The organism is Marinobacter flavimaris, assembly GCF_002933295.1.
Taxonomy (GTDB): Bacteria; Pseudomonadota; Gammaproteobacteria; order Pseudomonadales; family Oleiphilaceae; genus Marinobacter; species Marinobacter flavimaris.
Genome location: NZ_PSSW01000002.1, coordinates 1 through 113,894 on the forward strand (window position 1 = coordinate 1; position 113,894 = coordinate 113,894).

The 113,894-nt window shown below is 57.6% G+C and carries 108 protein-coding genes and 1 tRNA gene (1 of these 109 running past the window's edge); 71 read left to right on the forward strand and 38 right to left on the reverse strand.

The window, feature by feature from the left end; all coding sequences use genetic code 11:
- The coding region (locus tag MDHKLMBL_RS03590; protein WP_146083401.1) for a GIY-YIG nuclease family protein at positions 1 to 192 on the reverse strand (192 nt) is incomplete at its 3' end.
- Positions 193 to 1,003: 811 nt separating this feature from the next.
- Entirely contained in the window at positions 1,004 to 1,471 is a 468-nt protein-coding gene (locus MDHKLMBL_RS03600; protein ID WP_104270352.1) for a hypothetical protein, read from the reverse strand.
- Between the two features lie 172 nt (positions 1,472 to 1,643).
- Here MDHKLMBL_RS03600 and MDHKLMBL_RS03605 point away from each other — a divergent pair, with 172 nt between their 5' ends.
- The 3 genes from MDHKLMBL_RS03605 (at position 1,644) to MDHKLMBL_RS03615 (ending at position 3,966) form a co-directional block, all read left to right on the forward strand.
- Positions 1,644 to 2,540, forward strand: a complete 897-nt coding sequence (locus MDHKLMBL_RS03605) for a cation efflux transmembrane domain-containing protein (RefSeq protein ID WP_104270147.1) — start codon at positions 1,644 to 1,646, stop codon at positions 2,538 to 2,540.
- A 64-nt stretch (positions 2,541 to 2,604) separates the two neighbouring features.
- A complete protein-coding gene (locus MDHKLMBL_RS03610; protein ID WP_104270148.1) occupies positions 2,605 to 2,955 on the forward strand; it encodes a DUF3703 domain-containing protein in 351 nt (116 codons plus the stop codon).
- A 105-nt stretch (positions 2,956 to 3,060) separates the two neighbouring features.
- Positions 3,061 to 3,966, forward strand: coding sequence for a cation diffusion facilitator family transporter (locus MDHKLMBL_RS03615; RefSeq protein ID WP_104270149.1), 906 nt, complete (start codon positions 3,061 to 3,063; stop codon positions 3,964 to 3,966).
- Positions 3,967 to 4,176: 210 nt separating this feature from the next.
- On the opposite strand, the gene MDHKLMBL_RS03620 is transcribed toward MDHKLMBL_RS03615, so the two are convergent.
- A complete protein-coding gene (locus MDHKLMBL_RS03620) occupies positions 4,177 to 4,593 on the reverse strand; it encodes a hypothetical protein (protein WP_104270150.1) in 417 nt (138 codons plus the stop codon).
- Positions 4,594 to 4,987: 394 nt separating this feature from the next.
- Between MDHKLMBL_RS03620 and MDHKLMBL_RS03625 the strand changes: the two genes are divergently transcribed.
- The 9 genes from MDHKLMBL_RS03625 to MDHKLMBL_RS03670 all read left to right on the forward strand — a co-directional run bounded on the left by MDHKLMBL_RS03625 (position 4,988) and on the right by MDHKLMBL_RS03670 (position 12,900).
- Positions 4,988 to 5,374 carry a hypothetical protein gene (locus MDHKLMBL_RS03625; RefSeq protein ID WP_241956172.1) on the forward strand — a complete coding sequence of 129 codons (387 nt, stop codon included), beginning with the start codon at positions 4,988 to 4,990 and terminating at the stop codon, positions 5,372 to 5,374.
- A gap of 110 nt (positions 5,375 to 5,484) precedes the next feature.
- A complete protein-coding gene (locus MDHKLMBL_RS03630) occupies positions 5,485 to 5,790 on the forward strand; it encodes a hypothetical protein (RefSeq protein ID WP_104270152.1) in 306 nt (101 codons plus the stop codon).
- A gap of 99 nt (positions 5,791 to 5,889) precedes the next feature.
- Positions 5,890 to 6,402 (forward strand): DUF411 domain-containing protein, encoded by a 513-nt coding sequence (locus MDHKLMBL_RS03635; RefSeq protein ID WP_104270153.1) that lies wholly within the window; start codon positions 5,890 to 5,892, stop codon positions 6,400 to 6,402.
- A gap of 10 nt (positions 6,403 to 6,412) precedes the next feature.
- Positions 6,413 to 7,267, forward strand: coding sequence for a beta propeller repeat protein (locus tag MDHKLMBL_RS03640; protein ID WP_104270154.1), 855 nt, complete (start codon positions 6,413 to 6,415; stop codon positions 7,265 to 7,267).
- Complete coding sequence (locus MDHKLMBL_RS03645) at positions 7,260 to 7,691, forward strand: c-type cytochrome (RefSeq protein WP_104270155.1); 432 nt, start codon at positions 7,260 to 7,262, stop codon at positions 7,689 to 7,691. Before MDHKLMBL_RS03640 ends, MDHKLMBL_RS03645 begins: the two co-directional genes overlap by 8 nt.
- A gap of 36 nt (positions 7,692 to 7,727) precedes the next feature.
- A complete protein-coding gene (locus tag MDHKLMBL_RS03650) occupies positions 7,728 to 8,204 on the forward strand; it encodes a hypothetical protein (protein ID WP_104270156.1) in 477 nt (158 codons plus the stop codon).
- 26 nt (positions 8,205 to 8,230) lie between these two features.
- Positions 8,231 to 8,953 carry a cytochrome c biogenesis CcdA family protein gene (locus tag MDHKLMBL_RS03655; RefSeq protein WP_104270157.1) on the forward strand — a complete coding sequence of 241 codons (723 nt, stop codon included), beginning with the start codon at positions 8,231 to 8,233 and terminating at the stop codon, positions 8,951 to 8,953.
- Between the two features lie 98 nt (positions 8,954 to 9,051).
- On the forward strand, positions 9,052 to 9,363 hold the full coding sequence (locus MDHKLMBL_RS20770) for a hypothetical protein (RefSeq protein ID WP_146083402.1): 312 nt from the start codon (positions 9,052 to 9,054) through the stop codon (positions 9,361 to 9,363).
- Between the two features lie 1,113 nt (positions 9,364 to 10,476).
- Positions 10,477 to 12,900, forward strand: coding sequence for a hypothetical protein (locus tag MDHKLMBL_RS03670; RefSeq protein ID WP_104270160.1), 2,424 nt, complete (start codon positions 10,477 to 10,479; stop codon positions 12,898 to 12,900).
- 847 nt (positions 12,901 to 13,747) lie between these two features.
- On the opposite strand, the gene ychF is transcribed toward MDHKLMBL_RS03670, so the two are convergent.
- The 8 genes from ychF to MDHKLMBL_RS03715 all read right to left on the reverse strand — a co-directional run bounded on the left by ychF (position 13,748) and on the right by MDHKLMBL_RS03715 (position 20,646).
- Positions 13,748 to 14,839 (reverse strand): redox-regulated ATPase YchF, encoded by a 1,092-nt coding sequence (gene ychF / locus MDHKLMBL_RS03680; RefSeq protein WP_008176351.1) that lies wholly within the window; start codon positions 14,837 to 14,839, stop codon positions 13,748 to 13,750.
- A gap of 37 nt (positions 14,840 to 14,876) precedes the next feature.
- Entirely contained in the window at positions 14,877 to 15,464 is a 588-nt protein-coding gene (pth, locus tag MDHKLMBL_RS03685) for an aminoacyl-tRNA hydrolase (protein WP_014576222.1), read from the reverse strand.
- Positions 15,465 to 15,494: 30 nt separating this feature from the next.
- Positions 15,495 to 16,145 (reverse strand): 50S ribosomal protein L25/general stress protein Ctc, encoded by a 651-nt coding sequence (locus MDHKLMBL_RS03690; RefSeq protein WP_104270353.1) that lies wholly within the window; start codon positions 16,143 to 16,145, stop codon positions 15,495 to 15,497.
- 166 nt (positions 16,146 to 16,311) lie between these two features.
- On the reverse strand, positions 16,312 to 17,262 hold the full coding sequence (locus tag MDHKLMBL_RS03695) for a ribose-phosphate diphosphokinase (RefSeq protein WP_008176348.1): 951 nt from the start codon (positions 17,260 to 17,262) through the stop codon (positions 16,312 to 16,314).
- Positions 17,263 to 17,314: 52 nt separating this feature from the next.
- Positions 17,315 to 17,389, reverse strand: a tRNA-Gln gene (locus tag MDHKLMBL_RS03700).
- Positions 17,390 to 17,408: 19 nt separating this feature from the next.
- A complete protein-coding gene (gene ispE, locus MDHKLMBL_RS03705) occupies positions 17,409 to 18,272 on the reverse strand; it encodes a 4-(cytidine 5'-diphospho)-2-C-methyl-D-erythritol kinase (RefSeq protein WP_104270161.1) in 864 nt (287 codons plus the stop codon).
- Positions 18,269 to 18,901: a lipoprotein insertase outer membrane protein LolB gene (gene lolB / locus MDHKLMBL_RS03710; RefSeq protein ID WP_008176346.1), complete on the reverse strand. Its 633-nt coding sequence runs from the start codon at positions 18,899 to 18,901 to the stop codon at positions 18,269 to 18,271. Before lolB ends, ispE begins: the two co-directional genes overlap by 4 nt.
- Complete coding sequence (locus MDHKLMBL_RS03715) at positions 18,898 to 20,646, reverse strand: tetratricopeptide repeat protein (protein WP_008176345.1); 1,749 nt, start codon at positions 20,644 to 20,646, stop codon at positions 18,898 to 18,900. Before MDHKLMBL_RS03715 ends, lolB begins: the two co-directional genes overlap by 4 nt.
- Before the next feature lie 247 nt (positions 20,647 to 20,893).
- On the opposite strand from MDHKLMBL_RS03715, the gene hemA reads away from it, so the two are divergent.
- The 4 genes from hemA to MDHKLMBL_RS03735 are packed head-to-tail and all read left to right on the forward strand — an operon-like array spanning position 20,894 to position 24,870.
- A complete protein-coding gene (gene hemA / locus MDHKLMBL_RS03720) occupies positions 20,894 to 22,183 on the forward strand; it encodes a glutamyl-tRNA reductase (protein ID WP_008176344.1) in 1,290 nt (429 codons plus the stop codon).
- Complete coding sequence (gene prfA, locus MDHKLMBL_RS03725) at positions 22,180 to 23,268, forward strand: peptide chain release factor 1 (RefSeq protein WP_008176342.1); 1,089 nt, start codon at positions 22,180 to 22,182, stop codon at positions 23,266 to 23,268. Before hemA ends, prfA begins: the two co-directional genes overlap by 4 nt.
- Positions 23,258 to 24,109, forward strand: coding sequence for a peptide chain release factor N(5)-glutamine methyltransferase (gene prmC, locus MDHKLMBL_RS03730; RefSeq protein ID WP_008176340.1), 852 nt, complete (start codon positions 23,258 to 23,260; stop codon positions 24,107 to 24,109). Before prfA ends, prmC begins: the two co-directional genes overlap by 11 nt.
- Positions 24,110 to 24,123: 14 nt before the next feature.
- A complete protein-coding gene (locus tag MDHKLMBL_RS03735) occupies positions 24,124 to 24,870 on the forward strand; it encodes a HesA/MoeB/ThiF family protein (RefSeq protein ID WP_092030384.1) in 747 nt (248 codons plus the stop codon).
- A 152-nt stretch (positions 24,871 to 25,022) separates the two neighbouring features.
- Here MDHKLMBL_RS03735 and phrB read toward each other — a convergent pair whose 3' ends face one another.
- The gene (gene phrB / locus MDHKLMBL_RS03740; protein ID WP_104270162.1) at positions 25,023 to 26,426 is read right to left on the reverse strand and encodes a deoxyribodipyrimidine photo-lyase; all 1,404 of its coding nucleotides are present in this window, start codon (positions 26,424 to 26,426) and stop codon (positions 25,023 to 25,025) included.
- Positions 26,427 to 26,591: 165 nt separating this feature from the next.
- Here phrB and MDHKLMBL_RS03745 point away from each other — a divergent pair, with 165 nt between their 5' ends.
- From MDHKLMBL_RS03745 to MDHKLMBL_RS03795, 11 genes are all read left to right on the forward strand, one after another.
- Positions 26,592 to 27,401 carry a DUF432 domain-containing protein gene (locus MDHKLMBL_RS03745; RefSeq protein ID WP_014576232.1) on the forward strand — a complete coding sequence of 270 codons (810 nt, stop codon included), beginning with the start codon at positions 26,592 to 26,594 and terminating at the stop codon, positions 27,399 to 27,401.
- Between the two features lie 51 nt (positions 27,402 to 27,452).
- Positions 27,453 to 28,313 carry a mechanosensitive ion channel family protein gene (locus MDHKLMBL_RS03750; protein WP_104270354.1) on the forward strand — a complete coding sequence of 287 codons (861 nt, stop codon included), beginning with the start codon at positions 27,453 to 27,455 and terminating at the stop codon, positions 28,311 to 28,313.
- Positions 28,294 to 28,791: an ATP-dependent zinc protease family protein gene (locus MDHKLMBL_RS03755; protein ID WP_041644996.1), complete on the forward strand. Its 498-nt coding sequence runs from the start codon at positions 28,294 to 28,296 to the stop codon at positions 28,789 to 28,791. The genes MDHKLMBL_RS03750 and MDHKLMBL_RS03755 overlap by 20 nt, the downstream gene beginning before the upstream one ends.
- Positions 28,788 to 29,693 (forward strand): 30S ribosomal protein S6--L-glutamate ligase, encoded by a 906-nt coding sequence (gene rimK / locus MDHKLMBL_RS03760; protein WP_008176329.1) that lies wholly within the window; start codon positions 28,788 to 28,790, stop codon positions 29,691 to 29,693. Before MDHKLMBL_RS03755 ends, rimK begins: the two co-directional genes overlap by 4 nt.
- Before the next feature lie 3 nt (positions 29,694 to 29,696).
- Positions 29,697 to 30,761 carry a succinylglutamate desuccinylase/aspartoacylase family protein gene (locus MDHKLMBL_RS03765; RefSeq protein WP_008176327.1) on the forward strand — a complete coding sequence of 355 codons (1,065 nt, stop codon included), beginning with the start codon at positions 29,697 to 29,699 and terminating at the stop codon, positions 30,759 to 30,761.
- A 14-nt stretch (positions 30,762 to 30,775) separates the two neighbouring features.
- On the forward strand, positions 30,776 to 31,201 hold the full coding sequence (locus MDHKLMBL_RS03770) for a secondary thiamine-phosphate synthase enzyme YjbQ (protein WP_008176325.1): 426 nt from the start codon (positions 30,776 to 30,778) through the stop codon (positions 31,199 to 31,201).
- Positions 31,202 to 31,425: 224 nt separating this feature from the next.
- On the forward strand, positions 31,426 to 32,403 hold the full coding sequence (locus tag MDHKLMBL_RS03775) for a TAXI family TRAP transporter solute-binding subunit (protein ID WP_008176323.1): 978 nt from the start codon (positions 31,426 to 31,428) through the stop codon (positions 32,401 to 32,403).
- A gap of 90 nt (positions 32,404 to 32,493) precedes the next feature.
- A complete protein-coding gene (locus tag MDHKLMBL_RS03780) occupies positions 32,494 to 34,683 on the forward strand; it encodes a TRAP transporter permease (RefSeq protein WP_008176319.1) in 2,190 nt (729 codons plus the stop codon).
- Positions 34,684 to 34,799: 116 nt separating this feature from the next.
- Entirely contained in the window at positions 34,800 to 36,614 is a 1,815-nt protein-coding gene (locus MDHKLMBL_RS03785) for a sensor histidine kinase (protein ID WP_104270163.1), read from the forward strand.
- Complete coding sequence (locus MDHKLMBL_RS03790; RefSeq protein ID WP_104270164.1) at positions 36,611 to 37,963, forward strand: sigma-54-dependent transcriptional regulator; 1,353 nt, start codon at positions 36,611 to 36,613, stop codon at positions 37,961 to 37,963. The genes MDHKLMBL_RS03785 and MDHKLMBL_RS03790 overlap by 4 nt, the downstream gene beginning before the upstream one ends.
- 154 nt (positions 37,964 to 38,117) lie before the next feature.
- Positions 38,118 to 39,812, forward strand: a complete 1,695-nt coding sequence (locus MDHKLMBL_RS03795) for a methyl-accepting chemotaxis protein (RefSeq protein ID WP_053114609.1) — start codon at positions 38,118 to 38,120, stop codon at positions 39,810 to 39,812.
- Positions 39,813 to 39,888: 76 nt separating this feature from the next.
- On the opposite strand, the gene MDHKLMBL_RS03800 is transcribed toward MDHKLMBL_RS03795, so the two are convergent.
- The 3 genes from MDHKLMBL_RS03800 to MDHKLMBL_RS03810 are packed head-to-tail and all read right to left on the reverse strand — an operon-like array spanning position 39,889 to position 42,607.
- Positions 39,889 to 41,274 (reverse strand): PhoH family protein, encoded by a 1,386-nt coding sequence (locus tag MDHKLMBL_RS03800; protein ID WP_008176310.1) that lies wholly within the window; start codon positions 41,272 to 41,274, stop codon positions 39,889 to 39,891.
- A 24-nt stretch (positions 41,275 to 41,298) separates the two neighbouring features.
- Positions 41,299 to 41,790, reverse strand: coding sequence for a CBS domain-containing protein (locus MDHKLMBL_RS03805; RefSeq protein WP_008176308.1), 492 nt, complete (start codon positions 41,788 to 41,790; stop codon positions 41,299 to 41,301).
- A 58-nt stretch (positions 41,791 to 41,848) separates the two neighbouring features.
- Entirely contained in the window at positions 41,849 to 42,607 is a 759-nt protein-coding gene (locus tag MDHKLMBL_RS03810) for an START domain-containing protein (protein WP_104270165.1), read from the reverse strand.
- Between the two features lie 137 nt (positions 42,608 to 42,744).
- Here MDHKLMBL_RS03810 and MDHKLMBL_RS03815 point away from each other — a divergent pair, with 137 nt between their 5' ends.
- Entirely contained in the window at positions 42,745 to 43,752 is a 1,008-nt protein-coding gene (locus tag MDHKLMBL_RS03815; RefSeq protein ID WP_008176303.1) for a DUF2804 domain-containing protein, read from the forward strand.
- A 41-nt stretch (positions 43,753 to 43,793) separates the two neighbouring features.
- On the opposite strand, the gene minE is transcribed toward MDHKLMBL_RS03815, so the two are convergent.
- The 5 genes from minE to MDHKLMBL_RS03840 all read right to left on the reverse strand — a co-directional run bounded on the left by minE (position 43,794) and on the right by MDHKLMBL_RS03840 (position 46,364).
- Positions 43,794 to 44,045 (reverse strand): cell division topological specificity factor MinE, encoded by a 252-nt coding sequence (gene minE / locus MDHKLMBL_RS03820; protein WP_008176301.1) that lies wholly within the window; start codon positions 44,043 to 44,045, stop codon positions 43,794 to 43,796.
- A gap of 3 nt (positions 44,046 to 44,048) precedes the next feature.
- The gene (gene minD, locus MDHKLMBL_RS03825) at positions 44,049 to 44,861 is read right to left on the reverse strand and encodes a septum site-determining protein MinD (protein ID WP_008176299.1); all 813 of its coding nucleotides are present in this window, start codon (positions 44,859 to 44,861) and stop codon (positions 44,049 to 44,051) included.
- A gap of 77 nt (positions 44,862 to 44,938) precedes the next feature.
- A complete protein-coding gene (gene minC, locus MDHKLMBL_RS03830; protein ID WP_008176297.1) occupies positions 44,939 to 45,700 on the reverse strand; it encodes a septum site-determining protein MinC in 762 nt (253 codons plus the stop codon).
- On the reverse strand, positions 45,697 to 46,086 hold the full coding sequence (locus tag MDHKLMBL_RS03835) for a HopJ type III effector protein (protein ID WP_014576244.1): 390 nt from the start codon (positions 46,084 to 46,086) through the stop codon (positions 45,697 to 45,699). Before MDHKLMBL_RS03835 ends, minC begins: the two co-directional genes overlap by 4 nt.
- A complete protein-coding gene (locus MDHKLMBL_RS03840) occupies positions 46,086 to 46,364 on the reverse strand; it encodes a DUF1244 domain-containing protein (protein WP_014576245.1) in 279 nt (92 codons plus the stop codon). The genes MDHKLMBL_RS03835 and MDHKLMBL_RS03840 overlap by 1 nt, the downstream gene beginning before the upstream one ends.
- 115 nt (positions 46,365 to 46,479) lie before the next feature.
- On the opposite strand from MDHKLMBL_RS03840, the gene dinB reads away from it, so the two are divergent.
- A complete protein-coding gene (dinB, locus tag MDHKLMBL_RS03845) occupies positions 46,480 to 47,544 on the forward strand; it encodes a DNA polymerase IV (RefSeq protein ID WP_092030294.1) in 1,065 nt (354 codons plus the stop codon).
- On the opposite strand, the gene MDHKLMBL_RS03850 is transcribed toward dinB, so the two are convergent.
- Together MDHKLMBL_RS03850 and MDHKLMBL_RS03855 are read right to left on the reverse strand one after the other, a co-directional pair.
- A complete protein-coding gene (locus tag MDHKLMBL_RS03850) occupies positions 47,541 to 48,089 on the reverse strand; it encodes a phosphatase PAP2 family protein (RefSeq protein ID WP_104270166.1) in 549 nt (182 codons plus the stop codon). The two genes, dinB and MDHKLMBL_RS03850, sit on opposite strands and share 4 nt — an antisense overlap.
- Positions 48,055 to 49,263, reverse strand: a complete 1,209-nt coding sequence (locus MDHKLMBL_RS03855; protein WP_008176287.1) for a glycosyltransferase family 4 protein — start codon at positions 49,261 to 49,263, stop codon at positions 48,055 to 48,057. Before MDHKLMBL_RS03855 ends, MDHKLMBL_RS03850 begins: the two co-directional genes overlap by 35 nt.
- Positions 49,264 to 49,389: 126 nt before the next feature.
- Between MDHKLMBL_RS03855 and MDHKLMBL_RS03860 the strand changes: the two genes are divergently transcribed.
- The 4 genes from MDHKLMBL_RS03860 to MDHKLMBL_RS03875 all read left to right on the forward strand — a co-directional run bounded on the left by MDHKLMBL_RS03860 (position 49,390) and on the right by MDHKLMBL_RS03875 (position 53,785).
- Positions 49,390 to 50,427 carry an NADP(H)-dependent aldo-keto reductase gene (locus tag MDHKLMBL_RS03860; RefSeq protein WP_104270167.1) on the forward strand — a complete coding sequence of 346 codons (1,038 nt, stop codon included), beginning with the start codon at positions 49,390 to 49,392 and terminating at the stop codon, positions 50,425 to 50,427.
- 226 nt (positions 50,428 to 50,653) lie between these two features.
- Complete coding sequence (locus MDHKLMBL_RS03865; protein WP_008176283.1) at positions 50,654 to 50,977, forward strand: hypothetical protein; 324 nt, start codon at positions 50,654 to 50,656, stop codon at positions 50,975 to 50,977.
- Between the two features lie 127 nt (positions 50,978 to 51,104).
- Positions 51,105 to 53,315: an acetyl-CoA hydrolase/transferase C-terminal domain-containing protein gene (locus MDHKLMBL_RS03870; protein WP_104270168.1), complete on the forward strand. Its 2,211-nt coding sequence runs from the start codon at positions 51,105 to 51,107 to the stop codon at positions 53,313 to 53,315.
- Positions 53,315 to 53,785: an FKBP-type peptidyl-prolyl cis-trans isomerase gene (locus tag MDHKLMBL_RS03875; protein WP_008176279.1), complete on the forward strand. Its 471-nt coding sequence runs from the start codon at positions 53,315 to 53,317 to the stop codon at positions 53,783 to 53,785. Before MDHKLMBL_RS03870 ends, MDHKLMBL_RS03875 begins: the two co-directional genes overlap by 1 nt.
- On the opposite strand, the gene MDHKLMBL_RS03880 is transcribed toward MDHKLMBL_RS03875, so the two are convergent.
- Both MDHKLMBL_RS03880 and MDHKLMBL_RS03885 read right to left on the reverse strand, forming a co-directional pair.
- Positions 53,703 to 54,563: a lysophospholipid acyltransferase family protein gene (locus MDHKLMBL_RS03880; protein ID WP_075267665.1), complete on the reverse strand. Its 861-nt coding sequence runs from the start codon at positions 54,561 to 54,563 to the stop codon at positions 53,703 to 53,705. The two genes, MDHKLMBL_RS03875 and MDHKLMBL_RS03880, sit on opposite strands and share 83 nt — an antisense overlap.
- 17 nt (positions 54,564 to 54,580) lie before the next feature.
- The gene (locus MDHKLMBL_RS03885; protein ID WP_482805319.1) at positions 54,581 to 55,249 is read right to left on the reverse strand and encodes a GNAT family N-acetyltransferase; all 669 of its coding nucleotides are present in this window, start codon (positions 55,247 to 55,249) and stop codon (positions 54,581 to 54,583) included.
- 339 nt (positions 55,250 to 55,588) lie between these two features.
- Here MDHKLMBL_RS03885 and MDHKLMBL_RS03890 point away from each other — a divergent pair, with 339 nt between their 5' ends.
- The 3 genes from MDHKLMBL_RS03890 to glpK all read left to right on the forward strand — a co-directional run bounded on the left by MDHKLMBL_RS03890 (position 55,589) and on the right by glpK (position 59,707).
- The gene (locus tag MDHKLMBL_RS03890) at positions 55,589 to 56,326 is read left to right on the forward strand and encodes a response regulator (protein ID WP_014576254.1); all 738 of its coding nucleotides are present in this window, start codon (positions 55,589 to 55,591) and stop codon (positions 56,324 to 56,326) included.
- Between the two features lie 22 nt (positions 56,327 to 56,348).
- Positions 56,349 to 57,968, forward strand: coding sequence for an ATP-binding protein (locus MDHKLMBL_RS03895; protein ID WP_227507729.1), 1,620 nt, complete (start codon positions 56,349 to 56,351; stop codon positions 57,966 to 57,968).
- Positions 57,969 to 58,225: 257 nt separating this feature from the next.
- Positions 58,226 to 59,707 carry a glycerol kinase GlpK gene (glpK, locus tag MDHKLMBL_RS03900; protein WP_008176268.1) on the forward strand — a complete coding sequence of 494 codons (1,482 nt, stop codon included), beginning with the start codon at positions 58,226 to 58,228 and terminating at the stop codon, positions 59,705 to 59,707.
- A 9-nt stretch (positions 59,708 to 59,716) separates the two neighbouring features.
- Here glpK and MDHKLMBL_RS03905 read toward each other — a convergent pair whose 3' ends face one another.
- Positions 59,717 to 60,790 (reverse strand): ABC transporter ATP-binding protein, encoded by a 1,074-nt coding sequence (locus MDHKLMBL_RS03905; RefSeq protein ID WP_008176266.1) that lies wholly within the window; start codon positions 60,788 to 60,790, stop codon positions 59,717 to 59,719.
- 4 nt (positions 60,791 to 60,794) lie between these two features.
- Positions 60,795 to 61,709: an ornithine carbamoyltransferase gene (argF, locus tag MDHKLMBL_RS03910; protein ID WP_008176263.1), complete on the reverse strand. Its 915-nt coding sequence runs from the start codon at positions 61,707 to 61,709 to the stop codon at positions 60,795 to 60,797.
- Between the two features lie 238 nt (positions 61,710 to 61,947).
- On the opposite strand from argF, the gene grxD reads away from it, so the two are divergent.
- Positions 61,948 to 62,274 carry a Grx4 family monothiol glutaredoxin gene (gene grxD, locus MDHKLMBL_RS03915; RefSeq protein WP_008176261.1) on the forward strand — a complete coding sequence of 109 codons (327 nt, stop codon included), beginning with the start codon at positions 61,948 to 61,950 and terminating at the stop codon, positions 62,272 to 62,274.
- Between the two features lie 10 nt (positions 62,275 to 62,284).
- On the opposite strand, the gene MDHKLMBL_RS03920 is transcribed toward grxD, so the two are convergent.
- The 5 genes from MDHKLMBL_RS03920 to MDHKLMBL_RS03940 form a co-directional block, all read right to left on the reverse strand.
- The gene (locus tag MDHKLMBL_RS03920) at positions 62,285 to 63,037 is read right to left on the reverse strand and encodes an energy transducer TonB family protein (protein ID WP_008176259.1); all 753 of its coding nucleotides are present in this window, start codon (positions 63,035 to 63,037) and stop codon (positions 62,285 to 62,287) included.
- A gap of 5 nt (positions 63,038 to 63,042) precedes the next feature.
- Complete coding sequence (locus tag MDHKLMBL_RS03925; RefSeq protein WP_008176256.1) at positions 63,043 to 65,268, reverse strand: DUF1631 domain-containing protein; 2,226 nt, start codon at positions 65,266 to 65,268, stop codon at positions 63,043 to 63,045.
- Positions 65,269 to 65,463: 195 nt separating this feature from the next.
- Complete coding sequence (locus MDHKLMBL_RS03930; protein ID WP_008176254.1) at positions 65,464 to 66,066, reverse strand: Yip1 family protein; 603 nt, start codon at positions 66,064 to 66,066, stop codon at positions 65,464 to 65,466.
- Between the two features lie 157 nt (positions 66,067 to 66,223).
- The gene (locus MDHKLMBL_RS03935) at positions 66,224 to 67,510 is read right to left on the reverse strand and encodes an HlyC/CorC family transporter (protein WP_008176252.1); all 1,287 of its coding nucleotides are present in this window, start codon (positions 67,508 to 67,510) and stop codon (positions 66,224 to 66,226) included.
- Between the two features lie 85 nt (positions 67,511 to 67,595).
- The gene (locus MDHKLMBL_RS03940) at positions 67,596 to 68,402 is read right to left on the reverse strand and encodes a cytochrome C assembly family protein (protein WP_008176250.1); all 807 of its coding nucleotides are present in this window, start codon (positions 68,400 to 68,402) and stop codon (positions 67,596 to 67,598) included.
- Positions 68,403 to 68,584: 182 nt separating this feature from the next.
- Between MDHKLMBL_RS03940 and ffh the strand changes: the two genes are divergently transcribed.
- From ffh to ung, 13 genes are all read left to right on the forward strand, one after another.
- Positions 68,585 to 69,985: a signal recognition particle protein gene (gene ffh, locus MDHKLMBL_RS03945; protein WP_104270169.1), complete on the forward strand. Its 1,401-nt coding sequence runs from the start codon at positions 68,585 to 68,587 to the stop codon at positions 69,983 to 69,985.
- Positions 69,986 to 70,148: 163 nt separating this feature from the next.
- Positions 70,149 to 70,388, forward strand: coding sequence for a 30S ribosomal protein S16 (gene rpsP, locus MDHKLMBL_RS03950; RefSeq protein WP_008176245.1), 240 nt, complete (start codon positions 70,149 to 70,151; stop codon positions 70,386 to 70,388).
- Positions 70,389 to 70,415: 27 nt separating this feature from the next.
- On the forward strand, positions 70,416 to 70,943 hold the full coding sequence (rimM, locus tag MDHKLMBL_RS03955) for a ribosome maturation factor RimM (RefSeq protein WP_008176242.1): 528 nt from the start codon (positions 70,416 to 70,418) through the stop codon (positions 70,941 to 70,943).
- A 3-nt stretch (positions 70,944 to 70,946) separates the two neighbouring features.
- Positions 70,947 to 71,693, forward strand: a complete 747-nt coding sequence (trmD, locus tag MDHKLMBL_RS03960; protein WP_008176240.1) for a tRNA (guanosine(37)-N1)-methyltransferase TrmD — start codon at positions 70,947 to 70,949, stop codon at positions 71,691 to 71,693.
- A 37-nt stretch (positions 71,694 to 71,730) separates the two neighbouring features.
- Entirely contained in the window at positions 71,731 to 72,087 is a 357-nt protein-coding gene (gene rplS, locus MDHKLMBL_RS03965) for a 50S ribosomal protein L19 (protein ID WP_008176237.1), read from the forward strand.
- 114 nt (positions 72,088 to 72,201) lie between these two features.
- Positions 72,202 to 73,104, forward strand: coding sequence for a site-specific tyrosine recombinase XerD (xerD, locus tag MDHKLMBL_RS03970; protein ID WP_008176234.1), 903 nt, complete (start codon positions 72,202 to 72,204; stop codon positions 73,102 to 73,104).
- Between the two features lie 128 nt (positions 73,105 to 73,232).
- Complete coding sequence (locus MDHKLMBL_RS03975; protein WP_008176233.1) at positions 73,233 to 73,964, forward strand: DsbC family protein; 732 nt, start codon at positions 73,233 to 73,235, stop codon at positions 73,962 to 73,964.
- A 145-nt stretch (positions 73,965 to 74,109) separates the two neighbouring features.
- On the forward strand, positions 74,110 to 75,411 hold the full coding sequence (locus tag MDHKLMBL_RS03980; RefSeq protein WP_014576269.1) for a homoserine dehydrogenase: 1,302 nt from the start codon (positions 74,110 to 74,112) through the stop codon (positions 75,409 to 75,411).
- Between the two features lie 11 nt (positions 75,412 to 75,422).
- Positions 75,423 to 76,823: a threonine synthase gene (gene thrC / locus MDHKLMBL_RS03985; RefSeq protein WP_104270170.1), complete on the forward strand. Its 1,401-nt coding sequence runs from the start codon at positions 75,423 to 75,425 to the stop codon at positions 76,821 to 76,823.
- Positions 76,824 to 76,829: 6 nt separating this feature from the next.
- A complete protein-coding gene (gene recJ / locus MDHKLMBL_RS03990) occupies positions 76,830 to 78,563 on the forward strand; it encodes a single-stranded-DNA-specific exonuclease RecJ (protein WP_104270171.1) in 1,734 nt (577 codons plus the stop codon).
- Positions 78,564 to 78,657: 94 nt separating this feature from the next.
- A protein-coding gene (gene prfB / locus MDHKLMBL_RS03995) for a peptide chain release factor 2 (RefSeq protein WP_100169522.1) occupies positions 78,658 to 79,753 on the forward strand; the annotation gives its coding sequence in 2 pieces (ribosomal slippage) (positions 78,658 to 78,729 and positions 78,731 to 79,753; 1,095 coding nt in all).
- 51 nt (positions 79,754 to 79,804) lie between these two features.
- Entirely contained in the window at positions 79,805 to 81,340 is a 1,536-nt protein-coding gene (gene lysS / locus MDHKLMBL_RS04000; RefSeq protein WP_104270172.1) for a lysine--tRNA ligase, read from the forward strand.
- Between the two features lie 3 nt (positions 81,341 to 81,343).
- On the forward strand, positions 81,344 to 82,078 hold the full coding sequence (gene ung, locus MDHKLMBL_RS04005) for a uracil-DNA glycosylase (RefSeq protein WP_008176222.1): 735 nt from the start codon (positions 81,344 to 81,346) through the stop codon (positions 82,076 to 82,078).
- A 158-nt stretch (positions 82,079 to 82,236) separates the two neighbouring features.
- On the opposite strand, the gene MDHKLMBL_RS04010 is transcribed toward ung, so the two are convergent.
- The 5 genes from MDHKLMBL_RS04010 to nadB form a co-directional block, all read right to left on the reverse strand.
- Entirely contained in the window at positions 82,237 to 83,070 is an 834-nt protein-coding gene (locus tag MDHKLMBL_RS04010) for an HDOD domain-containing protein (RefSeq protein WP_008176220.1), read from the reverse strand.
- Between the two features lie 125 nt (positions 83,071 to 83,195).
- Positions 83,196 to 84,191, reverse strand: a complete 996-nt coding sequence (ygfZ, locus tag MDHKLMBL_RS04015; RefSeq protein ID WP_104270173.1) for a CAF17-like 4Fe-4S cluster assembly/insertion protein YgfZ — start codon at positions 84,189 to 84,191, stop codon at positions 83,196 to 83,198.
- Between the two features lie 21 nt (positions 84,192 to 84,212).
- Positions 84,213 to 84,677, reverse strand: coding sequence for a hypothetical protein (locus MDHKLMBL_RS04020; protein ID WP_008176215.1), 465 nt, complete (start codon positions 84,675 to 84,677; stop codon positions 84,213 to 84,215).
- A complete protein-coding gene (locus MDHKLMBL_RS04025) occupies positions 84,661 to 84,933 on the reverse strand; it encodes an FAD assembly factor SdhE (RefSeq protein ID WP_014576278.1) in 273 nt (90 codons plus the stop codon). The genes MDHKLMBL_RS04020 and MDHKLMBL_RS04025 overlap by 17 nt, the downstream gene beginning before the upstream one ends.
- A gap of 39 nt (positions 84,934 to 84,972) precedes the next feature.
- Positions 84,973 to 86,577 carry an L-aspartate oxidase gene (nadB, locus tag MDHKLMBL_RS04030; protein WP_199185484.1) on the reverse strand — a complete coding sequence of 535 codons (1,605 nt, stop codon included), beginning with the start codon at positions 86,575 to 86,577 and terminating at the stop codon, positions 84,973 to 84,975.
- Positions 86,578 to 86,780: 203 nt separating this feature from the next.
- Between nadB and rpoE the strand changes: the two genes are divergently transcribed.
- From rpoE to pdxJ, 13 genes are all read left to right on the forward strand, one after another.
- Positions 86,781 to 87,398, forward strand: a complete 618-nt coding sequence (gene rpoE / locus MDHKLMBL_RS04035; protein ID WP_104270355.1) for an RNA polymerase sigma factor RpoE — start codon at positions 86,781 to 86,783, stop codon at positions 87,396 to 87,398.
- Positions 87,399 to 87,413: 15 nt separating this feature from the next.
- The gene (locus MDHKLMBL_RS04040) at positions 87,414 to 87,974 is read left to right on the forward strand and encodes a sigma-E factor negative regulatory protein (protein WP_008176205.1); all 561 of its coding nucleotides are present in this window, start codon (positions 87,414 to 87,416) and stop codon (positions 87,972 to 87,974) included.
- A gap of 67 nt (positions 87,975 to 88,041) precedes the next feature.
- Positions 88,042 to 89,016, forward strand: coding sequence for a MucB/RseB C-terminal domain-containing protein (locus MDHKLMBL_RS04045; RefSeq protein WP_104270175.1), 975 nt, complete (start codon positions 88,042 to 88,044; stop codon positions 89,014 to 89,016).
- Positions 89,013 to 89,462, forward strand: a complete 450-nt coding sequence (locus MDHKLMBL_RS04050) for a SoxR reducing system RseC family protein (RefSeq protein ID WP_092030279.1) — start codon at positions 89,013 to 89,015, stop codon at positions 89,460 to 89,462. The genes MDHKLMBL_RS04045 and MDHKLMBL_RS04050 overlap by 4 nt, the downstream gene beginning before the upstream one ends.
- A gap of 134 nt (positions 89,463 to 89,596) precedes the next feature.
- Positions 89,597 to 91,021 carry a DegQ family serine endoprotease gene (locus MDHKLMBL_RS04055; RefSeq protein ID WP_014576283.1) on the forward strand — a complete coding sequence of 475 codons (1,425 nt, stop codon included), beginning with the start codon at positions 89,597 to 89,599 and terminating at the stop codon, positions 91,019 to 91,021.
- 126 nt (positions 91,022 to 91,147) lie between these two features.
- A complete protein-coding gene (locus MDHKLMBL_RS04060; RefSeq protein WP_062785720.1) occupies positions 91,148 to 93,874 on the forward strand; it encodes a bifunctional diguanylate cyclase/phosphodiesterase in 2,727 nt (908 codons plus the stop codon).
- A 104-nt stretch (positions 93,875 to 93,978) separates the two neighbouring features.
- A complete protein-coding gene (gene lepA / locus MDHKLMBL_RS04065; protein ID WP_014576285.1) occupies positions 93,979 to 95,781 on the forward strand; it encodes a translation elongation factor 4 in 1,803 nt (600 codons plus the stop codon).
- A gap of 12 nt (positions 95,782 to 95,793) precedes the next feature.
- Entirely contained in the window at positions 95,794 to 96,600 is an 807-nt protein-coding gene (lepB, locus tag MDHKLMBL_RS04070; protein WP_104270176.1) for a signal peptidase I, read from the forward strand.
- A gap of 26 nt (positions 96,601 to 96,626) precedes the next feature.
- Positions 96,627 to 97,016, forward strand: a complete 390-nt coding sequence (locus tag MDHKLMBL_RS04075) for a DUF4845 domain-containing protein (protein WP_008176189.1) — start codon at positions 96,627 to 96,629, stop codon at positions 97,014 to 97,016.
- Positions 97,013 to 97,702, forward strand: coding sequence for a ribonuclease III (gene rnc, locus MDHKLMBL_RS04080; RefSeq protein WP_008176185.1), 690 nt, complete (start codon positions 97,013 to 97,015; stop codon positions 97,700 to 97,702). Before MDHKLMBL_RS04075 ends, rnc begins: the two co-directional genes overlap by 4 nt.
- Positions 97,702 to 98,619: a GTPase Era gene (gene era, locus MDHKLMBL_RS04085; RefSeq protein WP_104270177.1), complete on the forward strand. Its 918-nt coding sequence runs from the start codon at positions 97,702 to 97,704 to the stop codon at positions 98,617 to 98,619. Before rnc ends, era begins: the two co-directional genes overlap by 1 nt.
- Positions 98,620 to 98,626: 7 nt before the next feature.
- On the forward strand, positions 98,627 to 99,355 hold the full coding sequence (gene recO, locus MDHKLMBL_RS04090) for a DNA repair protein RecO (protein WP_008176179.1): 729 nt from the start codon (positions 98,627 to 98,629) through the stop codon (positions 99,353 to 99,355).
- Positions 99,345 to 100,085: a pyridoxine 5'-phosphate synthase gene (gene pdxJ, locus MDHKLMBL_RS04095; RefSeq protein ID WP_053114632.1), complete on the forward strand. Its 741-nt coding sequence runs from the start codon at positions 99,345 to 99,347 to the stop codon at positions 100,083 to 100,085. Before recO ends, pdxJ begins: the two co-directional genes overlap by 11 nt.
- 12 nt (positions 100,086 to 100,097) lie before the next feature.
- On the opposite strand, the gene MDHKLMBL_RS04100 is transcribed toward pdxJ, so the two are convergent.
- Entirely contained in the window at positions 100,098 to 102,971 is a 2,874-nt protein-coding gene (locus MDHKLMBL_RS04100; RefSeq protein WP_104270178.1) for an ATP-binding protein, read from the reverse strand.
- A 225-nt stretch (positions 102,972 to 103,196) separates the two neighbouring features.
- Between MDHKLMBL_RS04100 and cysM the strand changes: the two genes are divergently transcribed.
- The 5 genes from cysM to MDHKLMBL_RS04125 all read left to right on the forward strand — a co-directional run bounded on the left by cysM (position 103,197) and on the right by MDHKLMBL_RS04125 (position 109,096).
- Entirely contained in the window at positions 103,197 to 104,090 is an 894-nt protein-coding gene (gene cysM, locus MDHKLMBL_RS04105; protein WP_008176171.1) for a cysteine synthase CysM, read from the forward strand.
- 26 nt (positions 104,091 to 104,116) lie between these two features.
- Positions 104,117 to 105,466, forward strand: a complete 1,350-nt coding sequence (rlmD, locus tag MDHKLMBL_RS04110; protein ID WP_104270179.1) for a 23S rRNA (uracil(1939)-C(5))-methyltransferase RlmD — start codon at positions 104,117 to 104,119, stop codon at positions 105,464 to 105,466.
- Positions 105,467 to 105,523: 57 nt separating this feature from the next.
- Positions 105,524 to 107,761, forward strand: a complete 2,238-nt coding sequence (gene relA, locus MDHKLMBL_RS04115) for a GTP diphosphokinase (RefSeq protein WP_104270180.1) — start codon at positions 105,524 to 105,526, stop codon at positions 107,759 to 107,761.
- On the forward strand, positions 107,758 to 108,615 hold the full coding sequence (gene mazG / locus MDHKLMBL_RS04120) for a nucleoside triphosphate pyrophosphohydrolase (protein WP_008176166.1): 858 nt from the start codon (positions 107,758 to 107,760) through the stop codon (positions 108,613 to 108,615). The genes relA and mazG overlap by 4 nt, the downstream gene beginning before the upstream one ends.
- Positions 108,616 to 108,751: 136 nt before the next feature.
- A complete protein-coding gene (locus tag MDHKLMBL_RS04125; protein ID WP_008176163.1) occupies positions 108,752 to 109,096 on the forward strand; it encodes a hypothetical protein in 345 nt (114 codons plus the stop codon).
- A gap of 32 nt (positions 109,097 to 109,128) precedes the next feature.
- On the opposite strand, the gene MDHKLMBL_RS04130 is transcribed toward MDHKLMBL_RS04125, so the two are convergent.
- Positions 109,129 to 109,362 (reverse strand): hypothetical protein, encoded by a 234-nt coding sequence (locus tag MDHKLMBL_RS04130; RefSeq protein ID WP_008176161.1) that lies wholly within the window; start codon positions 109,360 to 109,362, stop codon positions 109,129 to 109,131.
- A 104-nt stretch (positions 109,363 to 109,466) separates the two neighbouring features.
- Between MDHKLMBL_RS04130 and ppc the strand changes: the two genes are divergently transcribed.
- The 3 genes from ppc to adk all read left to right on the forward strand — a co-directional run.
- Positions 109,467 to 112,112, forward strand: coding sequence for a phosphoenolpyruvate carboxylase (gene ppc, locus MDHKLMBL_RS04135; protein ID WP_081449815.1), 2,646 nt, complete (start codon positions 109,467 to 109,469; stop codon positions 112,110 to 112,112).
- A 78-nt stretch (positions 112,113 to 112,190) separates the two neighbouring features.
- Positions 112,191 to 113,561: an HDOD domain-containing protein gene (locus MDHKLMBL_RS04140; RefSeq protein WP_104270181.1), complete on the forward strand. Its 1,371-nt coding sequence runs from the start codon at positions 112,191 to 112,193 to the stop codon at positions 113,559 to 113,561.
- A 200-nt stretch (positions 113,562 to 113,761) separates the two neighbouring features.
- On the forward strand, positions 113,762 to 113,894 hold the beginning of the coding sequence (gene adk / locus MDHKLMBL_RS04145; protein WP_008176153.1) for an adenylate kinase. Its footprint extends 521 nt past the window's final position; 133 of the gene's 654 nt are visible here — the first part of the coding sequence; it begins with the start codon at positions 113,762 to 113,764; the stop codon falls past the right edge of the window.

A 113,894-nucleotide genomic window follows, 5' to 3' on the forward strand; every position in this document is an offset into this window, starting at 1 on the left:
CGGATCAGAGACCGCATGGAATTCCTTCAATTCCCATTTCTGCCCAGTTTCTTTTACGATTTGGCCTGTATATCCTTCGTGGTTGCAATTGTGCTCGGTCAATCTGTGTTGGGGTTTACGGGTAGTTATTCCGATTTTGTAAAGGTCAGGATCGGACGGGTGTATTAATACATAGATATAACCTGACTTCATTTTACCCTCTGTATTCGTCTGGGGTCAGAGCAAAAATCCATTGCAAACCTCTGACCTAAACTCGTAACTCCTTGGACACGTAACAGAGCACAGCGGCGACTGGTAACGGTCCGGTGACCAAAGGCCACGCACTGATGCGCCTGGTTATGTGGGCCCAGCTATTTCCTCTAGGTTCATGATTAAATCGTGTTTCACCAATCTGGTGGTGCCGTCAGCTCTTTCTACTCGATATGATTGCGGCGTTACTTTTATGCAGGTAACGCCATTTTCATACTCGATTTCATAGTGGCCCGTTGCAAAGGCGACGTTGTAAGTTTTGCCTACTTCCATCTCGAAATCCCCTCTTAACCTGAACCCTCATTAACGGTATCAGTTTTTGTTCGAGGAGATTTTCATGCTTGTAACTGTTCCCACTGACACCATTAATGAAATTTAATGCTCTGCCATGAGCTCAGTGCACATATCGCCAGCGCACAACGGCGTGATCTTGCACAGATTTGGCCAAAACTTTCGGCACTGAGCTCTTCACAGGTGTATTGCTAGAGGCAGGTGTTTGCCTTTTTCGAGAGATTTTGGGGGGCTCACTGGAGCGGCGTGAATGTCCGATTTTGTTGAACGTTCTCGTGAGGTCTCGGAGGGTCGCAAAGCGAACATTCGAAGTGATGCCCAGAGTGCCATCTTCCAGCCGTAACAGGCCACGGATTTCGTTGCGACTGAAACCCAGCTACTGCGCCGTTTTCACAAACGTCAGCCTATCAAACTCGCCAGAAACTATGCGTCTGTTAAATAGAGGTATTTGAAGGCTTCTCGATCACTCTACCTTTAGATTCTGCTGGTATTGCAGCATTTGCTCCATCATCAGCTGCATTTGATCCATGCGCTCCTGCATCATCTGAATTTGTTTCTCGTTAGACAGACTACCACCATTCTTTGATTTACCGCCGCCGTTCATCATGTGCTGACCTCCCATCATGCCGTTTTGTCCACGCATCATGCCGGGGCCCATCATACCGTGATGCATAAAACCCATTTGCTCTTGCATCGCCTCCCTGTGTTCTCGCATCAATCGTTGCCGTTCTTGCGGTGAAGCTTCATCAGGAATGCGTTGCATCAGCTGGTTCATGTGGGACCAGTTCTGGTGCATCTGCTGCATTTGCTCCTGATCCATCATCATGCCAGGACCATGCCCTTGCCATGAGCCTTGATCACCATGCGCTAGTACGAATGCAGGAAAAACCAACAACGCAGCGGTTGCTGTAAGTCCTTTAAATGAAATCATAAAGTTTACCCTCGAAATAAAATTAGACGTCCACACCATCGCACTTATCATTGTAGATCTTTATCCAGACAAACGCCGATTTTGACGACTACTAGTGTAGATTAGTTATTGACCCTGTAGTAGCTACAGGGTTTTAGATTGCATCATTTGTACGAGAACCGGAGCCGAGAAAATGAGCAAACCCTGCAATGGGAAGTGTGGCAGTGAAGACTCTGTCGTAGATGACAAGTTTCAGCGACGCGCCACCGCCGAAACAGGTAGCCAGCTAAGCACCTACAAAATACCAAAAATGGATTGTCCCTCGGAAGAGCGAATGATTCGAATGGCACTGACTGGCGTTGAAAACATTCAGTCGCTGTCATTCGATTTATCGGGTCGTACATTGGAAATTATCCACCATGGAGAAACCGGTCCTATTACCAGCAAACTGGAAAACCTGGGCCTGGGTGCTTCCTTGCAGAAGACAGAAGACGCCAGCGCTGAATCCGTCAGAGCGGCTGAATCGTCTAAGGCCAACGAAAGCGAAGAATCCGGCACTTTATGGATACTGCTGGCAATCAACGCTCTGATGTTTCTGGTCGAGATGACGATGGGCCTGATCGCCCAGTCTGCTGGCCTGATTGCAGACTCGCTAGACATGCTTGCCGATGCCGCCGTCTACGGTCTCGCACTTTACGCCGTTGGACACGGAATCAAAATGCAGGTCAGAGCGGCGCATGTGGCTGGCATCCTCCAGCTTATCCTTGCCGCTGGGGTATTGGTTGAAGTTGGCAGGCGCTTTCTGTTTGGGAGTGATCCCCAGTCGTTAATGATGATGGCCGTCGCATCTGTTGCTCTCATCGCGAATATCAGTTGCCTTCTTCTGATCGCAAAACACCGTGAGGGCGGTGCTCACATGAAAGCCAGCTGGATATTTTCAGCCAACGACGTGGTCATCAACCTGGGGGTAATACTTGCGGGGCTGCTCGTTGCCTGGACCGGGTCCAACTACCCAGATTTGATTATTGGCGGAATTGTTGGTGGCATCGTCTTGATGGGTGCCAAACGCATACTGGCACTGAAAGGCTGAACCTTTCTGGGGCAGGCGGTCGATTATCGGCTTGCCGTTGCCAATCTATGGGGAGTAAACGTCAATGCACAGTGAACTGAAGCCATCCTATATTGCGGAGCTTGAGGCGACACGCAGGGCGGAAGGCGCAGGCGATTTCCAGACAGCCTTCACCCATCTGGAACGTGCCCATATCCTCAGCCAGAAATATGCTCTGGCGCACGCTGCAACCCACTTACGGATGCTCAGACTGGGTTGGCGAACAAGAGACGTTCGTGAGGTGCTGGGGCAGTTGACCCGAACCATTGCCGCCCTGGTCTTTTCCCGAATTTGGGTTCCGGTCGGAAACACCGGTCGTGCAAACGTCAGCGCGTTTGCACCCATGCCGGTGCCCGAAGACTTGGCAGAGATACTGGGAATAACGCACGGTCAGTAGGGTTGCTCACAACGTACCGAAGAATCAGCGGCTCCCTTGACCCTATAGTTGTTACAGGGTTCATAACTAGACCGACATCGTTGTTGATCATTGATAGGGGCAAAAATGCACGATCACAGTCACGGTCACGACCACAGCCATCACTTCGACACCCATAACCGCTCCTTTGCGATTGCTGTGTTCCTCAACATGCTGTTTGTCGTCATCGAAGCGGTGTACGGGGTCATCTCCGGCTCGCTGGCGCTGCTTGCCGATGCCGGCCACAACCTCAGCGATGTCATGGGATTAATCATGGCCTGGACGGCCAGCTGGCTGGCCAGCAAAGCGGCAACCTCCGCCAAGACCTATGGCCTAAAGAAAACCACGATTCTGGCGGCCCTGTTTAACGCTCTGATTCTGATCGCCGCTGTCGGTGGCATTACCTGGGAAGCCCTTCAGCGCCTGACAGATCCTGCCGACGTCGCCGGTCTGACCGTGGTGATCGTGGCTGGCATTGGCGTACTGATCAACGGCGCAACCATGATGCTCTTTCTCAAAGGGCAGAAAGGGGACATCAATATCCGGGGCGCTTTCTTGCATATGGCCGCAGATACCGCAGTGTCGGTCGGCGTCGTGATCTCCGGCACGATACTGATGTTCACCAACCTGACCTGGATTGATCCGATTGTGAGCCTCGTTATTGCCGCTGTGATCTTTGTGGGCACCTGGCAGTTACTTAAGGACTCCGTAAACCTGGCGGTGGATGCTGTTCCCAAGGGGATTGATCCTTCGGCTGTCCATGAGCGTCTTGAAAGTTTGCCAGGAGTAATATCGGCCCATCACCTACACATCTGGGCCCTGAGTACCACCGAAAACGCGCTAACCGTTCACCTGGTGAAACCCGACCCCGAGAGTGACGACCAGGTGATCAGTGAGGCCGCTGAAATGCTGAATCAGCACTTTGGCATCCAGCATACGACCGTTCAGTGGGAGCGTCGTGAGGGCCAGTGCCCAAATACATTGTTTTGCTGAATGTTGAAAAAGATGGCGCACGCTTAGTGGCAGCCCCTGCATCTAGGGTAGCCTAATGAACGCCCTCCTCTTTTCCTAATCATGAGATTCGGAATGGGCACGCTCTCTCATGTCAGATAATTCGTTTTGATTCAAATAAACGCAAGGCATAGTAATAACTTATAACGCAGAAAGCAGCAGTGCGTCTCACGGGTTCGCTGACCTGACTTGTTATTTATGGTTTTGATTGGAGCAAGTCGCCACATACCAGTAAGCTGCAAATATCCCATAAATGAAGTTCAAGGTGATCACAACCATTGGCATAGTGATGCCAAACTCCAAACCCAGTACACCCTTGTTCATTGAAGGAAAAACAACAAGGAGCACCATTGCTGAGGGAAAGATACTAGCCGCCATGCCACGTAATATGGTGCGATCTTTCCAAACGGGTATTAGTAATAGCAGCATCCACAACCCACCCCAGATCATTCGCTGATACAACCAAGGTGCGGTGAAATCCGGTTTCATTGAAATACCAATAAGATCTGATAACCCTACCTTCCCCATAAACCAGATATTGAAGCTGTCCAAAAGCCCGCCTAAGGCTCCGCCTGTAAACGCCCCACTTATGTTACGAACGTATTTCATTAAGCTCTCCGGGCTTTCTGTGATTCGAGGCAAACCCCAAAGTAACAGCTTACTGGTTTTGGCCAATGTTCGCTTTTGTTTAGCTGGGCCCGGAGCATGCCCTGGTCGCAAAGCGAGCATTCTGTTCCAACCCCTTCAACCACACATAATCCTTCGTCAAGCCTTTGAATGCCTGCGAGATAATACTCTGTCGTATTCGCCCGACTAGCCAAACGCCACCGTTGCCAGTTCTCCTCCGCGCAAAATAAAACGTTCAGCTAGTCATCGAAAAGTTGATTCCATTTCCGACCGGGCGGGTGTGTTTTGGAAATAGAAAAGTGCTAGGATCTGTGGAACTGACAGAGTGGTTGTATGTCAGAGCTCATGTCCTCACAGCTTGGTGCGTGAAATCAGGATGTCCGTCAAGAACCGCCCAATTATTTGCGTGTTGCTGTCACTGCTTCTGGTGATCAGCGCGCCAGCGTTTGCTTTGTCAAAAGCAACAGCCGGCCAGGCGAAGCCAGCGATGGCGGATTGCGGCTCCATGATGATGATGGACCGGGCTGAAGACGCCGCTTACTCGACAGACGCAGAACCGGATTGCGTTTCTTCTCCGGAAATGGCCTGTCTAAGCGCCACTGGGCCGATCAAATGCGGGGTCAGCGTCAGCCTTGCCCTGTTACCAGAGAACTCCATCGGTTTTAAAGACACCGGCTCCCAAGCAGTATTGGCCGCACGAGCGGCCCTTTACCAGGATCCGTTCCTGGCCTCTATTACGCCCCCTCCAGAACATCACTCCTGAGTTTTAACCCGGGTTTTTGCCCATCGTGGCAAGCTCTTTGACGTTAATTCTTGCGACAAAGTCTCGTACTCACGTTCATCCGTAACGAGGCTTTAACCGGAGTGAATCAAATGCGTAATTCAAATCTCAAGCTCACCGTAACCGCCGCCGTTCTGGCCGGCAGTGTCGCTCTCTTTTCCGCCCTTGCCCATGGCGAGGGCGAAGGCACGTTGGAGGGTCATTCCGAACACCATGGCATGATGTCCTCGCACGGCATGGAGGGTAGGGATGGCATGATGGGGATGATGAACATGATGTCGGATATGTCCCCGGAAGACCGTAAAGCCATGACCGAGGTGTGCATGAAGATGATGCAGGCTCATGGTGGCGATGGCATGCCAGGCGGCATGAAAGACAAAGCCAACGGCGCCAAATAACCATTTGGGCACCCTCATGAACTGAAGCTCTGGCTCGGGGATGCATGCGCATCCCCGAGCTCTGCTCTGCTCATAAGCAATTCCAATCGAGGATTTTCCATGAAGACCAAGAAACTCGCTCTGTATACGGGTGTAGGCGCTATCCTTATCGGCGCTGGCGCCACCACATTGGCCCTCCAGGCCGACGAATCCGCCCAGCCATCGGGTGCTCTAGCCCAGAGTGGAGAGGCAGGCCAGGCCATCACCATTTACAAGAGCCCCAATTGCGGTTGCTGCCAGTCCTGGGCCGAGCACCTTGCGGCCAATGGTTTTGAGACCCGCATCGTTGAAACCGACAACCTTAATGAAATCAAACAGCAGCATGGCGTGCCACGCGATATGGCGTCCTGCCATACCGCGCTGATTGGTGATCTGGTGATTGAAGGGCATGTGCCGGCCAATGACATCCTGGCCTACCTTGAGGATCCGCAATTCAACACGACCGGCTTGTCTGTACCCGGAATGCCCCACGGCACCCCTGGTATGGAAACCGGCCGGAAGGACGATTACCAGGTCATTGCCTTTAACGCCAATGGCCAGCAACAGGTTTTCCGTGAGCACAAGGATTACTGAGGTCAGCCCTATGAGAGCAATGGTTTCCCGCCTGAATTCAGCAGTCTCCGGACTTTTTCTGTTCGCGTTCGTGGCTGTCATGCCGACCCTGGTTCAAGCCCAGTCTGTGAATGAGGGCCAATCAGTGAGAGCGCTGACGACGGACTCATCTGGCGCTTTGCTGGTGCTTCGGCAGAGCGGTCTGTTTGCCCTGGATAGCCAGAACACTACCGAGATCCCCCTGCCACCGTCGGATTCCGGCGCCCAGCCCCGGTCCATGGCAAAAGGTGCTGACGGAAGCCTGTACCTTTCAGGGCCTGGCCTTGGGATCTGGCGCTATGACGAGGCCAGCAAGCGTTGGCAATCCCTCAATGACACCCTGCCGGACCTGGGTGTCACGGCGATTGCCGCCCACGCTACCCAAGCCAAAACGCTTTACGCCTATCTCGGTGCAAGTGGCATGTTCCGATCCAGGAACGGGGGTGCCGAATGGGTGAAGGTAGACAGTGGCCCCCGGGAGCCGGTGCAGGCGTTCCTGCACTCTGATATGCCAGGCAGCATGGAAAGTGGCTGGCTGTTCGCCGGCACCACCCGCGGTGTGGCCCGTTCCATGGACTGTTTCTGCTTCTGGGGTGACGCCGGCGAATTGCGAGGAACTGTTTCCGCCATTGATTACGATCCTTCGGCCCCGGAAAACGTCTACGCCGTAATCGAGGGGCAACTTCACCACAGTTCTGACGGTGGCGAAACCTGGGCTGGCCTTGAGATACCCCAAGCGGTGACCGCTCTGACGTTCTCACCCTCGGAAGGACTCGTGGTGGGCACTAAAAACGGAGAGTTGCTTTCGCGGAACGCCTCTGGCGAATGGGTTCCTGTTTATGAATAAGTGGTCTTTCCCGCTGGTCTTGCTCATTGCCCCGGCCCTTGTGATGGCGGGAGGCGCGCCAACAAACAGTGGCAGCGTGCCGGCCGAAGTAACCGAGGGCCGCCAGATTTATGAGCAATACTGCGCCGCTTGCCACGGATGGCAGGGTGAAGGTGCGGCCGACTGGAACAAACCGGATGAGAAAGGCGAAATGCCCCCGCCACCACACGATGAGACCGGCCACACCTGGCGCCACAGTGATGCCATGCTGTTCAGGATGATTGCCGAGGGATGGCGGCATCCCTTCAACAAAACAGACCGGCTGACTATGCCGGCATTTGAGGACATCCTCACCGACCAGGAAATTCAGTCGGTGATCAATTACCTGAAAACACTCTGGACCGAGGACCAGCGCCGCTATCAACAGAACGAAAGTCAGGAATAAGGAACAACCCTCCCTCAAGTCTTGGGCAACTGGAAAATGGCATTGAAACAGCTTTTTAAGAAGTGGTCATGGTTATTCGGCCTCATCGGTTTCAGCATTGTGGTCACAGCAATCTTCGTGCTGCCGCAGTACCTGAAGCCTGATCTGGATGCCGGTGTTACCTTTTACGCCACCGAGGGATGCGCACCTTTCAAAGGTCAGTGTATCGGGCGAAAAGGCGATCAAACCATCACAGTCGGCTTAGGTAATGAAGCCATCGAATCGATGACAGAGATTCCCATCCGTGTGCATCTCGGCAACATGACAGCAGACTCCCTGATCGTGGATTTCGAAGGGCTTGAAATGTACATGGGCGTGGTCCGCACCCAGCTGTTACCGCATACCCAGGGTGTTTACCAGGGAACCATTACCCTGCCGGAATGCGGTACCGGCAAAATGCTATGGCGCGCACGGGCCATCATCGACAACGGCACGTCCAAGGAAGGCATCAAATTTGATTTCTGGGCGGTTTAACGAACTAACAAAACTTAGGGGGCCAAATGCCTGATCTTGCAACCTGGGGAATTGCCGCCGCGTTTGCCGGAGGTCTCGTGTCGTTTTTCTCACCCTGTACTTTACCCTTGGTTCCCGGCTACCTGTCGGTTGTTACCGGAGGCGCTCTGACTGAGGCTTCAAATCGGTTGAAGGCGTTCTGGCTGAGTCTTTGTTTCGTGATGGGGTTCAGTCTCGTATTCGTCGCCCTGGGTGCAAGCGCTAGTGTTCTTGGGCAATGGCTGATGGCTTATCGTGAAGAGGCCAACTTGGTGGCTGGCGTGCTCATCGTGTTAATGGGCCTGTTTATGTTGGGTTGGTGGAGCATGCCGGCGTTACAGCGGGACTGGCGCATTGGGCAGTCTCTTGAAGGCGGGCGCCCCACTGCCGCCTTCCTCCTGGGCATCGCGTTTGCCATCGGCTGGACACCCTGTATAGGCCCCATACTCGGGGCCATATTGGCGCTCAGCTCCACGCATGCCAATGCTGAGGCGGGCATGCTGTATCTGGCGGCGTATTCGTTGGGGTTGGCTCTTCCTTTTCTCGGAACTGCCCTGTTTATTGAACACTTTCGGCAACGAGTACGCTGGCTCAGTCGCTGGAGTAGACTACTGAGAGCGCTTGCTGGCTTGGTGCTCGTTGTAATGGGAGTAATGGTGCTCACCGGTCAGATGACACTCTTTGCGTCGTGGATGTTGTCGACGTTTCCGGTTCTCGGAACGCTTGGTTGAGCTGCGTAAAACCAAACTACAGGGAATGGGAGTGGTTCATGGCTTCATTCTCAAATACTGCATATGAGCAGGTTTCATGAACAGAGGAGGCTCCGCCAATGATACTGGACGAAATGGTTGTGATTAGTTTGGAGGCTCTGGAGGAAAGCCATGACTCGAATGTTCGCTTTTGTTTAACAGAAAGCACTTATGCGGCCAAAACTAGCGGCGTATATCACGATGACATGGCCGAAGCGGCCAAATTATTGTGTCAAGGTTATAAAGTCCGGAAGAGATTCGATTCAGGAAGGAGAGCCCTGGCAGTCTTTGCTGCGGTCGGCGTGATTTTGCCCTTTTCGACCAGTTGGGACAGAGCGCTGTGCACTGTCGTCTCGCCAAAAATCCTAATTATCAGTGGGATATCCTGTTGAGTTGGGTCCTTCAGCACGTCAGTAAGAATAAGACTCCCGGGGACTTTCTTTGGGCATCCCTTCAACCTATCCTTGGTCATCTGAAGCTTGGACCTATCTATGAACGAATGAATGGATTTGACCACAGTCCTTCCTGTCGCACCTTCGCGAGCTTGCTCGCGGAAAATATATTGGCCAGCAGCACTGGATGACGAGAGGATAATAGCAGGGTAGGGCGTGAAACCTAGTAATTAAAAATTAATTGAAATGGCTTGAAATAGTATTATAAACAGTGTGTTATGATTAGTTCTAGCTGAAATTTCACCGTGAAATTTTTGGGCTCAAAAGTAGTAGTCTCCTCCCGCCTCAAGCTCAGTAAGATCGCTGTCATTAGTCCAGGGTGACCGACAGAGTCTGAGAGCGCTGCCATTTGAGAAGCCGAGATATGGTGTCTGCCTGCTCACAGTGCTCGCTCTCCAGGAAGTGAATCAACTCTTGCTAACAGTCATAGAGTCAGCAGGCTTTCTCCGCAAGCATCACGAATCCAGCCTCGACAAGTGGGTCTTGATTCGACATCCGGATAATATTAGTGGCTTCTGGCCCGATCGCAATCACCGGCAGGCCCTCTTCTCGGGAATTCTGGATCAGATGAGTATTCCGGTCCCTCCATACTCCGGGTTCTGGCAAAATCCTGCCTTCAAACGGAAACTCTCTGCTGGAGTGGCTCTGTATTTGGTTCAGTCAGAGTTGGCAAATCCGGCTCCAAAGCACCCCCATATACACCCCTTGATACTCCCGCGGAGCGGGCTGGTCTCTTATATCCAGATGAGTATTGTTCCTACCGCACTTTTTCGCCGAAATTGGCTTTCATCTATAGAGAGTTTGGATTTCCAGTAAAAATCTGTGGCGGCCTGGGAGAGTAAAGTCGTAGCAATTGTATGAGGGCCTTTTTGTGATCCTCAAAGGGGCTCGAGGTGGGTGGGCAAGGTCGCATGTTTTAGCGATGTTACGATCTGTTACAGATCCACCCAATAAAAATATGCAATAACCGTGCCTAAAGTAAGTAAATTTATTATAGTAGATATGTGGGATGGAAGAATAAGTCCTCAAAATAACGAACGTCAGGAGATACACGTGATCATCACAAAAGATTTCGCCTCCGAGCTATCCGAAGCTCTTCAAGACCAGCGCCTCTCCGGCATTGCACAGAAGATCACTCTGAAGTCTTCACAGAAAGACACAGACGTCATTGTTGTAGAGCAGGCTCTCTGGTCCAGGTCTGTCGCTGAGCTCAGCTCTGGCGCTGCTATCGACTTCGGCAAGCTTGACGGCATCGAAGCCGCAACTATTTTCGTAGACGTAGCCGCAGGCACACCTTTTCAGGCCAAGTCCGTCAAGGCGATCACCAAGGCGATCCTCAAAAAGTGGTCTGTTGATTTCTTCGAAGATGGCCTCACTGAGCTCGCCAGTCGCCTGCCGCTCAACTTAGTTCGCATGATTCGCGAAACCATCAAGCAGCGCGAGTCTGAAGTCCGGTCTTTTCATACTACTTCTTTCCCTTTTGAAACTGTCGACAAATACCATAGCATGTATAAAAGTATTAGTTGCAAGTGCAATAAGTTATTCGTCCTGAACGGGGCAATGGGCAGCCGCAAAACGCACGCCCTCCGCGAGATCTACACGAAAGCCCGCGAAGCCGGTCAGTTCCCCATGATGATCACCGGCAAGCGCTCAATCGCGTCTAATTTCTTCCCGGCAGATCACGCTGATCACTATCAGACGACTTCGAAGGAAGATGCCCAAGGCCTGGTCGGCGTGATCAACACGCTAGCGAGCAACCGCCACTACGGTGACCGCGCTCGCTGTAAAGTCGTGCTGATCGATGAAGTGGAAGATCTCTTCGATCACATGGCCTCTGGCACCCTCGGCATCACCTACGCAGACCGGGTCACCGCCATGGACCGCCTGGCTTCTTTGATCCGCGGCGCTGAGAAAGTAGTCGTAGCCGACGCGATGATCACTGACGCTTCTATCCGAAAGCTCGCAAAGATGGCCGGCGAAGATGCCAAGATCATCAAAGCTGAGGGCGCTAATGACGTCAATCTAAAAGTCGTCAAAGAGTCTGAAGTGATCGCGCTGGCCCGCGAAGACATGCAAGCGGGCAAGAAAGTCGCTGTCTTCTGTGACTACAGAGCCGAAAAATTCGCTGACGTCGCTCACTCTATCCGCGAGAAAAGCGGCAAAGACGTCATCGAGCTGACCGCAAAGTACCTGGAAGAGCGGGGCAAGAGCCTCGACGACATCGAAGAGATCCTCAAAGCGTCTGATGCCGCGATCATCAGCCCGGTCATAAACGCCGGGGCCAGCATCGAGCTCGAAGAGTATGATCGTGTCTACGTTCTCGCCGGCCGCACACTCGCACCGACGTCAGTACTTCAGTCAGTCCGTCGCTTCCGTGCAGCCAAGACTGCATATATCGCTTTCCGCGGCGGCCGCTCAGAGCAGCGCATCACACAGCCCAAGGCGATCATCTTCGATCAGATAAAGCGCGATGCTGAAAGCCCGGCCGATGAAATGCTCAGGCTTTTTGACACCAAGAGCGGTCGCTTCCTGGCCCAGCACGCCGCCCGTCGGAATCAGCAGTTCAAGAGCTTTAAGCAGACTGTACTGATCGCAGCGGAGCAGATGGGTTTCACTGTCGAGCACACTGAGCTGAGCGCATCACAGCGTAAGGCCGGCACTAAGGCGAAAGCCGCCGGTCGTCGCAAGACTGAAGACGTGCGCTCCGAAATTGCGTTCGACACCTCGAAAAAGAAGCATGCCGGTCGTGATGATCTGATCGACTTCGGTACTGATGAAGCGCCGACTTTCAAGCAAGAGACAGCTGCCCGTACTTTTGATGCAATGGAGCTTCTCGAGATCAAAGAGCTGGACGAGCAGTCTTATGCTGAGATCTTTTCCCTGGATATCGACTACATCGTCGCTCGTCGCAAGAAGCTGTGCTCAGCTGCGGATTTCGGTCGTCGCGATCAGATCGCTTCTTTCGTAGCGGCTCGCTTCATGAGCGCCTGCGGCTTTGACTTCGACGATGTCGCAGGCTCTCAGATCACGAAAGAGAAAGCAGAAGCGGCTTTTGAAGAGCTGAGCAAGCCGGTAGCCCTTGAGACTGGTTCTTCGATGTCCGGCATCGAGCTGATCAAAATGGCTTTCCCCAGCATCAACTTTCGCAAGAAGCACAAGACGCAGATCTTCAAAGACCTCGTGAAAGCCCTGGGCTACGACATGACTGCCGGCGGGTATGAAGGAAAGACCCGCATCTACGTCATCACCAGCTTGATCCGCAAGATCGGCGGTGAGCAGGTCAATGTGACTGAGCTGGCTGACTTCTACGTAGTACCGAAGCCGGACCTGGAAGTGACCACTCATGTGATGGGATCGCTGACACCGGTGACTGCGGAAGAACTTATGCTCCAGCAGCAGATCGATCGCAAAGCTTTCCAGGCGATGATCGAGATGGAAGCGGAGCGGGCTGAGATGCTGTGCGGCACTACCGGCTAAATCGGAAAGGGGGCTACCAGGCCCCCAGTAAACCTCGCCCCTTCCGCTAAGCGGCCCCCTTCAGATTCCGGCGCAGCCGGCCACTCTCAAAAAAAGATTTTGGGCTCAACATGCGCCCGATACGTGACTAATAGTCGAGAGTCCCCTATGAGATGCGGTGAGGTGCAAAGTAGTGGAGCTTCGGCTCGATAGCCTGAACTGGAACGAAGTGACAGGAAAGGCGCAGCCGGAGCGGAGCGGGAAAATTACTTTTCTATAGCCCAAAAAAAAGCCCCATCCATGGGGCTCGCTCATCCTTGGACAGTTGGTCAGGAGAGACCATTCCATCAGAAGGAAAGATCAGGGGAGACACTGTGGGATGAATCCTCGATCTATAAATAGTATAGCATAAATAATATAAAATACAATATATAGTAAAATAAATATCTAAAAGAATTTCTGCGGCTGATTTCCTCTTTTGAAACCAAAGCCCTTTGCGCACAAAATCATTGGTCACAAATTGAGCAGTTTGGCGTGAAATGGGAATTTTCGGACCCCCCGTGGAGCCCCGACGAAAAACAGGGGTATTCTTGGTCTCAAAAAATGGGGGTTCGGGGAGGTGTTTTGAGGGTGAGGCAAGGCAACTTAACTAGTTGTTTTTGGTAGCAATCAAGAAATTATTGGAGGCGTCAGCTGGAAATAATTTCAGGGGCGGAGTCGAACCGCCGACCCCAGCATTATGAGTGCTGTGCTCTAACCAACTGAGCTACCTTGCCATTTCGCTTTGGGCATCGCCCCAAACGAGGCGCGTATTTTCAGTATTTGGGCTCTTTCTGTCAAGGCTTAGGGCCCAGTTTTTCCTGAAAAATTACACGTTGAAGCGGAAGTGGATAACGTCGCCGTCTTTCACGATGTATTCCTTGCCTTCCAGGCGCCATTTTCCGGCATCCTTGGCCCCGGCTTCGCCGTTGTACTGAACGAAATCGTCGTAGCTCACCACTTCTGCCCGGATGAACCCGCGTTCGAAGTCGGTGTGGATCACGCCGGCGGCCTGAGGCGCTGTGGCGCCGATTTTTACGGTCCAGGCGCGGACTTCTTTCACCCCGGCGGTAAAGTAGGTCTGCAGGCCCAGCAGGCCATAGCCCCCGCGAATGACGCGATCCAGGCCTGGCTCTTCCATGCCCATTTCTTCCAGGAACATCGATTTTTCATCGTCTTCCAGTTCGGAGATTTCTGCCTCTATCTTGTTGCAGATGGGCACAAGCGCGGCATTTTCCGACTCAGCGATCTGTCGCACGGTGTCCAGATGCGGGTTGTTCTGGAACCCGTCTTCGCTGACGTTGGCAATGTACATGGTCGGCTTCACGGTCAGCAGGCAGAGCTCTCGGATCAGGGCCATCTGGTCCTTGTCGAGGTTCATGCTGCGCACCGGTTTGCCCTCGTTCAGCACCGGCAGCAGCTTTTCAAAGATTTCGAGCTGAGCTTTCGCTTCCTTGTCACCGCTCTTGGCCACGCGCTGAACCCGCTTGATGGCTTTTTCAACGGTTTCCAGATCGGCGAGAGCCAGTTCGGTGTTAATGATTTCTATATCAGAAGCCGGATCAATCTTGTTGGCAACGTGAATGACGTTGTCGTCCTCGAAGCAGCGCACCACATGGGCAATGGCGTCGGTCTGGCGGATATTGGCCAGAAACTGGTTGCCCAGGCCCTCGCCTTTCGAAGCACCTTCTACAAGGCCTGCGATATCCACGAACTCCATGGTGGTTGCCACCACCTTTTCCGGCTTAACGATCTCGGCAAGCTTGTTGAGGCGCGGGTCCGGCATGGCGACGACACCGGCGTTGGGCTCGATGGTGCAGAACGGGAAGTTTTCCGCGCCAATGCCGGATTTGGTCAATGCGTTGAACAGGGTAGATTTGCCGACGTTGGGAAGGCCGACGATGCCGCAGTTAAATCCCATGGAATGCCTCTGCTGGTACTGGAAAAATTTGAGCGGATTATACCGGTTTGAAACTGTGCAGGCGATTCATGGCGGCGGGGAGTTTGCCGCTGGCTGCATCCGGTAATACCCGCATGATTTCGTCGATCACTGCGTTCAGTTCCTCGGTTTCCTGTTTGCCCAGGCGGCCGAGGACGTACCCGGTTACCCTGCGGCTGTCGCCGGGGTGGCCGATACCGATGCGCAGTCTCTGGAAATCGTTGGTGCCCAGGTGGGCGATAGCGTCACGCAGGCCGTTGTGTCCGCCGTGGCCGCCACCTTTCTTGAGCTTTGCGGTACCCGGGGGCAGATCGAGTTCGTCGTGGGCAATCAGAATCTGTTGGGGCTGAATCTTGAAGAAGTCTGCCAGCGCCTTGATGGCCAGGCCGCTGCGATTCATGAAAGTGGTCGGATTCAGGAGGTGCAGGTCCAGGCCCTGCCATTGAATGCGGGCATAGAGCCCGTGGTACTTCTTTTCGGGGCGGAGCGTCTGGCCCGCAGTGCGAGCCAGAGCTTCCACGAAGAGGGCGCCGGCGTTGTGGCGGGTATTCTCGTAGTCAGCGCCGGGGTTACCCAGACCAACCACCATGACAATATCCTGCGCCATTCGCCGTTGCCCTCCTCAGTTAAGGAGTGATTACTCCTTGTCTTCGCCGCCTTCTTCGCTTTCTTCGCCGTCTTCGGCTTCGTCATCAACCTTGGCGCCGCGCGGCTTATGGATAGCCACAACCGGCAGGTCGTGATCTTCACCCTGGAGCAGGGCGGCAATCTTGACGTCTTTCGGCAGTTTCAGGTCGCTCAGGTGAACTACCTGGTCCATTTCGACAGTGGTCATGTCCACTTCGATGAACTCGGGCAGGTTCTGCGGCAGACAGATCACTTCAACTTCGTTGATCTGGTGGTTCGCTACACCGCCGTGGAGCTTGATAGCCGGTGCGGTGTCTTCGTTGATGAAGTGCAGCGGTACGTTGACGTGGATCTCGTGGTCCTTGTCAACACGCAGGAAGTCAGCGTGGGTCAGGATCGGCTTGTACGGGTGACGCTGCAGATCCTTCAGGATTACGCTTTCTTTCTTGCCGTTCAGCTCAACGGTCAGAACGTGGGAGAAGAATGCTTCGTTCTCCAGGGCTTTCTTCAGCTCGTTGTGCCAGATGGCAATCGGAGTTGCATCCTTGCTGCCACCATAAATGATGGCCGGGATTTTCCGTTCCTCACGACGCAGGCGGCGGCTCGCACCTCTCCCCTGATCGTCACGAGGAAATGCTTCGATAACAAATTCCTGAGACATGGTAATAACCTCAATCGTCACCTGAACTGCCCGCGACCAGGCGTAGGATCAGGTGATGTTTCTGAAAAGCCGGATTTTTCCGGCTGACTAAAAGAGTCGGGAGCCTGTGTAGGCTCCCGACCCGGTAACTGCTTGTAATGCCTTGATATTACGACCGAAAGGTCACTCAGGCATTCTCGAACATGGCACTGATGGACTCTTCGTTGCTCACGCGGCGAATCGACTCCGCAAGCAGCCCGGCCATTCCGAGGACGCGGATTCTATCACAATTATGCGCTTTGTCACCCAGCGGGATGGTATCGCAGACCACAAGTTCGTCCAGCTGTGAGGCATTGATGTTATCAATGGCCGGGCCGGAGAGAACCGGGTGGGTGATGTAGGCAACCACGCGGGCCGCGCCGTGTTCTTTCAGGGCGTTGGCCGCTTTGCACAGCGTGCCGGCGGTATCAATGATGTCGTCTACCAGGATACAGGTCTTGTCTTTGACATCACCGATGATGTGCATTACCTGGGAAACGTTCGCTTTCGGGCGACGCTTGTCGATGATGGCAAGGTCAGCGTCGTCCAGGCGCTTGGCCACGGCACGGGCGCGAACCACGCCGCCAACGTCCGGAGATACCACGACAAAGTTCTCGAAACGCTGCTTGAAGATGTCTTCAAGCATGACCGGTGTGGCGTAGATGTTGTCCACCGGGATATCGAAGAAGCCCTGGATCTGGTCGGCGTGCAGGTCAACGGTCAGGACCCGGTCAACGCCGATGCTGGAAATCATGTCTGCGACCACCTTGGCGCTGATGGCAACACGGGTAGAGCGTACCCGGCGATCCTGGCGCGCGTATCCGTAATAGGGGATAACGGCGGTGACCCGTGTAGCGGAAGCACGGCGAAGTGCGTCGGCCATCACGATCAGTTCCATCAGGTTATCGTTGGTGGGGTAGCAGGTCGGCTGGATGATGAACACATCATGGCCGCGGACATTCTCATTGATCTCGACGGTGGTTTCCCCGTCGCTGAAGCGGCCTACAGTGGCCTGACCCATGGGAATGTGGAGTTTGCGGGCAATCGCTTGAGCCAGTTCAGGGTTGGCGTTGCCAGCGAAGATCATCAGTTTGGACACGACGGCATCCTTCTCAGTATCGGCGTTTGATTCAGAAGAAGCGGGAGAAAGGTGGCTGGGGTGGCAGGATTCGAACCTGCGCATGACGGGATCAAAACCCGTTGCCTTACCACTTGGCGACACCCCAGTATCGTGCTTTTTTGGCATCATTTCAGCTCTGTTAGCTTTTTGTGTAGAGGTGAAATGTTCACCCCTTTAGCTACGAACCCCGTGACGCCGGAGGGTTTGCTTTCCCAGATGATCCGGGCTGCGGATTCTGTCGGGAAACGTCCAAATATGCAAGCCCCGGTTCCGGTTAATCTTGCAGGTCCGAATTGTGAAAGCCATTCCAGGCTCTGGTTAACCTCAGGATACAGTTTTCGAACTACATCCTCACAGTCGTTTCGGTACCTCGAGGCGTCTCCCTCAAAAGCGGGCGCTATTTTGATTCTCGGGGTGTTCCTTGTCAACCCTTGCTCGGAAAAAATCTTGCCAGTGTTTATGTTGCAGCCGGGCTTGAGGACAACGAACCAGTCTTCCGGCGGATTTGCGTTGGTCAGTGTTTCACCAACTCCCTCACCAAAGGCGGCATGGCCCCGGACAAACACCGGCACATCGGCGCCCAGGCCGAGGCCTATTCCGGCAAGCTCATCGGTGCTCAAGTCGAGCTGCCAGAGATGGTTCAGGGCCAGCAGAGTGGTTGCAGCATTGGAGCTGCCGCCGCCCAGACCGCCGCCCATGGGCAGCCGTTTGGTGATGCCGACGGTGACCCCGGGCAAGTCGCCTTGAGCCCTCTCAAGGAGTGCTCTGGCGGCGCTAATGATGAGGTTGTCCTCGTCGTCGACACCGGGAACAGGCTCCGCGAGCCTCACCCCCGGCTCGCCGGGTGTCAGGGTGAAGCTCAGCTCGTCGCCGTAGTCCAGGAACTGGAACAAGGTCTGAAGCTCGTGATAGCCGTCTTCCCTGCGGCCGACAATGTGCAGGAACAGGTTCAGCTTGGCCGGTGAGGGCAGTATCAGGTCGGGTGTCACTCGGGCTGCTCCTGCCAGTCGCTGACCACCAGGCGCACCCGCTTGTCGTCCTTGAGCGCGGTAATCCGGGCGGGCAGCGCAGGGTAAGCAGAGAGGAAGGCCTGCCAGCGGTCGTAGCGGATTTCCCAGCCGTTCTGGCGGATTATGGCCAGGGTGCCCTGATTATCAAACAGCAGGCGATAGTCGCTGGCGGGGGATGGCAGGCCCCGAATCCACCAGGTCAGATTCTCCAGTGGCAGCTGCCAGCCCGTGGCCGCCTCGACCAGCGCTTCCGGTTCGCCCGAGCGGTAAGTTTCGCCGCTCGGCAGGGTCAACTCGATAAACCCGGGAACCCCTTTGAGTGTTGTGCTGCCCATACCGAGGAACGATGAGGAGAGGGCAAGATCGTAGGCTTCGCCATCCTGAATCCAGTGATTGATGATGGCGCTTCCGCTGTCGGATGGCTGGCGTACGGCCAGCTTCCCGGACAGCTTCCAGTGGTCGAGTTTGTCGAGATTGACTGCGCGAGTGGTCCAGTCAGCCGGAGGCTGGTCTGTCATGCCCTCCGGCAATGGATCGATCTGGATCGTAGTGCAGGCGCCGAGGGTGGCAAGCATCGTCAGTGCGGCCAGAATTCGCGCCAGTCTCATTCGGTGTCACCACCATTGGTCAGCCGATCGATGGTTTCTCTGAGCACTTCGTGATTGCTGTCCTGTTCGAGGCCTTCCTGCCAGATGATTCTGGCCTGTTCTTCGGCTCCGTTCATCCATAGCGCCTCACCATAGTGAGCGGCAACTTCCGGATCGGGGAAGGCGGCCCAGGCACGGGAGAGGTACTCTAGCGCCGGCTCGAGCTGGCCTTCGAGGAACAGGACCCAGCCCATGCTATCGAGAATGGCCGGATTGTTCGGGTCCAGCCGCAGAGCTTTCTCGATATAGCCGCGGGCTTCTCTGAGTCTGTCTGTCCGAGTGGTCAGGATGTAGCCCAGGGCATTCAGGGCAACGGCGTTTTCCGGTTCCTGTTCGATAATCTGCTTCAGGTCGGCTTCGGCGTCGGCAGGCCGTCCGATGCCATCGTAGAGCATGGCCCGGGCGTACCGGATCTCGATATTGTCCGGATGTTCTTCCAGGGCTTCCGTGGCGGTGCTCAGGGCCTGCTGTTGTTGTTCCTGATCCAGCAGCAGGTTCACCTCCAGCAGCCAGAAGTTCTCTGCCTGGCGGGGATTGGCTTCGCGCAGCCTGCGAATGCGGTCAATGGCGTCCTCAAGCTGTCCATTCTCGGCCAGCAGAGAGCTGGCGCGGGCCAGGGCCGGGAAGTAGTAATTGCCCTGTTCCACGCTCTGGTAATAGCCAATGGCCTGCTCGGTATTGCTTGCCTGGTCTTCAATGCGGCCCAGGTAGTAGTTGGCTTCGCTGGTATGGTGGCCCTGTTCGGCCAGTTGTGTCAGTTCTTGCCGGGCCAGGTCGGTCTGCCCATTTTCAAGAGCGACCAGTGCATGAGAGAGTCGCAGGCCCGGCGTGTCCGGGTACCGCTTTACGAGGCGATTGAATTCATCCTGGGCAGCCTGCAATTCACCTTCATTTATAAGCATGCGGCCGTAAAGGGTGCCCATCTGTCGGTTGCCCGGAAAGCGGCGGGTGTTGGTCAGCAGGTAATCCAGGGCGCTGCTTTTCTGACCGGTCTGGTAGAGCAGGTCGCCCTTGAGAATGATAGCCGGCTGGAAGTTTGCGTTTTCCTGCAGCAGTGGTTCGAGTCTGTCCAGGGCTTGCTGTGGCTGCCCGGTTACTTTCAACAGGAGCGCAATGCTGTATTCCAGTTCCGGGGTGTCGGGGTGGCGGTCCGACATCTCATTATAAAGGGCGAGCAGTTCCTGCTGTTGCTCTGGCGGCAGATTGGCTGCCATAGCGGCAAGGCTGTCGAAGTCAGCATCACCGCCCTGATCCATGATCCGTTCCATGTGATGGATGGCGGTCTGGAGGTCGTTTCCCTTTACGGCCTGGATCGCAGAAATCCGGTGGGCCTGGAGATTATCCGGGTCGATGTCCAGCCACAGCTCGGCGAGCTGTTTCTGGGCGTTATCGCCGTTCAGGGATTGGGCGATTCGCATCGCCCGCTCGATCACCACCTGGTCTCGGGACTGTTTGGCAGCCTTAAGGTAGTTAACCAGGGTAATGTCGTAGCGTCCGCGCTGGGCTGCAATTTCGGCAGATAGAAGCAAATAGAGGGTTTCGGGCTCAAAATCGGCGTATTCAACCGGCGGTTGTGGTTCTGTCTTTTCCCCAGCGGCGACGGTTTCGCTCTTGGCAGGCGCTTCCTCTGTGCCGGTGAGGCTGGCACAACCTGCCAGCGTGAGGCCAAGCAGGCAGGTAAACAGAAACGGTACGGATTTGTGCATGCAACTTCCCATGATCTGTCGAAAACGCATCTGAAATAACCACGCTCCAGCCCCGGAATTGAGGTAGATCGGGTCGCGGCCTCAGCCGAATCCCTATAATGGCATAAGCACCTGATCTTGCCCAACCTGTCCGCACTTGCCGAAGCTGCGGTGGTTTTGGGTGGCAGCTCAGGCCGCTGGCCGTTAAAATGTCCAGTAATTGCGCGTATCTAAACCGCTCATCGGCAAAAGGTTGTACAACCACGAAATGGCACTGGTAACGCTGGGAATCAATCATCGCACGGCCCCCGTAGAACTACGGGAGCGAGTGGCGTTTACGCCCGAGCGTATGGCGGAGGCGTTCGCCGAGCTGCGTGCGACGTCAGGCGCCACCGAGGCGGCGATACTGTCTACCTGTAACCGGACCGAGCTGTACCTGGCCGGCGATGATGACTGCGCACCCATGGTGCTTCGCTGGATGGCCGGCTTCCATGGAATGGACGCCGCGGAACTGGAAGAAGCGCTGTACGTGCACCGCGATGGCGATGCCGTCAGGCACATGATGCGAGTGGCCGCCGGCCTGGACTCCATGGTGCTTGGCGAGCCACAGATCCTCGGGCAATTGAAGGATGCCTATTCGCTGGCCAGGGAACACGGCGCCAGCGGCTCGTTCCTCTCCCGATTGTTTGAACATACCTTCTCGGTCGCCAAACGAGTGCGGACCCAGACTGCCATCGGTGAAAATCCCGTTTCTGTTGCCTATGCCGCGGTGAGCATGGCGCACCACATATTTGCCGACATGTCCCGCAACAAGGCCCTGTTGATCGGTGCCGGCAAAACCATCGAACTGGTGGCCCGGCACCTTGCGGATGCCGGCGTGAAAGACTTCCTGGTGGCCAACCGTACCCTTGAGCGGGCACAGGCACTGGCAGAATCCCGTGGTGGCAAGGGCATTGTGCTGTCCGAGATTCCGGAACATCTGGCCGATGTCGACATTATTATTTCTTCAACGGCAAGCCCATTGCCGATCCTTGGTAAAGGTGCCGTTGAGCGAGCCCTGAAGAAACGCAAACACCGCCCCTATTTCATGGTGGATATTGCCGTGCCCCGGGATATTGAGCCGGAGGTGGCCTCGCTGGATGACGTGTATCTCTACACGGTGGACGACCTGCGCCAGGTTATCGAAGAAAATATCCGCTCTCGTGAGGGTGCGGCCCGGGAGGCCGAGAATCTGGTGGCGTCCGGGGTTCAGGATTTTCTGAACCAGCTAAGGGCGCTGGATGCGGTGTCCACGCTCAAGCAGTTCCGTCAGCGTGCCGAAGTGCTGCGCGATGCGGAGACCGAGAAAGCCCTGCGCGCCCTGCGCAATGGCACAGATCCTGAAACCGTGCTGCGCAGTATGGCACGCGGCCTCACCAACAAACTCCTGCACGAGCCCTCTGTGCAGGTTCGCAAGGCCACCACAGAAGGTCGCACCGAGGTGACAGAGTGGCTGCGTGAGTTGCACCAGCTGGATGCACTGGACGCGGACACGACGACAACCCCGGAAAAACTATGAAGCCATCGATCCAATCCCGCCTCGAGCAGCTTTCTGACCGCTTCGAGGAAGTCAGCGCATTGCTTAGTGATTCTTCCATTATCTCCCAGCAGGACAAGTTCCGGGACCTCTCTCGGGAGTTCGCCGAGATTGAGCCCATTGTTCATTGTTTCCAGGCCTGGCAGCACTCTCTGGATGACATCGAGGCTGCGCGCGAACTGGCGAAAGACGGCGACGCCGACATGCGGGAGATGGCCGAGGAAGAACTGCAACTTGCCGAGCAGAAGAGCGAGGAGCTCGATGAAGAGCTCCAGCGCCTGATGCTGCCGAAAGACCCGAACGACGGCAAGAACGTATTTCTGGAGATTCGCGCCGGCACCGGTGGTGACGAAGCTGCCATTTTTGCCGGCGACCTGTTCCGGATGTATCTGCGCTATGCCGAGCGCCGGCGCTGGCAAGTGGAGGTCCTGAGCGAGAGCGAAGGCGAGCACGGCGGCTTCAAGGAACTGATTGCGCGCGTGGCCGGTGACGGAGTGTATGGTGCCCTGAAATTCGAGTCTGGTGCTCACCGGGTGCAGCGTGTTCCGGAAACCGAATCCCAGGGCCGGATCCATACCTCCGCCTGTACTGTGGCGGTGATGCCCGAGGCCGATGAGGCCGAGGCCATCGAGCTCAACAAGGCGGATCTGCGGGTAGACACGTTTCGTGCGTCAGGTGCTGGCGGCCAGCACGTGAACAAGACCGATTCGGCGATCCGGATAACGCATTTGCCAACGGGCATTGTGGTGGAATGCCAGGAAGAGCGTTCCCAGCACAAGAACCGCGCCAAGGCGTTGAGCCTGCTGGCCTCTCGGCTTCAGAATGCCGAGACCGAGCGGCAGCAAAAGTCCATGGCCGAGACCCGCAAGAGCCTGGTGGGCAGTGGCGACCGGTCCGAACGGATCCGTACGTACAACTTTCCCCAGGGGCGGGTGACGGATCATCGGATCAACCTCACCCTTTACAAGCTCGACGAAGTCATTGCCGGTGACCTGGACGCCGTCGTCGTGCCTCTGCAGCAGGAGCACCAGGCCGAGCTGCTCGCCTCTCTCGCCGATGACCAGTAAACCCTCACTGACCTGCGAAGCCCTTCTGAAGGAGGCATCCAGCCGAATTGAAAGTGATTCGCCGAGGCTGGATGCCGAGCTGCTGCTTAGCAACATTACGGGGCTTAGCCGAACCAGTTTCCGGGCCTGGCCGGAGCGGGAAGTGACCAATGCTCACGCTGAGGCCTTTGAGGCGCTTGTGCAGGAGCGCGTGGCCGGCAGGCCTGTGGCACATTTGTTGGGGCATCAGGAATTCTGGTCACTGCCGCTGAAAGTCAGTGCCTCCACCCTGATTCCAAGACCGGATACCGAATGCCTGGTGGAAGTTGCTCTTGCTTTGCCGCTACCACCGCAAGCCAGTGTGCTGGATCTGGGAACAGGGACGGGCGCCATTGCCTTGGCTCTCGCCAGTGAGCACGTGGGCTGGCGAATATCTGCCTGTGATGCCGAGCCCGAGGCAGTGGCACTGGCCCGTGAAAACGCCGTTGCCCTTGGCCTGAACCTTTCCGTGGTCCAGAGTTCCTGGTTTTTGGGGCTGGAGCCAGAGAGGTTTGATCTGATTGTCTCCAATCCACCCTATATCCCCGATAGCGACCGCCACCTTGAGGAAGGGGACGTTCGATTCGAACCTGCCTCGGCCCTGGTATCCGGGAGCGATGGCCTGGATGATCTGCGGCTGATTATCAGCCAGGCGCCGGACTGGCTGGTTGAAGGCGGCTGGCTTCTGGTTGAGCATGGTTTCGATCAGGCAGAGGCCGTGGCACAGTTGTTTCACACTCGCGGGTTTAAAGCCGTTGAGACCCGGCAGGATTATGGCAACCGGGATCGGATGACACTCGGACAATGGTCTTCGGGTGCCTAAAAGTGGAGATGCAGATGCTCAGTGACGACGAATTATTGCGCTACAGCCGGCAGATCCTGATGCCCCGGTTCGATATTGCCGGCCAGGAAAAGCTGCAGTCGGCCAGGGTTCTTGTGATCGGTGCCGGCGGCCTGGGGTGTCCTGTCGCTTTGTATCTGGGCGCCGCAGGTGTCGGGACCCTGACCCTGGTGGATGACGATAATATCGAACTGGCCAACCTTCAGCGCCAGATCGGTTTTGAAACCTCGCAGCTGGGTGAATCCAAAGCGGAAAGCCTTGCCGATCGGATGCGTCGGATCAACCCGCTGGTGTCCGTTATCGCCCTGAATCAGCGCCTCGAAGGTGAGGCTCTGACGCGGAAGGTCGCGGAGGCAACCCTGGTGGTGGATTGCACGGATAACTTCAACACCCGGTTTGCGCTGAACCGTGCCTGTGTGGCGTCGAAAGTGCCGCTGGTGTCCGGTGCGGCTATTCGGGGCGAGGGACAGGTTTCGGTTTACGACAGCCGGCGGGAGGAAAGCCCCTGTTACCATTGTCTTTATCCGGAACAGGGCAATGAGGATCTGACCTGTTCAGAGGCGGGGGTTATTGCGCCACTGGTCGGGATGATCGGGGCGACCCAGGCCATGGAGGCCATAAAGGTGATTTCCGGGGTTGGCTCTCCTCTGGTGGGGCGATTGCTGATTCTGGATGCCTGGGAGATGCAGTGGCGGGAGATGAAGCTGGCTCGGGATCCTGATTGCCCGGTCTGTTCTGGCTGACTTTGGTGTCTGCGGAGTTGGCGATGGTCTGCCCAAAACACGCCGTGAATACGTCCCTGTAGGCTCCGCTCCGCCATCCATGGCTCCGCAGGGTTTTGGGCAGACCATCGCCAACCCCGCTTCCGGGTTTTGAGTCAGCCCTCCAGAGACTTTCAGTTCTTCAACTCTTGGAACTTGGCTATAGCCTCCTTCCTGCTTTCTTTAAGATCAACGATCTGCCTCGGATACCCCTTCGGAATAACACCACCTTTCGTACCCGGATCGTGAATCCGTTTGCTATCCAGTTTCGCTAGCTCCGGTACCCACTCCCGGATGAAATCCCCATCGGGATCGAATCGCTCGCTCTGGGTAACCGGGTTGAAAACGCGGAAGTAGGGGGCGGCGTCGGTGCCGGTGGAGGCGCTCCATTGCCAGCCGCCGTTGTTGGAGGCCAGGAAGCCGTCGATCAGTTTTGACATGAAGTAGGCTTCGCCCAGGCGCCAGTCGATGAACAGGTTTTTGGTGAGGTACATGGCGGTGATCATGCGCAGGCGGTTGTGCATCCAGCCGGTCTGGTTGAGTTGGCGCATGGCGGCGTCGACGATGGGGACGCCGGTGTTGCCGGTTTTCCAGGCTTCGAACTTGTCGCCCGGGGTGTTCCATTCGAGGGCTTCGGTTTCCGGTTTGAAGGCGCGGTGCATGCTGACCCGGGGGTAGTGGTACAGGATGTTGATGTAGAAATCCCGCCAGGCGATTTCGGTGATCCAGGTTCCCAGGCCTTCCTGGTTGCCGCCGGCGCCCTGCGCCTGCCGGCCGGCTATCAGGCATTGCCGGCCAGAGAGAACACCGTTGGCGAGATAAGGGGATATCTGGCTGGTGCCATCGATGGCGGGGAAGTCACGCTTTTCCTTGTACGCACCGCCGCGTTTTTCGAGGAAGCGCTCGAGCTGGTCGTGGGCGGCATCTTCACCGGTTGCAACGAGGGGCTCGGGGGCGTCTCGAAAGGCTTCGGGTATGGTGTCGATCTGTTCCGGGCTTACGGCGTTACCCCTGGCTTTGGGCGTTGGGAAAAGACCCGGATGGGTTTCTTCTATCCAGCTGCGCCAGCGTCTGGAAAACGGTGTGAACACGGAGTAGGGGGCATTCTGTTGGGTGAGGATCTCGCCTACTGGTGCAACTGTCTGGTCGCGGTATTTGCGAACGGCAATGCCGAGTTGATCAAAGCGGTGTTTCAACGCCTTGTCGCGTTTGCGCTCGTTAACGCCGTACTCCTCGTTAAAGTGCAGCGCTGTGACCCCGTGCTCTTCGCAGTGGCTCTCGAGTTTGCCAAGGCTGTCGTCGAAGCGTTTTGCGTGAATAAAGGACAGCGGTATACCCAGCTTGGCCAGCTCTTCGGCCAGGGCGTTGGCGTGGGCGACGACGAATTGCACCCGGGCCGGCGACCAATCGTGTTCCTGCCATTGGTCCGGGGTGAGAATAAAACAGGCTCGCACCTCTTCGCTGCTTTCGCAGGCGGCTGTGAGGGCGGGGTTGTCGGCAACCCGGAGATCGTTTCGGAACCAGACCAGTTGTGTCATCCGTAATCCATAGTTGTCTGAGGGATTGATGTAAGTGTAATTACAGCCCGGTGTATCAATAAAATCACCAACTTGGATATTCGCCCGGGCTGGCTGATTGGATTATAGTTAGGACACTTTTACAGCAATTCAGCCGGCCGATCCTCAAGGAGTTCTGTGGCAGGAATGGAGAACAACAGCGAAGGTCGCCGTGACGGCGTTTGGGCCCAGCCTTATTCACTGGCTTCCGGCCAGACCCAGTATCATCAACTGGGTCATATTCGTTTGTGGGTGACTCTGTTGGACCAGGAATGGCAGATTCGTTCAGAAACGCTGGAACTGGATACGGATCCGGCTAGCTGGACAGAAAATATCGGCCACACTCTGCCTTCGGCTTCTGTGCCGCTGCAGCGTTTCATTCGGGAAAACCAGTCGTCGACCGTGACATTCCTGCCGGCACTCGCAAACATGCCTACCGTGATTCGTCCTTTCCAGCCCCTGACGATTCCCGCCGGCGGCCGCTGCACAATCTACGTGGGCACGCTGGTCTGGATGAAGGTCTGTGCCGGCGACAAGCAAACCGTGTTGACGGAAATTCCCCTGGCGTCGCCTTCGATGACCTGGGTGGGCAGAAATACCATGGAGGGCGAGCTTTGTTATACCTCTCATAGTTTTGCTCGTCTTGTGCTTGAGGCGGTGCCGAAACGCCCCTGGCGAGCCGTCACGCCGGTGACGCTGATCAACCGGCGGGATGAGCCCCTGCTGCTTGAGCGCTTCAGTCTGCCCACGCCGTTGCTGTCATTGCACCAGAACGATCGGGGCCAGCTCTGGACGCCGGGGGTAACCGTTGAAGTTGAGACCGACATGAATTCGGCGAGTCTGCATGTGGAACAGTCGTTGCTGGCCGCAGCGGGCACCTGCCGGCCGGTGGCGGATGCTCGTGAAAAAATGGCCCGCGGCCGGCTTGTCCGGGCGTTTGACCGGATGTTTGGCTGAAACGGATCTGATGGAGTCGACGCTTTGCTGGAAACAATGCAAACAGGCGTAATGCAGTTTTTTACCGATATTGCCTGGGGGCAGTGGATCAGTTCCGCCTTTCTTGTGGTGTTGGGGCTGTTCCTCGGGTCTCTGGCGGCCCGCAGTGTCGGCCGTTTCATGGCGCAGCGCACCTCCCGCCATCATACCGTCATGGTTCGGCGGCTGGTGTTTTACGTCATCGTGGTGCTGTTTTTTGTGGCGGCCCTGCGGGAGGCCGGGTTCTCTCTGGATGTGGTGCTCGGCGCTGCCGGTATCCTCACCGTTGCCATTGGTTTTGCTTCTCAGACCTCGGCGTCGAACATGATCAGCGGCCTGTTTCTGCTGGTGGAAAAACCCTTTGAAATCGGTGACTTCATTGAGGTAGACGCGACCATCGGGGAAGTCGTCGGCATTGATATGCTGAGCGTGAAGTTACGCACGCCGGACAACCTGTACGTGCGGATTCCCAATGAAACCCTGATCAAGACAAGGGTGGTCAACCGTTCCCGGTTTCCGATACGCCGGCTCGACCTGACGGTGGGGATTGCCTACGCTGAAGATGTAGAGCGGGTGGAAAGTCTGTTTCTGACTCTGGCAGAAAAGAATCCGGTCTGTCTCGAAGAACCCAAGCCCTTCACTTTGGTGACAGCGTTTGGTCCATCCTCGGTCGATCTGCAGTTCTCTTACTGGGTGCCGAAGGAAAAGGTGCTTGAAGGGAGAAGCGGCATGATGGTCGCGATCAAGAAAACCCTGGATCGGGAAGGCATTGAAATTCCGTTCCCCCACACCAGCGTTTATGCGGGTAGCCATTCAGAGCCGTTCCGTGTTCAGCTGTTGGGGCCGGAAAAAATCACTGAAAAGGATCTCCCGGATGTCGACAAAGACAGCTGACGTTATCAAAACCATCCCACCGACCCCCGCCGAGAGTAAGATGAGTCTTGGCTGGCGGGAATGGGTGGCGCTGCCGGACCTGGATATCAGCCGTATCAAGGCGAAAATCGATACCGGAGCCAGAACTTCCTGTCTCCACACGTTCCGCACTGAACCCTACACGGAAAACGGTGAACGGCGCGTGCGCTTCTGGGTTCATCCGGTACAGAACGATCTTCACCAGGTGGTGGAGTGTGACGCCAGGGTGCTGGATGAGCGGAACGTGTCTGATTCCGGCGGCCACAAGGAAATGCGCCTGGTCATCGAGACCACGCTGCTGATTGGCGGCCAGAAATGGCCCATTGAAATGACATTGACCAACCGAGATTCTATGCGGTTCCGGATGTTGCTGGGCCGTACCGCTATGTCAGGGCGCTCAGTGATCTATCCCGAAGCTTCCTATCTTGCCGGCAAGCCGGCCTTAAGGACTGAAAAATGAAAATAGCGGTACTGTCACGAAACCGTCACCTCTACTCGACCCGCCGTCTGGTGGAGGAGGGCATTAATCGTGGCCACGAAGTGAAGGTGATTGACTGCCTCCACTGTTCGATGAATATCACCTCGGCCAATCCACAGATCCACTACCATGAGGAGGTCCTTGAGGATTTCGATGTGGTGATTCCGCGGATCGGTGCATCGGTGACGTTTTACGGAACGGCGGTATTGCGCCAGTTCGAGATGATGGGCGTGTTTCCGGTGAATGAATCCGTGGCTATCAGCCGTTCCCGGGATAAGCTCCGCTCGCTGCAACTGCTGGCCCGCAAGGGTGTAGGAATGCCGATTACCGGTTTCGCGAACAAGCCGGATAACGTTCCGGAGTTGCTTCAGATGGTTGGCGGGGCGCCGGTGGTGATCAAACTGCTGCAGGGTACCCAGGGCATCGGCGTGGTGCTGGCAGAAACCCGCAAGGCTGCGGAGAGTGTGATTGAAGCCTTCATGGGCCTGAAAGCGGATATTCTCGTGCAGGAATTCATCAAGGAAGCCGGCGGTGCCGATATCCGTTGCTTTGTGATCGGCGACAAGGTGATTGCGGCCATGAAGCGTCAGGGTGCCGAAGGCGAATTCCGTTCGAACCTGCACCGGGGCGGCACTGCCTCCCTCATACGCATCACCCCCCAAGAGCGCAGCACTGCCATCAAGGCCGCCAAAGCCATGGGCCTGAACGTTGCCGGTGTTGACCTGCTCCGCTCCAGCAGGGGGCCACTGGTAATGGAGGTGAACTCGTCGCCTGGCCTTGAGGGCATCGAGAACGCCACGGGCAAGAACGTTGCCGGCATGATCATTAACTGGACCGAAAAGAATCAGAAGCCCTGGAAGACCCGGACCAAGGGGAGAGGCTAAAGCATGGCTCGTGCCCCCTATGAAATTGCCGGGACCCAGGTAAAGGCCGGAACCCGGCAAACCGTGGAAGTTCCGGTCGCCAAGCTGTACACCCATACGCCGCTGCACATTCCCGTTGAGGTTGTGCACGGCCGGCGAAGTGGCCCGGTATTGATGGTGTGTGGCGCCATTCACGGTGATGAGATCAACGGTGTTGAGATCGTTCGTCGGGTGCTCACCAATTCGGCGTTGAGGCACCTTCGGGGCACGTTGGTTGCGGTGCCTATCGTGAACATTTTCGGGTTCGTGCAGCGCACCCGATACCTGCCTGACCGGCGGGATCTGAACCGCTGTTTTCCCGGCAGTGAAAGTGGCTCCCTGGGCGGGCGTATTGCCTACTTGCTGCGCACCCAGATTATGGAGCGGGTGACCCACATTATTGATTTGCACACGGGTGCAGTTCATCGATTCAATCTGCCGCAAATTCGTGCCGAGCTGAAAAATCCGGAAACCGTGCGCATGGCCGAGGCCTTTGGTGCCCCGATCATAATCAATTCGGGGCTCCGAGAGGGAAGCCTCCGGGCCTACGCTGATTCACAGGACATTCCGGTGATCACCTTCGAAGGCGGAGAGGCTCTGCGATTTGATGACGTGGTGATCGGCAGCGGTGTGAAAGGGGTTATCCGGGTGATGCGTGAACTCGAAATGATCCCGGCGAAGAAGGGGCCCAAGGCACCGAGAAAACGGTCTGAAACCGCGGCCAATTCCCAATGGGTGCGGGCGGATATCGATGGGATCATGAGGCCTGTCGCCCGGCTGGGCCAGAAGGTTCGCAAAGGCCAGAGGCTGGCCATGGTGGCGGATCCCTTCGGCGAATCGGAAACCGCGGTGGTGTCACCCTGCTCAGGTATCGTGATCTGCGTGAATAACCTGCCACTGGTGAACGAGGGTGAGGCGATCTACCACGTCGCCCGATTTGACGAGCTCAGCGAGGCGGAAAAAGCGATGGATTATTTCCGCAGCAGCTACGAGGGCGATGTCGGCGACGATGTGGTTCCCGTGCACCCCTGGGATGACCGGCAGAAATAATCGAGAGGGCTGTCATGATCTGGGATCAGTCGTTTATCGAGTTGGCGCCGCTGCCGCGGGGTTTTCATCTGGTCACCAATGAAATCCTTGCCCAGGCGCCGGACCTGACCAACTGCGAAGTCGGCTTGCTGCACCTGTTCATCCAGCATACCTCCGCTTCGCTGGCGGTGAACGAGAACGCCGATCCGGATGTGCGGGGCGACCTGGAACGCCATTTCAACGTCATGGTGCCGGAGAATGCGCCGCACTATGAGCACGTTATGGAAGGGCCCGACGACATGCCGGCTCATATCAAAAGCATCCTGATCGGCCCCTCGCTGACCCTCCCGGTCAGCCATGGTCGCCTGGCACTTGGAACCTGGCAGGGACTTTATCTCTGTGAGCATCGGGATCGAGCCGGTAGTCGTCGTATTGTGGCGACTCTTCAGGGTCGCTGGTAGCCAGAACCCGAAACGCCCTACGTGTCGGGATTCACCCATCTGCTCTTTCCGATGGGTGGATTTCCACCCATTTTCCAGCGCCTGACCTTGCTCTGATTCTAGTAAGGCCCTGTTTTTCCGAATTAATCGAGATCTGGTCTGCTCCTTGCTGATTGGGTTACCCACCGGAGCTGTTAGAGCTTCGTTGAGCACCCAACAAACAAAATGAATCGGGAGCATTCCTTATGAAAACCCAAGCCGTAATGGCGGTGGCCTTTGCCTCCACCTTCGCAGTCGCAACCCCCGCAACAGCCCAGGATCGTTCGGACTGGCCGAGCAACTTCACCGTTGGTACCGCCAGTCAGGGTGGAACCTATTTTGCCTACGGTTCCGGTTGGGCGAACTTTGTGGCTGAAAACCTGGGCGTTTCCGGTGGTGCCGAGATCACCGGCGGACCGGTTCAGAATATGGCGCTGGTGCACACCGGCGACCTGAAGTTTGGCCTGACCACCATGGGCCCGGCTCGGGAATCCATGGACGGTAACAGCCCGCTTGCGCCGGGCATGAAGATGGACAACGTCTGCGCCATGTTCCCGATGTACGAAACACCGTTCTCGGTGACCGCGCTATCCAGCTCTGGCATTACTTCCATCGCCGATATCCCTGATGGCGCCACGATCGGTTTTGGTCCGGCGGGCTCCACCTCGGACACCTACTTTCCGCGCATGATGGAGACCCTGGGTGTGAACTTCGAACGCCGCAACGGCAGCTGGTCTGATCTGGGCGGTCAGCTTCAGGATGGACTGATTGATGTGGTTGCCTTCGCCGCCGGTATTCCCATTCCTGCGGTCAGCCAGCTGGAAGTGCAAACCGACGTGAACATCATCGGTATGAACGATGCCGAGGCCGAGACCATTATCAGCAACTTCCCGGTGTCCGAGTTCATCATTCCGGCGTCCACCTACCAGTCCCTGGATGCGCCTTCCCGCGTGGTATCCATGTGGAACTTCGCGATGGTCAACTGTGATGTATCTGAAAGCTTCGTGTATGAAATCACCAAGCTGACCATGGAGAACAACGACAAGATGGTCTCCATTCACAAGGCGGCCCGTAACTCGGTACCCGAGAACTACACAAAGAACAACGTCCTGCCCTGGCACCCGGGCGCTGCGCGTTGGTTCAACGAGAATGGTTACCCGATCGAAGACAGCCAGATCAAGTAACAGTGCTCGAGCAGGAGGCTGCCCTGCAGCCTCCTGCAATGTATGGCCAGCCGAGTTCTGGCTCCGATTTGCCTGCAAGCAGGGTGTGTCATGACTACCGAACAAGATTCCAAAGACCTTCCGGACATTGAAGTGGGCGAAGACCATGTACTCGCGCACAACGTGGACGAGGAACCGGTCGAAGCCAACCGCCGGCTTTTCGAAGGCGGCCTGCTGAAATTCGTCGCGCTGCTGGCGATAGCCTATTCAACCTTTCACCTGTATTCCCTGAACATAGCGCCCCTGGAAACCTGGTCGTTCCGGATTGTGCACATTGCCGGTGCCCTGGTGCTGGGTTTCGTTCTGTTTGCCGGCGCCCGGTTTGTGTCATCGGAAGAGGGCGGCGCACGCCACCGGTGGACAACCTGGATCAGTGCCGGTGCCATGCTGCCGGCTCTCTATGTGTTGTATCAGACATTTTCGTTCTGGCAGATGGTTCAGAACGGCGCCATGCGGATTCCGGTCGAACTGGAGGTGTGGCACTTTGGCTGGCCGCTGCTGGCGGCGACCGGTGTTGGCATTGTCATGAGCTGGTTTCATCAGCGCGAGCGATCGGTATTCAGTGTGCCCGACCTGGTGTTGATCGTCTGCTCGCTGGCCGTGGCCGCCTATTTCCTGGTGGTTTATAACACGTCCATGCGGATGTCGACCGGCACCTCCTTTGCGCCGGTGGGTATCTCGTTTGCAGCCATTGCCGGCACGGCCCTGATCATGGAACTTACCCGGCGCGTGGCGGGGATGGCACTGGTGATCATCGGTCTGGTGTTTCTGGCCTATGTTTTCGCAGGACCCTACCTGCCAGGTTTCCTCGGTTACCCGGGGCTTTCGGTTCAGCGTTTCTTCAGTCAGGTGTATACCGATGCCGGAATCCTTGGGCCGACCACGGCGGTGTCTTCGACATACATTATTCTGTTCATCATTTTTGCCGCCTTCCTGCAGTCCTCGAAGGTGGGTGACTACTTCGTGAACTTTGCCTTTGCGGCGGCCGGCCGTTCCCGGGGTGGCCCGGCCAAGGTATCGATCTTTGCATCGGGCCTGATGGGTATGATCAACGGCACCAGTGCCGGCAACGTGGTATCCACCGGCTCCCTGACGATTCCATTGATGAAGAAGGTGGGCTACAGCAAGCAATCCGCAGGCGCTGTCGAGGCGGCCGCGTCTACCGGTGGACAGATCATGCCACCGATCATGGGCGCCGGCGCCTTTATCATGGCGGAGATTACCGGCATTCCCTACACCGAGATTGCCATCGCGGCGATCATTCCGGCGATCCTGTATTTTGCCTCGGTTTACTTCATGGTGGATTTTGAAGCCGCCAAGACCGGCATGCGCGGCATGCGTGAAGACGAGCTGCCAAAGCTCAGAACCATGATGAAGCAGTGCTATCTGTTCGTGCCGATCATAATTCTGATTGTTGCCTTGTTCATGGGCTATTCGGTGATCCGGGCCGGCACCCTGGCGACCGTTTCTGCCGCGGTCGTGAGCTGGCTGTCGCCCAACAAGATGGGTCTGCGGCATATCCTTCAGGCACTGGAAATTGCTTCCTATATGGCGATCCAGATTATCGTGGTGTGCGCAGCGGCCGGGGTAATCGTGGGCGTGATTTCGCTGACGGGAGTGGGCGCGCGCTTCTCTGTGCTGTTGCTGGACGTTGCGGCCACGAGCCAGTTGCTGGCACTGATCTTCGCCATGTTCATTTCCATTCTACTGGGTATGGGGATGCCGACCACGGCGGCCTATGCGGTAGCTGCCTCGGTGGTCGCGCCCGGCCTTGTCCAGTTGGGTATTGAACCGCTGACGGCGCACTTCTTCGTGTTCTACTTCGCTGTAGTCTCCGCGATCACACCGCCGGTTGCGCTGGCCTCCTATGCCGCTGCAGGCATATCGGGCGCCAATGCCATGGAAACCTCCGTGGCCTCGTTCCGGATTGGCATCGCAGCATTCATCGTGCCTTTCATGTTCTTCTACAACGGCGCGTTGTTGATGGAAGCCGGCTGGTTCGAGATCGCGAGGGCACTGGTAACCGCAACCTTTGGCGTTTACATGCTTTCTGGCGGCGTGCTCGGTTGGTTTGCGAGCATTTCCGCGTCCTGGATAACGCGACTCCTGCTGATTGCGGCCGCGTTGCTGATGATCGAGGGAGGGCTCTGGACGGATCTCACCGGTATTGCCCTGGCGGTCCTGGCGTTCGTCATCCAGAAGCAGCGTAAAACTCGCCTTGCCACAGCTGGCGCCCTGTAACGGGGGCTTGCTGGCTGCGTCAGAACAACCGTGCCGTGGAAGCATCGCACGGTTGTTCTGCACCCGGCCTGGCTATACTCTAGCGGCTTTCCGCGGTTTTTCGGGAACCGGACCCTATGCCTTACCGTATTGGCGTTTTTCTCCTTTTCGTGGCGACCCTGGTGACCGCCTGGCTGCTCGGTGGCTGGGTTGGATACCGGCAGGTGGAGCAGGAGAGCCTGGAGGAGTCCTTCCGATATCGCCAATTGGTGGCCAACGAACTGAACCGATATCTCCCGGTGCCCGAGCTGATGGCAGAGCATCCGTTATTGCAGCGGGCGCTGGAGGCGCCTGACAATCCCTCTGCTATTCTCGCGGCCAATGAACAGATGCAGCGCATGGCCACTATCGTAGGCAGTTCGGATGTCTACCTGATGGATACTCGCGGCCTGACGATCGCAGCCAACAACTACCTGCAGCCAGACAGTTTTGTCGGGCGGAATTTCAATTTCCGGCCGTATTTCTATGAGGCGATGGAATCGGGCGATTCGGCGATCTATTTCGCCCTCGGCCTGATGTCTGGCGTGCGGGGTCTGTATTTCTCGCATCCGGTTCGGGACGAGGGCGGCCAGATTATCGGGGTGGTCGCTGTGAAGGTTCTGGTTCACGAACTGGAATCCCAATGGGATCGCCCTACTGGCTTGCGAGAGGCGGAGATGGTCGTGCTTGATCATAATGGCATCAGTTTTCTCGCGAGCAGGCAGGACTGGCTTTACCGCAATTTCTCGGGGATGGCCGATGCCGTGCCCGACGAGTATTCCCGCCGGCGTTATCCAGACCGTGATTTGACGCCAATGGCACTGAAAACGTTGGGAACCCCATGGGGGCTTCTCGAGCAGTCAGCAACGGTCCGTATCCAGGACAGTGGCAAACCCCGGGAATATCTGAGCGTACGCACGCCTCTGCCAAGGATGGACTGGACGCTTCAAGTCATGGTGAGCACTCGCTCGGTCGTCTGGACCCGGTTGGGTTTTGCGGTCGGTGGCGCAGCGCTGTTCTTTGGCGGCCTGTTGACCTGGCTGTACCTGCGCGAGCGCTACCGGCGCGAGGCTGAACTGGCTCTTCGGGGCGAGCAGCTGGAGCGAAGCGTGGCCGAGCGAACCGCAGACCTGGAGAACTCCAATCGCAAACTGGTGGAGGAGATCCGGGAGCGAGAACGCACCCAAACCGAGCTGCGGGAAACACAGCAGGAGCTGATCCAGGCTGCAAAACTGGCGGTGCTGGGTCAGATGTCCGCGGGCCTCAACCATGAAATGAACCAGCCTCTGACGGCCATTCAGACCTATGCCCGAAACAGCCGCCGCTTCCTTGAGAAAGGTGCCGGGGAGATGGTGGATGCTAACCTGTCAGAAATCATCCTGCTGTGTGACAAGATGGCGGAGCTGACCCGGCAGTTCAAGGTGTTTGCGCGTAAATCCGAAGGCCCGCCAGCGGTGGTGGATCTCCGGCAACCGATTGACGCATCCCTGAAAATTATCGTTGCCCAGCAATCGAGCTCGGAAATCGATATCCAGTGGCACCGTCCGGACTCGCCGGTGATGTGCCACGGCGACCTGATCCGGATAGAGCAGGTTATGGTTAACCTGATGGCGAACGCGGTTCAGGCGGTAGAGGGTGGTGCTCGGCCGGAAATCCGGATTGATATAGAAGAAACCGAGCAGCACTGGAAATGCCTGGTGCGCGATAACGGGCCCGGATTGCAGGGCGACACCGAACAGATTTTCGAGCCCTTTTTTACCACCAAATCGGTCAAGCAGGGACTGGGTCTTGGGCTTTCCATATCGCGCCAGATTGTGGATGCGCTGGGTGGCAGCCTGACTGGTCGTAACCGCCGGGATGGGCCGGGCGCAGAATTCGTCGTAACCCTCAAGAAGCGGGAGGCCATGGAATGACAGAACCCTCGGTAATCTTTGTGGACGACGATCCACACATCCGCCAGGCCATTGCCCAGACACTGACCCTGGAGGAGTTGCCGGTCAGCTGCTTCGAAGATGCGCCATCGGCGCTGGGGCATATCAACGCCGATTACGACGGCGTGGTTCTCTGCGACTACAACATGCCGGAGATGAACGGCCTGGAGATGCTTGACCGGCTTCGAGCTATCGATAACACCATTCCCGTGATCATTCTTACCGGGCAGGGCGACATAAGCACGGCGGTAACAGCCATGCAGCAGGGCGCTTATGATTTTATCGAGAAGCCGTTTGATCATGATGAACTGATAGAGCTGCTCCGCCATGCCCTGGAAAAACGGCATCTCGCCCTCGAGAACCGGCGACTGAAAGCACAGCTGCGGCACCTGGCCAGACCCGGTCCACGAATGTTGGGGGATTCGCCGTTGATGCAAAAGGTCATGGCGACCATTGATCCCATCCTCGACATCTCGGCCAATATTCTTCTGCACGGGGAAACAGGGTCCGGGAAGGATGCGCTGGCCCGATACATTCATGAGAACAGTGGACGCAGCGCCCACAACTTCGTGGCAATCAACTGCGGCGCGGTGCCCGAGAACCTGATTGAAAGCGAGTTGTTTGGCCATGAGGCCGGGGCGTTCACCGGGGCTGAAAAGCGCCGGATCGGCAAGATTGAGCACGCCCACAAGGGCACCCTGTTCCTGGACGAGGTTGAAAGTATGCCCATGCCCTTGCAGGTGAAGCTCCTGCGGGTGCTGGAAGAACAACGGGTCGAGCGTCTGGGCAGCAATAAGGTTCAGGAGGTGGATGTCCGGATCATCGCCGCCACCAAGGCGGATCTGAAAAAACTCAGTGACGACGGCGAATTCCGGCCCGATCTCTATTACCGGCTGAATGTGGTCAAAGTTGACATCCCGCCGTTGAGAGAGCGGAAAGAGGACATTCCTCTGCTGTTCCATCATTTCGTGCTGATTGCCGCGGCCCGTTACGATCGGGAGAGCATACCGCTTGATGCTGGTCAGGCCGCCCGGCTGATGCAACATTCATGGCCCGGCAACGTTCGCGAACTTCGGAACCTGGCTGAACGTTATGTCCTGCTGGGGCCGGCAGCGCTGGATGAGAACGAACCTGCGGATACGGCCAATGTGGCGGGTCGACAGACGCTTGCCGAAATGATGGACGGTTTCGAGCGTTCTGCCATTATCAGCGCCCTGAATGCCAGCCATGGCAGCATCAAGGACACCATGGTCCAGCTCGGTATTGCTCGGAAAACCCTGTACGACAAGATGCGCAAGCATGGGTTGGACAAAGCCCAGTTCAAGGATTGATGAGCAACAAAAATTTACCGGCATGGTTACAGGCTGGAAACAAACTACGCAGTATCATCAATGATATTGCCCCCGGTTTTTGCGTAGTCTTTGCGACTTTTTCCATGCCGGATCGCCCGGCGAATTGATCACTTAACCAAAAAGACTACCAGTCATGAAAAACCTGACCATCCAGACACGGGTACTGTTGCTGGCCCTGGTGCCGGTGATTGTGCTCACGGCATTCCTGACCAGTTACAACCTTAACCAGGCCAGTGCTATTGGCGAAGAGGCCGTTGCCGGTTTCTCCTCCGATATGGAAGAGAGTAAACGCCAGGAACTGCAGAATTATCTGGCCGTTGCAAAGTCTTCCATCGAGCATCTCTATAATCAGCCTGGGTCCGCAGACGATCCGGAGGTGCGCGAGAAAGCGTGGGAGATCCTGCGACAGCTTCGTTTTAACGATTCGGGAAGCACCGGTTATTTTTTTGCGTATGACACCCGGGGTGTCAATGTGATGCACGGCGTCAACCAGTCTCTGGAAGGCAAAAATCTCTGGGACTTCCAGGATCCCAACGGAACCTTCCTGATTCGTGAGCTGGTAAAGGCGGCGCGCAATGGCGGCGGTTATGTGCCTTATGGTTGGAAAAACAGCGAAACCGGACAAGTAGCGCCCAAGCTGGGCTATGCGGAAATGCTGCCCAAGTGGGGTGTGATGATCGGCACCGGCTTCTGGATTGACGGCCTTGAGGCCCAGGTAGCGGCGATGGAAAGCCAGGTGGGGACTTCACTCGAGGACGCCGTGATAGGCTCAGTCAGCACCTCACTTGTCGCATTGGCGCTGATCGTCCTGCTTGCCCTGATCGTGGTCCGCAGCATCATTCGGCCCCTGAAATCGGCCGTGTCGGCAATGAATGACATCGCCAGCGGCGATGGCGACCTGACCCGTCGTCTTGACGTTTCCGGCAAGGATGAGCTTGGACAGTTGGCGACTGCCTTTAACAGTTTCGCCGACCAGGTGCACGGACTGGTTGAACGCGTGCTGTCGTCTACCCGCACGCTGAACGAGGCCACGGCTGATTTGAACCAGGTCATGACTGAAGCCGAGCAGGGCGTCGAGCGACAGAAATCCGAGAGTGATCAGGTGGCAACGGCGATGAACGAAATGACCGCAGCTGCCCAGGAGGTTGCGAGCAACGCGAGTGAAGCCTCCACGGCCGCCGATCATGCCAATGGACAGGTTTGCGATGCCCAGGGCCTGGTACATCAGGCTACCGAAGTTATTGGCGGGCTCTCCGAGCAGGTGGGAGAGGGCGTTCGGGTTATCGAGCAGCTTGGCACTGACTCTCGCCGGATTGATAGCGTACTGGAGGTCATTCGCGAAATTGCTGATCAGACCAACCTGTTGGCCCTCAACGCTGCGATCGAAGCGGCACGGGCCGGCGAGGCCGGTCGGGGTTTTGCCGTGGTGGCTGACGAAGTTCGAACGCTGGCTCGCCGGACCCAGCAGAGCACCCAGGAAATCCAGGATATGATTGAGCGGCTTCAGTCTGGGGCAGGGAATGCGGTCAAGGTAATTGCTTCCATCAGTGAGCGCAGCGAAGCGACCGTGGAAGAAACCCGGCAGGTCAACGATGCGCTGCAGCGCATTGGTCAGGCTGTGGCAACGATCACGGACATGAATACACAGATTGCCAGCGCAGCCGAAGAGCAGACCAGCGTTTCCGAGACCATTAATCAGAACGTGCATGAGATCGTCGCGATTACCGAACAGACGGCGCAGGGAACCCGTCGGGCCGGAGATGCAACTCAACGGCTGAAGAACCTGGCGTCCGAGATGTCAGAGCAGGTCAGTCGGTATCGGGTGTAGGCATTACTGATTAAGTGAGAAAGGGGCAGAACTCGGGTTCTGCCCCTTTTTTTCGTTCTTTAAATGCTCGCCAATGTCAGAGATTGGCTTCGGCAAATTCTGCCAGTAGCGACCGGGGAACACCCTGCAGGTGGATGTGGGCGCCATGTCGAAAGCGCTTGAATCGTTCGGTCATGTAGGTGAGGCCCGAACTCAGGGCACTCAGGTAGGGCGTATCGATCTGCGCAAGGTTGCCTAGGCAGATCACCTTTGACCCGTTGCCAGCCCGGGTAATGATGGTCTTGATCTGATGGGGCGTCAGGTTCTGTGATTCATCGATAATGATCAGGCTGTGCTGGAAGCTGCGGCCCCGGATGTAATTCATGGATTTGAAGTGCAGGGGCACCTTGCTGAGGATGTAGTCGACGCTGGCGGTCATGTTCTCGTCGTCCTCGTGGAGGGCTTCCAGGTTGTCGACGATGGCGCCCAGCCAGGGCTCCATTTTCTCGGCTTCAGTTCCGGGCAGGAACCCGATGTCCTCGTCGAGGCCCTGGGTGGAGCGGGTGGCAATAATGCGCTTGTAGAGCTTGCTGGCCACGGTCATCTCGATACACGCAGCCAGCGCCAGGATGGTTTTGCCCGAGCCGGCGGAGCCGGTGAGGTTGACCAGGTGGATGTCCGGGTCCAGGAGCAGGTTCAGCGCCATGGCCTGATAGATGTCCCGGGGAACCAGGCCCCAGACTTCCTCGTTCATCAGGTCGTGTTGGTGCAGGTCCTTGATGATCAACTGGTCGTCGGAGAGGTCCACCACCTTACCGACGAAGCCCATTTGATCGATGACGAATTCATTGATGTTCAGCTTCGCCAGCTCGCCTTCCCGCTTGAGGATATGTTCGGTTGAACCCTCCCGCTGAACCGTCTCCACTTTCTCGATGGTGTCCCAGAAGGAGTTGGGGAATTCCCGGTAGCCCTTGGGCAGAAGATCAATGTCATCGAGCAACTGGTCGTTGTGGTAGTCCTGAGCTTCGACGCCGAAGCCCCTTGCCTTGAGGCGCATGTTAATGTCTTTCGACACCAGGATAATGTCCCGGGACTTGTGGCGGTTCTGGAGAGCAGCCAGGGTGTTGATGATCTTGTTGTCGTTCAGATGCTCTGGCAGCGAATTGTTGCCACTGTCACCGGTGCTCATCAGGATCGAAAGAGTGCCCAGGGGTTCGGCCTTCTTGCCACGCACGATGGGAACACCTTTCTCGATCACCTTCGGGCTGGCATCGCCCAGCAACTTATCGATGTTGCGGATGGCCTGACGGCAGTCAGCGGCCACGGCTTGCTTGCCGGATTTGAGGCTGTCGAGTTCTTCGAGGACCGTCATCGGGATGATGACATCGTGTTCTTCAAAGTTGAGGAGGGCGTTCGGGTCGTGGATCAGGACGTTGGTGTCGAGGACGTACATCTTTCGGCGAGCTTGCGGTGCTCTGGGCATAAGTGGCGCTACCTCTCTGGTGGCTCAGTCGTTATCGGCGCAGCGTTGCGTGAGTTCCTCATCCGAGATCACTTTCAGCATATCGTAAGTCGTTATGATGCCGGTAATTTTTGAATCATTGGTGACAAAAATCCGGTGCAGGTGCTCGCGCATCATGATATTCGCAATGTCGCGCACCGGCGTCTTCTCGTCAACCGATAAAACGATGGGGGTCATGATGTCCCGGACTTCTACCGGCACCTTGCCCATTTCCTCAAAGATCACCATTCGCAGGCGTCGGGCTTCCTCCCGCTCTTCGGGAGTCAGATGCCGGTCCGCATCGGAGCGCGTGGCGTTCCAACGGAATTCGGTGATGTCTTTAAGAGTGGCAATGCCGACAATTTCGCCGTCGTCATCGGTGACGGGGCTGCCGGTTATCTCGTTGTCGGTGAGGAAGCGGGCCAACCGGTCCATGGTCCAGGATTGCGGGACGGCCTTGATGCTGGGTGTCATGATCTCGTAGGCGAGAACGGTCATTGATCTGGGCTGCCTTCTAGAGTCCTTTCATAAAGCTTAGCGCGTGATACTCCGCGCGTCATCCCTTACTGTGCGCCGGGACTAAGGGTTTGTTCATGCGAAGGCCGGTCAGTTGGCCCTGCTCGTCATAAACTAGCTGGTACCCCTGGTACTTTTTACTGTTGGCAACGCGTTCCAGCGCTTCCATCGACCTCACGGGAATATCCACCAGCAGGGAGTTCACCAGCCAGCCGGGTAGCGCTCCGTTGGGGTCCGTGTGCTGGACCCACACCATCCGGGTGCTCTCCCCCTCTGGTGTGAACCGGTACAGGGTGTCCGAGCGATCGACTCTCACCCGGCTGCTGTTTTCCGCCCGCTGATCGGGCATGGCGTTCAGATCCATGACGATCTCACCGGAGGCCTGATCACCCCGTGTGCGTATGCGCAGGACATAGTCGCGGTCAGTAACCGGCCAGGGCATGTCATTCACGGAATAGGCAAAGCGATCTTGAAACACGCCATTGCCAAACGCATAGGATTCGGTGCAGTTGTGCACCCACTCGACGCAGGAACCGGGGTTGGCCATCACAGCCATCAGGTTTTCGATAGGCGCGTCGAGCACCGCCACGGCCTTGAAGGCCTTGAAGCTGGAGCCTGGCTGCTCGATGGTATAGACCCGGATGTGATCGGCTTCCTTGCGTAGCGTCCACGCCTCGTCGCTTTCACTGGGCAGTTCAGCACGGGCACTGGCGGCAACGGCAAACACCAGCAACGCACAGACCAGCCCACTGAGCACCGAGGCCCAGCCCGTAATGCCATGGGCTATGCTCTTTCTCATAGGGTACACTTCCTTGCAGATGGTGGGCCGAGTCTAGCATGGGGCTTTTGCCGGCATGGCCACGGAAACAGTGGATTGTGAACCAGGTAGCGACCTGTTGATTTGGTAACCGAAATTGGCCCGATCTGACGACGACTATGACCATTAAGAAACTTATCAACGGCAAAGGGCAGGTGATTCCGGGACTGTTGGATGAACCGGTAGAAGAGATCAACTATCTGGACTATGACCTGCGTACGGTGATGGACCGCCCGCGTTCAAAGCTGGCAAGACGCTGGCGGTTCAACCAGTTCCAGTTTGTCAGCGCCATGGGCCCGGGTTGGGTGTTTGGTCTGGCGGTGGTGGATCTGAAACTGCTGGGCAGCGGATTCTTCTATCTCTATGACTTCGAGACTGGCCAGATGTTGGAGCAGTCTTTCCTTCAGCCATTGGCCCGGCAAACCTGCATTGAGCCCCGGCCAGAGGAAGGGGTGACAAGGTTCAGCAAGGGCGACGTAGCCGTGCGAATTGCGCCTTCCGCGGATGGCCGGACAATTACGGTCTCGGCCCCGGGAGGTATCCGTATTGAACTGACGCTTTCAGAGGATCGGGACCCGCTCCGGCTGGTATGCCCGGCCGGCTACAATGGCTGGGTATTTACCCGCAAGTCGGCAGGCTTGCCGGTGGAAGGGGAAGTGCGCTGGGATCATCGTATCTGGCGCTGCGACGAGCAGACTCGGGGATCCATCGATTGGAGCTGTGGCTTCATGCGCCGAGAAACAGCCTGGAACTGGGCCTGCCTGGCTGGCCAGCTTGCGGATGGCCGGTCCGTGGGGTTGAACCTTGCCGCAGGGGTCAATGAGACGGGAATGACAGAAAATGCGCTCTGGCTGGATGGTGTCTGCCACAAACTGGGCGCGGCAAGGTTCCGTTTTGATCGCTATCAACCAGGCGGCGACTGGCATGTGAGCACGGAGGATGGTCGGGTCGATCTGCACTTTGTCCCCGCTGGTGTGCGCAAGGAAAAACTGGACGCCTGGGTACTGGCATCCAACTTCCGGCAGTACGTGGGCTCGTTCAGTGGAACGGTGACGGATGAGGCTGGCGGAAAAATTGAGGTTAAAGGTCTGCGGGGCCTGATGGAAGACCACTTTGCGAGGTGGTAAGAAATGGCCTGTCCCACCCGGGACAGGCCAGATAAAGCGGGTTATCGCTCCGGTAGCGTGACGTTCAGCTCCAGTACCGAGCAGCTCTCGTTGCGGTCTACCTCAACCTGAACCATGTCGTCGCTGATCTGAACGTACTTGCGAATGACTTCCAGCAGCTCCTGCTGCAGTTGGGGCAGGTAGTCCGGCTGATCACGCTGGCCCCGCTCGTGAGCCACGATAATCTGGAGGCGCTCTTTGGCCACGCTGGCGGTGTTCTTCTTTTTACCCTTGAAGTAATCGAGGAAACTCATCCCTTAGCCCCCCTTGAACATCCGTGAGAAGAAACCCTTCTTCTGGGACGTCATGAAACGGTGTTCCCGTTCCTCTCCCAGAAGGCGTGCAACCGCATCATCGTAGGCCTGGCCGGCATCGCTGTCCTCTTCGAGGATAACCGGCAAACCCTGGTTTGAAGCGTTCAGAACAATCTGGCTTTCCGGAATGACGCCCAGCAGAGGGATCGCGAGGATTTCCTCTACGTCCGCCACGGACAGCATCTCGCCCTTTTCGACACGGGACGGGTTGTAACGGGTCAGGAGCAGGTGTTCCTTGACCGGATCCTGCCCCATTTCGGCTCGACGGGATTTGCTCTGCAGAATGCCCAGAATGCGGTCGGAATCCCGCACCGAAGATACTTCGGGATTGGTAACCACAATCGCCTCATCAGCGTAATACAGCGCCATCAGGGCGCCATGCTCAATGCCGGCAGGAGAGTCGCAGACGATGTAATCGAAGGTCTCGGAAAGCTCGTTGATGACTTTCTCGACGCCATCTTTGGTCAGTGCTTCCTTTTCCCGGGTCTGGGAGGCCGGAAGGATGTACAGGGTATCGACCCGCTTGTCGCGGATCAGCGCCTGGTTCAGGGAGGCTTCGCCCTGGATCACGTTTACGAAGTCGTACACCACGCGACGCTCGCAGTTCATGATCAGGTCCAGGTTACGCAGGCCCACGTCAAAATCGATGACTACTGTCTTGTGGCCTCGCTTGGCAAGGCCGGTGCTGATCGAGGCGCTGGTGGTGGTTTTGCCAACGCCGCCCTTTCCTGAGGTAACGACAATAATTCTAGCCAAGGTTCTGTTCCTGTTTCTCGGTGGATTCGTCGTGTCTGCCGAATTATCCGGTCAAGTTATTGTATTCAGCTCCAAAATCAGGCCTTGTCCAGTGGCGTTACCACCAGCAGGTCGTCCCTGAGCTGGATTTGCACAGCGCTTTTCCAGCCATTGTCCTGAAGATCTTCGGAGATTTTATAGTGTCCCGCGATGGACACAAGCTCCGCTTCCAGGGATTGACAGAAAACCCGTGCGGATTCTGCGCCATGGATGCCGGCCAGTGCCCGGCCCCGAAGCGGGCCGTAAACATGGATGTTGCCCGCCGCGAGCACTTCGGCTCCGGCCTGCACCGGCGCCAGGATAACCAGGTCACCTTCCGGTGCGTGGATCTGTTGGCCGGAGCGGACCGGCTGGGAGATGATTTTGGCCGGAGGTGGGTCACCAGCAGCGCTTGTCGAGGCTGCAACAACTGCCGCTTCCGCTTCGTCCGCGGCCGCCTGTTCGGCTTCATGGGTGCGATCCCGCTGGCCGTTACCCGGCAGCAGCGCCAGTGCGGCGCCCCGGGCCAGGCGGCGCTGGTCGTCGGTGCCACCGCGAACGCCAATCACATGGATGTGGTTACGCCGGCAGGTGCCGATCATCTTGAAAAAATCCAGTTCACTGTCCAGTCCCTGGTATTTCTCAAGGCTGATGATCAGCGGAATATCCTTGAAGAACCCGGGTGCCTGGCTGATCTTGTCTCGCAGTACTTCTTCAAATTCGCTGTCGTCAAAATAATAGAGCTCCAGGGCTGTCATGGACACGCTGGCGCTTTTTAGCTGAAAACCCTGTTTTACCCCGGAGGTGGCGGTATCGCTCATGAAGGAGTCTCTTCCCTGGTCATGTTGTCGGTTGGGTTCGGGCGCTGCCGCAGTGGCACGCCTTCGAAGCGGATGCCTGACCATCCTGTACTGATAAACTGGCGGATGTTGCCATGGCTCTCGCCGGTCGGATCGTCCAGAACCTGCTGGTAGTGCTCGGCAAACAGCTTGAGCGTGTCCACTTCGCTCAGATTGCAGTACTGGCCCAGACCAAAGATCCGGCAGGAGCCGGCATTCTCGCCTTCTGCGTTTACCAGCGGGCCATTGCGGAAGCCGCAGGGCTGGTACTCGAAGTGCTGTTCAATCAGGGCCAGGGAATCTTTGAAACTGGCGTGGCCAGCGTCAAGGGATGCCAGGTGAATCCTTACGGCATCGTTGACGCTCATTATTTGTGTTCCTGCTTGGGGCCTGTCTGATAGAGCGCCTTCCAGTCCTCGTACGGCATTCCGTAGATTTCTTCACGGGCCTGGGGATCTGAAATCTCGAAACCACGCTCATTCGCCTCTGCCAGGTACCACTTGGACAGACAGTTGCGGCAGAAGCCCGCCAGGTTCATCAAGTCGATATTCTGAACGTCGGTGTTTTCGCGCAAATGCCTGACCAGTTTACGGAAGGCTGCGGCTTCAATTTCGGTGCGTTCTGCTTCAGGAATCGGGTTGCTCATGATGGCCTCGCAATGGTTGATGCGCCGGTTGTTGGGGTTCCTGACATTCTCTGCATGTTAGCTTAAGATACAAGGCTGTATAAATGTACAGAAAGTCGACGCGAGCCCTCTGATTATGCCACAACGCAAGATCATCCATGTGGATTGTGACTGCTTCTACGCGGCCGTGGAGATGCGGGACGATCCCAGCCTACGGGATGTGCCGCTGGCGGTGGGTGGCGATGGCGGTCGGGGCGTGGTGACTACCTGCAATTACAAGGCCCGGGCGTACGGTGTGCGGTCGGCGATGCCCGGCAGCGAAGCGCGACGGCTCTGCCCGGGGCTGGTGACGGTGCCAACAGATATGGGCCGGTATCGGGCGGTCTCACAGCAGGTGATGGCTATCCTGCGGGAACTGACAGACCTGGTGGAACCGCTCTCTCTGGACGAGGCCTTTCTGGACGTCTCCGATGTGACCGATCACAAGGGCAGTGCCACGCTTATGGCTCGCCACCTTCGGGAGAGGGTGCGCCAGGAAGTCGGTATCACTATTTCCGCCGGCGTGGCGCCCAATAAATTTCTCGCAAAGATTGCCAGTGACTGGGAAAAGCCGGACGGGCTGTTCGTGATTCGCCCTGAGGACGTTGGGAGTTTCGTGCAGGCGTTGCCTGTCGAAAAACTGTTCGGAGTGGGGCAGGTGACCGCCTCGAAACTGCATGCTCTGGGGGTCAAGACCTGCGGCGACATGCAGGCGCTCGGGCCCGATGTATTGATTGATCGGTTCGGCAAGCAGGGCTATCGACTCCACGAGATGGCCCACGGCCGGGATGAGCGGGCGGTGGTGGTATCGCGGATTGCCAAGTCGGTAAGCGTGGAACGAACGTTTTCCCAGGATTTGCCAGATATGGCCGCCTGCCAGACCGTCATGGCCTCACTGGTTGCGGATCTCAACCTTCGCCTGTCGCGCAAGGCCCGCCGAAAACCGATCCACAAACTCTTCATCAAGATCCGCTACAGTGATTTTTCAACCCATACCCTTGAGCGGGTTCGTGAGCAGGTCAAAGAGCCGGCTCTGGATGATTATCTGCCACTGCTGGCTGAGCTGGTCACTAACCGGGAGCGGCCGGTGCGGCTGCTGGGTCTTGGTGTGCGTTTCCGCAATGATGATGCGCCGGTTACCCAGTTGCGTCTGTTCGATTAGAAGTGCAGCCAGCTCATGGCCGCGTAACCCATCAGGCCACCGATCAGGGCGCCGGCAGCGACATCGCTGGGGTAGTGCAGGCCGAGCACCACCCTCGATGCCGCCACACTCAACGTAAACGGAAGCACGATGAGAGCCAGCGCCGGTTCCGCCACGGTCAGCATGACCTGAAAGCAGGCAGCGTGCAGCGTGTGGCCGGACGGGAAGCTGTAGCGGTCCAGGGGCGGTGTGCCGCAGTTGATGGCGGGAAAGGATATAAATGGACGTTCACGGATGAGCCAGCGCTTCAGTAACTTGTAACTGAGGGTGCAGGTGAGGCCGGTCAACGCCATAAGCAGTGCCAGCCCTGGCCCGGATTCCGGTCGGAGAAAGGGGATGAACAGAATCAGTGCGTACCAGAACCAGCCGTCGCTGAGTCGGCTGACCAGTCGGAAATACCCGAGGGCGGGCCGGAACTGAACAGCGCGGTTAATAGACTGGCAGAAAGCGACTTCCCGCTGGTCTGCCAGTTCAAAGAAGCGAGATGCTTTGCTTGTTGATGGCATGGTATCCGGCCTTTGCGGTTTGGTTGAAAACCAGTTGTTCAAATTGTTCGATCTGCGAGTTCCAGTTCTGTTCCAGAGCGTCCAGCCTTGCCTGGGCCCTGATCCGGTTCAGCAAGGTTGGTTGATCGGCCAGGCGGAGAGCGCTGTCGACGTATGCTTCATCCTCGTCCAGAGGCACCTTCATGCCGTTTTCTTCGTGGCGTATGTGTTCGGCTGCGGCGGCGTCGTCAAAGCTGACGACGCCCAGTCCGCTGGCCATTGCCTCCAGCACCACGTTGCCGAAGGTGTCGGTTTTGCTCGGAAACAGGAAGAGGTCGCCTGAGGCGAAATGGCGTGCCAGGTCGTCGCCCCGGCGGGTGCCGCAGAACACGTAATCGGGGTGGCGTTCAGCCAGCTGGCGCCGTAGCGGGCCGTCGCCAACCAGTATGAACCTGGCCTGGGGGTGAAGGCCGCGAATACGTTCGAAGCAGGCAACCGCCATCCGAAGGTTCTTTTCCGGTGCAAGCCGGCCGACATACAGAATGGCGCGGTCATTGGCCTGTAAGCCCCAGGATTCCCGCAGTGCGCTGTCTCGCTTGTGGGGAGTAAAGCGATGACAGTCCACGCCCCGACTCCAGAGGCCGGTCGCCGGAATACCCATGGCGCGGGTTGTCTGCTGCATTTTTCGAGTCGGCACCAGGGTGATGGCCGTGCGGTTGTGGAACCATCGACCGTAGAGGCACAGCAGCCTCTCCAGCATGCCGACGCCATAATAACGGCTGTAACTGTGAAAATTTGTGTGGAAGCCCGAGCTGACCGGAATCCCTATCTGCCTTGCGGCTGTGGTCGCCGCAACGCCCAACGGGCCCTGAGTGGCAACGTAGACGGCATCGGGGCGGTCAGTGGTCAGGAGCTTTTTCAGATGGCCGGTTCGGGCGAGGCCAAAGCGCAGGTCGGCGTACCCGGGTAGCGGCAATCCGGTCACCACATGTTCACGGGAGAAGAGTGCCTCGCCAGCACTGGCAAAGTGGCCTTTGCGCTCATGCTGCTGTCGCGGCCGTATAACCGTTACCCGGTGCCCACGTTGCATCAGCCCCTGGCAAAGCTGCCTGAGCGTGTTTGCCACGCCATTGATTTCCGGCGGAAAAGTCTCCGAAACAATGGTAATGTGTTGTGAGCGCCGGTTGGCCTGCATGGTCTCGGTCACGGTGTTTCCTGTGCTTCCTTTGACATGCCCCTACTATGAAAAGCCGGCATGACAGTTATGCGACACTCCCGTGACATTCCCTTTACCCGTTAACCGAACCGAATCGGAGACGATATGCAAACGCGAAAGCTTGGAAAGACCGATCTCGACGTTACCCTGATTTGCCTGGGCACCATGACCTGGGGGGAGCAGAACACCGAAAAGGAAGCATTTGAACAGCTGGATTACGCAGTCGCCGAGGGTATCAACTTTATTGATGCCGCAGAGATGTACCCTGTGCCGCCCCGGGCGGAAACCCAGGGGCTGACCGAGACCTACCTGGGAAACTGGCTTGCAAGCAGGGGCAACCGCAACGAACTGGTAATTGCGTCGAAAGTGGCGGGACCGGGCAACGGACTGAAGTACCTGCGTAATGGTCCGCGCCTGACCCGGGATCATATTATGGAAGCCTGCGACGCCAACCTGAAACGCCTGCAGACCGACTACATTGATCTGTACCAGGTGCACTGGCCGGATCGCAGCACGAACTTTTTCGGCAAGCTCGGTTACGAGCACAACCCGGAAGAATCTTTCACGCCGATCGAGGAAACACTCGAAGCGCTGAATGATCTGGTTCGGTCCGGGAAGGTCCGGCACATCGGACTGTCCAATGAGACGCCCTGGGGCACCATGGAGTACCTTCGTCTGTCCGGCGAGAAAGGCTGGCCGAGAGTGGCCAGTATCCAGAATCCCTACAACCTCCTGAATCGTTCATTTGAGGTGGGGATGGCGGAAATTGCCCACCGGGAACAGGCCGGTTTGCTCGCCTACTCACCGCTGGCTTTTGGCATGCTCTCCGGCAAATATCTGGGCGGCAAGTGGCCTGAAAAAGCCAGAATGACCCTGTATGAGCGTTTCAGTCGCTACACCGGCAGTCGTGGCATGGATGCCACCCAGGCCTATGTTGAGCTGGCTCGGCAGAACGGATTGTCTCCGGTCCAGATGGCGCTGGCTTACGTGAACAGCCGTAGCTTTGTGACCAGCAATATCATCGGAGCAACATCCATGGAGCAGCTGCGGGAAAACATAGGGTCCGCAAAGGTCACCCTGAGCCCCGAGGTACTGGAAGCGATAGAGGCCATTCATCAGGAATTCACCTACCCCTGCCCCTGAGCCCGCCGGCTTGGTTGGCTTGAACCCCCGGCTGAGAGGCGCTGGCCGGGGGTGCTGTTACAGTCTGAAATATCGGGGATCATAAATTGACAAAAAGATGCTGATGCCGTGACAAAAAGTCGGCGTCTTTGTGTGCAGATTCACATTTTTCCGGCTCTTAATCATTAGACTTAAGCCTAAGGTATCCGTAGACTCCCGTGTCGGAAAAAAGGTCTCAGGCAGTGTCATGATTATTCGAATCTTTGTTGCGTTACTCGCTCTCAATCTTGTTGCTTTCGTCGTTCGCGCCGAAGCATCCGAGCGCGTCTTCGAACAGGTCGAAAGCAAGACAGCCAGCGAGCAGATTTTCGAAATCCAGGAACGGGTTTCCGGTGATTTTGACGAGGACAGTTCCGATGCGTTTGCCGAAATCGGTTCCCGCCTGCTGAGCCTTACCTTCACCCGTTCGAAGCACTCCGGCAAGCATTATGCGTCAGATCCGGCCCAGGCCGACCATGGCATTGCGCTCCTGAACGAGGGTGCCTGCCTGAACCTGAAGTGGAACTTCTGAACCCCGCAATTCCCCGCACCCGGCAGTATCATCAAACCCCAGAATCATGATCTGGCGCATTGTCTGTGCCCGATGCTCGTGTGATCATCTCCGTTAACATGCTGATTAGCCAATAAGGAGCTTGGTAATGGCGGGTGATAGAGGGCAGTTATCAAATGATGTGAACGCCTGTGTTGACGAGGTGATTCGCCGGGTTGGCAAGGAGATTACTCTCGGTTTGCCGCTCGGGCTCGGAAAACCGGTTCGCTTTGTTAATGCGCTATACCAGCGGGCGAAAGACGATCCGGAAATCAGCCTGCACATTGTTACGGCACTGTCGCTGCTGGCGCCAAAGGGCGGCTCCTCGCTGGAAAAGCGTTTCATGGGGCCTTTTGTTGAGCGCCTCTATGGCCGGATTCCTGAACTGGCCTATGCCAAGGATGTATCGGCAAACCGTCTTCCTGAGAATGTTCAGGTCTCGGAGTTTTTCTTCAAAGCCGGCAGTTATCTGAACAATCGTTCCCAGCAGCGGCATTACGTGTGTACCAACTATACTCATGCCGTTCGCGATCTGATGGCGGTGGGTGTCAATGTCGTCGCCCAGATGGTGTCGCCGGGCGAGGCCCATGGGCAGCCCGGCCAGGTCAGTCTGAGCTGCAACCCGGATCTGACGCTGGACCTGATTCCCCTGCTCCGTGAGCGCGAGGCGGCTGGCACGCCGGTGGCGCTGGTGGCCGAGATGAACCAGAACCTTCCCTGGTTTGGCCATCATGCGGCGATTGAAGCAGACCGGTTCGATGTCTTGCTTGATCAGCCTTCGGGAGACTATCCGCTGTTCTCAGCGCCCCAGATGTCGGTCAGCCCGGAAGACCACCTGATCGGATTCTACGCCAGTACCCTCCTGAAGGACGGCGGTACGCTCCAGGTTGGCATCGGCTCACTGGGCGCGGCCCTGGTCCACAGTGCCATTCTCAGACACAGTCACAATAAGGCCTGGCGGCAGGTGTTTGACCATCTCCAGGTTGATCAGCATTTCCCCGTCGTTCGCGAGGACGGTGGCACCGGCCCCTTCGAGGAGGGGCTTTATGGCTGTAGTGAAATGATGGTGGATGGTTTCCTGTACCTGATGCAGGAAGGCATCCTTACCCGCGAGGTATACGATCACGCCGGTCTGCAGACATTGATCAATCGCGGTGATATTCCCAGCGAAGTGTCTCTCGCAACCCTCGATGTCCTGCGGCGCGAAAAGCTTATTGATAGCCCGTTGCGGGCAAAGGATGTTCATTGGCTGGTCCAGCACGGCATCTTTAAAGAAGCTGTCGAGTTCAAGGGCGGCCGTTTACGTATTGGTGATCAGTCGGTCGAGGGTGATCTGGACAATCCGGAGGCCCGGCAGGCCATCCAAACCCTCATCCTCGGGGAACGGCTGACTGGCGGTATCGCCATGCACGGCGGTTTTTACGTTGGTCCCGAGCAGTTTTACCAGTACCTCAGGGAAATGACCGACGAGCAGCGTGCAAAAATCTGCATGACCAGCGTGAACTTCATCAACCACCTGTATGACCACCGGTTCGGAGACCAGAAGCTGAAAGCGGCGCAGCGCGTTCATGGCCGGTTCATCAATTCGGCTATGATGTACACCCTCAACGGTGCTGGCGTATCGGATGGTCTTGAAGATGGTCGTGTGGTCAGTGGCGTCGGTGGCCAGTACAACTTCGTTGCCATGGCTCACGAGCTGCCGGGCGCACGTTCGATCCTGTCGCTGCGCAGCACCCGGTCATCCCAGGGCAAGGTACTGTCCAATATCGTGTTCAATTATGGTCATTGCACCATACCCCGCCATCTGCGGGACATAGTCATTACCGAGTACGGGATTGCCGATCTGAGAGGGCAGTCCGACGAGCAGGTCTTCCTGAGGCTGATCCGCATTGCCGACTCCCGGTTCCAGCAGGAGCTTCTGAAAAAAGCCCAGAAGGCGGGCAAGGTGGATCCTGCGTTCAAGCTGCCTGCCGACTGGTGTAACAATACCCCGCAAGCCATCCGTCGTGCCGTTGCGGCTGCGGGAGATGCCAGCCTGTTCCCTCCGTTCCCGTTTGGCAGGGACTTTACCGATGAGGAGCTGACGTTGGGGAAAGCCCTTAAGGGGCTCAAGGCCGCAACGGCCACTCGCCGTGGTAAACTGTCGACTCTGTTACAGGCCCTCCGGGCCCGGGATGACGAAGGCCGTTACGGGTCCCTGCTTGAGCGCATGGGCCTGAGTAACCCTTCAGGATTGCGGGACAAGCTGGATCAGCGACTGGTTATTCATGGCCTGCAACAGCTCGAAACACCACCGGATACAGGAAACTCGAAAACCTGATGACAGCTTCACAAGCAAGACCCGACGTTTTTACCGTTCACTATGTTTTGAAGAACAAGATCGGCGAGCTGGTTGATACTTCCGAAGGCAGTGAGCCCCTGCACTTCGTCTATGGCAGTCCCGAGATTATTGAAGGGATCCAACAGGCGGTGAAAGACCGCAACGTGGGCGATTGCCTGGAGGTAACGGTGCCGCCGGCCATGGCGTACGGTGAGCACAAGCCCGAGCTGGTGCGCAAGGTGCCACGTTCACTGTTCGAAGGCATCGAGAACCTGCAGATTGGCATGAAGTTCCAGACCAACACGGGCGATGAAGCGCAGATCGTGCAGGTTGTCGGGATTGATGGCAACCTGGTTAAGGTGGACGCCAATCACCCATTGGCGGGCTTTACCCTGTACTTTGATCTGGAGATCGTTGGCCGCCGTGAAGCGACGGAAGATGAGGTAGCCCAGGGTCGTCCCCTGTTCTGAGGCACTCGGTTGCCGGTCTGTCGTATTCACCACGGTATATTCGGGTCAGTCCTTCCAGAACGGTCTCTCTCAGGCTGGCGGCGAACTCTCCGGCCGGTATCTTTTCCGACGGGTGTAAAGGTTCGTGGAAGACTACGTCGACCCGGGCAGAAGGCTGGGCTAGCATCCGCAACAAATGGTGGTGGAACTCATCATCCTCAATGAAGGGAGCCAGATGGTCGGGTCGGCCTTCCCGGCGATAGGCAATGGTGATCGGCTGTACCGGCGTTCTGCTCTCTGGAGCGGCCTTGAGCAACAGGCCATGGAACGGCAATACCGTCAGACCTGCGCTGGTGGTTCCTTCCGGGTAGACCAGGACATTCTCTTCAGCCTGCAAGTTCTCAATAATCTGGTCCCGAACGCGGCGGGCCTGACCGCCTCCCCGCCGGATGAAAAGCGTGCCGGCCTGTCGTGCCAGCCAGCCTATGACCGGCCATTGGCCAACCTCGGCTTTCGACAGGAACCGGATCGGTGCCAGGCTCCCCAGAATCGGAATATCTGACCAACTGATGTGGTTGCTGACGAACAGAACGGTATCGTCTGAGGGTGAGCCATGCTGGTGTATACGCAGTCCCAGGCACCGGCAGGCCCACCGGAAACAGAATCTGGCCCAGGGTGTCCGATCGATGGCTTTGCGGGTAACCACTTCACTGACCCTCAAACCGGCGGCCAGCATCGTGGTGGCTGCCAGAAAAGCCATAAAGGCAGTGATCCGAACGCAGAGTCTCAGCCAGCTCATCTCACAGACTCCCGTCTTCAGGATGCCGAGCGCATGAAGTGCCGGCTGTAGCGGCCGGCCAGTTTGCTGACCTCCAGCACAACCAACAGGTCGGCACAGCGAAAATCCGGATCCCAGCAGGGCTCACCGCAGACACGGGCACCAAGACGCATGTAGGCTCGGATCAGCGCAGGAACGTCCACCGGTCGATCGCTGTCCCGGGTGTGGGTCAGATGCGGCATCGCGCGAAGTGGCTTTACCAGAAAGGCCGGATCGGCCAGGTACTCGTTCTGGAGGTGGCGGGCGATGCGCCAGGCTTTCAGGCCTCCGTCAGACATGCCGATGCTCGCGCAGCCAATCATGTAGTCAACACCGCGCTCAACCAGATATTCGGCCACTGCCGACCAGAGCAGGCTGATGGTCGCGCCATTGCGATAATCCGGGTGAACACAAGTGCGCCCCAGCTCGGCTATGGTGCCAGGGAGTCTCTCCAGGGCGCTCAGGTCGAACTCCCCGGCCGAATAAAAGCCGCCAACGGCTGCCGTGTCTGCCTGATGCAGGATTCGCGTGGTCGCTACCAGCTCGCCGGAATCCAGGTCGGTTACGACCAGGTGGTCACACACGGTGTCGAACTCGTCGGCGTCGATGCCTGGCGTCTGTGCGCCCAGGTCGCTGCCATACTCTTCCGAAAACACCCGGTAACGCAGTCGCTGGGCTGCTTCGACCTGTCTGGGTCACCGGGTCATGTCGGTTTTCAGGCGACGGGCGCTGCGGCGGGCTTTCGCGGTTTGTGTGGTCATGGCGTCGTCTCTTTTGTTTCCATTTCCCGACAAGCCTATGAAGCCGGTATGACACATCGGTGACCACCAGGTGACGTGTCTGTGACATCGGGGTCCGATTGGAGGTTACGGGAGCTCTGTCACAGGGTGTAACGAAGCAGTAGTTCCATGTATATTTCTGAATAGCATGTATAATTGCCGTTACAGCAGGTTGCCTGTATCGTCAGGTACACAGAATGACCTGAAACCGGAATAACAAAACCAGAGATGGATGGCGTGGAACAGACAAACGAAAGTTGGCGAATTCTGATTGTCGAGGACGACGAGCGGTTGGCGGAGTTAACCCGCGAATACCTTGAAAGCAACGGGTTGACCGTCTCCCTGGAAACTCATGGTGGTGCCGCGGTAGAGCGGATCCGTAACGAGCAGCCGGATCTGGTGGTTCTGGATCTCATGTTGCCTGGCGAGGATGGGCTCTCCATTTGCCGTCGGGTGCGCCCCTTCTTTTCCGGTCCGATCATCATGTTGACTGCCCGAACCGACGATCTGGACCAGGTCCTGGGTCTGGAAATGGGTGCCGATGACTATATTGGCAAACCGGTCAAACCCCGGGTGCTGCTGGCGCGTATTCGCGCGATGCTGCGTCGGGTGACCGAAACCGGCTCGGGGTCGGCGGACGAGGCAGGGGGCGAAGAACCGGTGCGCCTCCAGTTCAATGATCTGGTTGTCGACCGCTCCATGCGGGAGGCCTGGCTGAGTGAAGAAAGCATCGATCTGACCAGCGCCGAATTTGATTTGCTCTGGTTGCTCGCCAGCAACGCGGGCCGCGTGCTTAGCCGGGAAGAAATCTTCACCGCCTTGCGTGGTATTGAATATGATGGTCAGGATCGATCCATTGATGTTCGCGTTTCCCGGATTCGACCCAAGATTGGCGATGACCCCATCCATCCGCGACGCATCAAGACCGTTCGTAGTAAAGGCTACCTGTTCGTAAAGGAAGCCTGACGATTCAGTCTCTGGAGCCGGTGTGCCATTCGCCCGCATACCGGTGTTCCATGCCAGGGTTGGTACCATGCCCCTGAAGTTCTTCCTCAAGCTTTATGCCCGCCTTGCCGGCCTGACCGCGCTGGTTGTTTTTTTATGTGTCCTGCTGTTCACCGGGATCAACTCGGTGCGCTCCCAATTCTGGCATGAACGCTTCCCCGAGCCACTGATGCGCTGGCTGGCTGCGGCCCCGGCACCATTACAGCAATACCACTGGCTGAGTTCGGCGGTTGATCTTCGCATGGGGGCTGCTTCCCGTTTCAACCTGTCACCGGTGGCTCTGGAGCGACTTGGCTACGGCCAGGTGGTTGGCATCGACAGTGACGTAGGGTATCGGGTTCTGGTAACCGGACTGAGCGGAGAAATCCTGCAGCTGCGTCTGAACGAGCCCTACCGGGATGTGTCAGAAACCATTGGGTTGATTTTCCGGTGGCATCTTGATTCAGCCTCTGCGGATGACCGTCTCAATGTTGCCTCGCAAATGGCCCGTTCTCTCAATGTCGAAGTGCAGACCCTGGACGACGCCGACCTGCTGCCGGACTCTGACGTTCTGGACCAGGTCGCCGAGCGGGGCCTTGCCTTCTACACCGACGAATCAGACGGTTGCGGACGGGTGATCGTTCAGCTATCCGACGGTGAGTTGTACCGGATTGACATGCCCGCGGGGTTTGATCCCTGGGCCTGGCCGGTTGTCCTGCTGCTGGTCCTGGTGCTTGGCGGGGTTTTGGCCGTTGCCGTTTTCCTCGCGCTCCGGGAAGTGGACAGTAATCTCAGAACCGTTGAGTCGGTAGCGGTTCGAATCGCACGTGGAGAAATGAGCGCCCGGGTCCAGGCGGGCGAGGGAACGCTGGTAACCCGCCTGGCCTCGTCATTCAACGGTATGGCCGAACACATACAGCGCCTGGTGCAGGTGCAGCGGGAAATGATTCACGCGGTTTCGCACGAATTGCGCACTCCCGTGGCCCGTATCCGCTTTGGCGTCCAAATGATCGAGGACTGCCAGGACGAGTCTGCCCTGCAAAGGCAACTGGACGGTATTGATGGCGATATCCAGGAACTGGACGAGCTGATTGATGAGATCCTGACCTATGCGCGGCTGGAGCAGGGCGGCCCGGTTTTCTCGCTGCAGGAAACCTCGGTAACCGACATTGTCCGCCAGGTGGTCTCTGAGCAGCAGATGGTCCGGCCCGAGCTGAGTATCGAAGGCAACATTGATGAGGTCTCGGAACGTTGGGCGCTGTCGGATATTGAGCCTCGCTACCTGCATCGGGCGATCCAGAATCTGGTAGGCAACGCAGGACGCTACGCGGCTGGCAAGGTGCTGGTCAGCTGTCATTTCGATGAGGACAACTGTCGCGTTGACGTTGAAGACGATGGCCCCGGCATTCCAGAGGAAGACTGGGAGAAAGTGTTTACTGCGTTTGCCCGACTGGACGACAGCCGTACCCGAACCTCCGGCGGCTACGGCCTGGGTTTGTCTATTGTTCGCCGGATTCTCTACTGGCACGGAGGGCACGCCTTCGTCAGCAGGAGCGACACGCTTGGCGGTGCAAAATTCAGCCTGGTCTGGCCCAGAAAAAAACCGGTGGACTCCATTGTGTGAGCCAGACCCCATCGCCTCACCTGATGTAACAAAGCAGCTACACAAGCACTACTGAAGTTTTTGGCGGGCCGGTCAATACTGCAAAGCGTAAGGGATGACTTTTGAGGTTGTAGTTCTTACGAACTTTCCTTGTTTCATTCGTCATTTGAGGGCCGGTTTTCCGGCCCTTTTTTTATGCCTGCTCCCAAATTCCATATCGGTCACCCTTTCCCGTCTGCTCTGCTGTTAGAATTCCGGGAAACAAAAGGAGGCCGTCCATGACCCGTTATCTGCTTGCCATCGACCAGGGCACAACCAGTTCCCGTGCTATTGTTTTTGATCAAACGGGCAACAGCGTTGCAACCGATCAGCAGGAATTTCACCAGTATTTCCCGAAAGATGGCTGGGTGGAGCACGATGCTCGGGAAATCTGGGACAGCACTCTGGCGGTGTGTCGCGGCGCGCTCGACAAAGCGGGTATCGACGCCTCGGAGCTGGCGGGTATTGGTATCACCAATCAGCGGGAAACCACGGTGATTTGGGACCGGGCAACCGGCGAGCCGATCTACCACGCTATTGTCTGGCAGGACCGTCGAACCGCGTCCTGGTGTACCAAGCTGAAATCAGACGGCCATGAGGACACGGTTGTTGAACGAACCGGGCTGCTAATTGATCCCTACTTTTCGGCCACCAAGATAGCCTGGATTCTCGATAACGTGGAGGGCGCCCGCGCCCGGGCCGAATCCGGTGCACTGGCTTTTGGAACGGTGGACAGTTGGCTGCTCTGGAACCTGACGAACGGAAAATCCCACTGCACCGATGCCACCAATGCCTCGAGAACGGCTCTTTTCAATATTCACAAGCAGGACTGGGACGACGATCTTCTGGCCCTGTTTCGCGTGCCGCGGGCCTTGCTGCCGGAAGTACTCGATAGCGCCGCAGACTATGGCACCGCCGAAGTACAGTGGTTGGGCGCGCCAGTTATGATTGCCGGCATTGCAGGGGATCAGCACGCGGCTCTCGTGGGGCAGGCCTGCTTTTACCCGGGCATGGCCAAGAGCACTTACGGCACCGGCTGTTTTCTCATGCTCAATACGGGCGATAAGGCCGTTCGGTCCGAAAATCGGTTGCTGACCACCATGGCCTATCGGCTAAACGGCAAGCCCTGTTACGCGGTAGAAGGAAGTATTTTTGTTGCCGGTGCTGCCATGCAGTGGTTGAGGGACGGGCTCAAGCTGATTGCCCACGCCAATGAATCTTCCGCCCATGCGGAGGCGGTCGGAGTCGACAATCCGGTTTACCTGGTTCCGGCGTTTACCGGCCTGGGAGCCCCTCATTGGGATCCTCATGCTCGCGGCGCCATCATGGGCCTGACGCGGGATACGGGCATTGGCGAGATCGTTACCGCCGGCCTGCAGTCGGTCTGCTATCAGACCAAGGACCTGGTGCGGGCGATCCAGAACGACGGCGCCCGACTTGAATCGCTGCGCGTGGATGGCGGTATGGTGGTGAACGACTGGGTGATGAAGTTCCTGGCCGACATACTGAATGTCACCGTTGACCGGCCCCGGGTTACAGAGACAACCGCTCTCGGAGCTGCCTACCTTGCGGGACTACAGACAGGTATTTTTGACAACCTTGAGCAGATCTCCGCGCTCTGGGAATGCGAGCGGCAGTTCCATCCGGAAATGCGCCCGGCTTTGCGAGAATCTCTCTACGCTGGCTGGCTGGATGCTGTCGAGCGCGTCTGCAACAACTGAATCTCTCAATCAGCTGGTGCGTTCGAAGGCAATCAGGTGATCCGCCTCGACACGCACCGGCACATGCTCACCCAGGTTGAAATCCAGGTGACTGCGGAACAGGGCTTCGAACTCTGTGTCTTCGGAACACCGGAAACGGTAGAGCGTGGAAGTGCCGGCAAAGGTTTTCTCAACCACCTTGGGCTGCAGATCCGAGTCGGGGTCATGAACGATGTCATCGGGCCGGATCAGAACGTCTACCAGGGTGCCGGGTTCCCATTTGTAGGCCCGGTTGCCGTGGATCACGCCGAGCTCGGATTCAATAGTATCCGGCCCCAGGGCGGTGCCGGGGACGAATCCGCCCTGACCCACGAAGCTGGCAACGAAACGATTTGCCGGTTCATGGTAGAGGTTGTAGGGCACGTCCCACTGCTGGATCCTGCCGTCCCGCAACACAGCGACCTGATCGCACATGGCGAAGGCTTCCTGCTGGTCGTGGGTAACCAGAATGGCGCTGATGCCGAGCGTCTTCAGGATTTCGCGAACATCCAGGCTCAGCCGACGGCGCAGATCCGCGTCCAGATTGGAAAACGGCTCATCCAGCAAAATCAGCGTGGGCTCGGGTGCCAGGGCGCGGGCCAGGGCAACGCGCTGCTGCTGGCCGCCAGACAGTTCATGGGGATAGTTGTCGGCCAGATCCTGCAGATGCACGACATTCAGTAGTTCCATGACCTTCTGCCGTTTCTCTGCCTTGTTCAGATTCCGCAGACCGAACCCCACGTTGTCAGCGATAGTCAGGTGCGGAAACAGGGCGTAATCCTGGAACACCATGCCGATCCGACGCTTTTCCGGGGGCAGGGTGCGTCCGGGCAGGCTGATGGCCTGGGACTGCAGCGAAATCTCGCCACCACTCAGTGGAAGAAAACCGGCGAGGGCGCGCAGTATGGTACTTTTGCCGCAGCCGCTCGGGCCAAGCAGGCAGCCGATGTCGCCATGGCTCAGGGCAAAGCTGACATCCTTGACCACAGAATCCCCGCCGTAGCCGCAGGACAGGTTATTGACCTCGAGCAGCCAGTCTGCCGGAGATTGTGCGGTTGTGCTCATGGAATCAGTCCAGCCGGTTCAGGATGAGAAATTCGAGCAGTGCCTTCTGGGCGTGCAGGCGGTTCTCGGCCTCGTCCCAGACCACGGAGGCAGGATGCTCCATCATGTCCGCCGATATTTCCTCACCACGGTGAGCCGGGAGGCAATGCATGAACAGCACATCCTTATCGGCCACAGAGAGCAGCCCGGGATTGATCTGATAGCCACTGAACGCCCTTTCACGGGCTTTCTGCTCGTCTTCCTGGCCCATGGAAGCCCAGACGTCGGTCACCAGGAGCTGGGCGTTTCGGGCCGCCTCGGCCGGCTCCCGGAACACCTTGACCCGGTCTTCGTGGCCCTTGAGCATTGATTCTGCCGGCTCGTAGCCCTCAGGACAGGCGATGTTCAGGTTGAAATCGAACTGTGCGGCGGCATTGATGTAGGAGTGGCACATGTTGTTGCCATCGCCGATCCAGGCAACGGTAGCGCCGCGAATACTGCCGCGGTGTTCCCGGAATGTTTGCATATCGGCCAGCAATTGGCATGGGTGAAAGTCATCGGTCAGCGCATTGATCACCGGCACCCGTGATGCAGCCGCGAAGCGCTCCACGGTTTCATGGGCAAAGGTGCGGATCATCACCGCATCAACCATGCTGGAGATAACGATAGCCGAGTCTTCTATCGGCTCGCCCCGGCCAAGCTGGGTATCCCGTGGCGACAGGAACATTGCGGAGCCGCCGAGCTGGGTCATGCCGGCTTCAAAAGAAACCCGGGTTCGCGTTGATGATTTTTCGAAGATCATCGCAAGGACACGGTTCTTGAGGGAGTCCCGAACCTTCCCTTGCCGCCACTCGTTGCGCAATGCTGTGGCATGATCAACCAGGCTTTCCAGCTCGTTGGTTGTCATGTCATTCAATGTCAGAAAATGTCGTGCCGCCATGCAATGGCCCTTATCTCACCGAACCCCGCTGCTGGCGGGATTGCCTGAACGTTGGCTGAAAAAATGGGGCATCAAGTCTAGCCCTTCGGAGCAGGTATGACAACGCTGTGGCCGGGCTGGAACTGCCGGTGTTGCTCGAGGTCAAATCAAGGTGTTTGGTGAGGTGTTCGGCACCCGTGTACAATAGCGTCAAGAAAATTGCCGTGTGGCAAGACTGTTCCAACAGAGGTGAATGTTCATGGATATCAATGAAACCATTAAGAGCCAGCTTGAAGAGAATCCGATCATCCTGTACATGAAGGGCAGCCCACAGGCACCCCAGTGTGGCTTCTCGGCCAAAACCGTACAGGCGGTAATGGCCTGCGGCGAACGCTTTGCCTTCGTCAATATTCTGGATAACCAGGAGCTTCGTGAAGCCCTGAAGGTTTACTCCAGCTGGCCCACGTATCCCCAGCTGTACATCAATGGTGAGCTCGTTGGCGGATGTGACATTGTTCTCGAAATGTCCGAGAGCGGTGAGCTGGCCAAACTTGTCAAAGAGGCGGCGAAGCAGGCAGAAGCCTGATCACTGCCGCTCAGAGCCGTTTCGGGGTGAACAACAGTTCCACCTCGAAGCGGTTCGCGCTCCCGCTATCCTTCGGTGGCTGAGGGTAGGGGCTAGCCGCCAGCGCAGCCCGATATGCAGCTTCATCGATTGGCTTGATTCCTGTTGATTTCAGAACCCTTGCCCGGGTCAGGGCGCCATTTCCAAGCAACTGCAGTTCGACTTCCATAGCGACCGTGTCAGTGAGGCTCCTCATGGCCGGCACTCTCAGTTCTTCAAGTTGATGGGCCAGATGGACGGCCAGTTTGACCACATAGGGGTCGAGCTCGCCCGGTGACTCCGTAACCCTCGTAATGCTCTCCTCCGTTTTTTCAGGGAGCTGTTCGGGTTCTTCTCCGGCAGCAGAGCTGGCGCTTGACTGTGCGGCTTCGCTCCGGGGGACGCTGGTATTTGTTGCCTTTGTCGGGGCGGGGGTTTGCGGCTCGCGGGATGTCACAACCTCCGGTTTGGAGAGGGGTTCCGGCTCAGGAGGATCAATCTCAAACGGCGTTACCCGTGGTGCATCCCGACGAGGACTGAGGTCAGCTGACGGGTCGGCAACCGTTCTAAGAGTGCCCGGGGCTACCAGCTCAAACCTTACACTCTCCCTGTGCGTGACCGTTGGTTCTTCCTTGGGCGAGGAGATGCCTGAAAGCAGGAGCGTGTGTAGGAAAAGAGCCAGAGACAAGGCAAGCCCAAGCCGGTAGGCAGCCGGCAGGGCATTGGGACTGCTTTTTTCAGGCATTGGCGTCAGGCGGTCTTGCTCCGGAGGGTGCCGACAACCGCATCCAGGGCCCGATCAATCAATGCGCCCTGCTCAAGCAGGGTCAGCCGGCCACGGCGCATTTCATGGGCCAGTTCAACCCGGGTTTTCTCAATCACTTTCAGCCCCATCCGGTTCACAAAGACAAAGCAATCTGCTTCATCAATGATGGCGGACAGCTTGCAGCGGAAGTTTGCACCATTGACCAGTCGAAACTCGACCCAGTTACCAATCTCGATACCGTCAATCTGGGCAACATATTCCGAGATTGCAGCGTCTTCCAGTTCCTGCTGGCGCTCAACGGCCGTCTGGTGAACGGTCGCGATTTCCTCTTCCGCCGGCTCTTCAGGAGAATCCTGTAGTGCTTCGATGGCAGCATTGGTCCGGAATGCCTCTGCCAGCTGATGCTTGAGCTGGCCCATCATTTCATCGAGTCTCGATGAGTTATAGGAGACCTCTTCAAGTCCTGACCGCAGTGATTTCAGCAGGCCAGGCACGACCCGCACCCACTGGTCTCTTTCGTCATCTTCCTGATGGGGGTGAAGACACCAGATCAGATCATCGACGACCTTCACCGTGGCATTCCACCGATGCTCCACGTCATCCCTGAGATAGGCAAGAAACATCACGCGGCTCCAGCCATTCATCAGGATGTCATGGATGGACTCCGGCAGTTTGTAACGGGACACCTTCTGTTTAAGAAGATTGTCGACGGTTTGTTGAGCCGTCTGGGACTTGATCCGACCCCGCTCGGATTCACGGGTTCTCTGCTCAACCAGAGACGCCTTTCGGTTCTCCCGTTCAAGGAACTGTTCGAATTCCTGATTGAGGGTTTCAAAAAGCGAAACATCACCGTCAAATTCGTTGAGAATCCTTTGCACAATGTTGTGAATCTGTCCGTAGAGTTTGTCCTTGGTTTTCTCGTCGCTGCTACTCCAGCCAATGCCTGCTCTCGCCAGGGAGTTCAGGAGACGTCTGGCCGGGTGCGTAGCCTGGCTGAAGAAACTCTTGTCCCGGATAACCACTTTCAGGATCGGAATCTGCAGCCTGCTTATCAACACCTGAACCGGAGCTGACAGGTTGTAGTCGTCAAGAATGAATTCAAACAGCATGGAAACCAGGTTAATGAGGTCTTCATCGACCTCGTTAAGCGCCGGTTTTCGACCATCCCCGGTATCGGTCTGGGAAAGGAGCTGTTGTACCAGCTGACGGAGATCAACGCTGACAGGTTCGCCGGCGCTCAGGTTGCCCTGGTCCTGCCGGGGGGCTGAAAGCGGCAATGAATTGAGAAGGCTTGCCAGCTCGGAGTCACCCACGACCCGGACATTCGGGTCCGAGGCACGGGGAGGTATGCCCGCATTGGCCCGTTGCAGCGCCAGCATCTGTCGGATCTGTTCGAAAACCGCGCTGCTGCTGGCGGCCTGGCCGGCCCGTTCTGCCGCGGAAGCGTCCGGCGCGCTTTCCTGTTTTGGCGCCTCTGCCGACTGGGGACTGGAGGCCTCATGCTGCTGACCGGATTTGCCGTGATAACGGAAGTTCGGAATGATGCCGGCCTGGATCAGTATGCGGTTGGCTTCGTCCAGCAGCATGCCGAGGTTGGACACAACATAGCGGTCAAACTGCTTGAGCAGAATCAGGCGCTCACGGATCTGGATCTCAAGGGCCTGTATTGCCTCTGTGAACGCACTGCAAAGGTGTTCCGGTGCCATCGGATTGACCGGTGATTCGTCGGTGGCTTCCGGGTACACCTGACTGAAACGGGTCTGGAGTTGCAGCAGTGGGCCCTGAAAGTGCGCCTTTGCCTTGGTGATCATGGCGTTGAGGGCAACCTGCTCCTCAAGGTCGTCATTGCCGACCAGGGCAAGAGTGTCGGCGCTGGCCTGCTTGCTCAGCTGTTCTTCCTGAAGCGGTCCGGTGTGAGGGGGGGTGGCAAAATATTGGGCAACGGTGTTCTGGAAATGCCGCTCGACACCCTTACGCTTGATGCGAATTTCACGCATCGCCTCGAAGTACCGGTTCTGTTCGTTGTTGCTGCGGGCATTATTGGCCAGCTCGAACAGCGAATCGTCGACGGCGTCGAAGGCGCCCTGCAGCAAATCACCGAGCCCGGCGACAACCGTGTCCCGGATGCGGGTGACCTCCGCAGGAACCGGTCTGTTACTTCCGGCTTCCCTGTGTTCGCGGAGGTAATGTATGCCGGACTGCTTGTTCATGGCAGACTCCTGTTTACGCCTCAACCGGATACATGACCGAGCTTGAAATCCTTGGATTCTCGTTATTGGTTAAATTTACCGCATTTTGCCCAAAGTTAACATGACCAAACGCTAACGTGGGAGCAAATTCAAAAAAACACGGGGTGCCCAACAGGCACCCTCGTGCAGATTACTGACTTGCAAGATAATTTGCGGTCAGTTCACGTAAACCGGGCCTATGCCCATGCTCCAGATAACAACACTGATGGCGAGCAGGGCAACGAACATAACCAGGCCAACCGTCAGGACTGCAGAAGCGAACATGAACCCCTTGTCCGCCGGGATCCTCATCAGAATCGGTAGCCCTTCGTAAAGCAGGTAGACCGCGTAGGCAACCGCCACCAGGCCTGCCAGCATATTCACCCATATGTTCGGATACGCGGCGATTACGCCAATCAGGAAAATCGGGGTTGCCGTGTACGCCGCCAGAGCAACGCCTCTGGGCGTCCGTTCTACCGCATCATACGTTGCGGCGAAAAAATCAATGAACTTGCCGAGTATAAAAATGCCGGCAAGCATGGCCGCGTAGAAAAGTGTGGAAAGCTGGAGTGCGCTCGTTACCGACAGCTTGGTGATCTGGCCATCACCAATTTGCCAGCCTACCTGGGTTGTTCCGATGAAGCCGGCAACCGCAGGGATCAATGCCAGCAGCAGAATGTGGCCGGCGTACAGTCTTGTGACAGTCTCGGATTCATTGCGGATCGCCTCCCACTCCTGGTCGGGATGGGCGAGCAGGCCAAACGTGTGTGTCAGACTCATGGACGTATTCCTTGTGATTGTTTTTGTATCGCACGCTCCTTCAGTGTTGGTGGGGGATCACCGGGGGTCAAGCTGGCGGTTAAATTTTGATCTTTCAAGAACGGGAGACGCTATAACCGAAGGGTCTATAGCGCCATAGGGAGGAGGTGTCCGGGTTTTACTGTTTCAGTGACAGAGAACGTTTTTTGCGTTTTTTCGGGTGCACAATGGCTGCTTTCACGACATTGTCCTTGATCTGCAGCACTTCTACCCGATGGCCGTCCACTTTCAGGCAGACGTTGGTGTCGGGGATGTTCTCCAGGGTTTCGGTAATCAGGCCGTTAAGGGTTTTAGGGCCATCGGTAGGGAGCTTCCAGCCCAGGGTCTTGTTGATGGTTCGAACGGCGGAAGTGCCATCAATAATGAACGTGCCGTTGTCCTGCGGAATGATGTCCGGGCTGGTGGCGGCATAGTCCGTCGTAAAGTCGCCGACGATCTCTTCAAGTATGTCTTCCAGTGTCGCGAGGCCAAGAACGTCGCCGTATTCATCGACAACAACGCCGAACCGTCGACGACCTTTCTGGAAGTTGATCAGTTGGGTGTTCAGGGGCGTGCTTTCCGGAATGAAATAGGGTTCCTGGCAAAGCTGCATGATCATGGCCTTGTTGATTTCCTCCTGTTGCAGCAGTTTGGAAGCGCTGCGCAGGTGCAGTATGCCCTGAATGTTATTGATGTCGCCCTTGAAGACCGGAAGCCGGGTATGCTGGCTGCTGCGCAGTTGGCGCAGAATGGTGTCGGTGTCGTCTTCCAGGTCGATACCCACTACCTCGTTTCTCGGCACCATGATGTCATTCACGGTCACTTTTTCCAGGTCCAGAATGCTGACCAGCATGTCCTTGTGCTTGGCGGGTATCAGGGCGCCTGCCTCATTCACCAGTGTTCGCAGTTCTTCCCGGCTGAGGTGGTCGTTGGCAGCGTCTGCGGCGGAAACGCCCAGCAGTTTCAGTATGCCTCCGGTGAACAGGTTCACCGCCCAGACAATCGGATACAGGATTTTCAGCAGCGGACCGAGTATGTAACTGGCCGGGAAGGCAATTTTCTCGGGAAATAGTGCTGCAAGGGTTTTCGGAGTGACTTCTGCGAAGATCAGGATCACGATGGTCAGCAGGATGGTGGCAATCGCGATGCCGGCATCGCCCCAGACCCGAATCGCGATAACCGTGGCGATCGAAGAGGCGAAGATGTTCACGAAGTTGTTGCCGATCAGGATGACGCCGATCAGCTGGTCGGTTCGTTGCAGCAGGCCCTGGGCGCGCTTGGCACCTTTATGGCCGGTTTTGGCCATATGTTTGAGACGATATCGGTTGAGCGACATCATCCCCGTCTCGGAGCTCGAGAAGAAACCGGAAAGGAGGATCAGTCCAACCAGGAGAATAAACAGCGCGGTGAGCGATGTTTCGTTCAAAAGAGGTGTCCTTATATTGCTGACAAGTAGCGAAAATAGGGTTTCGGCGAGCGTTGTGTCAAGAGAATAACCGGTGCTTCCGGTGTCAGCCGCCGCGCTGGAAGATCAGTTCCAGCACAAACTTGCTGCCGTAGAAGGCCAGCATCAGGAGTGCGCAGCCAGCGAGGGTCCAACGGCTGGCGGTGATGCCCCTCCAGCCTTTGGTGTAACGACCAATCAGGAGCGCCACAAACACAAGCAGGGACAGGATCGAGAACAGGGTCTTGTGGGCGAGATTCTGGGCAAAGAGATCCTCTATAAAGAGGGCGCCGGTCACAATGGCCAGAATCAGCATGACGACGCCAGCCCAGACCATCTCGAACAGCAGCGACTCCATGGTTTGAAGAGGTGGCAGGTTACGAACCAGCAGGCTGTTGTAATTGTGCTTCAGTTGGCGATTCTGGAAGTAAAGTAGAACCGCCTGGATGGCCGCCAGAGTAAAGAGGCTGTAGGCTGTCACCGAAAGCGCAATATGGGAGAGCATGCCGTAGCTTTGCTCGGACACCAGTCTCGAGGGTCCATGGGTAACCAGGGCGAGAATAATGGTGAGGCCGGCCAGCGGGTACACGCCGAGAAACAGGCTTTGCACCGGCTTTTTAAGGTTGAGTCCCAATAGAAGGAAGACGATCAGCCAGGAAATAAGCACGGAGCTTTTGAAAAAACTGAAATCGAAGCCGCCGTCGTGGTGGACTGTCTGGCCAATGAGAAGTCCGTGGCTGGTCAGGGCGAGAACGCCAATCAGGGTAGTAATGGCAATGTTGCTTTGAACCCGGCCTCTGAAATGCAGGGCCTGCAGCGCGGTACCGACGCTGTAAAGAAAAAGAGAGGTGACCGCGAGAATCAGCGTTCCCATGACTTCCTTATTAACCACTGTTCTGACTGGGGATCGGCGCTGGTTTGCGCCGATTTGACCGGGCTGGTCGTTTCAGGGCGATAGTCTGGTTATAATGTCGCGATTATGCAACTGGAATCAAGGAGTCGTCGCCGGCTCTGCCGATTCACGCACTCAATTTATCCGGGGTACGGAAGAGCAACATGTTTGAGAACCTCCAAGACCGACTTTCCGGCAGTCTGCGCAAGATTTCCGGCCAGGCGCGCCTCACTGATGACAATATAAAGGACACCCTGCGGGAAGTGCGCATGGCGCTGCTGGAGGCGGATGTCGCCCTGCCGGTGGTGAAGGACTTTGTTGAGGGCGTCCGCAAGCGTGCCATTGGCCAGGAGGTGCAGCGCAGTCTGACGCCGGGCCAGGTCTTTGTGAAAGTTGTCCAGCAGGAGCTGGAACGCGTCATGGGCGAGGGTAATGAATCCCTCAATCTGAACGTCCAGCCGCCGGCCGTAGTCATGATGGCGGGTCTGCAGGGTGCAGGTAAGACGACCACGGTCGCCAAACTCTCGCGCTTCCTTAAAGAGCGGCAGAAAAAATCCGTCCTGGTGGTCAGCGCCGACGTCTACCGTCCGGCGGCGATTCGCCAGTTGGAAACCCTCGCTGGCGAAGTGGGTGTCGAGTTCTTCCCGAGCAGTGCCGATCAGGACCCGGTTGATATTGCCGAGGGTGCCATTGCCGCGGCCAGGAAGAAGCACATTGATGTGGTAATTCTTGATACCGCCGGCCGACTCCACGTCGACGAACAGATGATGGGAGAGATTGGTCGGCTGCATAAAGCGGTCAACCCGGTTGAAACCCTGTTCGTGGTCGATGCCATGACGGGCCAGGATGCCGCCAACACCGCCAAGGCGTTCAACGATGCCCTGCCGCTGACCGGCGTGGTGCTGACCAAAACCGATGGCGATGCCCGTGGCGGTGCCGCCTTGTCTGTTCGTCACATTACCGGTAAGCCGATCAAGTTCCTGGGTGTTGGTGAAAAGTCTGATGCGCTGGAGCCGTTCTATCCGGACCGGGTTGCCTCCCGGATCCTGGGTATGGGCGATGTGCTCTCGCTGATTGAAGAGGCAGAGCGCAAGCTTGATCAGAAGAAGGCCCAGAAGCTCACCAAGAAAATCAAAAAGGGCAAAAGCTTCGATCTGGAGGATTTTCGGGATCAGCTTCAGCAGATGAAGAACATGGGTGGCATCGGTGGCCTGCTCGACAAGTTGCCCGGCATGGGGCAGATGGCCCAGGTGGCGCAGCAACAGGTCAACGACAAGTCCATGGGGCAGATGGAGGCGATCATTTGCTCCATGACGCCAAAAGAGCGGCGTTACCCGGATGTGATCAACAATTCCCGCAAGCGCCGTATCGCCACGGGGTCTGGAACCCAGATCCAGGACGTCAATCGTCTGCTGAAACAGCACAAGCAAATGCAGAAGATGATGAAAAAGTTTGGCAAGAAAGGCGGTATGGCGAATATGATGCGCGGCATGGGCGGCATGATGCCCCCTGGCGGCGGTGGCGGCGGTGGGGGAGGCGGAATGCCCCCGTTTGGCCGTATGTAAAAAGCCTTACATGGAAAACGGGGAAACAACTGGTTTTGCTGTTTTCTTTGGCGCTTTTTTAGCATAGAATAGCGCCCCTTTCGAGTATGGGTCTTCGCGTCAGCTGGTATTCAGCAGGCGTGAATCGTACAAAGTTCGTTCAACAGAACAGGATATTGGTTAAATGGTAATTATCCGTTTGGCTCGTGGCGGCTCCAAGAAGCGCCCGTTCTACCATCTGACAGTCACCGACAGCCGCAAATCCCGCGACGGTCGTTTTATTGAGCGTGTAGGTTTCTTCAACCCGGTAGCCCGTGGTCAGGAAGAGAGTCTTCGCGTTGATCGTGATCGTGTCAATTTCTGGCTCGGTCAGGGCGCGCAGACCAGCGAGCGCGTTGCACAGCTGCTGAAGGCTGCTGGGTAAGACAGTACTGACACCGGGGTTTATGGCATGACACAGAATTCGCAGGAAACTGTGATCGGCCGGATTACCTCGGTGTTTGGGGTCAAAGGATGGCTTAAAGTCTTTTCCTACACAGACCCCAAGGAAGGAATACTGAACTATCCCGATTGGACTCTTGATCTGGATGGCAAGCGTATTCCGGCCAAGCTTGAGGAAGGCCGCCGCCAGGGGCAGGGGATCGTCGTCAGGCTGAAAGGTATTAACGACCGTGATCTGGCCCGCACGTATTGTGGTGCCGAAGTCAGGGTTTCGACTGCTGAATTGCCGCCGCTTCCCGATGGGGAGTACTACTGGTTTCAGTTGGAAGGTCTTGATGTGTTCACGGTGGATGATGAGTGCCTTGGTAAAGTGCACCATCTGATGGAAACCGGATCCAACGATGTTCTGGTGGTGCAGGCAACAGCAGGCTCCATTGATCAACGTGAGCGTCTGATCCCCTATCTGCCGGGCGAAGTGGTGCAGAGTGTTGATCTCGCCGCAAAGCAAATGGTGGTGGACTGGGATCCGGAGTTCTGACGGGTGTGGATTGGCGCAGTCAGTCTGTTTCCGGAGATGTTCGGTGCGGTGACGGATTACGGGATCACAGGGCGTGCGGTTCGGGATGGTCTGCTGACCTTTCGGACCTGGAATCCCCGTGAATTTACCCAAGACCGGCATCGCACGGTAGATGACCGGCCCTATGGTGGCGGTCCGGGCATGCTGATGAAAATTCAGCCCCTGAGGGACGCAATCCATGCGGCACGGGAATCGGCACCCGGAAACCCCTGTGTGGTTTACCTGTCGCCCCAGGGTGAGACGCTGAACCAGTCTGTTGTCGAGTCGCTCGCGGCAGAACAGCAACTGATTCTGGTGGCGGGCCGGTACGAGGGTGTTGATGAGCGCCTGATAGCGACGGAAGTCGATCGGGAAGTGTCACTGGGCGATTTTGTGCTGTCCGGTGGCGAACTGGCAGCGATGGCTGTTATCGATGCGGTTACACGCCTCATCCCCGGAGCGCTGGGTCATGCGCAGTCGGCAGAGCAGGATTCTTTCGCCGACGGTTTGCTGGATTGTCCGCACTACACCCGGCCCGAGGTTTACGAAGGTCAGGCGGTGCCGGATGTTTTATTGGGCGGTCACCATGATCAGATCCGGCGTTGGCGGCTCAAGCAGTCGCTGAGGCGAACCCGGGAGCGACGCCCCGACCTGCTGGAAAAGCGGGTGTTTACGGACGAAGAGCGTGAGCTGCTGGAAGAGATTTTGAACGAACCGGGTGCCTCTGAATAATCAGGGCATTAACAGATTGGGTATCAGGAGCATTACGATGAGCGGCAAGAACAACATCATCAGTCAACTTGAAGCAGAACAGATGACCAAGGAAATCCCCGCGTTTGCGCCGGGTGACACCGTGGTCGTTCAGGTTCGCGTAACCGAGGGTAACCGTGAGCGTCTTCAGGCGTTCGAAGGTGTCGTCATCGGCAAGCGTAACCGTGGAATGAACTCCTCTTTCACCGTACGTAAGATCTCCTACGGTGTCGGTGTTGAGCGTACTTTCCAGAGCTTCTCAAAGCTGATCGAAAGCATCAGTGTGAAGCGTCGTGGCGATGTTCGCCAGGCCAAGCTTTACTACCTGCGCGACCTGTCTGGCAAGGCGGCTCGTATCAAGGAGAAGCTGGGCTGATCAGCAGTGCGCTGAACAGCAGTCAGAAAAAGGCAGCCGAGGGCTGCCTTTTTTGTGTCTGAGGTTTCGGTATGCTTGGTGTGTTGTGGGACCTATGCAGTCTGGGAACTTGCCATGAGAGCAGAAGATGAATCGGTGATCGTCAGGTTTGTTGATGCCATCTGGCTGGAGGACGGACTGGGCGAAAAAACCCGCCAGGCTTACCGGAGCGATCTGTTGCGGTTGTCGGAATGGCTCGAAAGTCAGCCTGGCAAGCCGCTGCTCAAGGATGTTCGCAGAACCGACTTACTGGCGTGGATGTCCAGTGGCCTCGCGCAGGGCGTCAAGAGCTCCACGGCAGCCAGGCGGTTGTCCGGGCTGCGGCGGTTTTATCGGTTTCTGCTGCGAGAAGGCCTGATTACTGAAGACCCGACCCTTCGGATTGACAGCCCCAGGCTGCCTCGGCGTCTCCCCGACTCGCTGACCGAGGGCGAGGTGGATGCGCTGCTTTCCGAGCCGGACCCCGGAATTGCCATCGAGCTCAGGGACAAGGCCATGCTGGAAATACTCTACGGTTGCGGTCTGCGGGTCTCGGAGCTGACCGAGTTGCGGGTTGATCAGGTAAACCTTCGTCAGGGCGTGGTTCGGATCACTGGCAAGGGCGACAAGGAGAGGTTGGTCCCCCTGGGTGAAGAGGCAGTGGACTGGTTGCTGCAGTATATGAAGGAAGGGCGGCCGGAACTCCTTAAAGGGCGATCCTGCGATGCGCTGTTCCCGGGCAACCGTGCTGCGGCGATGACTCGTCAGACTTTCTGGCATCGTATTAAGCACTACGCGGTTCGAGTGGGTATTCGCAAACACCTGTCGCCTCATACACTCAGGCATGCCTTTGCCACGCACCTACTTAATCATGGAGCGGACCTGCGTGTGGTGCAGATGCTGCTGGGCCACTCTGACCTGTCGACAACACAGATATACACCCATGTGGCTCGTCAGCGACTGCAGTCGCTGCACCAGGCTCACCATCCCAGGGGCTAGCCGTGGGGCGGTTCCGCGATTGGGGGTGAACTTTCTTTTTGTGTATTTGTCGCATTGAATTGATTCCCGGCCTGTGCCAATACTGCCCGGGTTGTTTAACTGTTTACTGGAAAAGGTTGTTTGCCAGAATGAATATGAAACATGTGGTTGTGGCGCTTGGAGTTGTCCTGGGTGCCTTTGGCGCGGCGAGCGTCAGTGCCGGTGAAGTGGAAGACCGGATTTCCGAGCGTCTGACCCAGGCCGTCCCCGGCCTCAAGGTGGTGTCGGTAAAGGAATCCGAAGCCAAGGGCCTCTATGAGGTTCAGAGCAACAATGGCGACACCATCTACGCGACCGAGGATGGCCAGTACCTGATGACGGGAGATCTTCTCAAGATTACCGATCAGGGCATTGCCAATGTCACCGAAGCCGCCCGCACGGAGGCCCGTCGCGAAATGATGGCGGACTATGGTAACAAGGGAGTTATCAGCTTCCCGGCGAAAAACGAAAAGGCCGTGGTAAACGTGTTTACTGATATCGACTGCCCTTACTGCCGGAAGCTGCATGACGAGGTGCCGCAGTTGAATGGCTATGGCATTACCGTCAATTACTACGCGTTTCCACGGTCCGGCCCCAATACAGCGTCTTTCAAGAAGTATGAGTCGGTCTGGTGTGCTGACGATCAGCAGGCGGCCATGGACGCAGCCAAGGCCGGCCGCTCAGTACCCGACGCAAGTTGCGAAAATCCGGTGGGCGAGCAGTATGAGCTTGGTGGCCGGGTAGGGGTCACAGGGACACCTGCCATTGTTCTGGAAGATGGCAACATGGTTCGTGGCTATGTCCCGGCCCAGCGTCTGGCGGAAGGCCTCGGGCTACTCTGAAATCCTGGCGCACCTATCGTACGGGATGCGTTACACGGTATTTTCGAAGGATCCGATTCAGGGCTTATTCAGTGAGGCCTGAATCGGTATACTATGCCCGCCTAATATAATTCATCAGCACCCCTTCGGGATCAGAGGTGAGAGTTTGAAAGACGTCAGTGTCGGAATCTGCGGATTGGGAACCGTCGGCGGCGGTACCTTTAATGTCTTGACCCGCAACGCCAGGCTGATTGCCGGTCGGGCCGGATGCAATATCCGGATTACCCGGGTTGCCAGTCGCCGGGCTCGCGAGGATATGGACCTCGGCGATGTGCCCTTCAGCACCGACATTTACGACGTGGTGAACGATCCCGACGTGGATATCGTGGTCGAGCTCATCGGTGGTTATGATGCGGCCAAAGAGCTGGTGCTGGCGGCAATCCGCAACGGCAAGCACGTGGTTACCGCGAACAAGGCCCTGATTGCCGTCCACGGCAACGAAATCTTCGAGGCGGCCGAGAAGGCTGGTGTTGTGGTGGCTTACGAGGCGGGTGTCGCCGGCGGTATCCCGGTCATCAAGGCTGTTCGTGAGGGTATGGCGGCAAACCGCATTGACTGGATTGCCGGCATCATCAACGGCACCGGGAACTACATCCTGACCGAAATGCGTGCCGGTCGGGAATTTTCCGAGGTTCTCAAAGAAGCCCAGGATCTTGGGTACGCCGAAGCAGATCCGACCTTTGATGTGGAAGGCATTGATGCCGCCCACAAGCTGACCATACTGGCATCAGCCGGGTTTGGCGTGCCTCTTCAGTTCGAGAAAGGCTTCACCGAAGGCATTTCGAAGATTACCCCTTACGACATTGCTCACGCCGAATTGCTGGGTTATCGCATCAAGCACCTCGGCATTGCCCGTCGCCGCGATGATGGCATCGAGCTGCGTGTGCATCCGACCCTGGTGCCCCAGAGTCATCTGATTGCCCAGGTTGATGGTGTCCTGAACGCGGTCCTGGTGGATGGCGATGCCGTTGGCCAGACCATGTATTACGGTCCCGGAGCAGGGGATGAGGCAACCGGGTCGGCTGTTATTGCCGATATCGTCGATGTGGCCCGTGCCGTGGCGACCGAAAGCAAGCTGCGTGTGCCCTACCTTGGCTTCTCACCGGACGCCATGGAAGACCTGGATGTGCTGTCCATGGAGGACATTCAGTCTGCCTACTACCTGCGCATTACCGCTCTGGATCGTCCGGGTGTGCTGGCCAAGATTGCCTCCATTCTGAGTGAGCATGGCATCAATATCGAGTCGATCATGCAGAAGGAATCCGAGCTGAAGGACGGACGTATTCCGGTGATCATCCTGACCCATACCGTTCAGGAGCGCCAGATCAACCGTGCGATCGAAGAGTTGGAAGCTCTGTCCGACACCGATGGCCATGTTGTCCGCATCCGCGCTGAAAACTTCAACTGACAGGTACGAACGTGAGATACATCAGTACGCGGGGTGAAGCGCCCGCACTGGGCTTTGAGGATGTTCTGCTGACCGGTCTGGCGACAGATGGCGGCCTCTATGTTCCTGAATCCCTGCCACATTTTGATCTGGAAGAAATCCGGAGCTGGCGCGGGCTTTCGTACAGTGAGCTGGCGTTCAACGTCATGTACCCGTTCGTGGATGACGCTATCCCTGCGGATGATTTCCGCAAGATGCTGGACGAGACCTACTCGGTTTTCGCCCACAAGGCCGTGGCCCCGCTGGTTCAGCTGGATACCAACGAGTGGGTGATGGAGCTTTTCCGCGGTCCGACGCTGGCGTTCAAGGATTTCGCCCTCCAGCTGTTAGGGCGTCTCCTCGACTATGTTCTGGAAAAGCGCAAGCAGCACGTGGTTATCATGGGAGCGACTTCCGGTGACACCGGCTCGGCTGCCATTGAGGGTTGTCGCAGGTGCGAGCACGTGGATATTTTCATTCTGCACCCCTACCAGCGGGTGTCAGAGGTTCAGCGCCGTCAGATGACCACCGTTCAGGGTGAAAACATCCACAACATTGCGGTGCGTGGCAACTTCGACGACTGTCAGCGCATGGTGAAGGAGAGTTTCGGCAACCAGTCGTTCCTGGGTGGCAAAACCCAGCTGGCAGCTGTCAACTCCATCAACTGGGCCCGGATCATGGCCCAGATCGTCTACTACTTCCATGCCTCCCTGGCACTGGGCGGTCCGGATCGGAGCATGGCGTTTTCCGTGCCCACCGGGAACTTCGGCGATATCTTTGCCGGCTACCTTGCCAAGAAGATGGGGCTGCCAATCTCCCAGCTGGTCATTGCCACCAACCGTAACGATATTCTGCATCGCTTCATGAGTGGCAACAAATACGAGCAGCACCAACTCGAACACACCCTGTCTCCGAGTATGGATATCATGGTGTCCAGCAATTTTGAGCGCCTGCTGTTTGATCTCCACGGCCGGGACGGGGTGGCGGTGAAAACCCTGCTGGAAAACGCTGCGAAGGGGCCCGTCAGTATTGAGGACTATCGCTGGAAGCATGCGCGCAAGCTTTTTGACAGCGATGCGGTGGACGACAAGGCCACCTGCGACACCATTCGTGAGATCTACGAGCAGAACGAGTATCTGCTGGATCCTCACACCGCCATCGGCGTCCGTGCAGCGCGCAACTGCCGCCGTGATCAGGTGGTGCCAATGATTACCCTGGGTACCGCACACCCGGCCAAGTTCCCGGATGCCGTGGCAGAGTCTGGCGTCAGTGTAGAGCCACCGCTGCCGGCGCATATGGCCGACCTGTTCGAGCGGGAAGAGCGGTATACCGTATTGGATAATAATATCGACGGTGTGCAGGCATTCATTGCCAAGCACTGGAAAAACGCCTGATCGGGTATGACACCAAAAAAGATCCTGCGTCGCCCCCAGCCCGATACCCTTCCGGACTGGGGGCAAAACCTGCCTCCCTTGCTTCGCCGCCTCTACGCTGCCCGTGGCGTAACTTCTGATGAGCAGCTGAGCTACACCCTGAAACACCTGGCTTCACCCCTGTCTCTGAGAGGTATTGACCGGACCGTTGAGCTTCTTGCCGAGGCTATCGATCAGCAGCAGCGGGTGCTTGTGCTCGGCGATTTCGACGCCGATGGTGCTACCAGTACAGCCGTTGCCATGCTTGGACTCTCCATGCTGGGTCTGCAGAGTATCGACTTTCGCGTGCCCAGCCGGTTTGCAGATGGCTACGGCCTGACGCCGGGTATTATTGAACGCCTGCGCGACGAGGGTCAGCTCCCGGACCTGATGGTCACCGTTGATAACGGCATATCCGCGGTTGAAGGCGTTCGCGCGGCCAAGGAACTTGGCGTGAAAGTGGTGGTGACCGATCACCACCTGGCCGGCGAAGAGCTTCCGGATGCCGATGCCATCGTCAATCCAAACCAGCCGGGTTGTCCTTTCCTGAGCAAGAACGCGGCCGGTGTTGGCGTCATGTTTTACGTGCTCACAGCGTTGCGCAAGCAGCTCCGGGAAACCAATCGCCTGCCTGATCCCGAACCCAACCTGGGGTGCCTGCTGGACCTCGTGGCGCTCGGTACTGTGGCTGATGTTGTGCCTCTGGACCACAACAACCGGATCTTCGTGGAGCAGGGCTTGCGCCGGATACGCCAGGGTGAGGCCCGTCCCGGTATCCTGGCGCTGCTGGAAGTCGCTGGCCGGGACCACACGGCGATCAGCTCAACCGACCTTGGATTTGTGGTCGGGCCCCGCCTGAATGCCGCCGGGCGGCTGGATGACATGAGTATCGGGATTGCCTGCCTGCTGGCAGACAGTCCGGACGAGGCTCGCCGACTGGCCCGGGAGCTGGATACCTTCAACCGGGAACGTCGCACCATCGAAAAGGACATGAAAGCCCAGGCCCAGGATCTGCTGTCTTCAATGTCGCTGGACCTGGATGGACTGCCCTGGGGGCTTGCGCTTTTCGATACCGATTGGCACCAGGGCGTTATTGGAATTCTGGCTGCCCGTATCCGTGAGCAGACCCATAGACCGACCATTGCCTTTGCGCCGGACGAAAACGGCGAAGACATCAAAGGTTCTGCTCGCTCCATTCCCGGGCTTCATATCCGGGATGTGCTTGCCGTGGTCGACTCACGTCATCCGGGGATCATGAAAAAATTTGGCGGTCACGCGATGGCTGCGGGCATGACCCTCGCCAGGGATGATCTGGATGCCTTTTCCGAGGCCTTCGATCAGGCCGTTCGAGACACCCTCTCGGCCGAGGATCTGGAGGCGGCGATCACAACCGATGGGCCTCTGGGCGCAAGTGAACTGTCGTTGGACACCGCCGCGCTGCTCAAACGCGCCGGCCCATGGGGGCAGCATTTCCCGGAGCCACTGTTCGACGGCGAGTTCCGGGTGGTCAGCCAGCGGATAGTCGGCGAAAACCATCTGAAATTGGTGTTGCAACCTGTCGAAGGCGGCGGGATCATCGACGGTATTGCCTTCAATACCGGGCCGGAAGTGCCTGATTACACGCGCACCGGTGCGCGGGTGGTTTACAAGCCGGATGCCAATACCTTCCGGGGGCGCACCAATCTCCAGCTTCTGGTGGATTACCTCGAGCCTCTTGCCTGATTCACGGAAACCCGCAGGCTGATTTACAAACCGATTTCCGGTAGAATCCCGCCTCTGTTTTTACTCTCCATTTTCTAGAGCGAGTAAGGGTTTCATGGAAATTAATCCCATTGTGACGAAGATTAAAGAGCTTCGTGAGCGCACTGAAGCGCTCAGGGGGTATCTTTGACTACGATCAGCGTAGTGAGCGACTGACCGAAGTTGAGCGCGAACTGGAGCAGCCGAGTGTTTGGGACGACCCCGAGCGGGCTCAGGCTCTGGGCAAAGAGCGCGCCGATCTTGAGCTGATCGTCAAGACCATCGACAACCTCACCTCCGGCCTTGAAGACGCTGAGGGCCTGCTGGACATTGCCGCAGAAGAAGAGGATGAGGGCACCGTTGCCGAGATCGAATCAGATCTTGAGGCCCTTGATAAAGAGCTCGAGAAGCTTGAATTCCGCCGCATGTTCTCCGGCGAAATGGACGCCAACAACGCCTACCTGGATATTCAGGCTGGCTCTGGTGGCACCGAAGCCCAGGACTGGGCCAACATGCTCCTGCGCATGTACCTGCGCTGGGCAGAGCGTCGGGGCTTCAAGGCCGAAATTGTCGAGCTGATGGAAGGCGATGTGGCGGGTATCAAAAGCGCCACCATTCACATCCAGGGCGACTACGCCTATGGCTGGCTGCGTACCGAAACCGGCGTGCACCGGTTGGTGCGTAAATCGCCGTTCGATTCCGGAAACCGTCGGCATACTTCGTTTTCTTCCGTGTTTGTGTCACCGGAAGTGGATGACAGCTTCGAAATTGAAATCAATCCCGCGGATCTGCGGGTGGATGTCTACCGTGCCTCCGGCGCCGGTGGTCAGCACGTTAACCGGACCGAGTCGGCGGTACGTCTGACTCACAACCCCACCGGTATTGTTGTGGCCTGTCAGGCTGGCCGAAGCCAGCACCAGAACAAGGACCAGGCCATGAAGCAGCTGAAGGCGAAGCTGTTTGAGCGTGAGATGCAGGAGCGGAACGCCGAGAAGCAGAAGGCCGAGGACGCCAAGGCCGATATCGGTTGGGGTAGCCAGATCCGCTCCTATGTTCTGGATGACAGCCGTATCAAGGACCTGCGCACCAAGGTTGAAACCAGTAATACCCAGTCGGTGCTGGACGGTGACATTGACAAGTTCATCGAAGCCAGCCTGAAGATGGCGCTGTAATCAGCGCCTTTGCCACGCTAACCCGGACAACCCGATTCCTAGTGAGCCAAAATGACTGATCAAACTCAGAATGCTGCACAGCATGAGGACAACAAGCTGATTGCCGAGCGCCGCGCCAAACTGTCAGAGATGCGCGACCAGGGCAATGCCTTCCCGAACGCCTTCCGTCGTGACGCCACCGCCGCGGAACTGCAGGCGAAATATGGTGATAAATCCAAGGAAGAGCTGGAGTCCCTCGGTATCAAGGTGGCCATTGCCGGCCGCATGATGCTCGATCGCAAGGCATTCAAGGTGGTTCAGGACATGACCGGCCGGATCCAGATCTATGCCTCCAAGGATGTCCAGAAAGACACCAAGCACTGGGATCTGGGGGATATCGTGGGTGTGCGTGGCACCCTGTCCAAGTCGGGCAAGGGCGACCTGTACGTGACCATGGATGAGTATGTGCTGCTCACCAAGTCCCTGCGCCCGCTCCCTGAAAAACACAAGGGCCTGACCGACACGGAAGCCCGTTACCGCCACCGCTACGTCGACCTGATGGTCAACGAGGACAGCCGTCGGGTGTTCTATGCGCGCTCGAAGATCATCAGCGCCATGCGTCAGTACTTCACTGAGCGGGACTTCATGGAAGTGGAAACCCCGATGTTGCAGGTGATTCCCGGCGGTGCCACAGCGCGTCCCTTCGTGACTCATCACAACGCCCTGGGTATCGACATGTACCTGCGCATTGCGCCGGAGCTGTTCCTGAAGCGCCTGGTGGTTGGCGGCTTTGAGCGAGTATTCGAGATCAACCGGAACTTCCGCAATGAGGGTCTTTCCACCCGTCATAATCCGGAATTCACCATGGTCGAGTTCTATCAGGCCTACGCGGACTACAACGACCTGATGGATCTGACCGAAGACATGCTGCGCAGCATTACGCAGAAAGTGCTGGGTACGACGACCGTCGTGAACACCCGCACCCTGGCGGATGGCAGCGAAGAAACCGTCGAGTACGATTTTGGTAAAGCCTTCGAGCGCCTGACCGTGGTCGACGCCATCCTGCGCTACAACCCGGACATCAAGCCGGAACAGCTGGCGGACGACGCCAGTGCCCGCCAGGTGGCGAAAAACCTTGGTATTCATCTCAAGGATGGTTGGGGCCTGGGCAAAGTCCAGATCGAGATCTTCGAGGCGACGGCGGAGCATCGCCTGATGCAGCCGACATTTATCACCGAGTACCCGAAAGAAGTGTCGCCCCTGGCCCGCTGCAAAGACAGCAACCCGTTCGTCACCGAACGTTTCGAGTTCTTCGTGGGCGGTCGCGAAATCGCCAACGGCTTCTCGGAGCTGAACGACGCCGAAGATCAGGCGGAGCGCTTCCAGGCCCAGGTGGCCGAGAAAGAGGCCGGTGACGACGAAGCCATGTTCTACGATGAAGACTACGTGATGGCCCTGGAATACGGCCTGCCGCCCACCGCCGGTGAAGGTATCGGAATCGACCGGCTGGCCATGCTGCTGACCAACTCGGCATCAATCCGCGACGTTATCCTGTTCCCGGCCATGCGCCCCGAGCACAAGGCCGACAGCCGTAAAGACGAGGAGTGATCCATGAGCCCGGTTGAGGTACTGGCCAGCCAGCTCAGGCCCGACCGGGGCTGGAAAGAGCATCTCGCGGAAGAATTCCGCCGGCCCTACATGCAGGGCCTGGCGGAGTTCCTCGCCGCCGAGGAACAGGCCGGCAAAGTCCTGTTCCCCGCCAGCCAACACTGCTTCAACGCCCTCAACAGCACGCCACTGGATAACGTGAGAGTGGTCATTCTCGGCCAAGACCCCTACCACGGTCCAGGCCAGGCCCACGGCCTGTGCTTCTCCGTGCGCCCGAACGTGGCCATCCCGCCCTCACTGGTGAACATCTTCAAGGAAATACAGGACGACCTGGGTATCGCTCCCCCGGACCACGGCTGCCTGCAGCCCTGGGCCGAGCAGGGCGTACTGCTGCTCAACAGCGTTTTAACCGTCGTTCAGGGCCAGGCCGGCGCCCACCAGGGAAAAGGCTGGGAAACCTTCACCGACAAGGTCATCGAAACCATCAACCGCGAACGGGAAGGCGTGGTATTCCTGCTCTGGGGCAGCTACGCCAAAAAGAAAGGCCAGCACATCGACCGCAACAAACATCTGGTCCTCGACGGCCCACACCCGTCACCCCTGAGTGCTTACCGTGGCTTCTTCGGTTGCAAGCACTTCTCAAAGGCCAACGACTGGCTGGAGCAGCAGGGAAAGCCCACCGTTAACTGGGCGTTGCCAAGCAAAGCTGAGCTGATCGAGAGATACAAGAAGAGCTGAGGGCATGTCCGCAAGTAGTCTTCGGGATGGGGTCAGGCTCCCAAAACCGCGCGGAGCCATGGATGGCGGAGCCGAGCGTACAGGGAAGTATTCACAGCGTGTTTTGGGAGCCTGACCCCATCCTGAAGACGGGCGGTCAAACTCCCAGAGGCAAAAAATTACTGAAGCAGCGCCATCGCCGCTTCCATCTGAGCGTTCAGATCCTCTTCCTCGCTCATGTCGATATTCGGATCCAACCCCAGACGATCAAAGGCCGAAATCTTCGTCCAGTCCATCTCCGTCCACGGATGCTCCGAACCCGCAACCAGCTGCAGGTTGGCAACCATCACGAGATCCGCATAGTCGGCCGCCGGCACCTCACGGTTGAAGTTGGCGTATTCTAGGGGAACGTTCTGAAGCTCCTTCGGGAAATCCCACTTCTTAAGGATTGTCGCCCCGATCTTCGGATGCAGTTCATCAACCACGTTGTCCAGCATGATGCTGCTGATCTGGATGTCCTGGTCTTCTACATAGCGCAGGATGGGCAGTACGCCGATCAGATGCACAAGGCCTGCAAGGGTAGCCTGGTCCGGCTTGAGTTTGGTGTAGTGTTGCGCCAGAACGTGGCAGACGCCGGCCACTTCGGTACTGGTCTGCCAGGTGGCCCGCATGCGCTTGTCGATCATGTCGGACGTGGCCTGGAACATCTGCTCCATGGCCAGGCCCATGGCCAGGTTGCTGGTGTAGGCCATACCGAGGCGACTTACCGCCATGTTCAGGTTCTCAATGGCTCGGCTGCCCCGGAACAGCGGGCTGTTGGTCACCCGGATGATGCGTGCGGACAGGGCCGTGTCATTGCTGATGACCTTTACCAAGTCGGCTATTGAAGAATCCTCGGATTGCGCAATGTCTCTGACCTGAAGGGCTACCTCCGGAAGGGTGGGAAGCACCAGCTTGTCATTTTCGATGGCTGCGTTGAGATCGGCTTTGATGGTTTCAACAATATTCGACATGGTCAGTAAAGGTCCGCTTAAAGATTTCGAAGAATGGCCAGAATGCCTGGGCCACTGTCCGAACAATCAAATATGTGAGCTGCTGCATAGCAAAATAGCAAATTCTGGCGCGTTTGCCTGTCAACTTATGTATCTGATTGTGCGCTTTTTTCCCTTTCGGGCACCGGGTAGGGCAGTGGCATTGGCTCCAGCGTCACCTGTGACAGGCCCTCCGGATGCAAGGCGTTTTCAGCGGCATCGTGGCGAACCACCGCAAGTAATTCAACGCTGCCGTCGCGGTATTTGATCGCATTGACCACTTCTCCGACTGACCGCTCGCCAGCAAATAATGCGGTTCCGGGGGTTGGCAAGTCTTCTGACTGTTCAATACGGAAGCGGAAAAGGCTCTTTTTCAATTGCCCAAGGAAGTGCATGCGGGCAATCACTTCCTGACCCGTGTAGCAGCCTTTCTTGAAATGCACGCCGCCCACATGCTGCCAGTTCAGCATCTGAGGCACGAAGGACTCTTGTGTGGCGGTAGTCAGGGAGGCGACGCCCGCTGCGATTTCGGAGGCCTGCCAGTCGGCCGCCGACATACGGGCGCTGGCGGGAAGTGCTGCTTCGCCCTCTTCAGTGTGCCAGAACTCGAAGCGGGGCGTGCCCTCGGCTGTCGATTGCGTCTTCACGAGGATGCCGTCAGGGAGTGTGCAGGCGTCCCCGAGCTCTTTCAGAGAATCCAGTGGCTTTCCGGCGAGCGTTTCTGCCAGGCCGTCGCCCAGAATCCCTATAATCTTCGTTTCCTGAACCACCTCCATAGTGGTTCCACGAAACAGCATCAGATATTTGCGCAAGTGGCTGATGATGTCGTCAGCGAGTTCGGCGGGAAAGTCCATCAGGATATCGTCGCCTGAACGGACCATACGTGTGAGGCAGTAGGCGCGACCCTTGGGCGTTGCTGCGGCCGCGCGCGGCGAATACTCCGGGATTACCTCATCGAGGTTCTGGCTGAACTGGCCCTGAAGAAACTTGTCGGTGCCCGGGCCGCTGACGCATACAACCACGCGGTTGTCGAGATCCGCCCAACCGTTGTCCGGCAGGGGATACTCTGCAACGGCAGATACAGAAGCGTCTGTGTCGGTCATGGCGTACTCCAGGTTATTGAATCAGTGAGATGATCGCCGGGGGCGGCCCAGTCTGAGCCAGACCCTGAGACGACGGAAATCCTCCGCCGGAACATTGCCCGGGCTTCCGGGTACTGGTGCCAGCAGGAGTGAAGTGTATGACCGGAATCTGGTGCCGGCAGGCCGAAGTTTCAAGAGTGCCAGGCCTGACCAGATCCGGCTGGAGGCAAGTGGAATAACCTCTACCCTCTGCTTGTCTCCGATTCTGGCATACATTTTATCGTGTTCGATCAGGAGACCACTCACGGAACCACAGCCCATAAGTAACCCGTTTGACCGATACTGCAGGGCGGCGCCCCACAGTGCAATGGGGATTGCAACGAGAAGCCAGAATTTGTCTGCCAGTAGCGCCATCAACAGGAAAGCCAGCAGCAAAACCCATGGCAGCACCGCAAGCAGGCCAACCAGCAGCGAGGGCGTGAGCGTTAGTTCAATCCGGCTGGACACGTTTGAGAATGATGTCGACCATGCGTTGAAGATCGGGATCGGCCGGGCGGCTGCGTTGCATGAACCACTCAAACATGTCGTTATCTTCGCAGGTGAGCAGTTTCTTGTAGCGGGCCTGGTCTTCAGCGTCCAGATCGCGGAAGGCCTCTTCCATGAAGGGAATCAAAAGGTTGTCCAGCTCCAGCATGCCTCTACGGCTATGCCACCAGAGGCGGTTGAATTCTGCTTTTTCAGACGATGCAGGTGTCTCTGACATAGTGTTTACCATTGAATCCTGTGTAAAAACGGTGTTCGTTCAGGGCGCGAGTGTACGGTAGGTGGTGGGAACCAGCACGGTATCACGCACCTCATTGATCAGTCCCGGATAATCGAGAGTGTAGTGCAGCCCTCGGCTTTCCCTGCGCTGCAGTGCCGAACATATGATGAGATCAGACACGGTGACCAGGTTACGAAGTTCCAGCAGGTCATTGGTGACACGGTAGTTGCTGTAGAACTCGCCGATTTCCGCAGACAAAAGATCCACCCGGTGCTTGGCCCGCTGCAGCCGCTTGGTGGTTCGCACAATGCCGACGTAGTCCCACATGAAATGGCGAAGCTCGTCCCAGTTGTGGGAGATTACCACGTCTTCGTCAGAGTCCCGCACCTGGCTTTCATCCCAGTCTGGTGCCTCTGGCGGTGGTGGAATGTCGGCTTCCCGGCGGGCAATATCCGCCGCAGCCGCACGGCCATAAACCAGGCATTCCAGCAGGGAGTTGCTGGCCATTCGGTTGGCCCCATGGAGCCCGGTGAAGGCAGCCTCGCCGACCACGTAGAGCTGGTTAACATCGGTTCGGGCACGTTCATCGCTCATGATTCCGCCACAGGTGTAGTGAGCGGCTGGAACCACGGGAATGGGCTCCCGGGTAATATCGATACCGAAGCCCAGACACTTCTCGTAGATGGTGGGGAAGTGGTGCTTTATAAAGTCGGCGGGTTTGTGGCTGATGTCCAGGTAGAGATGATCAGCACCCAGTCGTTTCATTTCGTGGTCAATGGCCCGGGCAACGATATCACGGGGCGCCAACTCGCCACGCTCGTCAAAGCGATCCATAAACCGGGAACCATCCGGCAGTTTCAGCAGGCCGCCCTCGCCCCTCACGGCTTCCGTGATCAGGAAGGATTTGGCGTGGGGGTGATAAAGGCATGTAGGGTGAAACTGGTTGAACTCCATGTTTGCCACCCTGCAGCCGGCCCGCCAGGCCATCGCAATCCCGTCTCCGGAAGCGCCGTCCGGATTGGTTGTGTAGCGGTAGGCCTTGGAGGCGCCGCCGGTGGCAATCACTGTGAATCGTGCCCGGAACAGCTCTACATGGTTGTCTTCAAGGTTCAGGATGTAGGCACCGACGCATCGGTTTCCCGGCAGGGACAGTTTGCGATTGGTGATCAGATCCACAGCCACCCTACCAGACATGAGTTCTATGTTAGGTCGTGCCTCTGCCTGGGAGGTGAGGGTGGTTGAGACCGCATGCCCCGTGGCATCGGCTGCATGAATGATGCGCCGATGACTGTGGCCGCCCTCACGGGTCAGGTGGTAGTGGGCGTCCTGATCCCGCGTAAAATCGACACCGGAATCGATCAGCCAGTTGATGCTTTCCTTGCCATGTTCCACGGTAAAGCGCACGGCATCCTCGTGGCACAGGCCTGCGCCAGCATTGAGGGTGTCGGAGATGTGGTTTTCGGTGGAATCCTGATCATCCAGAACTGCGGCGATACCGCCTTGTGCCCAGAGCGTGGCGCCGCTGCTGATCTGGGCCTTGCTCACCACGCAGACCTTCAGGTGCTCCGGCAGATTGAGCGCGACGGTGAGGCCGGCAGCACCACTGCCGATAATGAGAACATCGTATTCGAAGGACTGTGGCATCGGGTCGTTATCGCAGGCCATAATGTGGACGTGTATTGAACTAAACTTTACGCTTGCTGTCTATTTGGCCTGACAGGGTGAGCCGCCTGACCGGTGGTCTAGCCCGTTTCATGAACGGACGCCGGATAGCATCAATGACGCAGCGAAACTTGGTACAGGCCGGACAGCTGGCCATCAAATCAGGGAACCCCGGCAACCAGTCCATGACTCCTGATACAGAGAAACAACAGGGCGATCACCCGGACAGCCAGACGGATCTGCAGCTGGTGCGCAAGGTCCGTAATGGTGATCGCGCCGCCTTCGATCTTCTGGTGGTCAAGTACCAATCCAGAGTCGCATCAATTATCAGTCGGTACGTCTACGACAGTCAGGAAGTCATGGATCTGACCCAGGAGACCTTCGTAAAGGCGTTCAGGGCGATCGAGCGCTTCCGCGGGGACAGCGCCTTCTATACATGGCTGTACCGGATTGCCGTCAATACCGCGAAGAATTACCTGGAATCCCGCGGCCGGCGGCCGCAGGGCAGTGCCGACTCGGCGGAAGCGGAGAATTTCGATGACGGTTCACGGCTGCGTGACACCGCTTCGCCTGAACGGCTCCTGCAACGGGAACAGCTCCAGAAAGAATTGAACAAGGCGATCGCCCAGCTTCCTGAGGAGTTGCGCTCTGCCTTTCTGCTCAGGGAATACGATGGGCTGAGCTATGAGGATATCGCGGGTATCCTCGAGTGCCCGATCGGTACTGTCCGTTCAAGAATATTCAGGGCCCGGGATGCGGTTGATCGGCATCTCGGGCCTTTACTCAATCACTCGGTGACGTAATTGAGGTTGCATCCCATGGATGATCGTCTCAGAGAAACACTGTCCGCCATGATGGACGACGAAGCTGACGAACTTTCGGTACGTCGCCTGCTTTCCCACGATCGCCAGGACGAGGTTCGGGCGCAGTGGCAGCGTTGGCAGGATGTTCGCGACCTTATGCATGACGGCCACTCGCCGGCCCACGGTATGGACGTCAGTGTGGGCGTCCGTGAACGGCTTGACGGGCGGGGCACCACCGCGGTCAGGCCTGAAGCTGCCGTACAGGCCACCAGGTCCGGCCGCTGGCACTGGCCGGCTGCCGCCATGGTTGCCATGGCGCTGCTGGTCGGGTTCGGTGCGGGTGCCGGTTGGGATTCATCCGCGACCGGGCCGGTTCAGCCGGTGACCGCAGCTGCACCAGAAACGCCTGTGCAGGACCAGCCGGTCAGGGAAATTGCCCTGCAGGGTCTTGATGAGGAACAGTGGGAGTATATGAGTCGCTACCTGCTGGAACACGCACAGCACAACAGTGTTGGCGCCGGGCGGGGCGCCGTCGGCTATGCCCGTCTGGTCAGTGCCAATGGTGCCGGCTACTGAACCCCGGAGCGAGAGTTTAATCATGCCTCGAGTCTTAATTAATGTTGTCCCAAGCCGTGCGTTGTCCATGCTCGTGGGTTTTTTGCTCGCGCTTGCTGGGTCGCTGCCGGCTGCCGCGGACGAAGACGAGGCATCCGCCTGGCTTGAAAGGCTGGGTCCGGCCCTGAACATGACGTCCTACCGCGGTGTGTTCGTATACGCCCGGGGCGAGAGCGTACACTCAATGCAGATTGCCCATCGTTACAATGATGGCGTTGTAGAGGAGCGGCTGGTTCTGCAGGACGGCGGCAGTGGAGAAATTGTTCGCAAAGGCATGAATGTGGTCTGCGTGCTCCCTGAGACAGGCCGCGTCAAGCTTGACCAGGTGATTCCTTCAGGCCCGTTCGCCGAAGCGTTCACCAGTCAGCTGATGCCGGTCAGCCACTGGTATCGGGCGGAAATGAAAGGTGAGGACCGGGTTGCAGGGTATGACGTGGTTTCAGTGGCGCTAAGCGCCAAGGATTCCTACCGCTACAGTCATCGGCTTTGGCTGGAGAAATCCACCGGTCTTCTGGTCAAGAGTCACGTTCGTAATGCCGAGGGGGAAGTGCTCGAGCAGTTTCAGTTCACCAGCCTGCACATCGGCGAGGACATTCCCGATAGCGAATTCGAGATCCGCACCGAGGGCCGGGAAATTTCCAGAACGCTGGATGAGCCCGCTGTTACGGCATCGGTGGTCCAGCGTATGGATGGGTGGCAGCTTGGCTGGCGCCCGGAAGGGTTTGTCCCTGCGGCGGCGCCCCGCTCCGGCAAGGGCCAGGCCGTTGCCTTCTCCGATGGCCTGGCCGCTTTTTCGGTCTTCGTTGAGCCGGCTGGCCCGGTTACCATGCCGACGGGCGCCTCCCTGATTGGCGCCACCACCGTTTATATGCATCAGGTGACGGAAGGGGATAGCGCTTTTCTGGTTACCGTCGTGGGTGAGCTGCCTCCGCAGACTGCGCGCCAGGTTGCCGAATCGGTGCGTATTGAAGACTCGGTGGCCCTGGGTGCGGGTGAGCCGTGATTACTGAAACTGGAAAAGTGGTCGCGCTCAAGGGCGACAAGGTCTGGGTCCAGACGATCCGAACCAGCGCCTGTCAGAGTTGTGCTGCCCGCAATGGTTGTGGTCAGAAAGTCCTGGCGGCTGCCTCGGGCGGGCGCGCCAACCAGATTCTGGTGACCAACTCGGTCAATGCCAGGGTGGGAGATGAAGTAACCATCGGAATTGATGAGCAGGCGTTGCTGGGTGCTTCCATTCTGGTCTATGCCATCCCACTGATCCTGATGGTTGTCGCAAGTATCCTCGGGCACCAGATGTCCGGTGGTAGCGACGGCGCTGCGATGCTGGCCGCTGTCGCTGGCCTGGCTCTGGGTTTTTTCGCAGGACGCAAACTGCAAGACGCGGGCGGCAAGGAGTATGAGCCCCGCCTGGTCCGGGTAAGCCGGATAGCCTCTGAAAACTGTCTGTAAACCCTACGGTTTTGTAAGTTGAAAATCGGTGGGCCGAACCCAAAACTACGCCTAGGTGTAAGCACAACAGGGGGTACAACATGTCGAGTGCAACAGCAGTTGCCCAGTCGTCACGTAATTTCATACCCGGAAGGATGCCGGCCGCTTTGCTGATTTTGCTGTCTGCCATGGTGTTGGCGGGCTGGAGTCAGGCGAGTTCAGCCCGAAGCCTGCCTGATTTTACCGAGCTGGTTGAAGATAACGCCGGTGCGGTGGTGAACATCAGTACAACCACCGAGCCTACGCGCCGCAATTCCGGCGCTCCCGGGATGCCGTTTGATGAGCGTCAGCTCGAACAGCTTCCCGAGTTTTTCCAGGATTTCTTCCGCGGCCCCCAGTCTCCGTTTGGAGGTGGGCCTGGCAACTCCCAGCCACGCCGCTCCATGGGCTCCGGGTTCATTGTCTCCTCGGACGGTTATGTCTTGACCAATAATCACGTGGTCGAGGGAGCTGATGAGATCATCGTGCGGCTGAATGACCGGCGCGAGCTGCCCGCGACGCTGGTTGGAACAGACCCTCGTTCCGATATGGCCGTGCTGAAAATTGAAAACGGCGATGATCTGCCTGTCGTTCAGGTAGGTCGGTCCCGGGATCTGAAAGTCGGTGAGTGGGTGTTTGCGATTGGCTCGCCGTTTGGATTCGATTACACGGTAACGGCCGGAATCGTCAGCGCCCTGGGTCGCTCACTGCCATCGGAAAACTACGTGCCCTTCATTCAGACAGACGTAGCGATCAACCCGGGCAACTCCGGTGGCCCTCTGTTTAACCTGGAGGGCGAAGTGGTCGGTATCAACTCCCAGATCTACACCCGCTCTGGCGGTTTCATGGGGGTCTCCTTTGCCATTCCGATTGACGATGCGATGAACGTCTTCCGTCAGTTGCGCGACAACGGCTCTGTCTCCCGTGGCTGGCTCGGGGTGCTGATTCAGGAAGTGAACCGTGATCTGGCCGAATCCTTTGGCCTCAAGCGGCCCCGCGGTGCACTGATTGCCGAAGTGATGTCCGGTTCGCCGGCGCAGGCAGCCGGCCTGCAGGCAGGGGATATCGTCCTCAGCTATGACGGCGACGAGGTGCAGCTTTCCTCCGACTTGCCGCCCATGGTTGGCCGCACGCCGGTTGGTGAAACTGCCGAGCTGAGAGTGCTTCGCGGTGGCGAGGAAATCGAGCTTCAGGTTGAAATCGGTCGCCTTCCGGAGGAGGGAAGCCAGCAGGCTTCCGCACCGGCCAGTGACAGTGATGGTCCCGGCTCTGCGCCCCTGGGCATGATGGTCGAACCGCTGCCTACGGACATGGCCGACTCCATGGGTATTGAAGGCGGCGTTGTGGTCAATAATGTTGCGCGGGGTGCGGCTTCCGAAGCGGGCATCCGTGCGGGCGATGTGATCACGGAAATGAATCGCCAGAAGGTGACATCGGTGCAGGAATTCCGCGAGGCTGTTCAGTCGCTGCCCGAGGGCAAGGCGGTATCGGTCCGGGTGGTGCGCCAGGGCCGGGCGCTGTATCTGGTGATGAAGCCCTGATACCCTTCTGCTGATCCGGATTACCTGACATGGAGCCCCCGCAGGTGTTGGAAACGACACTTGCGGGGGCTTTTGTTATACTCGGCGGATCAATAAAAATGAGCGGCCATGGAACGGACCAGCCCCATGATGAACAGACAGGAACTCTCTCTCCGTAAGCTACTGGAATTCCGCAATGCCTGGGTCGCCTGGCTGGTCTTCGCGGTAGCCGTTGCCGTCACCCTATTGCTTTGGCAGGTGTCCATCCGGCTGGTGGAAGACCGCACGGAAGCCCGTTTTCGCACCCAATCGCTCCAGCTTAAATCCGCCATCGAAGAGCGCTTGCTGAATTACGAGCAGGTGCTGGCCGGCAGTGCCGGTCTGTTTGCGGTGGCCGGAGACGTTTCCCGTGATCAATGGCGCGAATACGTGGACAAGGTTGATATCAACCGCTACTACCCGGGCATTCAGGGTATTGGCTATGTTCGCCGTATCGGTGTACGCCAGATGGCCGACCATATTGCCTCTGTCCGCGCGGAAGGGGTGCATAATTACCTGGTGAACCCGCTGGGTAGCGGTCCCTACTACTACCCCATGGTCTACCTGGAGCCTGGCACGGAACGGAACCGACGGGCCCTCGGCTACGATGCCTTCAGTGATCCCATTCATCGCCAGGCCATGGAGCAGGCCCGGGATGATGCGATCCCCACGGTGACTGCCAAGGTGGTGCTGGTTCAGGAAGAGCTCGGCGAAGACCAGGCCAGTTTTCTGATGTATTACCCCGTCTACCAGGGTGGAGAAGTGCCCGAGATCCGGGCTGAGCGTCGCATGATGTTGGCGGGCTATGTGTTCAGTGCCTTCCGGATGAACAATCTTATCGACGGCATCGTTGGCCTGATCTCGCCGTTTCTTGATGTCCGGATCTACGATGCCGGAGTCGTGGAACGGCAGAACCTCATGTATGGCTCCAATCTGGGGTCCCTGGACAACGAATTCAGTTTCCAGATGAGTCAGACCATCAGCCATGGTGGTCGAGACTGGCTGTTGCAGACGCGCTCCACGCCCGCCTTTGATTTCCTGGCCTCAGATCCGCGGCCTCCGATCGTCCTCGGCAGTGGCCTGGTGATCAGTGCCCTGTTGTTCCTCTTCGTGCTTGCCTTGATCCGTTCACGGCTGATGGCGCAGATCAGTGCCGGCCGCTATCGGGCGATTACCGAAGGCGCAGCCAATGTCACCCTGGTGATGGACCGTGCCGGGCAACCCCTGTACGCGAGCCCGTCCAGCCTGGATATCCTTGGCTTCGAGCCGGATCAGGTTCAGGCCCTGAACTTTGAGGAGCTCGTTCATGGTGACGACTGGCCCCAGCTGCAGCGAGGCTTTGACGATTCCGTTCAGTCGCCGGGCAAACAGATGCCGGTCATCCGGGTCCGTATCCGTGATGCCAAGGGGCAGTGGCGGGATATGGAGGGCACCTTTACGGCCATGTTGTCGGTGCCAGGCGTCAATGGCGTTGTGCTTAGCCTGCGGGATCTGACCCAGCTCAAGGCCGCCCAGTCCGAGCTGCACAGGCTGGCATTCTATGATCCGCTTACCGGCCTGGCGAACCGGCAACTGTTCCGGGACCGTTTGAATCACGTGGTCAGCCGCAGTCGCCGGAGCGGTGAGCCGGCTGCCCTCATGTTCCTGGATCTCGACGGCTTCAAACGTATCAACGACACCCTGGGGCACGATTCCGGCGATGAACTGCTGTGCCAGGTGGCGCAGTGGCTGGTGGGTTGTGTCCGTGAGGAGGACTCGGTTGCCAGGCTCGGCGGCGATGAGTTTGTGGTATTGCTGTCCCGGATCAGTGACTCCGATGCTGCCGGCAAGGTCGCAGAGACCATTCTGCGCAGTCTTTGCCAGCGAATCCGGCTGAACGATCACGAAGTCGGCATCACGGTCAGTATCGGCATCACCATGATTCCCCACGACAGTGAGGACGCCGGAACCCTGATGAAGTACGCTGATCTGGCGATGTATCGTGCCAAGGAGCTGGGTCGGAATACGTTCCAGTTCTTCACCCCGGCCATGAACATCAAGGCGGCAAGGCGGCTTCTGCAACAGGAGGAGTTGGCCACGGCGCTGGATGGCGATCGCTTCGTTCTGCATTACCAGCCGAAGATTGATCTGGCCAGTGAGCGGGTGATTGGGGTTGAGGCATTCCTGCGCTGGCATCATCCGGAGAAGGGGCTGGTGTCGGCACAGCAGTTCATCGGTCTTGCCGAGGAAACCGGCCTGATTGTTCGCCTGGGTGAATGGGCTTTGAGACAGGCCTGTATTCAGGTTCAGGCCCTGGAACGGGCCGGCTTTGAATCCCTGAAAATGGCGGTGAATCTGTCTGTTCGACAACTGACCGATTCGGGCTTCCTGGACATGATCCGACAGGTCATCACCGAGACGGGTGTCTCGCCGGAGCGGCTGGAGCTGGAGATGCCGGCGGAGCTGCTCAATGAAGATCCGCGAATGCTCAGGGAGTTGCTGGTGTCACTTCATGATCTCGGGGTCTGCCTGATCCTGGACGATTTCGGCACCGGCTCCTGTTCACTGGTTGCTTTGCAGCAGCTGCCGCTGGATGTTATCAAGATCGACCACCGGTTCATTCGCGACATTCCCTACAATGTCAGTGCCACGGATGTGGCCTCCGCAGTGATTGCCCTGGCCCGCAAGCTCCACCTCACGGTGGTCGCGGAGGGTGTGGAAACCCCACAGCAACTGAGCTTCCTGAAAACTCACGGCTGCGCCCAGTGTCAGGGCAACCTGTTCAGCTATCCGCTGGACGAGGATGCGCTCATCGGTTTCCTTATCCGGCAATACGAACGGCCGCTGATTTCCTGATCATGGCAATGGCGGCCGGTAACCGGTAAAATCACGCCGTTCCCGGATCCCGGTAGCGGCCCTTCCGGGCTCAATCCTTCGTCTTAACTGAGTATTCATCGTCTGTGACTGAACTGAGCCGAATCCGTAACTTTTCCATCATCGCCCACATTGACCATGGTAAATCCACGCTGGCAGACCGTTTTATCCAGGTTTGCGGCGGCCTGACGGACCGTGAAATGGCCGAGCAGGTCCTGGACTCCATGGATCTCGAGCGTGAGCGAGGGATTACCATCAAGGCCCAGAGTGTCACGCTGAATTACACCGCCCGTGACGGGCAGGAATACAAACTGAACTTTATCGATACCCCGGGCCACGTGGACTTTTCCTACGAGGTTTCCCGCTCGCTCTATGCCTGCGAGGGGGCCCTGCTGGTGGTGGACGCCGGGCAGGGTGTTGAAGCCCAGTCAGTGGCTAACTGCTACACCGCCATTGAGCAGGGTCTCGAAGTTGTGCCGGTTTTGAACAAGATGGATCTCCCGCAGGCCGAACCGGAGCGTGTAGCGGCAGAAATCGAGGATATCATTGGCATTGAAGCGTCTGATGCGGTTCGCTGTAGCGCCAAGAGTGGTCTGGGCGTGGAAGATGTTCTGGAAGATCTGATCAAGAAGATCCCGCCACCCAAGGGCGACCGAAGCGCGCCCCTGCAGGCTCTGATCATCGATTCCTGGTTCGACAATTATCTGGGCGTCGTGTCGCTCGTGAGGGTGACCGAGGGCACCCTGAAAAAGGGCGACAAGATCGTCATCAAGTCTACCGGGAAGGCCTGGAATGCCGACAAGGTTGGTATTTTTAATCCCAAACCGAAAGACACCGACCTGCTGGAGTCCGGCGATGTCGGCTTCGTGGTGGCCGGAATCAAGGACATTCACGGGGCGCCGGTAGGTGATACCATTGTTCACCAGAAGTTCGCCGAGCAGACGCCAATGCTGCCCGGGTTCAAGAAAGTCAAACCCCAGGTCTACGCCGGGTTGTTCCCGGTCAGCGCCGACGACTACAACGATTTCCGGGATGCCCTGGAAAAACTGACCCTCAACGATGCCTCGCTGTTTTTCGAGCCGGAGAATTCCGATGCCCTTGGCTTCGGTTTCCGCTGTGGTTTCCTGGGCATGCTGCACATGGAAATCATCCAGGAGCGGCTGGAGCGTGAATACGACATCGACCTGATCACCACGGCGCCAACGGTGATCTATGAGGTGGTTACCAAACAGGGTGAGACCCTGTCGGTAGACAATCCGTCCCGGCTTCCGGATATTGGTTCCATTGAGGAAATGCGTGAGCCGATCGTAGAAGCGAACATTCTGGTGCCTCAGGAGCATATCGGAAATGTGATAGCCCTGTGTGAGGAAAAGCGCGGCGTCCAGAAGAACATGCACTTCATGACGACCCAGGTCCAGCTCACCTATGAGCTGCCGATGGCCGAGGTGGTGATGGATTTCTTCGATCGTATCAAGTCAGCCAGCCGCGGCTTTGCGTCCCTGGACTACCACTTTACCCGGTTCCAGACCGCCAACCTGGTCCGCCTGGACGTGCTGATCAACGGCGAGCGTGTCGATGCCCTGGCGCTGATCGTGCACAAGGAGCAGGCTCACCACAAAGGGCGCCAGTTGATCGAAAAGATGAAAGAGCTGATTCCTCGGCAGATGTTTGATATCGCGATTCAGGCCGCCATTGGTAATCAGGTTGTGTCGCGGGTCACCGTGAAGGCGCTACGCAAGAACGTAACCGCCAAGTGCTACGGTGGTGACGTCAGCCGGAAGAAGAAACTGCTGCAGAAGCAGAAAGAAGGTAAAAAGCGTATGAAGCAGCTGGGTAATGTCGAGGTGCCTCAGGAAGCGTTTCTTGCCGTACTGAAAGTGGATAAATAAAAGGCCTCCTGGATGGATATCGATTTTCCCCTGGTACTGGTGGTACTGACCTTTGCAACGGGTCTGATCTGGCTGGCGGACAAGCTGTTTCTTCGTGAGCGTCGTCTGGCTGCCTACCGTGCCAGCGGCACCGGAGACGCAGTGGATGAAGGCTCCCCGGCGGAATCGGAGGAGCCAAAAGAGCCCTACCTGGTTGACCTTAGCCGATCGTTCTTTCCGGTGCTGGCGATTGTTCTGGTCCTCCGGTCCTTCCTGGTTGAACCGTTCCAGATTCCGTCGGGATCCATGTTGCCCACCCTGGAAGTCGGCGATTTCATTCTGGTGAACAAATACGCCTACGGGTTCAGGCTGCCGGTTGCCGGCACCAAAGTGATTCCGGTCGGCGATCCCCAGCGCGGCGATGTGATGGTTTTCCGCTACCCGGAGGACGGCCAGACCAACTACATCAAACGGGTGATCGGTTTGCCCGGCGACCATATCCGCTACCGTGACAAGCAGCTGTTCATCAATGGCGATCGGGTGGAAACCCGGTTTATCGCGCGGCTACCGCCGATGGAACTGCGCCGCGAGGATCTCGGTGAAGTAGAGCACGACATTTTCCTGACTATGGGTCGGCCCGGTGGCAGTGGTGAGGGCGAGTGGCTGGTGCCCGAAGGCCATTATTTTGTCATGGGTGACAATCGCGACAACAGTAATGACAGCCGCTACTGGGGCACGGTCCCGGATGAGCTGGTGGTGGGCAAGGCCTTTGCTATCTGGATGCACTGGAAATCCCTTACCAGTCTGCCATCCTTTGATCGTGTAGGCGGAATCGAGTAACTCGGACTATCTGGAGCGCAGTCATAATGAAGAAAAACAATCTTTCCGGCATGGGCCGTCAGCGGGGTGCCTCGGCATTGACCATGATGGTTATGGTGCTGTTCTTTGGTGGCCTGCTGACGCTGGTGATCAAACTGGGCCCTGCCTACCTGGATGACATCACCATTCAGGAGGCGCTGGAAAGCCTTGATGGCACAGAAGGGCTCTCTCAGATGGGGCCGGCCCAGGTCCGCACACTGATTAACAAACGGCTCAGTGTGAACAATGTCCGGGGTTTCGATGCCAAGAATATTTCTGTCGATAAAGACGGCGATCTGGTCGTCATCAATGTTGATTACGAAGTGCGTAACAACCTGTTCAGTAACGTGGATACGGTGGTTCACTTCAAGCACAAATATGAGATGAAGGGCAAGTGAGTTCACAACCGGATCTGGATCAGTTACAGCGGCGCATCGGCTATCAGTTCAAATCGCCGGAGCGGCTTTTGCTGGCACTTACCCACCGGAGCTACGGGAACCAGAATAACGAGCGCCTCGAATTCCTCGGCGATTCCATTGTGAACATGGTTATTGCCGAGTATCTGTTTCTGCACTTCGAAAAAGCCCGTGAAGGTCAGCTGAGTCGTCTGCGGGCCCGGATGGTAAAGGGCGTGACGCTGGCTGAGATTGGTCGCGAGTTTCAGCTCGGCACATACCTTCGACTGGGCTCGGGAGAACTGAAAAGCGGCGGGTTCCGTCGGGAATCCATCCTGGCTGACGCGGTGGAGTCCATCATTGGTGCGATCTACCTGGACAGCGATTTTCACACCTGCCGGGAGCAGGTCTTGCGCTGGTTTGAGCACCGCCTGGAGAAGCTTGATCTCCAGGATACCCAGAAAGACCCCAAGACCCGTTTGCAGGAATACCTTCAGTCCCGCCAGTTTCCACTGCCGCGCTATGACGTGATTTCCGTGGACGGCGAAGCTCACAACCAGACATTCCATGTATCCTGTGCGCTGCCATCGCTGGACCGAAAGACCACCGGGACCGGCAGCAGCCGCCGGGTGGCCGAGCAGCAGGCAGCCCGTAACGCCCTGAAAGAACTGGGCGTGGAGAACCAGTAATGAACGATATCACCCGTCCGGAAAACCCGGACAGTCGCTGCGGTTTTGTGGCCATCGTTGGCCGTCCGAATGTGGGCAAGTCCACACTGCTGAACCATATCCTCGGGCAGAAGCTGAGCATCACTTCCCGCAAGCCGCAGACCACCCGTCATCAGGTGCTTGGCATCAAGACCGTGGGGCCGGTGCAGGCGATCTACGTGGACACACCGGGCATGCATGAGGATGAGCCCCGGGCCATTAACCGTTACATGAACAAGGCGGCCACGTCGGCGCTCATTGATGTCGATGTGGTGGTGTTCGTGGTGGACCAGCTGGCCTGGACGACCGCGGATGAGATGGTGCTGGAGAAACTCAGCCGGCTGAAATGCCCTGTGATCCTGGCGGTGAACAAGGTCGACAAGATTGAAAAGCGGGAAAGCCTGCTGCCGCACCTGGACATGCTCTCGAAAAAGCGTGATTTTGCCGAGATTATTCCACTTTCGGCGCTGAAAGAGACCAATCTTGAACCTCTGGAAGAGGCGGTGGGCCGGTTCCTGCCGGAGAGTATCCACTTCTACCCGGACGACCAGATCACCGATCGCAGTGAGCGTTTCCTGGCGTCGGAGATTGTCCGGGAAAAAATCACCCGCCAGTTGGGGGCCGAATTGCCTTATTCCGTGGCGGTGGAGATCGAGGAGTTCAAGCGGGAGGGCAAGACCCTGCATATTTCCGCCCTGATCCTGGTCGAGCGTGAAGGCCAGAAGAAGATCATCATCGGCGAAAAGGGCGAGCGGATGCGCCGGATCGGTCAGGAGGCGCGCACGGATATGGAACGCATGTTCGACAGCAAGATCATGCTGCGGCTCTGGGTCAAGGTGAAGCGCGGTTGGGCAGACAGCGACCGGGCCCTGAAGAGCCTGGGCATGAACGACCTCTGAGGCGGCTATGAAGGGGCCTGAGCTGCAGGAGCCCGCTTATGTCCTTCACCGCCGGCCCTGGCGGGAAACCAGCCTGATGGTGGATCTCTTTGCCCTGAACCATGGCCGGATGACCGTCATTGCCCGGGGCGCCAACAGTGCCAAAAGTCCTCTGAAAGCCCAGCTACAGCCCTTCCAGCCGCTTGTGGTGGACTGGGCCGGTCGGGGCGACCTGAAAACCCTGACCCAGGTCGATGTGCGAACCGGCCCGACAATCACCCGGACAGTGTCGCTCTATAGTGGCCTCTACCTGAATGAACTGTTGCAGCGGGTTCTGCCCGCCGCCGATCCCCATCCGACCCTCTTTGCAGCCTACATAGATGCCATCGGGCAGCTGTCCGACACCACAGACGTGGAGCCGGTGCTGCGGCGGTTCGAACTCGCTTTTGCTGCCGCCCTGGGTTACGACTTTGCCTGGGATCTTGCCACCGATACAGGGCAATCCGTCGAGCCTGACCGGGAGTATTGTTATGATCCGGAGCAGGGCATTGTTTCCGGGCTGTCGGCCGGTGTGCGGCTGCGGCATCTGCCCGGGGAAGTATTACTGGATCTGGCCCGGGATGATCTGCAATCGGACCGCTGTCGGCGGCTGGCGAAGCGGGTCATGCGGGTGCTGATCGATTATCTTCTGCAGGGGCGCCCCCTTAACAGTCGCAGCCTTTTCACTCACCTTCGGGGAGAATCCCATGAATCCTAGAGTACTGCTTGGCGTCAATATTGATCACGTTGCCACCCTCCGTCAGGCGAGGGGGACCCGGTATCCGGATCCGGTTCAGGCAGCACTGATGGCCGAGGAAGCCGGGGCAGACGGCATCACGATCCATCCGCGGGAAGACCGTCGTCATATCCAGGATCGGGACGTGCTGTTACTCAAGGAAGTGCTTCAGACCAAGATGAACCTGGAGATGGCGGTTACCGATGCCATGCTGGCGTTTGCCGAGCAGGTTCGGCCGGAATGTGTCTGCCTGGTGCCGGAGAAGCGTGAGGAATTGACCACCGAGGGCGGTCTGGATGTGGAAGGTCAGGAATCCCGGGTGGCCAAGGCCTGTGAGCGCCTCGCCCGAATTGGCGCCGAAGTGTCATTGTTTATTGATCCGGACCCGGCCCAGATTGATGCCGCAGTGCGTTGCGGCGCGCCGGTAGTCGAACTTCACACCGGAGAGTATGCCGAGGCCGAAACGCCAGAGGCTGAAAATGCCGCGTTCAAAACCATTGCCGATGCGGTGGCCTATGCCCGCAAGAAAGGGCTTATCGTCAATGCCGGCCACGGCCTGCATTATCACAACACCGAGCGGGTAGCGGCGATCCATGGCATCAACGAACTGAATATTGGCCATGCCATTATCGCCCGTGCGGTTTTCACCGGTCTGAAAGAAGCGGTCCGGGATATGAAGGCCATTATTGATCAGGCCCGCAGCCGGGCCTGATTCGAGGTAGCGTCAGGTCGTTTCGGCGGCCTCGTGGCGTTCGCGGAACAGCTGTTGCCAGTCGGTCTGGTCGCTCCAGATCTGCAGGCGCTCCATGGCCGAGAGCAGCTGGTCTTTCTGGTGCTCCAGATCCGGGGCAGAGCATTTGATCGCCGTTTCCAGATGGTTAGCTGCGGCCCTCAGTTCCGGTACGCCGCAGTAGCGGGTGGCGCCATGGAGTTTGTGAACGCACTCCAGCAGCTCTTCCATATTGTCGTTGGTCCAGAGTTCCGGGATCCGCTCCCGATCCACGTGGACCTGTTCCAGCAGCATGCTGAACAGTTCTTCCGCCAGGTCAGCTTTGCCGGCGGCCAGCTGAATGCTTTCCTCGACGCTGACGCAGTCCTGCTGCATTTTGCGCGTTGATGGCCGCAGGGCCCGACGGGTGTCGCGAACTTCCGGCACGGGAAGCCGACCGTCGCTGCCGCTCTTCGGGCACACGTAGCCGGTGTACTCATGAATGATGTCGTTGAGCTGGCCACTGCTGATGGGTTTGGGCATGTAGCCATCGAAACCCTGCTTGGTCAGCCGTTCCTGCTCGTCCGACAGGGCATGGGCGGTCAGGGCAATGATCGGGGTCCGGTGATTGCCGGTATCCATCTCCCTCAGCCTGGCCGTGGTTTCCACACCGTCCATGCCGGGCATCTGCAGATCCATGAAGACCAGGTCGAAGGGTTTCTGTCTGGCCTTGCTCAGGGCTTCAAATCCGCTGGAAGCGCCCTCGGCGTCCAGTTGGCAGTCTTCCAGCAGGGTCATTACCAGCTTCAGGTTGGCGTCGTTGTCATCCACTGCCAGTACCCGGGGAACATTGGCGGTGGTCACTCGGTTGGCGGAAATCTCGTATTCGGGCACCCGCCCGCTGGAATTGATGCCGTGCACCAGCAGCAGAAGCTCGTCGTAGAGGGAATCGCGGCACACCGGTTTGGTGAGGTGGCCGCTGGCAAGCCCCGATAGTGGCGTGTCGTGAGTTTCCAGGGTGGGGGTCAGCAACAGTGTCCGGCAATCCCGTTCAATCTCCAGGGTACGGACAAGCCCGCAGTACTGGCTGGAATTGAGAAGGTGTCGGGTGATGCCCAGAATCGCTACGGCATAGCCCGCCTGGCTTTTCTGGGCCTCTTCAATGTGTTCCTGCAGGGCGCCCGGTGACGCTACCCGGTCGACCACCATGCCCCAGTCCCTTAACAGGTGTTCCACGGCCAGCCCGGTGGTTTTCTGTTGCTCCAGGTAAATGACCCTTTCCCCTCGCAGGGCATCCCTTGGGGCAATGGCTTCACCACTGGTGGCAAGCTCCGAGGTTAGGGTAAACCAGAAGGTGGAGCCTTTACCCAGCTCGCTTTCGAGCCCGATCTTGCCCCCCATTTCTTCCACCAGACGCTTCGAGATGGCCAGCCCAAGGCCGGTGCCACCATATTGACGGGCGGTGGAGGCATCGGCCTGGCTGAAGGCGTTGAACAGGGATTGCTGTTGGGCCCGGGAGAGACCCACGCCGGAATCCGTGATGCTCAGGCGCAGGGTAACCCGGTTGGAATCGGTCTCTTCCTCTTCCAGGCTCGCCCGCAGGACTACCTCGCCGGTCTGGGTAAACTTGATGGCGTTGTTGACCAGGTTGGTGATCACCTGTTTGACCCGCAAGGGGTCACCCATGATGTTGTCCGGCACATCGTTGTAGACCAGTGGCACCAGATCCAGGTTCTTGGCATGGGCGGCCGGCGCCAGCATGACCATGACTTCCTCAACAATATCCCGCAACTGGAAGGGCACCCGGTCCAGGATCAGCTTGCCGGCCTCAATCTTGGAGAAGTCCAGGATGTCGTTGATGATGGTAAGCAGGATCTCCGAGGATTTCCTGATGGTGCTCAGATGGTCCCGCTGCTGCCGTGGCAGGGGGCTCTTCAGGAGCAGCTCGGTGAAGCCGATGATGCCGTTCAGCGGGGTGCGGATCTCGTGTGACATGTTGGCCAGGAACTCTGACTTTATCCGGCTCGCTTCCAGCGCTTCCTTCCGGGCGAAATCCAGCTCGATGTTCTGGATTTCGATGGTTTCCAGGGTTTCCCGCAGATCTTCGGTGGCCTGGTCGATGTTCTGCTGCATTTCCGCCTGGGCCTTGCTCAGCTCTTCGGCCATGGCATTGAGGCCGGATTCCAGCTGTTCGAACTCCGGCCCGGCGCCGGTGTAGACCCGGGTATCCAGCTTGCCTTCCTTGAGTTTGGCAACGGCCTCGTTCAGTTCGAATACCGGGTTGGTGAACGCACGGCTCAGTCGCAGGGCAATGGCCATGCTGAGAATGACGCCCCCGAGAATGAGCAGCAGGGAAATAAGCAGGGCCTTGTACGTCTCTTTTTCGGTGCGGATATGGGACATTTCCACAACCACCCAGCCCAGAGGCTCCCGCAGATTCGACATGGACTGGCGGGCATCCGGGTCGAGCATGCTCTCGATCATCAGATCCTGCAGAAACACGGGGGTGATAAACCGGGTGCTGTTTTTTCGGGATATCCGGGTGGCGTGCTCGGCGGTGAGTTCGTCGGACTGCACGGTCTCCGAGCTTCCGGGCCCGGTGTGGAGCAGGCGGGAGCCGTCACTGCCAAAGAAGGTGATGGAACGCACGTCCTGCTCTTCCAGGAGGGCATTGGAGAGGCTGCTGAGGAGACTTCGGTTGGCAGTGAAAAGGCCGTACTCGGAACCGGCCGCGAGCTGACGGGAGAGTGACTCGCCCCGGTCCTTCAGCAGACTTTCGATATTGTTGACCCAGCTGTAGGTGAAGAACAGCCCCAGCATCAGGGTGGTCAGCAGGGTGGGAACCAGCGTCACCACTAAAACTTTCTTGCGAATGCCCCAACGTCGCATACCGTGTTCCTGAATTATTGCTTTTGTCCGCGCCGCAGAGCGGAAAACGTCCGTGTTAAGAATAGCTGATCCGGAACGGGATAACTGTGGTATCAGTCCCGACGGTACCGGAAAATCCCGTGTCGGATATAGCCGCCGGTCATGGATATAGCGAGAAGCTGTATTGGGAGACCGGGGCGATAACGCGTATCATGCGAAGCCAAAAGTGTACCACAGGGTTATCATATGCATTTTCCCACCATTGAAGATTATGTCGGGCACACCCCTCTGGTTCGCCTGCAGCGTCTCCCCGGTGAGACGAGTAACGTGATTCTGGCCAAGCTGGAAGGGAATAACCCCGCCGGCTCGGTGAAGGACCGCCCGGCTATCAGCATGATCCAGGAGGCGGAGCGTCGGGGCGACATCAAGCCGGGCGATACCCTGATCGAGGCGACCAGTGGCAACACCGGCATTGCCCTGGCCATGGCGGCTGCCATCAAGGGGTACCGGATGGTGCTGATCATGCCCGCGAACATGAGTGAGGAGCGTCGGGCATCCATGCGCGCCTATGGTGCGGAGATTGTCACGGTCACCAGGGAAGAGGGGATGGAAACTGCCCGTGACCTGGCCCTCAAGATGCAGGCGGAGGGCAAGGGCAGGGTGCTGGATCAGTTCAGCAACCAGGACAACCCTCTGGCGCACTACCGCACGACCGGTCCCGAGATCTGGGAGCAGACCGGGGGGCGTGTCACCCATTTTGTCAGCTCCATGGGCACTACTGGCACCATCATGGGCGTGTCCCGTTACCTCAAGGAGCGCAACCCGGATATTCGCATTATCGGGCTTCAGCCCAAAGAAGGTGCGTCCATACCCGGGATACGTCGATGGCCCGAAGCCTACCTGCCGAAAATCTACGATGCCGCACGGGTGGACGAGGTGTTGGATGTTGGCCAGGAAGAGGCCGAAAACACCATGCGGGCCCTGGCTTCCGAGGAAGGCATTTTCTGTGGCGTCTCCTCCGGCGGTTCGATCGCGGCCGCGCTCAAGCTCTCGCAGCAGGTTGAAAACGCCATCATCGTGGCCATTATCTGTGACCGCGGCGACCGCTATCTATCCACCGGTGTATTTCCCGGCGCCTGAACACGATTCCACCAAGAGACCCGAGTATGAGCAGACGACGCAGGAAGGTTCTTCCAAAAGAGCCCGTGCGCTGTGAGATTGAGACCCTGAGCCATGACGGCCGGGGTATCGCCCGTCAGGATGGCAAGACCCAGTTTGTCGATGGCGCCCTTCCGGGCGAAACCGTGATGGCGAAAGTGGTGTCCAGTCGAAGCAAGTTCGACGAACTGCGCACCGAAGAGGTTCTGGAAGCCGCGCCGGATCGTCAGACGCCACCCTGCGAGTTTGCCGACCTGTGTGGCGGCTGTAGCCTGCAGCATATGAGTGGCGATGCGCAGATCGCGTTCAAGGAGAATACCCTGCGGGAGCATTTTGCCCATTTCGGGGGCATCGAACCCGAGGAGTGGATTGAGCCACTGCGCTCGGAAGAGAGCCTCGGCTATCGCCGCAAGGCGCGCCTCGGGGTTCGTTACGTCAAGGCCCGGGAGTCTGTCCTGGTGGGGTTTCGGGAGAAACGCAACAGTTTCCTGACCGACATCGACCGTTGTGTGGTGCTGGATCCCCGCATTGGCGACCGCATACTGCCCCTTCGAAATATGCTGCACGATCTGGACGCCTACAGCCGAATCGCCCAGGTGGAAGTTGCCTGTGGCGATGATGTGGCGGTAATGGTGTTCCGCAATATGGATGACCTGTCCACTGGTGACCGGGAGAAGCTCATTGCCTTCGGCCAGGCTCACGATTTGCATATCTACCTGCAGCCAAAAGGGCCCGATACCGTTCATCGGATCTGGCCCGAGTCCTCTGGCCGGGATGATGAGCGACTGAGCTACAGGCTGGAAGAATTCGACCTGACCATGAAATTTCATCCCATGGACTTTACCCAGGTCAATGCAGGTATTAACCGTGCGATGGTACACAGGGCTGTGGAATGGCTGGATATCCAGCCGGGTGAGCGTGTCCTGGATCTCTTCTGTGGTCTGGGGAACTTTACGCTGCCCCTGGCCCGAAGTGGCGGACAGGTTGTCGGCGTGGAGGGTGACGAGACCATGGTTGTCCGCGGTCGGGAAAACGCGGAACTAAATGGCCTGAACAATGTCGCTTTTCACGGTGCCGATCTGCACGGCGATTTCACTGGCCAGAGTTGGGCGAAGGAAGGATTCGACAAGATCCTGATTGATCCGCCCCGCTCCGGCGCTGAGGAAATCTGCAAGTACCTGACCGCCTTCGGTGCCCGGAAGATAGTCTATGTCTCCTGTAACCCGGCAACACTCGCGCGGGACGCAGGCGTTATGGTGCGCAATGGCTATCGCCTGGTGCGCGCAGGTGTGATGGACATGTTTCCCCACACCACTCACGTGGAATCCATCGCGTTGTTCGAACGGGATTCCGACTGAAGATGCGGTGGGCAGTCAGGGATGGCTGCGGCAACCATCAGGAATAACAAGACTGATATGGTAAAAGTTCGCGAAGATTACGCAATGACCGGCGACGGCCAGGTGGATATCGAGGGCTGGGTAAACCAGATAGCCTCGCAAACGCACCTGGACGACGCTGACCAGTTCCGGTTGGCCTGCGAAAAGGCAGCGGAAATCGATCTTCAGGCGTTCCGGCAGGATCGCCAGTGGGCACCTGGTTCCAGCAGCTTCCGGATTGGCATCGAGATGGCCCAGGTTCTGGCGGAGCTGCACCTGGATCAGGCCAGTCTGGTGGCGGCGATTCTTTACCGCGCGGTGCGGGAAGAGCGTGTTCCGCTCGAGATGATCCGCAAGGAATTTGGCGACGAGGTGGCAGGCCTGATCAACGGTGTACAGCAGATGGCGGCGATTTCGTCCATCCACCACCCGCTGAAAGGGAACGTGCTGGGACAGAGTGAAGGCCAGTTGGACAATGTCCGCAAGATGCTCGTCACCATGATCGACGACGTCCGGGTTGCCCTGATCAAGCTGGCGGAGCGTACCTGCGCCATTCGGGCGGTAAAGGATGCTCCAGAAGAAAAGCGAATGCGCGTCGCCCGGGAAGTGTTTGATATCTACGCACCCCTGGCACACCGGCTTGGCATTGGTCACATCAAGTGGGAGCTGGAAGATCTTTCTTTCCGGTACCTGCATGGTTCCGCCTACAAAAAGATCGCCAAACTGCTGGACGAAAAGCGCCTGGATCGCGACGGTTACATCAAGCGGGTGATTGAAACCCTGCAGACCGAACTGAAAGCCTATGGCATTGAGGGCGAGCTGTCCGGACGTGCCAAGCACATCTACAGCATCTGGCGAAAAATGCGCCGGAAGGGCATCGACTTTTCCCAGGTTTACGATGTTCGCGCCGTGCGTATCCTGGTTCCGGAGGTTCGCGACTGTTACGCCGCACTGGGTATTGTCCACACGCTGTGGCGCCACATCCCCAACGAGTTCGACGATTACATTGCCAACCCGAAGGAAAACGGTTACCAGTCCCTGCATACCGCCGTGATCGGGCCCGAGGGCAAGGTCATGGAAGTGCAGATCCGAACCCACACGATGCATGAGGAGGCGGAACTGGGCGTTTGTGCCCACTGGTTGTACAAGGGCATGGACAAAGGCAACAAGTCGACCGGCTACGATGCCAAGATCAACTGGCTGCGCCAGGTTCTGGAGTGGCAGGAGGAGCTGGGCGACCTGTCCGGGCTGGCCGACCACCTCAAATCCGATGTCGCATCGGATCGGGTGTATGTATTCACACCCGAGGGCCACGTGGTGGATCTGCCCCAGGGGGCAACGCCGGTGGATTTCGCCTACCGGGTTCACACGGAGATCGGTCACGCCTGCCGCGGTGCGCGGGTGAACAGCCGAATCGTTCCGCTGACCTATCCACTGAAAACCGGCGATCAGGTGTTTATCCTGACCTCCAACAACCCGGCCCCAAGCCGCGACTGGCTGAACCCGAGCCTTGGTTACATTCAGACTTCCAAGGCACGCGCCAAGGTAACCCACTGGTTCAAACAGCAGGATCGTGGTCGCAATATCGTTGACGGTCGTGCCATTCTCGAGGACGAGTTCAGGCGTCTGTCCCTGTACGATGTAGATCTTGGTGAGCTTGCCAGGAAGGTTAATTACCAAAGTGCGGAGGACATGTTTGCAGCCACCGGAGCCGGTGACCTTCGCCCCACGCATGTCGCCAATGTGGCCCAGCAGATGCTGGAGCCCAAGTCCGAACAGCTGGATCTGAAACTCAGTGCTCAGCGCCGCAAGCCCTACGATACCGAATCGGATATCCAGATCCTGGGTGTCGGCAAGCTCAAGACCCAGGTGGCTAAATGCTGCAAACCTCTGCCCGGTGACGCCATTGGCGGCTACATCACCGTCGGCCGGGGCGTTACAGTCCACCGTCAGGACTGCCTGACGTTCCTGAACCTGCGTGAGTTCGAGCCCAACCGGATCATTGAAGTGAGCTGGGGTGGCCGGCCGGCGGCGGTCTATCCGGTTGATGTCGAGATTGAGGCTTACGACCGGTCCGGACTGCTGAGAGATATCACCCAGGTGCTGTCGGCCTCCAAGAGTGATGTCCTGTCCCTCAATACCCAGAGCAACAAGGACGAGAATACGGCCACCATGACCGTGACGGTCGAGATTTCCAGCCTGGAGCAGCTGGCGCGGTTGTTGGCGCAGATTCGCAACCTGCCCAATATCATTGATGTAAGGCGTAAACGCGGATGAGCTATACCATCGAGGATCTGAAAACCCTGATGGCCAGGCTTCGGGATCCGGAGACGGGCTGTCCATGGGATACCAGGCAATCCTACAGGACCATCGTGCCGCACACGCTGGAGGAGGCCTACGAAGTCGCCGATGCCATTGAGCGAGAGGATTACCCGCATCTGAAAGACGAGCTGGGGGACCTGCTGTTCCAGGTCATTTTCTACACCCAGCTTGGTCGGGAAGATGGCCATTTCGATTTTGACGGTGTGGTCGATCATCTGGTGCGCAAACTGGTAAGGCGGCATCCACACGTTTTTCCGGAAGGGACCCTGGAAAGCAGCATTGATCCGGATAATCGGCCGGATGAGGCCTGGATCAAGGAAAGCTGGGAGCGCATCAAGGCCGAGGAGCGGGCAATGAAGCCGGCACCGGAAGCCAGCGCCCCAGTAAGTCGGCTTGACGGCATTGCCCGGACCCTGCCTGCAATGGCTCGGGCCGAGAAGCTCCAGAAACGGGCAGCCAGGCACGGTTTCGACTGGCCAAATGTTGGCCCGGTTTTCGACAAACTTCACGAGGAAATCGACGAGCTCAAGGAGGCGTGGGAAGCCGCACAGACGGGCGCCGGTGATCCCGATGCCGTTGAAGATGAGCTCGGCGATCTCCTGTTCGTCTGTGTGAACCTGGCACGGTTCATGAAGGTTAACCCTGAGCAGGCACTCAATCGAACCAACCATAAATTCGACGCCCGGTTCCGGGCGATTGAACGTGTGCTGGAACGGGAGGGCCGCGATATGGACGAAGAATCTCTGGAGGCGCTGGATGCCGTGTGGCAGGCGGTGAAAGGCGTGGAGCGGGGAGAGAACGAGCACTGAAAATGGCGGATCGGTAAGTACAATCCGTTACCAATTTTCTCGCCCCCGGACCGACGGCTTCGTCTACACTTCCGGAAACGGATGCACAGTTTTCGTGCGCCGTGCGCCATCAATAAGATGCAGGAGTGAAGGCACCATGAAAATCAAAGATCTGGTCAACTACTGGGACAAGCATGCACGTGGTCGGCTTACCCGAGACGCCTACTTCATGGCGTTGTCTGACCAGCATCACAAGCGTCTCGAGAAACTCGCAGCGCTCTATCCGATGAAGTCACCTCAGGATCTGATGCGGGATCTGATTTCTGCAGCACTGGACGAAATGGAGACCAGCTTTCCGTATGTTCAGGGCACCAAAGTGGTGGCGTACGACGAGGATGGCTTCGAGATCTACGAAGATCAGGGCCTGACTCCCAAGTTTGTCAGCCTGAGCCAGAAGCACATCCAGCGCCTCAAGGCCCGTCAACTGGAATCAGTCGCCTGACGACACGGGCAGCGAAAGCTGCCCGCCGCTATTTACTTGTCTTTCCCTTCCAGCTTGTCCTTCAGTGGGCTCTGGCGTACCAGATCGTCCAGAGCTGCACCAATCATGTCGTTCAGAATATCGCTTTCACTGCGGTCCGGGTAAAGTTCCGCCAGTGCGGCCACGCGTGCGGCATCTTCCAGCGGCAGGCGCAGGTTATAATCGTGGGTGCGCTCCACGGGCTCTTTTTGCTGTTCCCAGTGTTTGGGCAAATCAGTGACCTTCATGATAACTCCTTGCAGCTACAGGCTTGAATCGCCAATAGACTTTCTCGACTGTTCCTTAGTATCGTAAGTTTACTTCGCCTCCGTCAATTCAAAAGGACGTCAATGTGACTGAGCTACATCCCGAACTCCGAGAAAACGTACGAATGCTGGGTGAACTTCTGGGCCAGAGCATACGGCGGTATCCCGGACAGGAATGCTACGAGCTGATTGAGGAAATCCGGGCGGCTGCCAAGTCCGACCGTCGCCAGGAAAGCGGGTCCGGCCAGCGACTGGTCAATCTGCTGCGCAAGTTGAGCGATGATGAGCTGCTTCCGGTGACCCGTGCCTTCAACCAGTTCCTGAACCTGGCCAACCTTGCCGAGCAGTACCATGGTATTCGTCGCAAACGCGGGCACCAGTCTGATCTGATGGTCGAATCGCTCGGGGAGGTGTTTGAGCGGCTCAAGCAAGGTGATGTCACGCCGGAGGAACTGCATCAGAGGGTGGCGGATCTGCGAATCGAGTTTGTGCTGACGGCCCACCCCACCGAGGTGGCGCGTCGCACCCTTATTATGAAATACGACGAGATGTCGGACTGCTTGGCGCGTCTGGACCATGACGACCTCATGCCTGCTGAACGGGAGGAAATCGTCAATCGCCTGTCTCAACTGGTTACCGAAGCCTGGCACACCGACGAGATTCGTCAGGAGCGACCAACCGCAGTGGATGAGGCCAAATGGGGCTTTGCGGTTATTGAAAACAGTCTGTGGCAGGCCCTGCCACAGTTTCTGAGGAGCCTGGATACGTCGCTGGAAGACGCGACCGGAAAGGGCCTTCCCCTGCAGGCATCCCCCATCCGCATTGCATCCTGGATGGGCGGTGATCGTGATGGCAATCCGAATGTCACCCACAAGGTGACCCGCCGGGTCTTCCTGCTTGGCCGCTGGATGGCAGCGGATCTCTATCTTCGTGATATTCAGGCGCTGCGGGCCGAACTGTCCATGTGGCAGGCCAGCGACGAGCTCAAGGCCGTTGTTGGTGACTCCCGGGAACCCTACCGCCATGTGCTCGCCGAACTCCGTGAGCGGCTGATCAGAACCCGGGACTGGGCAGAGGCGAGCGTCAACGGCGAGACCGCGGATGCCAACGGTATTCTCTTTGAGAACGAGGATTTCACCGGTCCCTTGGAGCTCTGTTACCGATCCCTGGTTGAGTGCGGACTCGAGGACATCGCCAATGGTCCGCTGCTGGATACCATACGCCGGGCGCATACTTTTGGCCTGCCTTTGATTCGTCTGGACATCCGCCAGGAGGCCAGCCGCCACGCGGAGGCGGTTGCCGAAATGGTCGATTATCTTGGCCTGGGGGATTATCTGTCCTGGTCAGAACAGGAGCGCCAGGCATTCCTGGTGAAGGAACTTCAGGGCCGGCGTCCACTGGTCCCCCGAAATTGGGAGCCCTCGGAATCGGTCGGCGAGGTGCTGGCAACCTGTGAAGTGGTGGCGCAGCAAACGCCGGAAGCCCTCGGGTCCTATGTTATCTCCATGGCCAGCAAGCCCTCTGATGTATTGAGCGTGATTTTGCTGCTCAGGGAATCCGGAATGAAGTTTCCGATGCGGGTCGTGCCCCTGTTTGAGACCCTGGATGACCTGCGTGGTGCTCCAGACAGCATGTCTGCGCTGTACGAGGTTGAGTGGTATCGGGAGTATTGCCAGGGCAGGCAGGAAGTGATGATCGGCTATTCGGATTCCTCCAAGGATGCCGGCCAGCTGATGGCGGCCTGGGCCCAGTACCAGGCCCAGGAGAAACTTACCCACGTTGCCCGCCAGTATGGCGTGCATCTGACCCTGTTCCACGGCCGTGGCGGTACCGTTGGCCGTGGCGGCGGACCTGCCAACCGGGCGATACTGTCCCAGCCGCCGGGCTCCGTAAACGGCAGTTTCCGGATTACCGAGCAGGGCGAAATGATTCGCTTCAAGTTCGGTTTGCCGAGGCTGGCGGTTCAGAGCCTGACGCTCTACACCACGGCGGTTATCGAAGCTACCCTGGCCCCGCCACCCCAGCCCGAGGACAGCTGGCGGGAAACCATGGACTGGCTTACCGAGCGGTCCTTGAAAGCCTACCGCGATGTGGTCCGGGAAAATCCTGACTTCGTGCCCTATTTCCGCCAGGTCACGCCGGAACAGGCCCTGGGGAAACTGGCACTCGGAAGTCGCCCGGCCCGGAGGAAGGCCACCGGCGGCGTAGAAAGCCTTCGGGCCATACCGTGGATCTTTGCCTGGACCCAGATGCGGCTGATGCTGCCCAGTTGGCTGGGCAGTGACGTGGCGCTTGAAGAGGCGGCCCGGGACCACCGGCTCCCGGTATTGCGTGAAATGATGCAGGGCTGGCCGTTCTTCCGCACCTATGTGGATATGCTGGAAATGGTGCTGGCCAAGGCAGACCTGCGCATCGCCAGCTATTATGAGCAGACGCTGCTGGACGATGATCGGTTGAAAGCCCTTGGGGAGAGTCTTCGCGTGCGCCTCCAGGGTTGTATCGAGCGACTTCTGGAACTCAAGGAGCAAACGGATCTGCTGGAGGGAGAACCCGTCTTTGCGCATTCGATGAGGGTGCGTAACCCATACACGGATCCACTGCATTACCTGCAGGCCGAATTGCTACGGCGGGACCGGGAAAGTGAAGGCAAGGGCGAGGTGCCGGAACTGGTGGAAAGAGCACTGAAAGTCACCATGGCAGGTATCGCTGCGGGTATGCGAAATACTGGCTGACCTTGCAGCAGAATAGAAAAAAGCGCCGGTAGAAGGCCGGGTAGTCTGGCCACCGACCAAGAACAAAGGGAGTAAGCTGTGGCTCTGGCTGCACGATTGGAACGTTTTCTTGCCCGCAAGGGCATCAGCTATCGGGAGTTGCCGATTGATCAGGTGACCAGCCTGGATTCGGCAGTTATGGCCTCGGGCTTGTCACAGGATGCCTTTATTCAGGCAACCCTCCTGATCGACATCACGGGTGTCGTGATGGCGGTACACAAGTTCGACAGTTCCCTGGACCCGGATGCCGTTCACCAGCTGACCGGTCGCCGTCTCCAGCCGCTGACCGCACGGCAGACCATGCGCCTGTTCAGTGACTGTGATCCCGGCTTCACCCCGCCCATCGGACAGGCTTACGAGCTGCCCGTTATCGTGGACGAGGATGTGATGCTGGCGGATCAGGTCGTGTTTCCCAGTGGCACTGATCATTCCCTGCTAGAAATGGATGGCCGATCCTTCCGTCTGGCCCTGGCCGGTGCCAGGGAGGGCCATCTGGTTATCCGGGGGCCGGGTAACGGCAACCGCGAGGCACTGACGCTCGAGGAAGTGGCCGACAAGCTACAGAAACTTTACCGTCTGCCCCCCATGCCGGCCCTGGCGCTGCGTATTTTGCGACTGACTGCCAACACCGATGCGACGGCTCGTGAGCTGGCAGAGCTGATCGAGTTTGATCCCAGTCTCACGGCCCAGATCATGCGTTACGCCCGGTCTGCGCTGTTCAACTATCCGGGCCAGATCAATTCGGTGCAGGAGGCGGTCACCCGTGTGCTGGGCTTCGATCGTGTGGCCCACATCGCCCTGGGCATTGCTTCCGTTCGTGCCTTTGAAGTACCCCGTCACGGCATTCTGGGCATGGACAATTTCTGGCGCCACTCCCTGTACTGCGCGTTCCTTTGCCAGATCGTTGCACCGCGATGTGGCGCCGAAAAGGGGCTGGGCTATCTCTGCGGCCTGTTGCACAACTTCGGCCTGTTGCTGGTCGGGCATCTGTTCCCGGCCGAATTTGATGAGCTCAATGAGCTTCGCGAAGCGAATCCTGAAGCCAGCATGCACTCGCTTGAGCAGCAGGTGTTCGGGCAGGGCAATGGCCAGGAAATCCTGTCGGTGGGCCATGGCGCTATTGGCGGTATCCTCCACCGTTTATGGCAACTGCCTGATCCTGTGGTCAAGGCGGCCGGCGTGCATCAACAATCGGGTTACCATGGCGAGCACGAGAATTATGTTTTGATGGTACAGCTGGCCAACGCCCTGTTGAAGGACCGCGGTATTGGCGATGAATTCAATCCCGACGACGTGCCCGCTTTGCTGGAAGGCCTGGGACTGACGCCCAATGTTGTGGAAGAACTGAATGCTGAGCTGGATCGTGTGGCTCCGGATCTGGACGCACTGGCCAGCTCCCTGTCATCCTGACACCCTGTCGTTATTCGCTGGAAAAACGGACTTCCGGTGCATGATACGGAGGTCGACTTTCTCTGACGTGGCTGACTTCGTATAATGCGCCTTCGCCGATTTCGGCTGACACCTGTTCCGTGCAGGAGAGGCTGTCGCAAAGGCACGGGTTTTTGCCACAGCTTTTCAAATGATAATGACTAAAACGGGAGCACAGCGTTATGCGAATCATCATGTTAGGCGCGCCGGGCGCAGGCAAGGGAACTCAGGCCCAGTTCATTACTGAACGGTTTGATATTCCCCAGATCTCCACCGGTGACATGCTGCGTGCGGCGGTGAAAGCCGAGTCCGAGC

Bases quoted from the DNA above. Each gene is read 5' to 3' on its own strand.
- MDHKLMBL_RS03600 (WP_104270352.1), bottom strand. From the start codon at position 1,471: ATGATTTCATTTAAAGGACTTACAGCAACCGCTGCGTTGTTGGTTTTT.
- MDHKLMBL_RS03605 (WP_104270147.1), top strand. From the start codon at position 1,644: ATGAGCAAACCCTGCAATGGGAAGTGTGGCAGTGAAGACTCTGTCGTA.
- MDHKLMBL_RS03610 (WP_104270148.1), top strand. From the start codon at position 2,605: ATGCACAGTGAACTGAAGCCATCCTATATTGCGGAGCTTGAGGCGACA.
- MDHKLMBL_RS03615 (WP_104270149.1), top strand. From the start codon at position 3,061: ATGCACGATCACAGTCACGGTCACGACCACAGCCATCACTTCGACACC.
- MDHKLMBL_RS03620 (WP_104270150.1), bottom strand. From the start codon at position 4,593: ATGAAATACGTTCGTAACATAAGTGGGGCGTTTACAGGCGGAGCCTTA.
- MDHKLMBL_RS03625 (WP_241956172.1), top strand. From the start codon at position 4,988: ATGTCCGTCAAGAACCGCCCAATTATTTGCGTGTTGCTGTCACTGCTT.
- MDHKLMBL_RS03630 (WP_104270152.1), top strand. From the start codon at position 5,485: ATGCGTAATTCAAATCTCAAGCTCACCGTAACCGCCGCCGTTCTGGCC.
- MDHKLMBL_RS03635 (WP_104270153.1), top strand. From the start codon at position 5,890: ATGAAGACCAAGAAACTCGCTCTGTATACGGGTGTAGGCGCTATCCTT.
- MDHKLMBL_RS03640 (WP_104270154.1), top strand. From the start codon at position 6,413: ATGAGAGCAATGGTTTCCCGCCTGAATTCAGCAGTCTCCGGACTTTTT.
- MDHKLMBL_RS03645 (WP_104270155.1), top strand. From the start codon at position 7,260: ATGAATAAGTGGTCTTTCCCGCTGGTCTTGCTCATTGCCCCGGCCCTT.
- MDHKLMBL_RS03650 (WP_104270156.1), top strand. From the start codon at position 7,728: ATGGCATTGAAACAGCTTTTTAAGAAGTGGTCATGGTTATTCGGCCTC.
- MDHKLMBL_RS03655 (WP_104270157.1), top strand. From the start codon at position 8,231: ATGCCTGATCTTGCAACCTGGGGAATTGCCGCCGCGTTTGCCGGAGGT.
- MDHKLMBL_RS20770 (WP_146083402.1), top strand. From the start codon at position 9,052: ATGATACTGGACGAAATGGTTGTGATTAGTTTGGAGGCTCTGGAGGAA.
- ychF (WP_008176351.1), bottom strand. From the start codon at position 14,839: ATGGGATTTAACTGCGGCATCGTCGGCCTTCCCAACGTCGGCAAATCT.
- pth (WP_014576222.1), bottom strand. From the start codon at position 15,464: ATGGCGCAGGATATTGTCATGGTGGTTGGTCTGGGTAACCCCGGCGCT.
- MDHKLMBL_RS03690 (WP_104270353.1), bottom strand. From the start codon at position 16,145: ATGTCTCAGGAATTTGTTATCGAAGCATTTCCTCGTGACGATCAGGGG.
- lolB (WP_008176346.1), bottom strand. From the start codon at position 18,901: ATGAGACTGGCGCGAATTCTGGCCGCACTGACGATGCTTGCCACCCTC.
- MDHKLMBL_RS03715 (WP_008176345.1), bottom strand. From the start codon at position 20,646: ATGCACAAATCCGTACCGTTTCTGTTTACCTGCCTGCTTGGCCTCACG.
- hemA (WP_008176344.1), top strand. From the start codon at position 20,894: ATGGCACTGGTAACGCTGGGAATCAATCATCGCACGGCCCCCGTAGAA.
- prfA (WP_008176342.1), top strand. From the start codon at position 22,180: ATGAAGCCATCGATCCAATCCCGCCTCGAGCAGCTTTCTGACCGCTTC.
- prmC (WP_008176340.1), top strand. From the start codon at position 23,258: ATGACCAGTAAACCCTCACTGACCTGCGAAGCCCTTCTGAAGGAGGCA.
- MDHKLMBL_RS03735 (WP_092030384.1), top strand. From the start codon at position 24,124: ATGCTCAGTGACGACGAATTATTGCGCTACAGCCGGCAGATCCTGATG.
- phrB (WP_104270162.1), bottom strand. From the start codon at position 26,426: ATGACACAACTGGTCTGGTTCCGAAACGATCTCCGGGTTGCCGACAAC.
- MDHKLMBL_RS03745 (WP_014576232.1), top strand. From the start codon at position 26,592: ATGGAGAACAACAGCGAAGGTCGCCGTGACGGCGTTTGGGCCCAGCCT.
- MDHKLMBL_RS03750 (WP_104270354.1), top strand. From the start codon at position 27,453: ATGCAGTTTTTTACCGATATTGCCTGGGGGCAGTGGATCAGTTCCGCC.
- MDHKLMBL_RS03755 (WP_041644996.1), top strand. From the start codon at position 28,294: ATGTCGACAAAGACAGCTGACGTTATCAAAACCATCCCACCGACCCCC.
- rimK (WP_008176329.1), top strand. From the start codon at position 28,788: ATGAAAATAGCGGTACTGTCACGAAACCGTCACCTCTACTCGACCCGC.
- MDHKLMBL_RS03765 (WP_008176327.1), top strand. From the start codon at position 29,697: ATGGCTCGTGCCCCCTATGAAATTGCCGGGACCCAGGTAAAGGCCGGA.
- MDHKLMBL_RS03770 (WP_008176325.1), top strand. From the start codon at position 30,776: ATGATCTGGGATCAGTCGTTTATCGAGTTGGCGCCGCTGCCGCGGGGT.
- MDHKLMBL_RS03775 (WP_008176323.1), top strand. From the start codon at position 31,426: ATGAAAACCCAAGCCGTAATGGCGGTGGCCTTTGCCTCCACCTTCGCA.
- MDHKLMBL_RS03780 (WP_008176319.1), top strand. From the start codon at position 32,494: ATGACTACCGAACAAGATTCCAAAGACCTTCCGGACATTGAAGTGGGC.
- MDHKLMBL_RS03785 (WP_104270163.1), top strand. From the start codon at position 34,800: ATGCCTTACCGTATTGGCGTTTTTCTCCTTTTCGTGGCGACCCTGGTG.
- MDHKLMBL_RS03790 (WP_104270164.1), top strand. From the start codon at position 36,611: ATGACAGAACCCTCGGTAATCTTTGTGGACGACGATCCACACATCCGC.
- MDHKLMBL_RS03795 (WP_053114609.1), top strand. From the start codon at position 38,118: ATGAAAAACCTGACCATCCAGACACGGGTACTGTTGCTGGCCCTGGTG.
- MDHKLMBL_RS03800 (WP_008176310.1), bottom strand. From the start codon at position 41,274: ATGCCCAGAGCACCGCAAGCTCGCCGAAAGATGTACGTCCTCGACACC.
- MDHKLMBL_RS03805 (WP_008176308.1), bottom strand. From the start codon at position 41,790: ATGACCGTTCTCGCCTACGAGATCATGACACCCAGCATCAAGGCCGTC.
- MDHKLMBL_RS03810 (WP_104270165.1), bottom strand. From the start codon at position 42,607: ATGAGAAAGAGCATAGCCCATGGCATTACGGGCTGGGCCTCGGTGCTC.
- MDHKLMBL_RS03815 (WP_008176303.1), top strand. From the start codon at position 42,745: ATGACCATTAAGAAACTTATCAACGGCAAAGGGCAGGTGATTCCGGGA.
- minE (WP_008176301.1), bottom strand. From the start codon at position 44,045: ATGAGTTTCCTCGATTACTTCAAGGGTAAAAAGAAGAACACCGCCAGC.
- minC (WP_008176297.1), bottom strand. From the start codon at position 45,700: ATGAGCGATACCGCCACCTCCGGGGTAAAACAGGGTTTTCAGCTAAAA.
- MDHKLMBL_RS03835 (WP_014576244.1), bottom strand. From the start codon at position 46,086: ATGAGCGTCAACGATGCCGTAAGGATTCACCTGGCATCCCTTGACGCT.
- MDHKLMBL_RS03840 (WP_014576245.1), bottom strand. From the start codon at position 46,364: ATGAGCAACCCGATTCCTGAAGCAGAACGCACCGAAATTGAAGCCGCA.
- dinB (WP_092030294.1), top strand. From the start codon at position 46,480: ATGCCACAACGCAAGATCATCCATGTGGATTGTGACTGCTTCTACGCG.
- MDHKLMBL_RS03850 (WP_104270166.1), bottom strand. From the start codon at position 48,089: ATGCCATCAACAAGCAAAGCATCTCGCTTCTTTGAACTGGCAGACCAG.
- MDHKLMBL_RS03855 (WP_008176287.1), bottom strand. From the start codon at position 49,263: ATGCAGGCCAACCGGCGCTCACAACACATTACCATTGTTTCGGAGACT.
- MDHKLMBL_RS03860 (WP_104270167.1), top strand. From the start codon at position 49,390: ATGCAAACGCGAAAGCTTGGAAAGACCGATCTCGACGTTACCCTGATT.
- MDHKLMBL_RS03865 (WP_008176283.1), top strand. From the start codon at position 50,654: ATGATTATTCGAATCTTTGTTGCGTTACTCGCTCTCAATCTTGTTGCT.
- MDHKLMBL_RS03870 (WP_104270168.1), top strand. From the start codon at position 51,105: ATGGCGGGTGATAGAGGGCAGTTATCAAATGATGTGAACGCCTGTGTT.
- MDHKLMBL_RS03875 (WP_008176279.1), top strand. From the start codon at position 53,315: ATGACAGCTTCACAAGCAAGACCCGACGTTTTTACCGTTCACTATGTT.
- MDHKLMBL_RS03880 (WP_075267665.1), bottom strand. From the start codon at position 54,563: ATGAGCTGGCTGAGACTCTGCGTTCGGATCACTGCCTTTATGGCTTTT.
- MDHKLMBL_RS03890 (WP_014576254.1), top strand. From the start codon at position 55,589: ATGGATGGCGTGGAACAGACAAACGAAAGTTGGCGAATTCTGATTGTC.
- glpK (WP_008176268.1), top strand. From the start codon at position 58,226: ATGACCCGTTATCTGCTTGCCATCGACCAGGGCACAACCAGTTCCCGT.
- MDHKLMBL_RS03905 (WP_008176266.1), bottom strand. From the start codon at position 60,790: ATGAGCACAACCGCACAATCTCCGGCAGACTGGCTGCTCGAGGTCAAT.
- argF (WP_008176263.1), bottom strand. From the start codon at position 61,709: ATGGCGGCACGACATTTTCTGACATTGAATGACATGACAACCAACGAG.
- grxD (WP_008176261.1), top strand. From the start codon at position 61,948: ATGGATATCAATGAAACCATTAAGAGCCAGCTTGAAGAGAATCCGATC.
- MDHKLMBL_RS03920 (WP_008176259.1), bottom strand. From the start codon at position 63,037: ATGCCTGAAAAAAGCAGTCCCAATGCCCTGCCGGCTGCCTACCGGCTT.
- MDHKLMBL_RS03925 (WP_008176256.1), bottom strand. From the start codon at position 65,268: ATGAACAAGCAGTCCGGCATACATTACCTCCGCGAACACAGGGAAGCC.
- MDHKLMBL_RS03930 (WP_008176254.1), bottom strand. From the start codon at position 66,066: ATGAGTCTGACACACACGTTTGGCCTGCTCGCCCATCCCGACCAGGAG.
- MDHKLMBL_RS03940 (WP_008176250.1), bottom strand. From the start codon at position 68,402: ATGGGAACGCTGATTCTCGCGGTCACCTCTCTTTTTCTTTACAGCGTC.
- ffh (WP_104270169.1), top strand. From the start codon at position 68,585: ATGTTTGAGAACCTCCAAGACCGACTTTCCGGCAGTCTGCGCAAGATT.
- rpsP (WP_008176245.1), top strand. From the start codon at position 70,149: ATGGTAATTATCCGTTTGGCTCGTGGCGGCTCCAAGAAGCGCCCGTTC.
- rimM (WP_008176242.1), top strand. From the start codon at position 70,416: ATGACACAGAATTCGCAGGAAACTGTGATCGGCCGGATTACCTCGGTG.
- rplS (WP_008176237.1), top strand. From the start codon at position 71,731: ATGAGCGGCAAGAACAACATCATCAGTCAACTTGAAGCAGAACAGATG.
- xerD (WP_008176234.1), top strand. From the start codon at position 72,202: ATGAGAGCAGAAGATGAATCGGTGATCGTCAGGTTTGTTGATGCCATC.
- MDHKLMBL_RS03975 (WP_008176233.1), top strand. From the start codon at position 73,233: ATGAATATGAAACATGTGGTTGTGGCGCTTGGAGTTGTCCTGGGTGCC.
- recJ (WP_104270171.1), top strand. From the start codon at position 76,830: ATGACACCAAAAAAGATCCTGCGTCGCCCCCAGCCCGATACCCTTCCG.
- lysS (WP_104270172.1), top strand. From the start codon at position 79,805: ATGACTGATCAAACTCAGAATGCTGCACAGCATGAGGACAACAAGCTG.
- ung (WP_008176222.1), top strand. From the start codon at position 81,344: ATGAGCCCGGTTGAGGTACTGGCCAGCCAGCTCAGGCCCGACCGGGGC.
- MDHKLMBL_RS04010 (WP_008176220.1), bottom strand. From the start codon at position 83,070: ATGTCGAATATTGTTGAAACCATCAAAGCCGATCTCAACGCAGCCATC.
- ygfZ (WP_104270173.1), bottom strand. From the start codon at position 84,191: ATGACCGACACAGACGCTTCTGTATCTGCCGTTGCAGAGTATCCCCTG.
- MDHKLMBL_RS04025 (WP_014576278.1), bottom strand. From the start codon at position 84,933: ATGTCAGAGACACCTGCATCGTCTGAAAAAGCAGAATTCAACCGCCTC.
- nadB (WP_199185484.1), bottom strand. From the start codon at position 86,577: ATGCCACAGTCCTTCGAATACGATGTTCTCATTATCGGCAGTGGTGCT.
- rpoE (WP_104270355.1), top strand. From the start codon at position 86,781: ATGACTCCTGATACAGAGAAACAACAGGGCGATCACCCGGACAGCCAG.
- MDHKLMBL_RS04040 (WP_008176205.1), top strand. From the start codon at position 87,414: ATGGATGATCGTCTCAGAGAAACACTGTCCGCCATGATGGACGACGAA.
- MDHKLMBL_RS04045 (WP_104270175.1), top strand. From the start codon at position 88,042: ATGCTCGTGGGTTTTTTGCTCGCGCTTGCTGGGTCGCTGCCGGCTGCC.
- MDHKLMBL_RS04055 (WP_014576283.1), top strand. From the start codon at position 89,597: ATGCCGGCCGCTTTGCTGATTTTGCTGTCTGCCATGGTGTTGGCGGGC.
- MDHKLMBL_RS04060 (WP_062785720.1), top strand. From the start codon at position 91,148: ATGATGAACAGACAGGAACTCTCTCTCCGTAAGCTACTGGAATTCCGC.
- lepB (WP_104270176.1), top strand. From the start codon at position 95,794: ATGGATATCGATTTTCCCCTGGTACTGGTGGTACTGACCTTTGCAACG.
- MDHKLMBL_RS04075 (WP_008176189.1), top strand. From the start codon at position 96,627: ATGAAGAAAAACAATCTTTCCGGCATGGGCCGTCAGCGGGGTGCCTCG.
- era (WP_104270177.1), top strand. From the start codon at position 97,702: ATGAACGATATCACCCGTCCGGAAAACCCGGACAGTCGCTGCGGTTTT.
- recO (WP_008176179.1), top strand. From the start codon at position 98,627: ATGAAGGGGCCTGAGCTGCAGGAGCCCGCTTATGTCCTTCACCGCCGG.
- pdxJ (WP_053114632.1), top strand. From the start codon at position 99,345: ATGAATCCTAGAGTACTGCTTGGCGTCAATATTGATCACGTTGCCACC.
- MDHKLMBL_RS04100 (WP_104270178.1), bottom strand. From the start codon at position 102,971: ATGCGACGTTGGGGCATTCGCAAGAAAGTTTTAGTGGTGACGCTGGTT.
- cysM (WP_008176171.1), top strand. From the start codon at position 103,197: ATGCATTTTCCCACCATTGAAGATTATGTCGGGCACACCCCTCTGGTT.
- rlmD (WP_104270179.1), top strand. From the start codon at position 104,117: ATGAGCAGACGACGCAGGAAGGTTCTTCCAAAAGAGCCCGTGCGCTGT.
- relA (WP_104270180.1), top strand. From the start codon at position 105,524: ATGGTAAAAGTTCGCGAAGATTACGCAATGACCGGCGACGGCCAGGTG.
- mazG (WP_008176166.1), top strand. From the start codon at position 107,758: ATGAGCTATACCATCGAGGATCTGAAAACCCTGATGGCCAGGCTTCGG.
- MDHKLMBL_RS04125 (WP_008176163.1), top strand. From the start codon at position 108,752: ATGAAAATCAAAGATCTGGTCAACTACTGGGACAAGCATGCACGTGGT.
- MDHKLMBL_RS04130 (WP_008176161.1), bottom strand. From the start codon at position 109,362: ATGAAGGTCACTGATTTGCCCAAACACTGGGAACAGCAAAAAGAGCCC.